At 41.2% G+C, this 115343-nt stretch carries 101 protein-coding genes, 8 tRNA genes, 2 pseudogenes and 1 riboswitch; of the genes and pseudogenes, 37 read left to right on the forward strand and 74 right to left on the reverse strand.

Annotated features, from left to right (window positions below):
- The 19 genes from HLH14_RS02745 to HLH14_RS02835 form a co-directional block, all read right to left on the reverse strand.
- Positions 1-149: GTP-binding protein (locus tag HLH14_RS02745; protein ID WP_235940460.1), on the reverse strand; the 149-nt coding region annotated here is incomplete at its 3' end.
- 149 nt (positions 150-298) lie between these two features.
- Positions 299-373, reverse strand: a tRNA-Thr gene (locus HLH14_RS02750).
- Positions 374-387: 14 nt separating this feature from the next.
- A tRNA-Gly gene (locus HLH14_RS02755) sits at positions 388-463 on the reverse strand.
- Between the two features lie 38 nt (positions 464-501).
- Positions 502-585: transfer RNA gene (locus HLH14_RS02760), tRNA-Tyr, on the reverse strand.
- A gap of 53 nt (positions 586-638) precedes the next feature.
- Positions 639-714: transfer RNA gene (locus HLH14_RS02765), tRNA-Thr, on the reverse strand.
- A gap of 98 nt (positions 715-812) precedes the next feature.
- Complete coding sequence (gene trpE / locus HLH14_RS02770) at positions 813-2306, reverse strand: anthranilate synthase component I (protein WP_171532607.1); 1494 nt, start codon at positions 2304-2306, stop codon at positions 813-815.
- Positions 2307-2421: 115 nt separating this feature from the next.
- The gene (locus HLH14_RS02775; protein ID WP_171532608.1) at positions 2422-3093 is read right to left on the reverse strand and encodes a phosphoglycolate phosphatase; all 672 of its coding nucleotides are present in this window, start codon (positions 3091-3093) and stop codon (positions 2422-2424) included.
- Between the two features lie 93 nt (positions 3094-3186).
- Entirely contained in the window at positions 3187-3918 is a 732-nt protein-coding gene (locus HLH14_RS02780) for an FHA domain-containing protein (protein ID WP_171532609.1), read from the reverse strand.
- Positions 3919-3987: 69 nt separating this feature from the next.
- Positions 3988-6261 carry a type II secretion system secretin GspD gene (gene gspD, locus HLH14_RS02785; RefSeq protein WP_171532610.1) on the reverse strand — a complete coding sequence of 758 codons (2274 nt, stop codon included), beginning with the start codon at positions 6259-6261 and terminating at the stop codon, positions 3988-3990.
- Positions 6262-6304: 43 nt separating this feature from the next.
- Positions 6305-7144 carry a type II secretion system protein N gene (locus tag HLH14_RS02790; protein WP_171532611.1) on the reverse strand — a complete coding sequence of 280 codons (840 nt, stop codon included), beginning with the start codon at positions 7142-7144 and terminating at the stop codon, positions 6305-6307.
- Entirely contained in the window at positions 7144-7887 is a 744-nt protein-coding gene (gene gspN, locus HLH14_RS02795; protein ID WP_171532612.1) for a type II secretion system protein N, read from the reverse strand. The genes HLH14_RS02790 and gspN overlap by 1 nt, the downstream gene beginning before the upstream one ends.
- A 172-nt stretch (positions 7888-8059) precedes the next feature.
- Positions 8060-8386 (reverse strand): H-NS histone family protein, encoded by a 327-nt coding sequence (locus tag HLH14_RS02800; RefSeq protein ID WP_067725636.1) that lies wholly within the window; start codon positions 8384-8386, stop codon positions 8060-8062.
- Between the two features lie 164 nt (positions 8387-8550).
- Positions 8551-8979, reverse strand: a complete 429-nt coding sequence (locus HLH14_RS02805) for an acyl-CoA thioesterase (RefSeq protein ID WP_171532613.1) — start codon at positions 8977-8979, stop codon at positions 8551-8553.
- 10 nt (positions 8980-8989) lie between these two features.
- Positions 8990-10183 carry a heme biosynthesis protein HemY gene (locus tag HLH14_RS02810; protein WP_171532614.1) on the reverse strand — a complete coding sequence of 398 codons (1194 nt, stop codon included), beginning with the start codon at positions 10181-10183 and terminating at the stop codon, positions 8990-8992.
- A 7-nt stretch (positions 10184-10190) separates the two neighbouring features.
- Positions 10191-11033 (reverse strand): hypothetical protein, encoded by an 843-nt coding sequence (locus HLH14_RS02815; RefSeq protein ID WP_171532615.1) that lies wholly within the window; start codon positions 11031-11033, stop codon positions 10191-10193.
- A complete protein-coding gene (locus HLH14_RS02820; RefSeq protein WP_171532616.1) occupies positions 11030-11809 on the reverse strand; it encodes a uroporphyrinogen-III synthase in 780 nt (259 codons plus the stop codon). The genes HLH14_RS02815 and HLH14_RS02820 overlap by 4 nt, the downstream gene beginning before the upstream one ends.
- A 1-nt stretch (position 11810) precedes the next feature.
- Positions 11811-12728, reverse strand: coding sequence for a hydroxymethylbilane synthase (hemC, locus tag HLH14_RS02825; protein WP_171532617.1), 918 nt, complete (start codon positions 12726-12728; stop codon positions 11811-11813).
- Between the two features lie 108 nt (positions 12729-12836).
- A complete protein-coding gene (locus HLH14_RS02830) occupies positions 12837-13577 on the reverse strand; it encodes a LytR/AlgR family response regulator transcription factor (RefSeq protein WP_067725628.1) in 741 nt (246 codons plus the stop codon).
- Between the two features lie 53 nt (positions 13578-13630).
- Complete coding sequence (locus HLH14_RS02835) at positions 13631-14785, reverse strand: sensor histidine kinase (RefSeq protein WP_067725622.1); 1155 nt, start codon at positions 14783-14785, stop codon at positions 13631-13633.
- Here HLH14_RS02835 and argH point away from each other — a divergent pair.
- Together argH and HLH14_RS02845 are read left to right on the forward strand one after the other, a co-directional pair.
- Positions 14776-16206, forward strand: a complete 1431-nt coding sequence (argH, locus tag HLH14_RS02840) for an argininosuccinate lyase (RefSeq protein WP_067725621.1) — start codon at positions 14776-14778, stop codon at positions 16204-16206. The two genes, HLH14_RS02835 and argH, sit on opposite strands and share 10 nt — an antisense overlap.
- Before the next feature lie 11 nt (positions 16207-16217).
- Positions 16218-16487: an oxidative damage protection protein gene (locus HLH14_RS02845; protein WP_067725620.1), complete on the forward strand. Its 270-nt coding sequence runs from the start codon at positions 16218-16220 to the stop codon at positions 16485-16487.
- Positions 16488-17125: 638 nt separating this feature from the next.
- Here the strand turns inward: HLH14_RS02845 and pgsA are convergent.
- The 3 genes from pgsA to uvrC form a co-directional block, all read right to left on the reverse strand.
- The gene (pgsA, locus tag HLH14_RS02850; protein ID WP_067725618.1) at positions 17126-17713 is read right to left on the reverse strand and encodes a CDP-diacylglycerol--glycerol-3-phosphate 3-phosphatidyltransferase; all 588 of its coding nucleotides are present in this window, start codon (positions 17711-17713) and stop codon (positions 17126-17128) included.
- A 108-nt stretch (positions 17714-17821) separates the two neighbouring features.
- Entirely contained in the window at positions 17822-18616 is a 795-nt protein-coding gene (locus tag HLH14_RS02855) for a thioesterase family protein (protein ID WP_171532618.1), read from the reverse strand.
- Between the two features lie 110 nt (positions 18617-18726).
- Entirely contained in the window at positions 18727-20526 is a 1800-nt protein-coding gene (uvrC, locus tag HLH14_RS02860; RefSeq protein ID WP_171532619.1) for an excinuclease ABC subunit UvrC, read from the reverse strand.
- Positions 20527-20716: 190 nt separating this feature from the next.
- Here uvrC and HLH14_RS02865 point away from each other — a divergent pair, with 190 nt between their 5' ends.
- From HLH14_RS02865 to HLH14_RS02885, 5 genes are all read left to right on the forward strand, one after another.
- Complete coding sequence (locus HLH14_RS02865; RefSeq protein ID WP_171532620.1) at positions 20717-21766, forward strand: AAA family ATPase; 1050 nt, start codon at positions 20717-20719, stop codon at positions 21764-21766.
- 502 nt (positions 21767-22268) lie between these two features.
- Positions 22269-24422, forward strand: coding sequence for a fatty acid oxidation complex subunit alpha FadB (gene fadB / locus HLH14_RS02870; protein WP_131271299.1), 2154 nt, complete (start codon positions 22269-22271; stop codon positions 24420-24422).
- Positions 24423-24434: 12 nt separating this feature from the next.
- Entirely contained in the window at positions 24435-25607 is a 1173-nt protein-coding gene (gene fadA / locus HLH14_RS02875; RefSeq protein ID WP_086193865.1) for an acetyl-CoA C-acyltransferase FadA, read from the forward strand.
- Between the two features lie 422 nt (positions 25608-26029).
- The gene (drt2, locus tag HLH14_RS02880) at positions 26030-27376 is read left to right on the forward strand and encodes an antiviral reverse transcriptase Drt2 (RefSeq protein ID WP_171532621.1); all 1347 of its coding nucleotides are present in this window, start codon (positions 26030-26032) and stop codon (positions 27374-27376) included.
- Between the two features lie 233 nt (positions 27377-27609).
- Positions 27610-28197 carry a hypothetical protein gene (locus HLH14_RS02885; protein WP_171532622.1) on the forward strand — a complete coding sequence of 196 codons (588 nt, stop codon included), beginning with the start codon at positions 27610-27612 and terminating at the stop codon, positions 28195-28197.
- 96 nt (positions 28198-28293) lie between these two features.
- Here the strand turns inward: HLH14_RS02885 and HLH14_RS02890 are convergent, their stop codons facing one another.
- The 7 genes from HLH14_RS02890 to HLH14_RS02920 form a co-directional block, all read right to left on the reverse strand.
- Positions 28294-28824 carry a protein-tyrosine phosphatase family protein gene (locus HLH14_RS02890; protein ID WP_214645704.1) on the reverse strand — a complete coding sequence of 177 codons (531 nt, stop codon included), beginning with the start codon at positions 28822-28824 and terminating at the stop codon, positions 28294-28296.
- A gap of 270 nt (positions 28825-29094) precedes the next feature.
- Complete coding sequence (locus tag HLH14_RS02895; protein WP_171532623.1) at positions 29095-29829, reverse strand: class I SAM-dependent methyltransferase; 735 nt, start codon at positions 29827-29829, stop codon at positions 29095-29097.
- A 27-nt stretch (positions 29830-29856) separates the two neighbouring features.
- The gene (locus HLH14_RS02900) at positions 29857-30558 is read right to left on the reverse strand and encodes a hypothetical protein (RefSeq protein ID WP_171532624.1); all 702 of its coding nucleotides are present in this window, start codon (positions 30556-30558) and stop codon (positions 29857-29859) included.
- A gap of 17 nt (positions 30559-30575) precedes the next feature.
- Complete coding sequence (locus HLH14_RS02905; RefSeq protein ID WP_171532625.1) at positions 30576-31025, reverse strand: hypothetical protein; 450 nt, start codon at positions 31023-31025, stop codon at positions 30576-30578.
- A 108-nt stretch (positions 31026-31133) separates the two neighbouring features.
- Positions 31134-31209: transfer RNA gene (locus tag HLH14_RS02910), tRNA-Phe, on the reverse strand.
- Positions 31210-31344: 135 nt separating this feature from the next.
- Positions 31345-31420, reverse strand: a tRNA-Phe gene (locus HLH14_RS02915).
- Positions 31421-31892: 472 nt separating this feature from the next.
- A complete protein-coding gene (locus HLH14_RS02920; protein WP_067725594.1) occupies positions 31893-32270 on the reverse strand; it encodes a GNAT family N-acetyltransferase in 378 nt (125 codons plus the stop codon).
- A 95-nt stretch (positions 32271-32365) separates the two neighbouring features.
- On the opposite strand from HLH14_RS02920, the gene hisB reads away from it, so the two are divergent.
- The 6 genes from hisB to HLH14_RS02950 all read left to right on the forward strand — a co-directional run bounded on the left by hisB (position 32366) and on the right by HLH14_RS02950 (position 36832).
- Positions 32366-32959, forward strand: coding sequence for an imidazoleglycerol-phosphate dehydratase HisB (gene hisB / locus HLH14_RS02925; protein WP_067725592.1), 594 nt, complete (start codon positions 32366-32368; stop codon positions 32957-32959).
- Complete coding sequence (hisH, locus tag HLH14_RS02930) at positions 32959-33576, forward strand: imidazole glycerol phosphate synthase subunit HisH (protein WP_171532626.1); 618 nt, start codon at positions 32959-32961, stop codon at positions 33574-33576. Before hisB ends, hisH begins: the two co-directional genes overlap by 1 nt.
- A gap of 167 nt (positions 33577-33743) precedes the next feature.
- Positions 33744-34277 (forward strand): DUF805 domain-containing protein, encoded by a 534-nt coding sequence (locus tag HLH14_RS02935; protein WP_171532627.1) that lies wholly within the window; start codon positions 33744-33746, stop codon positions 34275-34277.
- A gap of 106 nt (positions 34278-34383) precedes the next feature.
- The gene (locus HLH14_RS02940; protein WP_171532628.1) at positions 34384-35061 is read left to right on the forward strand and encodes a 3'-5' exonuclease; all 678 of its coding nucleotides are present in this window, start codon (positions 34384-34386) and stop codon (positions 35059-35061) included.
- Positions 35062-35128: 67 nt separating this feature from the next.
- Complete coding sequence (hisA, locus tag HLH14_RS02945) at positions 35129-35860, forward strand: 1-(5-phosphoribosyl)-5-[(5-phosphoribosylamino)methylideneamino]imidazole-4-carboxamide isomerase (RefSeq protein ID WP_131271315.1); 732 nt, start codon at positions 35129-35131, stop codon at positions 35858-35860.
- Positions 35861-35929: 69 nt separating this feature from the next.
- Positions 35930-36832 carry a DMT family transporter gene (locus HLH14_RS02950; protein ID WP_171532629.1) on the forward strand — a complete coding sequence of 301 codons (903 nt, stop codon included), beginning with the start codon at positions 35930-35932 and terminating at the stop codon, positions 36830-36832.
- 55 nt (positions 36833-36887) lie between these two features.
- Here HLH14_RS02950 and HLH14_RS02955 read toward each other — a convergent pair whose 3' ends face one another.
- A complete protein-coding gene (locus HLH14_RS02955) occupies positions 36888-38300 on the reverse strand; it encodes an NAD(P)/FAD-dependent oxidoreductase (protein WP_171532630.1) in 1413 nt (470 codons plus the stop codon).
- A 43-nt stretch (positions 38301-38343) separates the two neighbouring features.
- The gene (locus tag HLH14_RS02960; RefSeq protein WP_171532631.1) at positions 38344-39675 is read right to left on the reverse strand and encodes an APC family permease; all 1332 of its coding nucleotides are present in this window, start codon (positions 39673-39675) and stop codon (positions 38344-38346) included.
- 97 nt (positions 39676-39772) lie between these two features.
- Between HLH14_RS02960 and HLH14_RS02965 the strand changes: the two genes are divergently transcribed.
- Positions 39773-40132, forward strand: coding sequence for a helix-turn-helix domain-containing protein (locus HLH14_RS02965; RefSeq protein WP_171532632.1), 360 nt, complete (start codon positions 39773-39775; stop codon positions 40130-40132).
- A 323-nt stretch (positions 40133-40455) separates the two neighbouring features.
- Here the strand turns inward: HLH14_RS02965 and HLH14_RS02970 are convergent, their stop codons facing one another.
- From HLH14_RS02970 to HLH14_RS02980, 3 genes are read right to left on the reverse strand one after another with little or no spacing between them, the layout of a single operon-like run.
- Positions 40456-40848 (reverse strand): DUF4870 family protein, encoded by a 393-nt coding sequence (locus HLH14_RS02970; RefSeq protein ID WP_171532633.1) that lies wholly within the window; start codon positions 40846-40848, stop codon positions 40456-40458.
- Between the two features lie 30 nt (positions 40849-40878).
- Positions 40879-41502, reverse strand: a complete 624-nt coding sequence (locus HLH14_RS02975; protein ID WP_171532634.1) for a DUF1294 domain-containing protein — start codon at positions 41500-41502, stop codon at positions 40879-40881.
- A gap of 15 nt (positions 41503-41517) precedes the next feature.
- A complete protein-coding gene (locus tag HLH14_RS02980; RefSeq protein WP_171532635.1) occupies positions 41518-42468 on the reverse strand; it encodes a homoserine kinase in 951 nt (316 codons plus the stop codon).
- 113 nt (positions 42469-42581) lie between these two features.
- Between HLH14_RS02980 and hisF the strand changes: the two genes are divergently transcribed.
- Positions 42582-43340: an imidazole glycerol phosphate synthase subunit HisF gene (hisF, locus tag HLH14_RS02985; protein WP_086193854.1), complete on the forward strand. Its 759-nt coding sequence runs from the start codon at positions 42582-42584 to the stop codon at positions 43338-43340.
- 380 nt (positions 43341-43720) lie between these two features.
- Here the strand turns inward: hisF and HLH14_RS02990 are convergent, their stop codons facing one another.
- Positions 43721-44317 (reverse strand): hypothetical protein, encoded by a 597-nt coding sequence (locus tag HLH14_RS02990; RefSeq protein ID WP_171532636.1) that lies wholly within the window; start codon positions 44315-44317, stop codon positions 43721-43723.
- Positions 44318-44420: 103 nt separating this feature from the next.
- On the opposite strand from HLH14_RS02990, the gene HLH14_RS02995 reads away from it, so the two are divergent.
- Positions 44421-45422: an AraC family transcriptional regulator gene (locus HLH14_RS02995; protein ID WP_171532637.1), complete on the forward strand. Its 1002-nt coding sequence runs from the start codon at positions 44421-44423 to the stop codon at positions 45420-45422.
- Between the two features lie 129 nt (positions 45423-45551).
- Positions 45552-46241 carry an aquaporin Z gene (aqpZ, locus tag HLH14_RS03000; protein ID WP_171532638.1) on the forward strand — a complete coding sequence of 230 codons (690 nt, stop codon included), beginning with the start codon at positions 45552-45554 and terminating at the stop codon, positions 46239-46241.
- 74 nt (positions 46242-46315) lie between these two features.
- Here the strand turns inward: aqpZ and HLH14_RS03005 are convergent, their stop codons facing one another.
- Both HLH14_RS03005 and HLH14_RS03010 read right to left on the reverse strand, forming a co-directional pair.
- Positions 46316-46561 (reverse strand): hypothetical protein, encoded by a 246-nt coding sequence (locus HLH14_RS03005; protein ID WP_067725561.1) that lies wholly within the window; start codon positions 46559-46561, stop codon positions 46316-46318.
- A 69-nt stretch (positions 46562-46630) separates the two neighbouring features.
- Positions 46631-47749: a DNA/RNA non-specific endonuclease gene (locus HLH14_RS03010; RefSeq protein WP_171532717.1), complete on the reverse strand. Its 1119-nt coding sequence runs from the start codon at positions 47747-47749 to the stop codon at positions 46631-46633.
- A gap of 254 nt (positions 47750-48003) precedes the next feature.
- Between HLH14_RS03010 and HLH14_RS03015 the strand changes: the two genes are divergently transcribed.
- On the forward strand, positions 48004-48816 hold the full coding sequence (locus tag HLH14_RS03015; protein WP_171532639.1) for a hypothetical protein: 813 nt from the start codon (positions 48004-48006) through the stop codon (positions 48814-48816).
- Between the two features lie 89 nt (positions 48817-48905).
- Here the strand turns inward: HLH14_RS03015 and HLH14_RS03020 are convergent, their stop codons facing one another.
- Positions 48906-50786 (reverse strand): potassium transporter Kup, encoded by a 1881-nt coding sequence (locus HLH14_RS03020; protein ID WP_171532640.1) that lies wholly within the window; start codon positions 50784-50786, stop codon positions 48906-48908.
- A gap of 122 nt (positions 50787-50908) precedes the next feature.
- Here HLH14_RS03020 and HLH14_RS03025 point away from each other — a divergent pair.
- The 3 genes from HLH14_RS03025 to HLH14_RS03035 all read left to right on the forward strand — a co-directional run bounded on the left by HLH14_RS03025 (position 50909) and on the right by HLH14_RS03035 (position 51667).
- Positions 50909-50998: transfer RNA gene (locus HLH14_RS03025), tRNA-Ser, on the forward strand.
- A 283-nt stretch (positions 50999-51281) separates the two neighbouring features.
- Entirely contained in the window at positions 51282-51509 is a 228-nt protein-coding gene (locus HLH14_RS03030; RefSeq protein WP_067725548.1) for a hypothetical protein, read from the forward strand.
- Between the two features lie 82 nt (positions 51510-51591).
- Positions 51592-51667, forward strand: a tRNA-Thr gene (locus tag HLH14_RS03035).
- An 85-nt stretch (positions 51668-51752) separates the two neighbouring features.
- On the opposite strand, the gene HLH14_RS03040 is transcribed toward HLH14_RS03035, so the two are convergent.
- From HLH14_RS03040 to HLH14_RS03050, 3 genes are all read right to left on the reverse strand, one after another.
- Entirely contained in the window at positions 51753-52571 is an 819-nt protein-coding gene (locus tag HLH14_RS03040) for an SAM-dependent methyltransferase (RefSeq protein ID WP_171532641.1), read from the reverse strand.
- Between the two features lie 3 nt (positions 52572-52574).
- A complete protein-coding gene (locus HLH14_RS03045; protein WP_213033037.1) occupies positions 52575-53873 on the reverse strand; it encodes an FAD-dependent oxidoreductase in 1299 nt (432 codons plus the stop codon).
- 427 nt (positions 53874-54300) lie between these two features.
- Positions 54301-55188 carry a pirin family protein gene (locus HLH14_RS03050; protein WP_171532642.1) on the reverse strand — a complete coding sequence of 296 codons (888 nt, stop codon included), beginning with the start codon at positions 55186-55188 and terminating at the stop codon, positions 54301-54303.
- A 309-nt stretch (positions 55189-55497) separates the two neighbouring features.
- On the opposite strand from HLH14_RS03050, the gene ycaC reads away from it, so the two are divergent.
- Entirely contained in the window at positions 55498-56124 is a 627-nt protein-coding gene (gene ycaC / locus HLH14_RS03055; RefSeq protein WP_171532643.1) for an isochorismate family cysteine hydrolase YcaC, read from the forward strand.
- Between the two features lie 245 nt (positions 56125-56369).
- Positions 56370-56856: pseudogene (locus HLH14_RS03060) on the forward strand (LysR substrate-binding domain-containing protein); the annotation flags it as partial.
- 73 nt (positions 56857-56929) lie between these two features.
- On the opposite strand, the gene ahpC reads toward HLH14_RS03060, so the two are convergent.
- The 4 genes from ahpC to HLH14_RS03080 form a co-directional block, all read right to left on the reverse strand.
- On the reverse strand, positions 56930-57493 hold the full coding sequence (gene ahpC / locus HLH14_RS03065; protein ID WP_131271338.1) for an alkyl hydroperoxide reductase subunit C: 564 nt from the start codon (positions 57491-57493) through the stop codon (positions 56930-56932).
- Positions 57494-57707: 214 nt separating this feature from the next.
- Positions 57708-58316, reverse strand: a complete 609-nt coding sequence (ssb, locus tag HLH14_RS03070; protein ID WP_131271339.1) for a single-stranded DNA-binding protein — start codon at positions 58314-58316, stop codon at positions 57708-57710.
- Positions 58317-58367: 51 nt separating this feature from the next.
- Positions 58368-59732, reverse strand: a complete 1365-nt coding sequence (locus HLH14_RS03075) for an MFS transporter (protein ID WP_067725531.1) — start codon at positions 59730-59732, stop codon at positions 58368-58370.
- A 147-nt stretch (positions 59733-59879) separates the two neighbouring features.
- On the reverse strand, positions 59880-60965 hold the full coding sequence (locus HLH14_RS03080) for a DUF475 domain-containing protein (RefSeq protein ID WP_086193841.1): 1086 nt from the start codon (positions 60963-60965) through the stop codon (positions 59880-59882).
- A gap of 236 nt (positions 60966-61201) precedes the next feature.
- On the opposite strand from HLH14_RS03080, the gene tenA reads away from it, so the two are divergent.
- Positions 61202-61870 carry a thiaminase II gene (gene tenA / locus HLH14_RS03085; RefSeq protein ID WP_171532644.1) on the forward strand — a complete coding sequence of 223 codons (669 nt, stop codon included), beginning with the start codon at positions 61202-61204 and terminating at the stop codon, positions 61868-61870.
- Between the two features lie 261 nt (positions 61871-62131).
- Here tenA and HLH14_RS03090 read toward each other — a convergent pair whose 3' ends face one another.
- Together HLH14_RS03090 and HLH14_RS03095 are read right to left on the reverse strand one after the other, a co-directional pair.
- Positions 62132-62473: a GlpM family protein gene (locus tag HLH14_RS03090; protein WP_171532645.1), complete on the reverse strand. Its 342-nt coding sequence runs from the start codon at positions 62471-62473 to the stop codon at positions 62132-62134.
- 58 nt (positions 62474-62531) lie between these two features.
- Complete coding sequence (locus HLH14_RS03095) at positions 62532-62885, reverse strand: DUF1304 domain-containing protein (RefSeq protein WP_171532646.1); 354 nt, start codon at positions 62883-62885, stop codon at positions 62532-62534.
- A 259-nt stretch (positions 62886-63144) separates the two neighbouring features.
- Between HLH14_RS03095 and uvrA the strand changes: the two genes are divergently transcribed.
- Positions 63145-65976 carry an excinuclease ABC subunit UvrA gene (uvrA, locus tag HLH14_RS03100; RefSeq protein ID WP_171532647.1) on the forward strand — a complete coding sequence of 944 codons (2832 nt, stop codon included), beginning with the start codon at positions 63145-63147 and terminating at the stop codon, positions 65974-65976.
- Positions 65977-65988: 12 nt separating this feature from the next.
- Here the strand turns inward: uvrA and HLH14_RS03105 are convergent, their stop codons facing one another.
- The 3 genes and pseudogenes from HLH14_RS03105 to HLH14_RS15910 form a co-directional block, all read right to left on the reverse strand.
- Entirely contained in the window at positions 65989-67761 is a 1773-nt protein-coding gene (locus HLH14_RS03105; protein ID WP_171532648.1) for a P-loop NTPase fold protein, read from the reverse strand.
- 57 nt (positions 67762-67818) lie between these two features.
- A complete protein-coding gene (locus HLH14_RS03110; RefSeq protein ID WP_171532649.1) occupies positions 67819-69522 on the reverse strand; it encodes a GGDEF domain-containing protein in 1704 nt (567 codons plus the stop codon).
- Between the two features lie 243 nt (positions 69523-69765).
- A pseudogene (locus HLH14_RS15910) lies at positions 69766-69957 on the reverse strand (class D beta-lactamase); the annotation flags it as partial.
- Positions 69958-71188: 1231 nt separating this feature from the next.
- On the opposite strand from HLH14_RS15910, the gene omp33-36 reads away from it, so the two are divergent.
- Positions 71189-72118 carry a porin Omp33-36 gene (gene omp33-36, locus HLH14_RS03115; RefSeq protein WP_171532650.1) on the forward strand — a complete coding sequence of 310 codons (930 nt, stop codon included), beginning with the start codon at positions 71189-71191 and terminating at the stop codon, positions 72116-72118.
- 103 nt (positions 72119-72221) lie between these two features.
- Here the strand turns inward: omp33-36 and HLH14_RS03120 are convergent, their stop codons facing one another.
- From HLH14_RS03120 to HLH14_RS03130, 3 genes are all read right to left on the reverse strand, one after another.
- Positions 72222-72914, reverse strand: coding sequence for an ion channel (locus tag HLH14_RS03120; RefSeq protein WP_171532651.1), 693 nt, complete (start codon positions 72912-72914; stop codon positions 72222-72224).
- 331 nt (positions 72915-73245) lie between these two features.
- Positions 73246-74961 (reverse strand): cation acetate symporter, encoded by a 1716-nt coding sequence (locus HLH14_RS03125; RefSeq protein WP_171532652.1) that lies wholly within the window; start codon positions 74959-74961, stop codon positions 73246-73248.
- 1 nt (position 74962) lies between these two features.
- Positions 74963-75295 carry a DUF485 domain-containing protein gene (locus tag HLH14_RS03130; RefSeq protein WP_067725504.1) on the reverse strand — a complete coding sequence of 111 codons (333 nt, stop codon included), beginning with the start codon at positions 75293-75295 and terminating at the stop codon, positions 74963-74965.
- 185 nt (positions 75296-75480) lie between these two features.
- On the opposite strand from HLH14_RS03130, the gene HLH14_RS03135 reads away from it, so the two are divergent.
- Positions 75481-78972, forward strand: a complete 3492-nt coding sequence (locus tag HLH14_RS03135) for a hybrid sensor histidine kinase/response regulator (protein WP_131271349.1) — start codon at positions 75481-75483, stop codon at positions 78970-78972.
- 417 nt (positions 78973-79389) lie between these two features.
- The gene (locus HLH14_RS03140; protein WP_131271350.1) at positions 79390-80157 is read left to right on the forward strand and encodes a hypothetical protein; all 768 of its coding nucleotides are present in this window, start codon (positions 79390-79392) and stop codon (positions 80155-80157) included.
- Between the two features lie 97 nt (positions 80158-80254).
- Here HLH14_RS03140 and HLH14_RS03145 read toward each other — a convergent pair whose 3' ends face one another.
- Positions 80255-80905, reverse strand: a complete 651-nt coding sequence (locus HLH14_RS03145) for a response regulator (protein WP_067725655.1) — start codon at positions 80903-80905, stop codon at positions 80255-80257.
- 377 nt (positions 80906-81282) lie between these two features.
- Here HLH14_RS03145 and msuE point away from each other — a divergent pair, with 377 nt between their 5' ends.
- From msuE to HLH14_RS03160, 3 genes are all read left to right on the forward strand, one after another.
- On the forward strand, positions 81283-82017 hold the full coding sequence (msuE, locus tag HLH14_RS03150) for an FMN reductase (protein ID WP_171532653.1): 735 nt from the start codon (positions 81283-81285) through the stop codon (positions 82015-82017).
- 29 nt (positions 82018-82046) lie between these two features.
- Entirely contained in the window at positions 82047-83165 is a 1119-nt protein-coding gene (gene sfnG, locus HLH14_RS03155) for a dimethylsulfone monooxygenase SfnG (protein ID WP_171532654.1), read from the forward strand.
- Between the two features lie 139 nt (positions 83166-83304).
- Entirely contained in the window at positions 83305-83919 is a 615-nt protein-coding gene (locus HLH14_RS03160) for a riboflavin synthase subunit alpha (RefSeq protein ID WP_171532655.1), read from the forward strand.
- 77 nt (positions 83920-83996) lie between these two features.
- On the opposite strand, the gene HLH14_RS03165 is transcribed toward HLH14_RS03160, so the two are convergent.
- Together HLH14_RS03165 and acs are read right to left on the reverse strand one after the other, a co-directional pair.
- Positions 83997-85178, reverse strand: coding sequence for an acyl-CoA dehydrogenase family protein (locus tag HLH14_RS03165; RefSeq protein ID WP_171532656.1), 1182 nt, complete (start codon positions 85176-85178; stop codon positions 83997-83999).
- A 137-nt stretch (positions 85179-85315) separates the two neighbouring features.
- Positions 85316-87259 (reverse strand): acetate--CoA ligase, encoded by a 1944-nt coding sequence (acs, locus tag HLH14_RS03170; RefSeq protein WP_171532657.1) that lies wholly within the window; start codon positions 87257-87259, stop codon positions 85316-85318.
- 287 nt (positions 87260-87546) lie between these two features.
- Here acs and HLH14_RS03175 point away from each other — a divergent pair, with 287 nt between their 5' ends.
- Together HLH14_RS03175 and HLH14_RS03180 are read left to right on the forward strand one after the other, a co-directional pair.
- On the forward strand, positions 87547-88128 hold the full coding sequence (locus tag HLH14_RS03175) for a DUF805 domain-containing protein (protein ID WP_171532658.1): 582 nt from the start codon (positions 87547-87549) through the stop codon (positions 88126-88128).
- 111 nt (positions 88129-88239) lie between these two features.
- On the forward strand, positions 88240-89217 hold the full coding sequence (locus tag HLH14_RS03180; RefSeq protein ID WP_171532659.1) for a mechanosensitive ion channel family protein: 978 nt from the start codon (positions 88240-88242) through the stop codon (positions 89215-89217).
- Here the strand turns inward: HLH14_RS03180 and HLH14_RS03185 are convergent.
- From HLH14_RS03185 to prfB, 5 genes are all read right to left on the reverse strand, one after another.
- Positions 89200-89913 (reverse strand): 16S rRNA (uracil(1498)-N(3))-methyltransferase, encoded by a 714-nt coding sequence (locus tag HLH14_RS03185; RefSeq protein ID WP_171532660.1) that lies wholly within the window; start codon positions 89911-89913, stop codon positions 89200-89202. The two genes, HLH14_RS03180 and HLH14_RS03185, sit on opposite strands and share 18 nt — an antisense overlap.
- Positions 89914-90117: 204 nt before the next feature.
- The gene (locus tag HLH14_RS03190; RefSeq protein WP_171532661.1) at positions 90118-91398 is read right to left on the reverse strand and encodes a 3-deoxy-D-manno-octulosonic acid transferase; all 1281 of its coding nucleotides are present in this window, start codon (positions 91396-91398) and stop codon (positions 90118-90120) included.
- A gap of 112 nt (positions 91399-91510) precedes the next feature.
- A complete protein-coding gene (locus HLH14_RS03195) occupies positions 91511-92587 on the reverse strand; it encodes an alkene reductase (protein ID WP_171532662.1) in 1077 nt (358 codons plus the stop codon).
- Between the two features lie 38 nt (positions 92588-92625).
- Positions 92626-92928: an ArsR/SmtB family transcription factor gene (locus tag HLH14_RS03200; protein ID WP_067725473.1), complete on the reverse strand. Its 303-nt coding sequence runs from the start codon at positions 92926-92928 to the stop codon at positions 92626-92628.
- A 231-nt stretch (positions 92929-93159) separates the two neighbouring features.
- A protein-coding gene (prfB, locus tag HLH14_RS03205) for a peptide chain release factor 2 (RefSeq protein WP_171532718.1) occupies positions 93160-94258 on the reverse strand; the annotation gives its coding sequence in 2 pieces (ribosomal slippage) (positions 93160-94182 and positions 94184-94258; 1098 coding nt in all).
- 176 nt (positions 94259-94434) lie between these two features.
- On the opposite strand from prfB, the gene HLH14_RS03210 reads away from it, so the two are divergent.
- The 3 genes from HLH14_RS03210 (at position 94435) to HLH14_RS03220 (ending at position 97334) form a co-directional block, all read left to right on the forward strand.
- Complete coding sequence (locus tag HLH14_RS03210; RefSeq protein ID WP_171532663.1) at positions 94435-95247, forward strand: putative porin; 813 nt, start codon at positions 94435-94437, stop codon at positions 95245-95247.
- A 324-nt stretch (positions 95248-95571) separates the two neighbouring features.
- A complete protein-coding gene (locus HLH14_RS03215) occupies positions 95572-96360 on the forward strand; it encodes a putative porin (RefSeq protein WP_067725471.1) in 789 nt (262 codons plus the stop codon).
- Between the two features lie 173 nt (positions 96361-96533).
- Positions 96534-97334, forward strand: a complete 801-nt coding sequence (locus tag HLH14_RS03220; protein WP_171532664.1) for a putative porin — start codon at positions 96534-96536, stop codon at positions 97332-97334.
- Between the two features lie 44 nt (positions 97335-97378).
- Here HLH14_RS03220 and recJ read toward each other — a convergent pair whose 3' ends face one another.
- From recJ to HLH14_RS03270, 10 genes are all read right to left on the reverse strand, one after another.
- On the reverse strand, positions 97379-99082 hold the full coding sequence (gene recJ / locus HLH14_RS03225; RefSeq protein ID WP_171532665.1) for a single-stranded-DNA-specific exonuclease RecJ: 1704 nt from the start codon (positions 99080-99082) through the stop codon (positions 97379-97381).
- The gene (pdxH, locus tag HLH14_RS03230; protein ID WP_171532666.1) at positions 99083-99739 is read right to left on the reverse strand and encodes a pyridoxamine 5'-phosphate oxidase; all 657 of its coding nucleotides are present in this window, start codon (positions 99737-99739) and stop codon (positions 99083-99085) included.
- 9 nt (positions 99740-99748) lie between these two features.
- Positions 99749-101080 (reverse strand): phosphoglucosamine mutase, encoded by a 1332-nt coding sequence (gene glmM / locus HLH14_RS03235; RefSeq protein ID WP_171532667.1) that lies wholly within the window; start codon positions 101078-101080, stop codon positions 99749-99751.
- A 124-nt stretch (positions 101081-101204) separates the two neighbouring features.
- Entirely contained in the window at positions 101205-102671 is a 1467-nt protein-coding gene (gene guaB, locus HLH14_RS03240) for an IMP dehydrogenase (protein WP_171532668.1), read from the reverse strand.
- A 177-nt stretch (positions 102672-102848) separates the two neighbouring features.
- Positions 102849-103214, reverse strand: a complete 366-nt coding sequence (locus HLH14_RS03245; protein WP_171532669.1) for a YkgJ family cysteine cluster protein — start codon at positions 103212-103214, stop codon at positions 102849-102851.
- Between the two features lie 96 nt (positions 103215-103310).
- Positions 103311-104108: an oxygen-binding di-iron domain-containing protein gene (locus HLH14_RS03250; protein ID WP_067725461.1), complete on the reverse strand. Its 798-nt coding sequence runs from the start codon at positions 104106-104108 to the stop codon at positions 103311-103313.
- A 181-nt stretch (positions 104109-104289) separates the two neighbouring features.
- Positions 104290-104865 carry a TMEM165/GDT1 family protein gene (locus tag HLH14_RS03255; protein ID WP_131271367.1) on the reverse strand — a complete coding sequence of 192 codons (576 nt, stop codon included), beginning with the start codon at positions 104863-104865 and terminating at the stop codon, positions 104290-104292.
- 72 nt (positions 104866-104937) lie between these two features.
- Positions 104938-105079: riboswitch (yybP-ykoY riboswitch) on the reverse strand.
- Between the two features lie 188 nt (positions 105080-105267).
- Positions 105268-107274 carry a 2-oxo acid dehydrogenase subunit E2 gene (locus HLH14_RS03260; protein ID WP_171532670.1) on the reverse strand — a complete coding sequence of 669 codons (2007 nt, stop codon included), beginning with the start codon at positions 107272-107274 and terminating at the stop codon, positions 105268-105270.
- Positions 107275-107276: 2 nt separating this feature from the next.
- A complete protein-coding gene (gene aceE / locus HLH14_RS03265; protein ID WP_067725458.1) occupies positions 107277-109979 on the reverse strand; it encodes a pyruvate dehydrogenase (acetyl-transferring), homodimeric type in 2703 nt (900 codons plus the stop codon).
- Positions 109980-110306: 327 nt separating this feature from the next.
- The gene (locus tag HLH14_RS03270) at positions 110307-110990 is read right to left on the reverse strand and encodes a M23 family metallopeptidase (RefSeq protein WP_171532671.1); all 684 of its coding nucleotides are present in this window, start codon (positions 110988-110990) and stop codon (positions 110307-110309) included.
- A gap of 108 nt (positions 110991-111098) precedes the next feature.
- Between HLH14_RS03270 and HLH14_RS03275 the strand changes: the two genes are divergently transcribed.
- Positions 111099-111539 (forward strand): DUF721 domain-containing protein, encoded by a 441-nt coding sequence (locus HLH14_RS03275; protein ID WP_131271370.1) that lies wholly within the window; start codon positions 111099-111101, stop codon positions 111537-111539.
- Between the two features lie 97 nt (positions 111540-111636).
- Here the strand turns inward: HLH14_RS03275 and lpxC are convergent, their stop codons facing one another.
- From lpxC to ftsA, 3 genes are all read right to left on the reverse strand, one after another.
- A complete protein-coding gene (gene lpxC / locus HLH14_RS03280) occupies positions 111637-112539 on the reverse strand; it encodes a UDP-3-O-acyl-N-acetylglucosamine deacetylase (protein WP_171532672.1) in 903 nt (300 codons plus the stop codon).
- 122 nt (positions 112540-112661) lie between these two features.
- Entirely contained in the window at positions 112662-113852 is a 1191-nt protein-coding gene (ftsZ, locus tag HLH14_RS03285; protein ID WP_171532673.1) for a cell division protein FtsZ, read from the reverse strand.
- A 161-nt stretch (positions 113853-114013) separates the two neighbouring features.
- Positions 114014-115276, reverse strand: a complete 1263-nt coding sequence (ftsA, locus tag HLH14_RS03290; RefSeq protein ID WP_067725447.1) for a cell division protein FtsA — start codon at positions 115274-115276, stop codon at positions 114014-114016.
- Positions 115277-115343 lie beyond the last annotated feature (67 nt).

Below are 115343 nucleotides of genomic sequence, written 5' to 3' on the forward strand. Positions count from 1 at the left end.
ATTGCTGCGTAATCTTTAGCTTCACCGCCGTAATTTTTTGCACAAATTGTTGCAATTGCAGCAGTTAAAGTTGTTTTACCATGGTCGACGTGACCAATTGTGCCCACGTTAACGTGTGGCTTATTACGTTCAAACTTAGCTTTAGCCATGTTAATACTCCTCGTTTACGTCGAACACAATCCTGAGTAAAACCCAGCTCCGACATGTCGTTAAAAAACCAAACTTCAGATACTTGAAAAGCAGACTAAATAGCCTGCTTTTGGAATCTTGTGCAATCAAAATTGCTAAACTGAATATCTGGAGCTCTTATCCAGATTTGAACTGGAGACCTCTCCCTTACCAAGGGAGTGCTCTACCACTGAGCTATAAGAGCAATAAAATCTTCGATGGAGCGGGAGACGAGGGTCGAACTCGCGACATGCAGCTTGGAAGGCTGCCGCTCTACCAACTGAGCTACTCCCGCATTATTGGTACAACCACACTGTATCGAATTTCTTAAATTGGTGGTGAGGGAAGGATTCGAACCTTCGAAACTTTCGTAGCGGAGTTACAGTCCGCCCCCTTTGACCGCTCGGGAACCTCACCACATACACTTATTTCAGTGCTATTCTTCTACTCAACCACTTCAACTTCTAAGATGGTGCCGGCACACGGATTCGAACTGTGGACCTACTGATTACAAGTCAGTTGCTCTACCAACTGAGCTATGCCGGCGTTTCTTAGTGTTTCGAACGTTTCGTATCGGAACGGTGTGCAGTTTAGCAAAACCCAGAAACCTTGCAAGTGTTTTTTTAAAAAAAAATATCAAAAACTCATAAAATTAGTCCGTTTGATGATAATTCAACCGCTTTGATCACTGCGCGAGCTTTTATTTGAGTTTCATTCCACTCAGATTCAGGATTTGAGTCCACAACAAGCCCTGCTCCTGCCTGTACATAGACCTTATTTTCACGAATCACACAGGTACGAATGGCAATCGACATGTCCATTTCACCATGCCAGCCTAAATAACCCACAGCGCCACCAAAAACACCACGTTTTACTGGCTCAACTTCATCAATAATTTCCATGGCACGGATTTTTGGTGCGCCAGAAAGTGTGCCTGCGGGAAAAGTGGCTTTAAAAACATCCAGGGCATCGACATCATCGCGAACTTCACCCTGTACATTGGAGACTATATGCATGACATGCGAATAACGTTCGATCACCATTTGATCAGTGACTTTCACTTTGCCAATTTTTGACACGCGTCCGACATCATTTCGCCCCAAATCAATCAACATGAGATGTTCAGCAATCTCTTTTTCATCAGACAGCAAATCTTTTTCTAAAGCCAAATCTTCTTCTTTGGTTTTGCCACGCGGGCGTGTACCTGCCAGTGGTCGAACTGTAGCAATGCCATTTTCCAGACGGGACAGAATTTCAGGAGAAGAGCCGACAATATGGAATGGTTTTTTATTGTCTAAGGTTTGACCTTGGACTAAAAACAAATATGGTGATGGATTGAGATGGCGAAGCGCACGATAAACCTGTAAAGGCTCACCATCGAAATCAGAGACCATACGATGCCCCGGCACCACTTGCATCACATCCCCTGCACGGATGTATTCTTTTACTGTTTCAATCGACTCAAGATACTTTTCTTTGCCTGTGAGCGATTCAAAATGTGGTGCCGTATGTTTTTTCGCTTGCAGGCTAATCGGTTGAGCCAGTACTGCTTCCAAATCATCTAATTGTTGTTGTGCCTTGGCATAGGCATCCGGATCATTGACATCTGCATGCACAATCAAAAACAAAGTGTCTTTCAAGTTATCAAATACAATCACGGTTTTAGACAGCATCATCCAGATATCCGGTAATCCGACTGGATCGGCTGCTGGCGCATTGGTTAAACGTGGCTCGATGTAGCGTACTGAATCATAGCCAAAGTAACCTACCAAGCCACCGGTAAAGCTAGGCAAGGCGGGCAAGTCCTTTTGCGTTGGCACATGGAACTGGGCCAGAAAATCGCGGATATATTGGAATGGGTCGCTACAGGCTTGGGTTTCAATTGAACCATCGGCTTGCTGGATGGTTAAAACACTTTCATTGCATGAAAAAACCGTGGATTCACCCAAACCAATAATGGAATAACGTGCCCAGTTTTCACCACCTTCAACCGATTCAAATAAATATGCTTGTTGATGGTCTTTAAGACGCGCAAACACTGAAAGTGGTGTTTCGGTATCGGCCAAGCGCTGACGATAAACAGGAATAAGGTTGTAACCGTCAGATTTTAAGCTGTCGAATTGAGTTTGAGTGGTCATGAGTATGCTCTATGTTTTCGATATGGGCGGGTTTAAGTTCGTTTTGGTATTATCTGACTTAGTGTCGCCATCGAAAAACCATACAATTTCTCATTCCAATATCCTTACTTTTAAATTATTTCGCGAGTAATTCTGTTAAATCATCGACCACTTGCTGTGGCTGGCAATCCTGAATATCTTCACCATGATTATAGCCATAGCTAACCACAATACAATCCACTCCTGCACGTCGCGCTGCTTCTACATCATTGCTGGAGTCGCCAATCATTAAAGTTTCTGCCGCAGTGACCTCATATTCTTCAACACAATAAAGTAACTGACGTGGATGCGGTTTACGTTCTTCAAAACGATCGCCACCAATGACATCGACAAAATATTTGCTCAAGCCCAAGGATTCCACAATCATGCGCGCAGGTTGTTCTGGTTTATTGGTCACGCAGATCATTTGTTTATTATGACTTAAACCCCAGTCCAAGAAATCCACCACCCCAGTAAAAGGTTGGGTGTCCACACACGGCTCGGCATTATAAATCTTTAAAAAAGTCTCTAATAGTTGCTGATGCTGAGCAGGATCAACCTGTCCCGTTAAATACCGTAAAGTGCTGTGACAAAAAAGGGATGTGCCTTTACCCACCCAAGTCCGAACCTGTTCTTCAGTCACTTCCGGTAATTGCAAAACATTCAGGCTCATGTTCATGGCGCGATACAAATCAGATGCGGAATCCACCAAGGTGCCATCCAAGTCAAATAAAATCAGCTCACGACTTGCCAAGTTTGCTACAGACATCTTCTTCCTCTCATGATTTATCTCCCCCAACCACATCCAGCCAAATAATTAAGGCATGCGATTGCATGCCTTAATGGTATGTCGAGCACGCCCTTATTTAAATAATAACCATGCGATGATTGCAAGGACAATCAATGCAATAATGGTTATTAAGCCAATCGATGCGTTCTTTTGCTCTTCTTTAACTTGCTCTACACGAGATACAGGCTTTTCAATTGCCACAGGCTGCGGTTCAGGCTGTGCTTTGATATCAATTCCTTCTGGAATAGGCGCAGGTTTAGGGATTGCAACGCCTTGCGGCATACCATCACGGCTCACCTTAACGCTACTATCACGCTCTTTCAGCTCAGGCATGCCCTGATCATTCATTTGTTGAGCGACTGTTTTAGATGCTTGTTCAGCTTGTGCTGCTGCCGTTTCGGAAACAGCAACGGCTTCTGAAGGCTGTTCGCTGGCAGGAACCACTTCTGTTTCAGTGACTACAGGCTCAAGCGCAACTGCAGCTGATTCAATTACGACACGTGCAATGTCTTTTGCAGGTTCCAGTACGGAAAACTTCAGACTGGCAAACTGGACGATATCGCCTTGTTTCAACAAGGTTTCATGGTCAATACGTAAATCATTTACAAATGTGCCGTTAGATGAGTTTAAATCCTGCAGCCACAAGGCTTGGTCTTTTAGCAAGAAAGCCGCATGCTTGCGTGATATTTCCCCGGCTTGCAATACAATATCTGCGCTCTGATGACGACCGACCAACATATCACGGTCGATGCTAATTTCTTGTCCCGTCAATTCACCGGTAATTGCTTGTATTTTCCAAGTCATGAAATGCACTTCTCTTTGCGATTTTTTCTCATCATATCACGGCGAATCTTCAATTCTTTACCTACTCTGTTAAGAACCTGATCGAATCGTGGTCGTAGTTACGGTATTTTTAGTTCTTTTAACTTCAGATTTGGGTGCTGCGACAACCTGTCTTTGTACCACTGGTTCAATCGCCACAGGCGTAGTAACAACAGCAGCATTGGACTGATTTTGCCCACCTGATGGTACCGTTTGATAACCCGGTACTTTTGCAGCTGAAGGCGTTACCGGAAGACGTTGCTGATAAATATCATCCACATTTTCGGGTAACTTCGAGAAAGTGCCATCCTGATCCATCGCCAACTGCAAGCTATACAACTGACTGTAGCGTTGCTGAGACAAGCGCTTCACATCTTTAGCATCACCGACAATGGTGGGATGGATAAAGACCAATAAATTGCGCTTTTCATTCGACTTAACATCAGATCTAAATAAACGTCCTATACCAGGAATAGCGCCCAAACCCGGTACAGACTGACGACTCTGTAGAGAATTATCTGAAATCAAACCGCCTAAAACGATGGTTTGACCATGCTCAGCCAAAATCGAGGTTTTAATGGCGCGCTTACTGGTGACTAAATCCTGAGCCTGACCACGATCACGGGCTACAGCAGAAACTTCCTGTTCCACTTCTAAACGGACTGAACCACCTTCACCAATATGTGGCACCACTTTTAAAGTCACACCGACATCTTTACGTTCAACCGTGGTATATGGATTAATGCCGGCTGTGGTGGTTGCAACAGAACCTGTGACAAAGGGTACATTCTGTCCCACCACAATATAAGCTTCTTCATTATCCATGGTCACAATGGATGGCGTGGAGAGTAAATTAGACTTGGTTCTGCTGTTTAGTGCCTGAATCAGTGCCCCATAAAGTTTACGCGAACCATTACTGCCTTCTTTATAATCGGCAAGAATTAATGAAGTGCCTTTTAACCCGGCTGCTGCAGCACCTAAACCGGCAGAACCACCCGTTAAATAACCACCTGCCAAACTCGCCAGACTCGCACCCGCATTATCAAAGCTAATTAAACCAATGCCGCTGCTTAAGTCACCCAAGGCCCATTGCACACCGAGTTGATCGGCATCACTTCCCTCAACCTCAATGATGGCAGCCTCGATTAACACCTGTTGACGACGGATATCCAGCTGCTGAATAGCGGATTCAATTTCACGCATCAATTGGGGATCAGCTTTTACCACCAACGCATTCTGGCTGTCATCGGCAATAATACTGACGCCATTGCCATTAAAACTGGTGATGCTATTTTGATTATTACTGTTTGATCCACCACCCAAGTTAATACTTGGCGTTGAAATATTCGATGAGCTGTTAGTTGAGTTATTCGAATTGTTATTACCCAGATTATTCATCGTGCTATTGCTGCTCGATGAATAACTGTTCGAATTTGATGAGCTGGATACAGCCTGACCGGTGACCAAGCCTTGTAAAATTTCAGCCAGACTTTTCGCACTGGCATATTTTAAACGAAAGACTTTTAATCCACCCAAACGATCTGCCGCAGGCACATCCAGAATTTCAATCATTTGACGGATGCGCTTACGCGTCGCAGTATCGCCTTTCAGCACAATCCGATTGGTTCGTGTATCGGCAATGATGCGGATACGCGAGCCTTTTAGATCTCTGGCTGCTCCGGTGGAACTCATCGATTCAAGTAAACCAATCATTTCTTCTGCTTGACTCGACTGCAGTGTCACAGTCTCGATATCGTTTTGCCCAGTACCATCCAAATTACGGATAATAGTTTCAAGCTGATAAATATTATTGGCACGGTCTGAAACAATCAGTGCATTGGTTCCCGCAACTGCGGATAAATGCGCGAACTGCGGCATTAAAGGACGGATTGCAGGAATTAAGTCATTCGGATTGGTATTTTCAAGCCAGATGACCCGAGTCACGATTTGGTCACCCGTGGCACGTTGCTTGCCATCATAAGGAATACCGGAGCTTTTAACATTGCTATCCGGTACCAATTTGATGGTATTGCCCGAAGGAATAGCCACCACGCCATTGACATTCAATACACCAAGAAATAACTCGTAAACTTCAGCTTTATTTAAGGGTTTATTGGAAATTACGGTCACATTGCCACGTACACGTGGATCTACAGCAAAATTTTTCCCTGTAATATCTGCAACTTCATTAATAAATGCAGTTAAGTCAGCGTCACGTAAATTGATTTTCCATGTTTGTGCATGGCTTGCAGTACTCACCATAGCAATAAGTGGTGCAGCTGCAAATAAGGTCCAAACTGAACGATGATGATTAAATAAAGCCATAAAATTCCGTGCTTCCTAACCCTATAATGTGACAATGCATCACTTAAAAATTCTGTTGTATGGTCATCACTTGATCACCACGCTTTATTTCCAATTTAACTTGACCTTCGCGTCTCGCCTGTTCAAGCAACTGGGCATCGCTTTGCCCCTGCCCCACAGCCTGTCCGTTTAAAGACATAATCCGGTCACCCGGTTGCAAACCCAGCTTGCTGCGTAATGCTGCAGGAGTTCTTGAAGTGACTTCATAGCCCCCACTTGCCGCATTAACCCCCATATCTTTTAAATATTGTTCACGGTCTTCCTGTATTTTTTGTACTGCTTGTCCCAGAGCACTATTTTCCTGACTCGGTACCGCTTGAATCGATTGATGATTTGAGCTTGGAGCATTTACTACAGGCTGAACGATGGGCTGATCCAAACCATTTTCCATCCTTTTAAACGCTAACTCTCGGGTCGTACCATTGTTTTGGCGCAATACCACTCGATCCCAATACACTTCAGCCAACTGGTAAGAGGTCGTATCGATACTTTCCCCTACACGATAGCGATCTGCCACGTCATTTACTTTAATCACAGCAGAAGAAAATTGACTTGGGAAACCCACCACCACACCCTGCAATACAAGATTTATGTTCTCGTCCGCAGCAGCGCTCTTTCCAGCTTCTTGAAACAATGCAAATGAAGATATATTAGGGACTTGTGGTTGCTGTGAGCCTAATTCCACTCGCTCTAACTGTATAACTTGAGGGGGAGCCATCAACAACCAAAAAATGCTCGCCAACTTCCAGCATAAATATAAAATCAGCAGTGCCAGTAATATCGGCGCAGCACGATCTGCTTGTTTCCAATTTAACTGTTGAATTTTTTCGATCCATTGATTCATTAGAAGGCACCTTTAAACAAAGGTTGGCGCGAACTAATGACATAGGTATCTAAACCCGCTTTACCTTCATAGGAGGCAATATTGATCAATAAACGTTGGGTCAATTGCACATCAAGCATCAAGCCTGGATCCAGCTCTAAAGCAATCAGTTTTTGGTCACGCTGGTCACGAAGATCAAACATCAGCTTGTTATTTTCATCTGACAGTTTTCCTTTCAATGACGGCATATTCATTCGATCCTGTCGCTGAGCATAGGTATAAATCAACTCACCACCCGCCCACTGTAATTGACCGTCTGCCTGTGAAAAGCCCTGCTCTTTTTTATAGTTAAAATCGATATCCTGCAATTGAATGGCATTTGTAGGCCACTGCCAATCCACCATATTTTTTAATGTTTCAGGTGCAATTTGGCCATTCAAATCTTGAACCATGACTTTCTTGCCCAAGCCATAACCCACAACCCCATCAAGCTCGGTATGCCCACTATGGACTTCGACATGTGCCCCTAAACGCAGCAAAAACAGATCCAATGGTCGTGTTTTCCAACTTAACGACCCTCTTAGATTTCCTTTATGCCAATCTGCTTGCCCCTGCCAAATATTACCGCTTACATTTTGCAAGACCTGGTTGTTTTTATAAAATTTTGAAATGAGCCAAGCCGCTGGAATTTGGAGTAATACAAACAGAAAAAAAACGATGATGGCAAAGATCCACCAGGTGATGTATTTGGGTTTCTTTATCATCCCACCACGACCAACATATCTATTCTTCTTCCCTGAGCCACGATATTATCTTTCTATACACATTATGCACACTTTTTCCACAACGCCAATTCAAAGATATAAAAAAACCAAGCATATATGCTTGGTTTTTTTAGCCTAATCCAACTGGATGACAATCTCATGAATTCTAAAATTAGATGAGGAAGTCTTCCAGTTTTGCACCGCTTTCGAGTTCAGCAACCAACCAACGTGGTTGTTTACCGCGACCCGTCCAAGTCTCAGATGGATTCTTTTTGCTACGGTAACGTGGCTCTACAGATTTACGTGTGCTTTTTTTGCGTTTAGTTGCACCAAACTCTAAGATTTGTTCAATCGTCAAACCTACTTTATCTGCAATCTCTAAAATTTGCTGATAAGCATCTTCAACCGCTTGATCTTTTTTAGAAGCAATTAATGCTTCAGCTTCAATTTGTAAACGCTTTAACTCTTCAACAGATAAATTACTAATGTCCGGCATCATATTAACTCCCAAGAATAGATTTATATTTTATATATTCAAACTCGATCATAATATTTTTATTATCTAAAACATTCAATACAAAAGTTTAAATAAACAACAATATTTAAAAAGATTTCACACATCTATATATCTCTATATTTATTTATGAAAGCTTTTTAATATTTTTAAATTTGATGATTTACGATCAATTCAATTTCAGTCACTTTTTCTCGAATCACAGCAGGTATTTCAGTTTTATTCATATTTTCTTTATTTACACAAACGATGACTGCTTCACTCAATGCAACTACCATTTGTTGTGTCTCACTCCATAATAAATAACTCATACGCAGCGCACTGTTACGCATTTCCTCAACACGTACACCAATTTTAAGCTGGTCTGGATAAAATACTGGACGAATATATTTGCACTGATTGGATGCAACCACCGTATAAACATCTTGTTGAAAAATATTAAGTTCATCCATATAACAAATGCGGGCACTTTCAATATAACGATAATACATGACGTTATTGACATGCCCAAAGGCATCCATATCTCCCCAAGCGACTGACTGCTCATAAATAATAGGATAATCTGACAGGGTTAACATTTATTTAGCCTCATATTTTTATTTCAACAAAATTTGCATTATTTTCAAATATTAAATTTAACTGTTTAATTAAATCATCCTGACCTTTTAAAGTAGATTTAATTCTTAAATAATTCATCATCACATTATCTGGATAGAGTTCAAGCAACTTATCAGCTTCAGCATAACGTGCGGTTGCATCGTATATATGCCATTTAGCAAAGCTAAACACAGGCAAAAAAGGATATTTATTTTCCCAATAGTCAATTCGTTGCTCAACCCTTAAATAATCAGGGTTTTGTTTCAATAATTGCTGTTGAAACCATAAATAAAAAACGTCTTGATTAAATTGCTCATCTAACAAATGTAATGCCAGGTCTTCATGTTGCTGACTCATTTCTGGCATACGAGATAACAGCTTTAACCATAAAGTTTTTATCCCATAATTGCGACTATAAATTTGATCTTGCAAGTCTAAATAACGTTGTTGTAAATTTTGCAAATCCTCAACATCGGCTTGATCAAAATCAAGCAATAACTGTTGTAACCATTCCTGTTTGGTTTCGGTTCCCAAATGGCCATATTTAGTCGAACGCAAATACATCCATGGAAATTGAAGGGCAAACTTCCCCCATAATGCTGTTAAGCGTAAATCATAGGCACTTTTGACATCGTTTAACCACGGCGAAAGTTCATGCTGATTTAAAAACTCAAGATGGGTTAAGGCTTGCTCTCCATCATTTTGAGCCAGATAAATTTCGATCCGTTGTATTTCAGCCAATTCAAATGCCATGGCATTGCTTTGATTTAATATTGCAAGCGCTTGTGGATATTGCTGCTGCATCCAATACAATCGCGAACCAATAATGCCTTTTAATAAACCCGATTGCGAAAATACCCCTTGAATAAATTCATGCTGGTCTTGAGCTGCTTCTAATAACCAAATCACAGCCAACTGTTCATAGGGATGTAAATTTTTAAAATTAAAAATAGTTTCTAGCTTTCTTTGTTCTCTTTTTAAATAGCGCTTGATCGCCAACCATAGCAATTGAATGATTAAGCTCAGGCCGGCCAGGAAAATAAAAATGACCCAAATATTGGTTTGAATTTGCCATTCACGCCAATATAAATAAACATAACCTGCGCCATAACCATAACTTAAAACACTCAGCCCGGCGATGATAATCAAGCTGATAAAAGCATAAGCAAGTAAAACCTGTTTCATTGATCCATCACCCCAATAATGCACGCGTATTTAAACTTGGCGTCGGAATAACAGTAAATCCTTTTATTTTTTGGATATTCTGAATCAGTTGGCGTGATTTTTTATCCGGTATTTGATTTAACAATTGGATAATTTCAGTCAGCGATTCTTGGTATTCTAAATATTGACCTTGCTGTAGAGCCTGATGAGCCAATAATAATCTCAACTGCGCCTCTTTTAAAATCACTGGACGTTGCATTAAAGCTACAGCAGGCTGTTTTGCTGGTTCAATCACCAGCCAGCGCTGCCAAAAATATTTACTTTGAGGTTGGCTTGAACTTAATTGTGGCGTATTTATTTCCTGGGTTAATGCTTGATCTAACTGGTGTATTAAATCATCCACTTTTGTTTGCTGCGCAACTCGGGCACTTGCAAACTGCTGAATCACCTGCTGATCTTTCGCAATGACCTGATGCAAACTTTGCTTCAGTGATGGTGCCAAAGCATATTGTTCTAGGTTTTGATCTAAATACATTAATTTATCTAAGGCTTCATTGAATTTTTGCTGTTTCAGCATAAATTCAATCAAATCTAACTGCTGTTTAATCACCACAATTGGATCAATGCTTGATGCTTCGATGGTTTTTAAATCATGCCCTGCTTGAGCACCTTGTGCTACTGCCCCACCTTCAGCCTTTACATGACGCTGTAAAGCCACAAGCTGGTCATTTAAATTTGCATTGCTTTGTTCAATACGATGCAGACTGCTGTTTAATTCTGTTTGTTGTGCAGAGATATTAAATACGTCATAGCTTAATTTTATAATCCAGAGCAAACTTAAAATGAGTAATAAAATGAGAATTTTCTTCATGTGTTCCCTTGCACAACAACAATCTGCTGCAAAATTGAATCTGTTTTTAAATCAGGTAATCGCGTGATATTAAAACATGCTGGTTGATTTTTTTTATAATCCGAAACAACTTGATACAAGCGCTCACCTAAAACAAAGTAATGTCCTTTTGCAATAATCGCGTCTTGACCTTGCATCAGCTTAATCCAGTTTAGCCAACTCGCTTCACTGCTCACCACCATAGCATACTGTTGCTCTTGTTCTAATAAAGGCAATATATTTGGAAGATTCTGCTGAGTAAGTAAAGGACAACGGCGTTCATATAAAATAAAATTTAAAATATGCATGCCTTGCTGTTTTAACTGATCCATCATAAATGGACGCCCCCCCTCACCACGCCAAAAAGCGATGCACGTTCCGGCATTCATGCTTTTAAGCATTGGAAGTTGCAACATTCCTTCCGATGTTTCAACCAAAGGAACTTCAGCAACAATTCCATAGGATGCTAAAGCTTGCGCCGTTGTTTCACCTACCGCAATCCATTGGATATGCAGAAGTTTATCAAGAGCGATTGATGCTTGTTTTAAATAATCCATCCCTATTTGAACAGCAGTTGGACTGACCACCACGATCACCTGTGCAGCAAGCAATTGCTGATACAACTCAAATAATGCCGCTGACCAAGGTCGAGCCACCAATTCCAGTAAAGGCAAATCCAAAACAGGCACTTGAGCCATACGCAAGGTATGACTCAATTTTTCCGCACGATCTTGAGGACGGGTATTAATAAACAGCATATTAATAGAGCGCTTTAAGCAAATCACCCGCGCCTTGTTCCAGCAATTTCTGTGCGAGACTGACCCCTAACTGTTCAGCTTGTTCTGGAGTGCCACTCAGTTCAACTTTCAATAGCGTTAAACCATCTACACTCCCCACACGGCCTTCTATATGGAGTTGCCCTTGATTTAAAGTGGCATATCCTGCGATTGGCACTTGGCAACCGCCTTCCAAATAGGCATTGAAAGCACGTTCTGCACGAACACAAATATCAGTTTCAGCATGTAAAAGCGGTAAAATCAGATCAAGTACAGCTTGGTCTGTCGCACGACATTCTAAGCCGAGTGCGCCTTGTCCAACTGCAGGCAAACTAATTTCAGGTTGAAGTGTATGACGGATACGGTCGGCCAAACCCAAGCGTTTTAAACCCGCACTCGCCAAAATAATGGCATCATATAAACCTGAATCCAGTTTCGATAAACGTGTTCCAACATTTCCGCGCAAATCAATAATATTTAAATCAGGACGCTGTTTTAAAATCTGGGTTTTACGGCGCAGGCTTGAAGTCCCGACCTTTGCACCCTGTGGTAATTCATCAAAACTGTGATATGTATTGGAGACAAAAGCATCCAAAGGATCTTCACGTTCACAAATCACCGGCAAGCTCAAACCTTCAGGCAAAGCCATAGGTACATCTTTCATCGAATGAACAGCCAAGTCCGCACGACCATCCAGCAACGCTGCTTCTAGTTCTTTAACAAATAAACCTTTACCGCCAATTTTTGCCAAAGGCGTATCCAAGATTTTGTCACCTTGAGTGACGAAGGTCACCAACTCAACTTTAAGATCAGCATGCAATGCCTCTAAACGGGCACGAATATGTTCAGCCTGCCATAATGCAAGCGGGCTTTGTCGAGTTGCAATCTTCAAAATCTTCATAAATTTTAGAAACAGTCAATATAAGTACGTTATTCTAAACTTAACGCGCTCACTTGAAAATGCAAGTGAATTTGCACAGTTGTTGTCACCAAAATAATGAAAAGAGATTTACATTTTTTGTATTCGTTCTCTTAAATTGGGCAAATGGCGTCGGCTGACCGCCAAGCGCTCCTCCAATTCACGACAACGCACCTGGTACTGCCCCGAACTAATCACTTCGAGTCCATCCAGGAAATGTACTGAAACCAAGGCATTACGATGAATTCGAACAAATTGATCGCCAAATTCATTTTCCAGGTCTTTTAAAGTTTCATCAATCAGTACGCTGCCATTTTTATGGCGTACCGTGACATATTTTTGATCTGCTAAAAAATAATAAATATTTTCTACAGGAACCAGTTCTACCCCACGGTAGGTTTTTGCCACAATTTGGTGGCGTTTTATATTGAGTTCGTTCATATCTTCTTTTTGTTTTAAAGTGCTCATTTGTGCTTGAGTCAGTTTGGTTAAATGATCTAAAACCTGTTGTAATTCTTGCTGCATCACCGGTTTTAATAGATAGCCTTCTGCATGCGACTTAAATGCATCTAAAGCATGCTCATCATAAGCAGTACAAAAAATAATTGCTGGCATAGGCTCTAGCTGGCGCAAATACTGCGCACAGCTTAAACCATCCATTTCAGGCATTTGAATATCTAAAAGCACCACATCTGGCTCATAAAACTGAACCATATCAATTGCCTGCTGACCATGAGTTGCAGTTGCAACCACTTGATGTCCCAGTTGGGTGACTAAACGTGATAATCGCTCTACTGCGAGAGGTTCATCATCACAAATCAGGATGTCCATTTTTCCTCCTTTCACAGTCAACATCATTTTTTTTATAGGTTAACTATGATTTTTTATTTATATCGATATTGCACAACTGTGGTAAATATTCCCTTTCCCGCGTATGTCTGAAAGATCACAGTCCGTCCATAATAAGCCTCTAGACGCTGTTTCACATTCTCAACTGCAATACCATTTCCTTGTCTTAAATTTATTTTATCCTGTGTATAAGGGTTAGTAATAACTATATTTACTTGATTTTGCAATACTTCAACCAATATGCTTATCGTACTCTTTGTTAGAAATTTTTCAACACCATGAAAAATACTATTTTCCACTAAAGGTTGTAAAGTTAATAACGGAATTTGTACCTGAGAAAAGAGAACTTCATCGTCATATTTCCATTCTACGTGTAAACGATCACCCAAACGAATCTGCTCAATGGCCAAATAATGCTGACACAGTTCAATTTCATCCTTTAATCGAACCAGTCTAAGTTCTTTAAAACTCGCACGAAATAGCCGTGATAAATTCAGTAACATTTGCTCTGCTTTATCTGGATCAATGCTAATTAAGCTGATTACCGTATTTAAACTGTTAAACAGAAAATGCGGATGAATTCGTGCCTGCATGGCTTGAATACGTGCATGTAACTCACTATTTTGCTGACGTGCCCATTGCTCCCGAAAATACAGATAACGAAAACAAAATGTCCCGATTAGCACGCCATAACTGAGATGCAGCACCACACCATCCAATAAAACATCACTGCTTAAATTGTGAATTTGAAAATTTTGTCCAAAATAAATCAGACCATTCAGCACGATGGTGGTCAATAAAATAATAATCTGCAATAGAATGAAGCCCACAGCTAAGGCTTGCCCAAAACTTAAAGGCTGAATTTTTTTCTGAAACAGCTCAACCAATGCGACAAAAGCCAGCAAAACCCAGTTAATGAATAACATATACTGCAATAAACGCTCTACACTTAAAGCTGCCCATGATTGCGCTTCCGCTAAAGCTAAAATCATCGCCAAGATATTACTGGCAATAAATAATTCGATTAAATGTTGCCAACGCCCTATTTTCGTAAAAAAATAAGCGTATGTTTTATTTCCCTGCGTATGAGCAAAAGTTTGGTCGTCTTGTCCTTCGGCAAGTGAACCTGAATTTGTTATACTCTTTTTAGTTCTAATGCTTTTTATCCTATTGAGCCGACATGACCACATCTTCTAATTCCTCAAATCCGTCACAAACCCAAACTTCGGGTATGTGGGGCGGTCGTTTCTCTGAAGCTACTGACGCTTTTGTTGCTGAATTTACAGCATCTGTACAATTTGACCAACGCTTTTATAAACAAGATATTGCAGGCTCCATTGCACATGCAACCATGCTTGCAAAAGTTGGCGTACTTACCGAGCAAGAACGTGACGATATCATCACTGGCTTAACTGCTATTCAAGCTGACATTGAAGCAGGTAACTTTGAATGGCGCATTGACCTAGAAGACGTACACATGAACATTGAGTCTCGCCTGACTCAGCGTATTGGCATCACAGGTAAAAAATTACATACCGGTCGTAGCCGTAACGACCAGGTTGCAACCGATATTCGTTTATATGTACGTGACGAAATTGATGCGATTTTAAAATTACTGGAAAAATTACAAAAAGGTATTTTGGGCTTGGCTGCAAAAAACACCCAAACGATTATGCCTGGTTTCACTCACTTACAAACGGCACAGCCGGTGACTTTCGGTCATCATTTAATGGCGTGGTTTGAAATGTTGGTTCGTGACTCTGAGCGTTTAATCGACTGCCGTAAACGTGTGAATCGTCTACCTTTAGGTTCTGCTGCTTTGGCAGGTACAACTTACCCAATCGAACGTGAATACACAGCACAGCTTTTAGGCTTTGAAGCAGTTTGTGAAAACTCGTTAGATGCGGTGTCTGACCGTGATTTCGGTATTGAATTCAATGCTGCTGCATCTTTAATTATGATGCATTTATCACGTATGTCTGAAGAAATGATCCTTTGGACTTCTGCGCAGTTCAAGTTTGTGAACATTCCAGACCGTTTCTGCACAGGCTCTTCAATTATGCCGCAGAAGAAAAACCCAGATGTTCCTGAATTGATTCGTGGTAAAACCGGTCGTGTCTACGGTGACTTAATGAGTCTTTTAACACTCATGAAAGGCCAACCATTAGCGTACAACAAAGACAACCAAGAAGACAAAGAGCCATTATTTGATGCGATTGATACCGTTCGTGGTTCATTGATGGCATTTGCCGACATGATTCCTGCATTGGTTCCAAATATCGAAATCATGCGTGAAGCAGCGCTTCGTGGTTTCTCAACTGCAACCGACCTTGCAGATTACCTGGTTAAAAATGGCGTCGCTTTCCGTGATGCACATGAAATTGTTGGTAAAGCGGTTGCATTGGGTGTTCAAGAATCGAAAGATTTGTCTGAACTGACACTTGAACAACTTCAACAGTTCTCTGATTTGATCCAAGCCGACGTGTTCGAAAAAGCATTAACGCTTGAAGCATCAGTGAATGCACGTAACCACATTGGTGGTACTGCACCAGCTCAAGTTGAAGCTGCAATTGCTCGTGCCTATACACGCTTAGAAAAACTTTACGCTTAAGGAATAATGATATGTCTCGACAAGTATTTTGCCGTAAGTATCAAGCCGAAATGGAAGGTTTAGATTTTGCACCATTCCCAGGTGCAAAAGGTCAAGAATTGTTTGACAACGTATCTAAACAAGCTTGGCAAGAATGGCTTAAACACCAAACCACGCTGATCAATGAAAAGCGTTTAAACGTGTTTGAGCCGGATGCGAAAAAATTTCTAGAAGAGCAACGTGAAAAATTCTTTAGTAACGATGAGTCACTAGAAAAAGCTGAAGGTCTAAAGCCTGAGTAAAAAAGAAAGTGCTGCTTTCTTTTTTACGCAAGACAAGCAGCTAGGCTGCGCGTAGGCTTTAATCTGAAAAAACCCCCTAAAAAATAGGGGATTTTTTCATGCGCTGCCTTATTTTTCTGCAAGACAAGCGCTGAAAGCGCGCGTAGGCTTTAATTTAAAAAAGGGTTTCAATAAGAAGCCCTTTTTTAATGAGCACTGCTCCATCCTGAGGAATATATTCTGCAAGAAGATGAGAAGCGATGCTTCGAGTGAAAACTAGGACACTGCTTTCTTTTTTACTCAAGACAAACACCGAAGGTGTGTAGGTTTTAACCGATAAGAAAAGAATCCCCCTTATTAGGGATTTTTGAAATACGTTTTTTACATCTAGAAATAACTGTAAACTAAAACTACATTTCTCAATAAAACTCTACATTACAATACAATAACCTACATGATTCATAGAATTCATTCTCCTATAATCAGTTTCAAGAAGATGGTTAAACATCTTATAAAAGATATAAGAAATACCCGATTTCAATCCTAGATTTCCCCCAAAATCTAGGATTTTTTTTGTGTTCAAATTCTGAAAAACCATAAAATCAAATCAAAAAAAAACACCCTGAAACGGGTGCTTTTAGTTAATTTTTAAATCTAATTTAGGGCTGTTTTAAATACGGCCATGCGGCTTTCAAATAAATAAACATGGACCACAAAGTCAGAATCACCGCGGTATAGAGTAACAGATAAGCTAAAGTGTCAAGTGGTTGCCAGTTCAGTAAAAATACTGAAATCGCAATCATTTGAAACGCCGTCTTATATTTACCGACGGTGGATACTGCAACATTGGTACGCGCGCCTAATTCAGCCATCCACTCACGCAAAGCAGATACGGTAATTTCACGTGAAATAATCACAATCGCTGCAAATGCCATGGACATGCTCGGTTGCCATTGCACCAAAACAATCAATGCAGCTGCGACCATCAGCTTATCGGCTACAGGGTCAAGAAAACGACCAAATGCCGAGGTTTGATTGAGTGAGCGTGCCAAATAACCATCGAACCAGTCGGTTACAGCCGCAACAACAAAAATAGCCGTTAAAATAATGTGACGAGTCATGTTACTGTCTTGCTCAGCAACACCAACTGCAGGCGGCCAATAAGCCACCAACAAAAAGACAGGTATTAAAGCTATACGCGCCAAAGTCAAGATATTTGGAATATTCAGGATGCGACCTGTAGTCATAGACACCGCCAATTTTCCCCTTTATGTACGATGAAAAACCACACATATTTCGAGAATTGATTCATCGTTAATTCAGACTCACTTTATACGAATTGCTCTAAAGTGTCACTAGGCAAACACGGTAACTGTCTGTCTCGAAATCGCGATCAGTCGATTCTCGGCATCCCAAAGATGTGCATATTCAGTGGAATACCCTTCTGCTGCATAATCGGTAAATACTTTATATTTAAACCAATCTTGCACATGATTATTCAAAGGGTGAACATAAGTCACGTGCCAAGTCAGTGAACTGGCCGGTGCGAATGTTTTAAACATCGGCAATACCCCCGGTGGCCACATATCAAATGCCACCATCAAATCAGCCACTGTCATTTCCCGGTTGTCATGCCGCTCAGGATTAAAACGCATCCAGCCACTAAAATCAGGCTTTTCACTAGCGGTACATGGATATTGACCATCAATCCAAACCAGATCCATTTGCTGAAAACACTGAGGTGCCAAAGGTGGTGGAGGAACAATGGTTAAATGTTCAACCGCCGGAAATTCAGGTGCAATTCGTTGTTGTTGTACTGAAATGCCAGACTCACGATGGGTACCAAAACTGGCAATCAAGATGCTTTGTACCGCATCATCTTGCCATAGCCGCACTTCGATGGTCGTTACCGACTTGCCTTGGCGTAAAATTTCAGCCGTCAGTCTGACTTGACTTTCTTGTACTGGACCGACAAAAGTCACACTGGTGCTTAACAAGCGTTTTGAGGGATCTGCAATCGTCGCCAATGCCTTTTGCATCATCATCCCTGCGACCAGACCACCATAAATAGTGCGTCCTTGTAGCCAACCTTGGGGAATATTCACCCATTCATCTTGTTCAATTTCTGTGAATAATTGGTGCAGTGACATCCTTAGTCCTCTGTAATTTTTTAATTTGCTCTATCTTTCACTCATTTTTAAAAATTGTAAATGACCACTATTCGATGATTTATTGAACTTTTTTGTCACTATCCTGCCATTTATTCATGTAGAACATTATAAATCATTCTCGCCATGACATCGCCCAAACCGGGAACCAGTTTCAAATCATTTTCTGAAGCTTTCAGTACGCCCTGAATCCCGCCAAAATGAGTCAGCAAATCACGACGGCGTTTTGGGCCAAGACCTGGAATCACTTCCAGAACTGATCCACCACGGCGTTTATCGCGTTTAGCTCGATGCTTGGTAATGGCAAAACGATGCGCTTCATCACGCACCTGCTGAATCAGATGCAGCGCTTTATGGTCTTCCGGCAATTGAATTTTAGTGCCATCAGTAAAATGTAAGGTTTCCAAACCGGGTTTACGCCCCTCACCTTTGGATACCCCAACCATAAACGCATCCAGTCCCAGATCCTGCATCACTTGCATCGCCATATACAATTGACCTTTACCGCCATCAATCAGCAGCAAATCCGGCAACATGGCTTTTTTATAGCGACGGGTCAATGCTTGACGCATGGCAGCATAGTCATCCCCACCGGTAATATCTTCAATGGAAAACTGGCGATAATCACGTTTCCGTGCACCGCCCGAATCGAACACCACACATGAAGCAATCGTGGCTTCACCCATGGTATGGGAGATATCAAAACATTCAATCCTGTCAATCGGGCGACCGACCACCTGTTCAAGCTGATGGAAGCGTTCATTCAATTCAAAATGATTGGCCAACTGCCCTTTAATGGCATGCTGCACATTCATATTGGCCAGCTCTAACCATTCGGCACGGGTTTCCCGAACATTGTGCTTAATCTGCACTTTCTTGCCAAATTCCTGTTGCAGTGCTTGTTCTAATTCTTTGTGATCGGGTAATTCGGTATTAATGATCAGCTCGGCAGGAACTTCATCTGCAACCTGAAAATAAAAGTTCGCCATAAAGTCCGACAGCATTTGCCCCAGATCATCTCCCAACATATCGGGGAAGTAGCTTTTACCGCCGAGCATTTTGCCATTGCGTACATGCATAATCTGCACACAGGTCACCCCGGCATGATAGGCAATCGCCAGAATATCGGCTTCACCTTTGACTTTATAAATCGCCTGTTGCGATTGCACATCACGTAGCAATGCCATCCGATCACGATAAAACACCGCTTTTTCAAATTCCAAAGCTTCAGCTGCAGCTTCCATTTTGGCAATCAGTTCCTGATTCAGCTCTTTGGTGTCGCCCTGTAAAAAGCGAATCGAATTTTTGACATCTTCCTGATAATCTTCAGGTGAAATCAAACCGACACAAGGCGCAGTACAGCGCTTGATTTGGTACTGTAAACACGGACGTTTACGCTGTGAAAAATAGCTATTTTCACATTGGCGCACGTTAAACAGTTTTTGCAGCACCACCAAGGTATCGCGGGCATTATAGGCACTCGGATAGGGTCCGAAGAACTTGCCGACCTGATGCTTGCCTTTGCCACGTCCTGAAGCAATCCGTGGATAAGGCTTGTCACTGGAAACGAAGATATAAACGTAAGATTTATCATCGCGCAGCATGATGTTATACGGCGGACGATGCAGTTTAATCAGGTTTTGTTCAAGCAATAAGGCTTCGGTTTCGGAACGGACAATCAGCGTTTCAATGTCATAAATTCGTGCCACCAAAGCCTGTGTTTTCGGATGCTCGATGGTTTTAACGAAATAGCTCGACACGCGGTTTTTTAGATTCTTGGCTTTTCCGACATACAGTAATTCACCGTCTTTACCCAACATCCGGTAAACACCGGGTAAAGTGGTCATATTGGCTAAAATCTTTTCTATATTTTCACGTGCGTTTTCGTTCACATTCAGCCTTATTCACAATGATGTCTGCTTTGCTACATGATGTGATGGTTTTCACGCCATTTTCAAGCCAATTCGGTATTTTTCCCGTAATCATGCAAAGTTCTAACAATCACCTGATTGCTAAAAGCTATAAGTCAATCTGGCTTATTTTGCTATGCTCAAGCCATCTGAAGAATTTGGATCAAACTGAATGACGACCCACAATCATGCCATGCATATCGTTAAGCCTGTAACTGCAACGCATAGCACATCTGAAAAAGATAAACTGATTAGCAAACCTCGTTTTCATTTTGAACCTAAACAGGTCATGCAATTACTGCATGCCCGGATTATTGGACAGGACGCTGCACTGCAAGAAATCGAAAAAATGCTGCATGTGGTCAAAGCCGATTTTTCCAGTCCTGAACGCCCTTTATCTGTGACCTTAATGCTTGGTCCAACCGGTGTCGGTAAAACTGAAACCGTGCGTTTAATTAGCGAGGCGATTTATGATCGCCCGGATGCTTTTTGCCGGATTGATATGAACACCTTGGCGCAAGAACATTATGCCGCAGCCATTACCGGTGCCCCTCCGGGTTATGTTGGTTCTAAAGAAGGTCATAGCCTGTTTGATGAAACTGCCATTGCCGGTTCACATACCCGTCCGGGGATTGTGCTGTTTGATGAGCTGGAGAAAGCCTCGACTGAAGTGATTCGTGGTTTAATGAATATACTCGATACCGGAAAACTGACTTTAACCTCAGGTACCAAGACCATTGATTTTCGTAACTGCATGATCTTTATGACCAGTAATGTCGGTGCACAAGCTGCGCAGCAATATCTGGATAAACTGAATTTCTTGCCGAAAAAAATGCAGGATATTTGCCTTAAAAAAATACCGACCAAAACCATTATTGAAAAAGTCATGTTTAAAAAGTTCGACCCTGAATTTTTAAACCGGATTGATCGTACTTTGCATTATCAAGCAGTTCAGGACGATGCTTTACCGAAATTGGTCGAGATTGAACTGCAAAAGCTGAATCAACGACTACAGCATCAAAAGCGTGCTGTTGTTTTAACCGATGCCGCCAAAGCTCACTTCTACAAAGGTCATGATATTCGTTTTGGCGCACGCCATTTGGCGCGAAAAATGCGAACTGAACTGGAACCGATTCTGGCGATTTATTTTTTAAATTATCCGGAAAAAGCTCAGCTCACGGTGAATTTTGAGGATGGACAATTGATGATTCAGCCAGACTAACCCTCTAAATAACCCTTTAAATAATCATCGTTGTAGTCAAACATTTGGCAGAGTATTTGACTGCAAACTGTGTTCACTTTTATTCAAATGAAATATGCGGAAATGCTGCTGATTTGCAATCTTCAGCTTAAAACTTTGCGACAACTATGACTTCATTGAATTAAAAATTGAGCTCAATTGACCTTTTTGACCAAAACAAGCCCATAAAAAACTTGAAATTCACCACTTACCCCCGATATAAATAGCCACGAAATGATTAAAAAATCTTAATTTAAACAAAAAGTTCATTACATTTTTACAAGATACAGTAAAAGTAAAGCTGTCCATCACAAGGGTTTGTTGAAAAAAAATTGATGACCCTTGCGTCACTGCTTGATACAACTTGTTATGTTCTTTTTGGATATAGTTATCGTAAGATTAGCGAAGCTCGATGTACGCGGGAAATGCGTACATGCTTCAAAACATCAACTTAATAAGTCCTCCAAAATAAAGGAGATCAGGCATGATCCACGCTGGCAATGCCATTACCGTCCAAATGCTTTCGGACGGAATTGCAGAATTCCGCTTTGACTTACAAGGTGAGTCGGTCAACAAATTTAACCGTGCAACGATTGAAGACTTTAAAGCTGCAATTGACGCTGTTAAAGCAAATAGCGACGTTAAAGGTTTAATCGTTACCTCTGGTAAATCAACATTTATCGTAGGTGCAGACATCACTGAATTTGGTGATAACTTTGCTCAAGGCGAAAAAGCAATTGTGGATTGGGCAATGCCTGTTCACGAAATCTTCAACAGCTTTGAAGATTTAGAAATTCCTAAAGTTGCTGCAATCAATGGTATGGCATTGGGCGGTGGTTTTGAGATGTGTCTTGTATGTGACTACCGTGTCATGTCAGAAGCAGCTCAAGTGGGCCTGCCTGAAATCAAACTGGGAATTTTCCCGGGTTTCGGTGGCACAGTTCGTTTAAGCCGTGTGATTGGTATCGACAATGCGGTTGAATGGATGGCGATGGCTAATCCTAAACGCCCTGATGCTGCACTGAAAGACGGTGCGGTTGATGCGGTTGTTACTGCTGACAAACTTCAAGCAGCTGCAATTGACCTGGTTAAACAAGCGATTGCTGGTCGCCTTGACTGGAAAGCAAAACGTCAGGAAAAACTGGATCCAGTTAAACTTAGCCCAATCGAACAGATGATGGCGTTTAACTCATCTAAAGGCGTGGTTCTGGCTAAAGCAAACCCTGCTCAATACCCTGCGCCTAAACTTCTTCTTGATTCATTACAAGCAGGTGCAAGCCTTCCACGTAATGAAGCATTGAAAGTTGAAGCTGAAGGTTTTGCTAAAGCTGCGGTAACACCACAAGCGGGTGCATTGATTGGTTTATTCCTCAATGACCAGCTGGTGAAAAAAACATCTAAGAAACATGAAAAAGGTGCGCACCCTGTAAACCAGGCGGCTGTTCTAGGCGCAGGTATCATGGGTGGCGGTATTGCTTACCAAGCGGCAAGCAAAGGCACACCAATCATCATGAAAGACATTGGTAACCCACAATTGGCGTTAGGGATGTCGGAAGCGAACAAATTGTTGACCAAACAAGTTGAACGCAAAAAAATGACCCCTGCGAAAATGGGTGAAACCCTTGCTCGCATCCGCCCGACTTTAAGCTTGGAAGAGTTTAAAGAAGTGGATATCGTGATTGAAGCAGTAACTGAAAATCCTAAGATCAAAGCTGCGGTTCTTGCGGACACTGAAAAATCAGTACGCGAAAACACCATCATTGCATCAAACACATCTACGATTTCAATCACGCGTTTGGCTGAAAGCCTGCAGCGTCCTGAAAACTTCGTGGGTATGCACTTCTTTAACCCAGTTCACATGATGCCTTTGGTTGAAGTGATCCGTGGTGAGAAAACCTCTGCTGAAGCAATCGCGACTACTGTTGTTCTTGCTCAGAAAATGGGTAAAACACCAATCGTTGTAAATGACTGCCCGGGCTTCTTGGTAAACCGAGTATTGTTCCCTTACTTCGGTGCGTTTGACCTATTGCTTAAAGATGGTGCTGACTTCCAGCAAATCGACAAAGTAATGGAACGCTTCGGCTGGCCGATGGGCCCTGCTTACTTGATGGACGTTGTCGGTATCGACACTGGCGTTCACGGTGCAGAAGTGATGGCTGAAGGCTTCCCTGACCGTATGAAACCGGACTTCAAAGGTTCGATTCAAACTATGTATGAAGCAAAACGTTTGGGTCAAAAGAATGACGTTGGTTTCTACAAATACGAGTTAGACCGTAAAGGTAAGAAAGCGAAAAAAGTTGATCCTACAGCGTATGAATTGATTGCATCTGTAGTGACTGGCGAAAAACGTGAATTTGATGCGCAAGAAATCATTGACCGTATGATGCTGGCTTTCTGTAACGAAACAGTTCGTTGCCTGGAAGACAACATTGTAGCAACTGCCTCTGAAGCAGACATGGCGATGATCATGGGTGTAGGTTTCCCTCCATTCCGTGGCGGTCCAGCACGTTACATCGACCAAACAGGTGTTGCTGAATACGTTGCGCTTTGCGACAAATATGCACACTTAGGTAAAGCTTATGAAGCGCCACAAATGTTGCGTGACATGGCTGCTAACAACAAAAAATTCTACGGTTAAGGAGCAACGTGAATGGCTACTTTAAATCCACGTGACGTTGTCATCGTTGATGGCGTACGTTCAGCAATGGGTAAAACCAAAAACGGTATGTTCCGCAATGTACGTGCTGACAGCTTATCTGCTGAATTAGTTCGCGCATTGGTTGCTCGTAACCAGTTTGATGTAAACGAAGTTGAAGACGTAATCTGGGGTTGTGTAAACCAGACCCTAGAACAAGGCATGAACATTGCGCGTAACATCGCATTGCTTGCTGACTTACCAAAAACGGTTGCAGGTCAAACTGTTAACCGTCTTTGTGGTTCATCTATGCAGTCTATTCATACTGCTGCGGCGCAAATTGCAACCAACCAAGGTGATATCTTCATCATTGGTGGTGTAGAACATATGGGTCACGTCGGTATGATGCACGGCATCGACCTGAACCCTGAAGCGTCTAAGCACTATGCTAAAGCGTCTAACATGATGGGCTTAACCGCTGAAATGTTGGGTCGTATGAACGGTATTAGCCGTGAAGAACAAGATGCGTTTGGTGTGGAATCTCACCGCCGCGCTTGGGCTGCAACGCAAGAAGGTCGTTTCAAAAACGAAATTATTGGTGTTGAAGGTCACGACCAAAACGGTTTCAAAATCCTGTGCGACATTGACGAAGTGATTCGTCCAGATGCTAACCTTGAAGCGTTCCAGGCTTTACGTCCAGCATTTGATCCGAAAGGCGGTACAGTAACTGCTGCAACATCTTCAGCTTTGTCTGACGGTGCTTCTGCAATGTTGCTTATGTCTGCTGAACGTGCTCAAGCGCTTGGTCTTAAGCCACGTGCTGTAATCCGCTCTATGGCGGTTGCAGGTTGTGATGCTGCGATCATGGGTTACGGTCCTGTTCCTGCAACGCAAAAAGCGCTTAAACGTGCTGGCTTGTCAATTTCAGATATTCAAACTTTTGAATTGAACGAAGCATTTGCTGCACAAGGTTTGTCTGTTCTTAAAGGCTTAGGCATTTATGACCAGCAAGACCGTGTGAACTTGAACGGTGGTGCGATTGCCCTAGGTCACCCATTGGGTTGTTCTGGTGCACGTATCACGACTACATTGCTTAATGTAATGGAGCAACAAGATACACAAATTGGTCTTGCGACTATGTGTATCGGTTTAGGTCAAGGTATTGCGACCATTATCGAACGTGTTTAATTCTTAAATACTTAAGATAAAAAACCCCGCTTATTGCGGGGTTTTTTCTTTAAAAATTAATTAGATATTGTTTTAAACGATCATTTTTTGTATATTCTATTTGCCTCTGTGTTGTTGTGCAGAGGGAAGGTTATCGAATAGCAAGTAATTCTGAGAACATGAGAGTAATTTCAATGTAATCAGGAGATAAACTGCATACTGCTTGTTCCCAAGTAGTTAGCACCATGTACATGATGCTAATAATGTAGACAATGCTTCTCATAGTATAAACCTTTGTAGATCTAAAGACGGTGTGAAAGGTTAAACTTTCAGAGGGTGCGTAAATTATGGGCACTTGGGTATGCTCTGGGGATTCTATTTTTTTATAAAGTAGAACGTGTTTCACGAGGATTATCGTCAGCCTTTCCTTGAGTTTTCTAATCATGACAATTGATCACAATTTTTTTAAAGAACGCCAAAAATTTTATTTACATTTTGATTATCCCATTTCTTCGGAATCACTTTTCATATATGTGACGAATCCTAAAAAAATAGAACAACATGCATTTTATCCTTTTATGCATTTTGAACTCAGCTCTCAAAAAATTAAAAAAAATGGCTTTAGAATAGTAAAAGGCAAAAAACAAATTGTAGTTGAAAAACAAGCTTCAAAAATCAGACCTATTAAATATTCTTCACACATCGATGGGCATATCTATGCTTATTATGCTTATTTAATGAGTAAAAATTACGAAAAATTATTATTAGAAAAAGGGATTGATAACTCTGTTTTAGCTTTTAGAAAGTTAGCAAACTCACCCAATAATATTCACTTTGCTAAAAATGTTTTTGATGAAATAAAAAAGCGCCAAAACTGTTCGGTTCTTTGTATAGATATCAAAAGCTTCTTTGATGAGCTTGATCATCAATTGATAAAGCAAGCTTGGCTAAAGGTATTAGGTTTAGAACATTTACCTGATGACCATTATAAAATTTTTAAATCAATTACTAGTTATTCTTATGTACATAAAAAAGATGTATATAAAAATCTAAATTTATCAATTAACCGTAACCATAAGCATTTAAAACGCCTATGTTCTAGTCAGGAATTTAGAGAAAAAATAAGAAATAATAAAATTATAACCAAACACAAAGAACAGAAAGGAATACCTCAAGGATCATCTATCAGTGCTTTTTTATCAAATATTTACATGCTAGATTTCGACGAAAATATAAACAATAAAGTAAAAAAATTAGAGGGAAAGTATTATCGTTATTGTGATGATATTTTAATTATTTGTGATCAAAAACATCGACTACCTCTGTTGTTAGATGTTCAAAGCTTTATTAAAAAATTAAAATTAGAAATACAAGAAAGAAAAACTAAGATTGTTGAATTTAAAGATGGTCTTCGAATATCAAAAGATGATTTACAATATTTAGGCTTTACCTATGATGGTAAAAAAATTCTATTAAGAGATTCAGGATTAGCAAAGTACTCTCATAAAGTAATGAAAGTAGTAAAAATGAATAATAAGCATTTATTAAGAATCAATAAGTTCAGAATTCAGCGTGGACTAGAGCCTTTAGAACGACATAAAAAATATATCTATAGACGATTTTCATTTATTGGAAAAAGAAATTACATTAGTTATGCACTAAGAGCCGCCCAAATAATGGATGAACCAGCGATTAAGCAGCAAATCAAACCACATTGGAAAAGAATTCATCACCATATAAATAAATATGATCAATCTAATAATGAATATTATCTATTTTTAAAAAAGTGACTATGAATAAAAATTATTATCAAATATTTCTACAAGGATAAATCAAATACTGCTTCCAGCATTTAATTAATAGAATGTAACCCATCAGCAACATCATGTTATTACTTTGTAATTTTGGTTGAATAATCATTCAACCAATATACTTACCAAGCAACCTGTAACCAAACGAATCCACAGAAAGCATAGTATTCACAACGCATTATTTTCAAAACATTTTTTATAGGGTGATGACTATGAATACTATTAAAACTGCTATGGCTATTGCTTTAGTTGCTGCAACCACTTCTGCTATGGCGACTACAACTGTAGAAACAACTCCAGCTACTAAAGTTGCGGCTGCTAAAGCACAAGTAAAAGCAGATGCAGCTAAAACTGCGACTGCTGTTAAAAACACAGCTGTTGCGACTAAAGAAAAAACTGCTGCTGTTTCTAAAACTGCTGCTCAAAAAACTGTAGCAGCTAAAAACGCTGTTGTAGCAAAAACTACTGATGTGAAAGACGCTACTGTTGCTAAAACTGCTCAAGTAAAAGAAGCTGCTTCTGAAAAAACTGTAGCTGCTAAAGATGCAGTGGTAGCTAAAACTGTTGCGGCTAAAGACGTGACTGTTGCCAAAGCAACTGAAGCAAAAGATGCAGTTGTAGAAAAAACTGCCGAAGTGAAAGATGCAACTGTTGCTCAAGTGACTGAAGCAAAAGACGCAACTGTTGAAAAAACTGCTGAAGTAAAAGAAGCAACTACTGAAAAAGCAGATGCTGCTAAAGCTGAAGTAAAAGCTGAGAAAAAATCATTCTTCTCTTGGTTTAAAAAATCTGCTGCTTAATCTGCTTTAACGCATTTTAGCCGTAAAAAAGGATGCCATTAATGAGCATCCTTTTTTAGTTATAAGGAAAAATATTCTTATTTGAATACTGCCTAACTAGCGAATACCATTATTCGGGGTAGTTCTACGCTGTTGTTGCAACTCTCTGATTGCTTCATTGAGCGCGGTATTCTCCAAAACACCCAATGAAAGTTGCTCTCGAGCGATTTGCACAGTGGTTGCGCTACGGTCTATACCAAAATTCGCGAGTATAATATACAACCCTTCTCGTGGATCAGGTGATTGCAAACCTTGTGCAATGGCCAAAACATATTGCTGCAATGCTAATGGCAAACTGTTTATATCTGGCATTGGTCCATCAGGCACAAGATCTATCGTCGCCACAATAGTGGGGTCAACAACAAAATTTTGAGTATCCATTTGAATCTGCATAATTCGATGCTGCAAAGCTCTCACTTGTTGAGGATCTTCTTTATATTGAATTACGCTTGTGGTTTCAGCTCTTAACTCGGATTCTGTTAAGGGACTTAATCCAGGGGCATCAGCTATATCGGCAAAAGTAGAGGAAATGGAAAAACTTCCGGCAATCGCTACGATTGCGCAGGACAAATTTTTTAGGAGCTTCATGGCAGTTCTACTCAACAATGAATTGAAGTAAACAAACAACCGTCGACACCTGTAATTGTATAGCGTATGCGCCTTTCAGCCAGTTGCCCCAGACCAGCGGTCTTGTGGGACATTCTAACTTTCGTTAAATAACCATCTCATTTCATATCTTAAAAAACATGAAATCTGCTGCTATAAAAAAGCTGTACGCTGGATCATGTTGCTATAAATCAGATTTTTATCTTCTCCTGCTTATGCTGTCCTTCCGATATAAAACCTCTGCCACAATCGTTATTTTTCTCGCATTCCAACGCGTAAAAGTACAGGAAATGTTACATCTAAGTTTTCAGGCACAGCTTGTAAAGCGTTTGAAATGAGTTGAAGCGGGTCATGATGGTGTTTTTCCTGATAATGCTTGAGCGCTGACCATGTTTTTAAATAGCTCAATAGTTGCTGTGGTGACCATTGATATTGCAAATGCATCTCTGGTACAGCCTGCTCATTAAAAGGAAACGGAATGGTTTGATACAACTCATCAATATAACGGCGCTCACTGTCCCAATAGCCGTTTAGAGTTTCAAAGTACAGCTGTTGAACCAAACTGTTAATCGCAGCATCCTGCACCTCAATCAGTCCATAACCAATGGCAGCGAACACGCCTTGCGGTTTAAGCACCCGCGCCACTTCTTTATAAAACGCATCAAAATCAAACCAGTGTATGGCTTGCGCCACCGTCACCAAATCGATGGACTGCGCTGGAATGGTGGTCTGCTCTGCCGCTTGTACCTGATAGCTGACATTTTCAAAATAAGGCGCCTGCTGTAACTGCGCCTCACTGATATCGGTTGCGACCACATGATCGAAATAAGGGGCTAATAATTGGGTGAATTGTCCAGACCCTGCGCCACAGTCCCATGCGAAATTTCGTTCCGGCACATGCTTTAAAATTTCTTTCACAATTTGAATGGAATAATTTGGGCGGGCTTGTTTATAGCGAAGACTATGATTAGAAAAGAGGTCTTTCATTTAATTATTCTCAAAATATTCCTTAATTTAATCAATCACCTGATCAATTTTAAAACTGGTTTGGGCAATAGGATTGAGCTGATCATTCAACTGATAATATTTAACATCGTAAGTACCGAGTTTCCATCCATTAACTGGATTAAAGCTGACCCAGTTTTGCTCCCGATTAACGCTGACCCGCTGTGGCATAAAAAATAGCACCTCACCTGTAGACTGGTTACTCCAGCGTACAAAGACCTGCTCGTTATTAGGTACTTTCCCCAAAGTATCAAAATGGGCAAATAACTGTTGTCCGGCATAAATCTGCCTCGGCAATACACCACCTGCTGAATATTGTTGTTGTGTACTAACTGTAGCTTTTCCTGCCAAGACTTCATTCGGATCATTTTTTGTATCAACAAATTCACTGACTAGACGTTTGGCAAACACATGCTTATTTTGAATGTTGGATAAGTCATAACCCGGAAAGGATTGTTGCAGATATTTATTAATCTGTTCAGTGGTCGCACTCTCTATAACTGAATTAACCTGTGCTTTCTGATTTTTCAGCTGCTGTTGTAATGCAAGACCATCTTCAGGTTGAGCCTGCGCTTTTTGCTGGATATGCTGAATAAAATTTTCCACAGCAATATCCTGACGTGGTTCAGGAACAGGCGGCATAGATTCAGGCTTGGATGGGGCAACAAAATAACCCAATCCAAAGCAGAGGATGCCAACTAGAAATACCATGAAAAATTTCATGCGGATTAATTACAGGTGATGGTTTCAGTCAGGTTTCCGACCGTGATACTTAAACTTCCACGCGAAAATAATGTACCTGCACTCACTTGTTGTTTAGTCCAATTAATGCCTGAAAGCAATCTCAACCCTTCTGAAGTACAAATTCCTGTCTGGGTATCATTGGTGAGTCTTAACACGCAGCCATCCGTTGTTACTCTATGCGTATTCGCTACTGGCTGAGCACATACCTGAGTAATCACAGGTGAAGATGATGATTGTAATTCACATGCTGAACAATCCTGACTCGCACTGCCACAAGCATTGGCTGCTTTTTCACTGCGACAGATATAGGTTTGTGCACCAAAAGTAAAAGTTTTTTCAAAAGAAGAGTTAAAGTTATCTCCGCTTCCGCTACCGCCACACGCAGTCAGCAGCACAGAGAGTAAAGTTAATATTGAACATCCGATTCTTTTCATTTTTTTATTCTCGAATTGTTATTGCGGTTATTTTATACGAAAAAAGTTCAGCCGAAAAAAACGCTGACAAAAAAAAACCTCAAACAATGTTTGAGGTTTTTTTGAATATGGTGGCGAGACCCAGGATCGAACTGGGGACACACGGATTTTCAATCCGTTGCTCTACCTACTGAGCTATCACGCCGATGCGGTGTATTAAGCCGTATCTGTCATCAATAGTCAATATAATTCATCACATTTTTATTTGATCGAATATTTTTTACCCAAAAAAAATCCCTGATGGGATCAGGGATTGAAATCTTGAAATAGATTTTAAATATGGTGGCGAGACCCAGGATCGAACTGGGGACACACGGATTTTCAATCCGTTGCTCTACCTACTGAGCTATCACGCCGATGTCGCGTATTAAACAATTTAAGTGTTTTTCAGTCAAGCAGGTTTTATGCTTTTTGAAACAAACGTTTATTTTTACAGCAAATTTCACATTATTTGCTTATTTTTTATTTAAAACTCAAATAACTATTTAGCGGCATTGGTGTTTTAACTCATAAAAAATAGCTTCAAAACTTAATACTGATCAGTTAAAAGGTGTTTAATAAACTTCCTAGCTTTTTAGATCAAATATTTGGAACTTGCTTGTTCCTTGCAAAACAGTGTTTTTCATTCGCCGAATGAGAAGCCTCAAAATATATTTTGAGTTCGCAAGAAAAGGATCTTACGGTGCAGTGCACCTCATGCCTCAAACAATTGCGGATGACGTTTCCGCGTATCAAATAACATGATGAATTCACAATAAAAAAATGCCAGTCAATTTCTTAACTGACTGGCATTAGCCTCAAGGCTGCTTTTTTATAATCTATTCAAGCTTAAATTTTTTCTAAATGCGCCAGGCAACGATGAATTGCCCCACATCCCGGTTCAAACGTCTTCACGCCTTTTTCTTCTTCCATTCGGCAGACTTCACTCACCAGCCTTTCTGCAACGCCGCGTCCACGGTTCGCAGGGTGAACCACAACATTTTCCAAAACTCTACTTTCCCCTTGTCCGGTACACCAAATCGCCCCAATCAACTTAGTATTAAATTCTGCTGTGTAAACTAAGGTATACTGAGCCAAGTTTTGCTCTAGTTGTTCAATGGCATCCTGCCCATCTCCAAATTCCGGGCTAGTGTCATACAGTCGCTCAAGCTGGCTGCGCACTTCGTCATTTTCTAGTGAAGTATAAGCATGTACGGTAATAGGCATTGATTAACCCTCCTGAGCAATCTAATATGCGATGATTTCGTCATCGCGAAAAATTTTTACATCATCATTTTTGACGTTTTTTGAGGAACGTGTCTATGACGCAACGTATCAGTGAAGTGGTAAGAAACACTAACGAAACCAAAATTCGAGTTCGGGTGAATCTTGATGGTACGGGTCAAGGCACCCTCAACACAGGTGTTCCATTTTTAGATCATATGATTGATCAAATCAAGCGACATGGTCTGTTTGATATCGATATTCACTGTGATGGCGATCTGGATATCGATGATCATCATACCGTAGAAGACTGCGGGATCACACTCGGACAAGCATTTGCGCAAGCACTTGGCGACAAAAAAGGCTTAAAACGCTATGGTCATTTTTATGCACCACTGGATGAGTCTTTAAGTCGTGTAGTGGTCGATTTATCAGGTCGTCCGGGTTTGTTTATGGATATTCCATTTACACGTTCGATGATTGGTCGTTTTGATGTGGATTTATTCTCTGAATTTTTCCAAGGTTTTGTAAATCACGCCTTAATGACGCTGCACATTGACAACCTGAAAGGTAAAAATAGCCATCACCAAATCGAAAGCGTGTTTAAGGCATTTGCACGCGCACTACGTATGGCATGTGAAATCGATCCACGTGCAGAAAACACTGTTGCTTCAACCAAAGGTACTTTGTAATGACCCGTATTGCCCTTCTTGATTATGGCATGGGAAATTTACACTCTGCAGCCAAAGCCCTGGAGCATGTTGGCGCAACTGTAGATGTAACAAATGATCCCAAACTGATTGCCCAAGCCGATAAAATCGTATTTCCCGGTGTAGGCGCAATGCGTGACTGTATGCAAGGCATGCATGAAGCGGGTATTGATGAAGTGGTACGCAATGCCGTATTCAACAAGCCTGTTCTTGCAATTTGTGTCGGCATGCAAGCGTTGATGCAGCACTCTGAAGAAAATGGCGGTACAGATGCGCTGGGTATTTTTGAAGGTGAAGTGAAGCATTTTCCAGAGATGGCGGGTTTAAAAGTTCCCCATATGGGCTGGAACCAAGTGCATCAGGCAGACCCAAGCCATCCGATGTGGAAAGACATTGAACAGGATGCACGTTTCTACTTCGTCCATAGTTTTTATGTGGAACCGAAAGATACTGCTCTGGTCGCTGCAACCTGTGACTACGGTTTAGAGTTCTGTACGGCTCTGCATAAAGAAAACCTGTTTGCTACGCAGTTCCATCCTGAAAAAAGCCATACTGCTGGTTTGCAATTGCTGAAAAACTTTGTGGAATGGAAAATCTAAGCATCCATTTTTAGATATTTAAAAAGCTCAACTCTAGTTGGGCTTTTTTATTGCCGCAAATTGCTTGGCTTATATAAATTTGACTGTTTTTTATTGATTCCAATTGCTATGATGATCAAGCAAATCATTATATTTAAACAATAATTAAACTTATGGGGAATAAAAGAATGAATCAAAAATATCAAACAAGTGAATCCGCCTTAAGCCCAAGTGGACGTTTTGGTCGCCTGTCTTATTTAGGCTGGAACATGCTGATGAGCTTTTCTATTCTGATCATCATTGGGATTATTGCTACTTTTTCACCTGACTTATTTACTAATCCTTCTGCCCTAACAGGCTCTTCAATGGTTGCGGCTGTTCTCATTGGAATCGCCTACATTGCACTATTATATTTTAGTTTTGTGTTTACCATTCGCCGTCTGCATGACCGCAATCACATCGGTTGGTTATCCCTTTTAATCTTGGTGCCTGGAATAAATATCCTTTTTGTCCTTTACCTGATCTTTGCCAAAGGCGATGACAGAAGCAACCAATATGGCCCTCGACGTATAACCAAAGGCTGGGAGAAGGTTTTAGGATGGATTTACGTGCTGATTTTCCCAATCGGCATTTTATCTGCGATTGCACTTCCAGCTTATCAAGATTACGTAACTCGCGCTCAACAGGCGGAGATGGAACAAAGTATCCATCACGTAGATTAATCCTTTTAAATTCTGGATAAAGCTCATAATGAATGGGCTTTATTTTTGCCTAAAATCTGAAAAGCGATTAAGCTGAATTTAAAATAAATGACTGTATCGATTCATCATGGAAGAGCTTCTTCTTCAAACCTTACCGAGTAAAGAACAAATTCAGGAATTTCCTATATTTCAGAATCTTCCACTGCACCACATTCATCTCATTAACAGCATTGAACAATGTCTTGCCCTTGAACAAGAGCTAAAAAGCTGTGCATTACTTGGTTTTGATACCGAATCCAAACCGACCTTTGCCAAAGGTGAAGTGTCAACCGGACCACATCTGATTCAATTGGCAAGTTGCGACAAAGCCTATTTATTTCAAATTAACCCTGAAATACTAGAATTTCTAAAAGCTGTTTTTGAAAATCGAGATCAAGTTAAAGTGGGCTTTGGTTTAAAGAATGATGCACATCTTTTTCGTAAAAAAGGCATTGAACTGAATAGTGTGATTGAACTGTCTAAATGTTTCTCTGCCTTTGGTTTCCCCAATCCCATGGGGCTAAAAAATGCCATGGCGCTTTTATTTCAGCTGAATTTTCCTAAAAGTAAAAAAATCAGTACCTCCAACTGGGCACGCAAAATACTGACGCCACCCCAAATTCAATATGCGGCTGCCGATGCTTATGCACCTGTACTGGTCTTTGAAGAATTACTTCGTTTAGGCTTGCTGCCTAAACACATCCCCAACACTTCATTAAAATTACGCATTCGCCCGAACAAAATAAAAGCTGAAACTGATGCTTAGAGATTTAGCAATACTTTGCTAAGATGGCACACAATGAATTTAACGAGATTAGGCAAGGAGCGAAAGCATGCTGATCATCCCTGCAATTGACCTGAAAGATGGCAAATGTGTACGTTTAAAACAAGGTCGTATGGAAGACGATACCGTATTTTCTGACGATCCAGTTGCAACTGCACAGCATTGGGTAAATGAAGGCGCGCGTCGCTTACATTTGGTTGATTTAAACGGTGCTTTTGCCGGTACGCCAATCCATAAACCTGTGGTTGAAGCGATTGCTAAAGCTCAACCTGAGCTGCCAATTCAAATTGGTGGCGGTATTCGCTCGTTTGAAACCATCGAACATTACCTCGATGCCGGTGTATCTTTTGTGATTATCGGGACTAAAGCAGTTCAAAATCCTGAGTTTGTTGAAGAAGCATGCAAGAAATTTGCGGGTCACATTATTGTCGGTATTGATGCCATGAATGGCATGGTGGCAACGGATGGCTGGGCAAATGTTACTGACGTAAAAGCGACTGACCTGGCGAAACGCTTTGCCGATGCGGGTGTATCAAGCATTGTTTATACCGACATCGCACGTGATGGCATGATGCAAGGTGTCAACATCGAACAGACGGTCAATCTTGCAACCTATTCAGGTTTACCTGTGATTGCTTCTGGCGGTGTAACCAATCTTGATGACGTACGTAACTTAAAAGGCCAACCGGGCATTTTAGGTGCGATTACCGGTCGTGCAATTTACGAAGGCACATTAAACCTTCGTGAAGCGCAATCACTTTGGGATGATCAATCAATCTAAGTATTGATTCATCCTTAAGAGGTCTTCGGACCTCTTTTTTATTTCAATGAATTTCTTCGCTGTATAGACATGTCAAACGCTCCCTCCCGTTTTAAAGCCAAAGCCCCTCAACTTGCCCTTATTTTGATTACCATGATTTGGGGTGGCTCATTCCTTACCGTGCAATACGGTTTGAATTTTGCCAGCCCGATGTTTTTTGTCGGCTGTCGTTTTGCTGCAGCCATGCTGTTTGTCTGTCTTTTTTCCTGGAAAGATTTAAGCGGTATAAACCTGAAAGAAATTGCTGCAGGTGCGTTGATTGGCTTGGTGATTGCGATTGGTTATGGGACGCAGACCATTGGGCTACAAAGTATCAGCAGCAGTGAATCTGCTTTTTTAACTGCGCTATATGTGCCTTTAGTGCCGATTTTATTGTGGTTGTTATTCCGTAAGACTCCACAAATCATGACTTGGTGTGGTGCAGGACTGGCTTTTCTCGGTTTAGTGTTTTTGACTGGCAATGGCTTTGGTCAAGTCAATCTGAACTTTGGGCAGATCATTACCATTCTCGGTTCACTCGCCATTGCCCTTGAAATTATTCTGATCGGTTTCTTTGCGGGTAAAGTCAATGTCCGCCGTGTGACCGTCATTCAGCTCGGTTTTGCTTCTCTTTTTGCTTTTTGCCTCATGCCTGTGGCCGGTGAAACTTGGAATCCATCTTTTTCTTGGCCACTTATTACTATTCTATGTGGACTGGGCTTAGCCAGTGCAGCCATTCAACTGGTCATGAACTGGGCGCAACGCGAAGTTGATCCGTCTCAAGCCGCAATTATCTATTCAGGTGAGCCGGTTTGGGCAGCGTTAATTGGACGAATAGCCGGTGAACGCTTACCTCTAGTTGCCATTTTAGGTGGTGTATTGGTAGTGCTGGGTGTGATTGTCAGTGAATGGAAGCCTAAGTTTTTGAAGAAGAATGAAAAGGTGAATCCTTAAGAGTTTAATTTTCCTCTCCCTAGCCCTCTCCCGCAGGGAGAGGGAACAAAATCGCTTAAAACGAAACCATTTTCCCTGGATTAATCATTGCCCCTAGCCCATAAGCACTTTTCGCCATGGGGATCACCACAGGTGCCAATGCACGACCAAACAAAATATCTTTGTGTTGAATACTGGTCAGCATATTGAAATCATCGGCTTTTCCACAGAAATCATCCGCGATGGCTTTACCAATACGCACCGTTTGTGCCACACCATGACCACTCCAACCCTGTACTGCATAAATCGGAAATTTATTGCCAAATTTACGGCTATCCGCAGCGCCACTCATGGTCAAATCCGTTGTGCCACTCCAGACAAAATCCAGTTCTACATTTTGCAATTGTGGGAACACATGTTTAATCCGACCCAATAAATATTGATGGGTTTTTTCAGGACTCCAACAGGAACCCGTGCCCTCTCCACCAAACAGTAAACGGTTTTTAGATACACCACGGTAATAATCAATCTGAAATTGTGTGTCATACACAGGTGCATCGGTGGGTAGTAAATCTTTTAAATCGACTTCCAAAGGTGAGGTCGTACAGACATAGGTATAGAACGGAATCGTAGTTTGGTTATGTTCTTTTAAGAGTTTAAACGATGCATGATGCACACCCATCACCACACTTTTACGTGCTTTTATCACACCTGTTGCTGTTGTCACATAAATACCATCTTCTCGCTCTTCTACAGAAAGCACTTCGGTTTGCTCATAGATTTTTCCGCCATTTTTACAGAAGCCATAAACCAAGCCACGGTTTAAAGCCAGTGGATGAATATGTCCACCCAAGGTATCCAATAAGCCGCCACAGTAGTTATCAGAATTAATATGCCCCATCAACTCATGTTTCCCAACCACTTGGGTATGTGCCTCACCTAAGAATTTACGGGCATCTGAACCTTGAGTCAAACCTACCAAATGTCCCTCATGCACGGCGGCTGTAATATGACCGCGTTTACGTTGTAAATCCAAATCGTATTGATCTGCGATGGAATCAATTAAAGACATCGCTTCAGTTGAGGTGAAATGCCAGAGTTTTTTCGCATCTTCATAACTGAAACGCTCAATCATCTCGGAAGCTTCCCAACGGGCCAAACCAGGCGTCAGTTGTCCACCATTACGACCTGAAGCTGCACTGCCAATCCGGTTTTTCTCAACCAGCACAGCATCTACGCCCTGCTCAGATAAATGTAAGGCTGTGGAAGCACCTAACAAACCACCACCAATCACCACGACATCACATTCAATGTCGGCACTTAATGCATCAAACTGATGCCACTGTTCTAGTGAACTTTCATAGTAGTTCGCGGGGAAATCAAACTCACCACGTTTAGGATTGACCCAGTTCCACTCTTTACCACTTTGCTGATTACGACTTAGTTTAAATTCAACATCTTCGACAAATACTGGCTTATTGATATTCATTCTGTTCACTCTCTATTTTTTCAATTCATGTTTAAACTTTGATTTAGTAGGCATTGCCAATCACAATATTTTGCTTTTTCAGTTTTTTATATAGGAAGATCAGCACACCGATAGACAGCCATGCGCAGCCAAAAAGAAGGGCTGATCGTTCAAGGTTGAACCACAAACACATGATCACTGCCACAGAGATCAGCGGTAAAATCAGATTCATAAATTTATTTTTAAAGCCTTCACGTTGCTGCTCTAGCACATAGAACTTCATAAAAACCGAGAAGTTCACCGCGGTAAAGGCAATCAATGCTCCAAAGCTAATCATGCTCACCACAGTCGCTAAATCGAGGGCAATCGCTGTTAAGGAAATGAAGCCGATAGTGAGCACCGCATACAGTGGGGTTCCTAATTTACTGTGCAGTTGCCCAAAAGTACCTTTATGGAAAATGCCATCCTTCCCCATGATATGAATGAGACGAGATGCACTGGCATGGGTTGCAAGCCCTGAAGCAAAGGTATTCATGATTTGTGCACACAGGAATACCGCCTGGAATAATGCCCCACCGACATACAGCACGATTTCTGGTAATGCTTCATCTGGATTGTTAAAACGCACGTTACTCGGAAAATATAGCTGGATAAACCACGAGGCCGTAATGAAAATTGCTCCGCCCATTAACGTGGTCAAGATAACCGCACGTGGAATGGTGCGCTTCGGGTCTTTTGTTTCATGCGACATGGTGGTCACGGCATCAAAACCAAGGAAGGAAAAACAGAGGATAGATGCACCCGCAATCAGTGGCAGAATCGAGGTATCGCCATTAAATAGCGGAGCAACAGTGAGCACATGCTCATAACCTTGTGCCGATCCCACACCTTGAATGACCAGATAAACAAACAGTCCCATCAACAACAGCGGCGCCAAGACAAAGATCAAACTGAGATTGGCTAAGATATTAATGCGGAAACAATTGATCAGCGTGACAAGTCCGGCAAACAAACTGACCCAAACCCAATACGGCACACTTGGAATCACCGCTTCCAGATAAATTCCTGCCAATAACGCATTCACTAAAGGCAGTAAAATATAATCCAGTAATGAACACCAACCGACAAAAAATCCTGCCTTTGCGCCACAAGATTCTGCGGTGTAAGTGTAGGCTGAACCTGATTTATCACTAATACGACTAAAACGTGCATAACTGAATGCGGTCAGCAACATGGCAGCCAAGGCTAAAATATAGGCCATTGGTACACGTCCATCCGTGATCCCTGAAACAATACCAAAAGTATCGAAGACCACCATCGGGGTCATATATGCGATACCAATAATGACCACTTGCCATAAAGACATTTTTTTGAAAGAAACTTGCGTTTTTTCCATGCATGTCACCTGAACATTATTTATTTGAGTTATTTGTTCATTTGCAATGACTATGCCATATAATAAAAATATAAATATTTAACTCAGGCGAAAGTAAATGCCAAAGTACAGTTTAGAAATTCGAAAAGCAGCTATTCAAATGTATAAAAAAACCGATTACAAGGTGGCAGTTTGCAAGGAATTCAACATCTCTCGCGTGACACTTGATGCGTGGATTAAGTTGGAAGAAGAAACAGGAGATTTACTTCCAAAACCAGCAAAAAACCGGGGTGCTCCTAGCCACATTAAGGACTGGAATGAATTTCAATCATTTGTAAAAAATACAAAATTTAAAAATATTAGCGATTTAATCCCGCTCTTTGAACAGAAATTTGGTTACCCTGTTTCTTATGCTGTTTTAGTGCGTTCCATTCATATTTTAGGCCTACGTCGCCGTCGTGGACGCTTCTATTCTTAATGAATCAATCAGCATTTATTTTGATTCATTTTTAATGATAAATTTATATATTTAAATGTACATAAAAGTAAGTTTAATTTATTAAAAACGTAAATTTTAAAAAATAAAAAAGTATATTTAATATATTAAAAAAGTAAGTTTAATTTATTAAAAATGTATACTTTATAAATTCAATAGGTAATGTACATTTTTACAAAGTGGCTAAATTTGAGCAGGCATTGAATAAAGTGGTTCATTACAGTGCAAAAAATTATAAGGCTCACAATTCACCAGGCCTAAAAAAGGTGGCATAAAGCCACCTTCAATATGAGGAATAAAGCGAGTTATTGATACATTGGCTCATTATCATTCAAGCGGATAATGCCTTTGATGGCACGATAGACAATCCAGATCCAGGAAATACCAATAACACCAAGACAGAATGTGGTTGCAATAAGTGCAACACCTGCAAAAAGATCGGTATTTTCACCGGTAAAAAATAAGAAAAAGAACGGAATAAAAGCAATAATATTCCAGAATAAATACCACCAGAAGGTACTAATTTGCCAGGTAAAATGACTTTCAAAAATAGAACCACGTACATCGCTGCGTTTGACATAGTTAATGATTAATGCAATGACCGCCAGTAAACCACCTGAAAAAATGGCAATAATATAAAGGACATAAAGAATTAAAGTCAGGGTACGATTAGAGTCTTTATCTATAGAATAATTCATTGTTATACCTTTTAAAGTAATCGTTCTCCTTTAAAATTTAATGACATTTAAAGGAGAAATCAGCCATAAAATCAAAAGAATGTTTAAGGCTATGGTACAAAAATAAATCTTTCTAAACGGTTGTTTTTGTGTTTTATGGCGCATTTTTTCCTGTGCCAGCCATGCTGTAGGCCAGCCCCCAAGAAAGGATAAAACATGTAAGGTTTGTTCAGGTACACGGCGGTTACCCAGCAGAGCTGCCTCTTTATCTTGGGCATACATCCAGTAAGTCAGGGCATTAATAATACTGATAAATAACAACACCATTCCACTCAATAATCCCAATAAGGTGAAAACAGCCAAAGCCAAGATATAACCCACACAGGCGATTTGCATGGGTTTTAATTTTTGTTGTTGTACATTTACATTTTTCGGTTTGGGCAATATTTTTTGTGTTTGCGATGCTTTGAGATACATCACCTGTTGCGCACGGAAACGCCCTTCCCCATCAAGCAATACCGTGTATTCCAGTGCACAACCGACAATTGGACGTGGGCCTTGACGAGCAAAGTCCTTAATGTGTAAAAACACGCGATCTTTTGAGGCATCATTCGGTTGAATAAAACCATAGCCTTTGTCATCGAACCATTCGACTAATCGCCCCTGATCGCGCATTTTTATTTCCTATTTTTAAGCAGTCACAAATTTTAGTCTCTCTACGAGCATATTACGCATCTCTTGTGGATTTTTCTGCAAAATATCATCTCCAGTACGTCCCTGTTGAGCATTTTTTTGTGCAACTTGTAAACGCATCAGCCAAAATCGAGCTGCTGCCATAGCCAAATAGATCTCTAAACAGGCTTTTTCATCAGTCGTTAATGGACGTACGGTTTCATAAGCCTCTAGGAACGCTTGTGCCTTAACTTCGTTTAAATGCACCTCAGGATAGTCGGTACAGAAGTCATTTAAAGTAATGGCGATATCAAACAGAAATTCATCTTTATTCAGTTCGTAAAAATCCAGAATACCTTTTAATTCGTTCCCTTCAAACAAGGTATTGTCACGGAACAAGTCTGAATGAATAAAACCTTTAGGACGGTTAGGATAGACCGCAGTTAAAGCCTCATAAAGCCCCAGAACTTCACTCAATAAAATAGCATCCGCAGGATTTAAAGTTGGTTTTAATTCTTTAGCGACTTGTAACCAATAATCATGATTACGATATTCTGCACGTTCTAAAGGAAAATCTTGTAACGCAATATGCATTTTCGCCTGGGCAATAGCAATCGCTTGTGCTTGTTCCATAGTCGATGGCATCGGGTGTTGACCCATCATGCGTGGTGCAATTTGAGCAGGCTTATTTTTTAGAGTATGAATAGCTTTACCCGCATAATTTAACGGCACTGGCACCGCTAAACCATATTTGCCTAAATGCTCAAGTACTGGAACCAATTCCCCTGCGCCTTGCTCATCCATCTCTTCAAATATAGTGAGTACATACTGCGTAGCATTTTCACAAACTAAAAAATAGTTTGTATTCTGAATACCTCCTTGAATGGGAATCAGGTCAATCACCTCTAATCCATAAGGTGCTGCAAAAGCCTGAACTTCCTGTAAAGTCAAAGTGGTATAAACCGACATAGAAAACCTGCAAAAAAACTTACATAATTTTGATAGAATACCTTCTCCAACTACCAAGGTGTAGCACCTTCGTGGCGAAGTTTCATAATCGGCTGTTATTTTTGGAAAAAATTATGCTTGCTAAACGTATTATTCCTTGCCTTGACGTAGATAATGGTCGAGTGGTGAAAGGTGTGCAATTCCTTGATATTCGTGATGCAGGCGACCCGGTTGAAGTTGCACGTCGCTATAACGAACAAGGTGCCGATGAAATTACCTTCTTGGACATTACTGCAACCTCGAGCGGCCGTGACACCACTTACCGTACTGTTGAACGTATGGCAGAAAGTGTATTCGTTCCCTTAACCGTGGGTGGCGGTGTGCGTAAAGTTGAAGATATTCGATCATTACTCAATGCGGGTGCAGATAAAGTCAGCATTAACTCCGCTGCGGTATTTAATCCGGAATTTGTACAAGAAGCATCGCAACGCTTTGGTGCACAATGTATTGTGGTCGCCATTGATGCGAAAAAAACCGGTGACAATAAATGGGAAATTTTCACTCACGGTGGTCGTAAACCGACCGGTATTGATGCCATTGAATGGGCAGTGAAAATGGCTGAATATGGCGCAGGTGAACTGCTGATTACCTCTATGGATGCTGATGGCACCAAATCAGGTTATGACCTCAAATTAATGCGTCAAATCAATGATCGCGTGAACATTCCTACCATTGCTTCGGGTGGTGTCGGCTGTTTACAACATTTAGCGGATGGTATTTTACTAGGCGGAGCAGATGCAGTTCTAGCAGCATCAATTTTCCACTTTGGTCAACACACCATTCCTGAAGCAAAACAATATCTGGCAGCACAAGGCATTGAAATGCGTCTCTAAAATTTTAATGCTTGATCATGTAAAAAAGAGTGTTTTAACAACACTCTTTTTTATTTTAATGAGGCCATGATAAAAATTTCAGATAAAAAAAAAGGAGTCTTAGAGACTCCCTATAAACCAAGAAAACTACAGCGCGTGGTTTCTTGCAAGGTACAACAAAAGATATATACATTCACTCGGTCAAATTATGTTACAACTTAGTGATGCGGCAAATATAGAATAAAAAAGCAGTAGAATATTGACCATCAATGCCAAAAATATTGACAATTTACGACATGACTTAAAAAGTCAGTATCGAGAGTCCATTTAAAATCAAAAGATTAGTTCAAACTCGCTAAAATTAAAAAGCATAAATGCTCGATCCTTTATTTCTCGACCGATCATTGAGGCACTTTTTCTACCCATTTTGCAGGAAAGTAAGTGGCTGCAACAAAATTTAATAGCTTTGAAATAGGTTGTGGCAATGCGATGCCCAGCGGATTCTGTTCTTGCAAATCTTTCGATGAAATCACCCGGGTTCCGAGCACATAGTCAAACCAAGGTTTGGTCACACACCAGTTGGCATCCTGATTAGAATTCATATGATGATCATAATGCCAAGGAATTTTTTTCATTGCCCAGTTCGGCTCCAAATGGGCACGGCGATGAATATAGTAATAATTACAGGCACTATAGACCGCGGCGAAAGCCAGGCCTTTCGAGACAGGATAAAACATTAAACTGGTGCTCGTCGCCACTACTGCCAGAGAAACAATTTCATTTTTAGTGCGCCAATTTGAAATGCCTTCGACATAGCCATGGTCATGAAATGCCGTTTTTCGCACTTCACGATGATGCTCCCAATGCGATTTCATACTCTCTGGCACAGGACTATAACGCGGCTTTCGACTTCGATGTGTGCCGTGCAAAATATATTTATGTGCAATCCATTCAAAGCCATTGGCCACCACCAATCCAACCAGAAAACCTTTCCACATATCGCTTCTCCATCAATTCTATTGAATATAGGCAATGAACTGTGCTAAATATTGACCATAACATAAAACTTCATTGACAAATTACGACAATAAAAAGATCAATATGCAACAATTTAAAGATTATACCGGCTCCGTTTATGGGGGACTTGGACATTTACTCTATGCCTATAGCCAGGCTAAAGGCATAACTATTTCTAAAAAACTGGAACAAGTTCAAAATCTGGAACGCTTTGACTTCAGTCTTTGGCGTGACTTACTGACGGATATGCAACAACATCGGCAAATTCCTGCATTAGGACTTGATATTGCCGAATTTGTACAACCCAAACATCTCGGTATCATTGCTTATATTGCGCTGTCCTGTAATACCTTGGGGGAAGTGTTACAACGTTATTATGATTTTCACCGCTTGATTTACGATGGCAGTGCTTTACATGTCAATATGCAGGGTAACTATTTAACGATTGGTTGGGGAGATATTCCCTTTCATATAACCACCCAACTCACCCATGAAATTTCTATCGCCTTGCTGTTTCAGTTTCTAAAACACTTCATGGAATTTGATGATATTCACGTGCATGAAGTTCATTTTGTTCATCCGGCACCGAAAAATATCGCGTTATATGAGCAATATTTCCGTTGTAAAGTTCGCTTTTCACAACCGGTTGCGCAAATTATTGTCCCTGTTTACGAGCTTGCCAAACCTTTTCAGCAAGGTGATCAAACCCTGCAACATCTGCTTATGCAGCAAGCTCAAGCGCTGTTGGACAAGCTTCCCAATTCCACCCAACTGGATCAACGTCTACAACAGGCAATTTTAACCGGCTTACAAAAAAACCTGTATCAAATCGAACCCATTGCCCAGCAATTAAACATGTCGGTACGCCAGCTGCAACGCCATTTACAACACCAAGGCACAAGCTATCAACAGCGCATGCAAGAAGTTCGACATCTACTGGCAGAACAATATTTAAAAGATCCACATTTAAGCCTGCAAGACATTGCTTTATTGCTGAGTTATTCTGAACAAAGTGCCTTCCAACGCGCTTTTAAACAATGGACTGGCTCTACACCACAACAATGGCGACAACAACAATATTGCTAAAATCGAATTCCAGTCATACAAGTGTCATCTCTATTCACCATGTTGGAATTGAGAAATGTTCAATTTCTCGATAAATATAAAATGTCACCTGAGATTATTAAAAAATTTATAAAAAATCTGGAGAATAAAATGAATAAATATCTCGCTGAATTGATTGGTACATTCTGGCTAGTGTTTGGTGGTTGTGGTAGTGCAGTAATTGCAGCGGCCTTCCCTGATTTAGGCATTGGTTTTGCCGGCGTGGCGTTAGCTTTTGGTTTGACCGTGCTGACCGGTGCCTATGCATTGGGTCATATTTCTGGCGGACACTTTAATCCTGCGGTCAGTATAGGCTTGTGGTTTGGCGGCCGTTTCGATGCCAAAGATCTGATCCCATATATCATTTCCCAAGTCATTGGCGCGACTTTAGCGGCACTGGTTTTATATGTGATTGTACAAGGTCAAGCTGGTTTTGTCGGTACAGGTGGTTTTGCCAGCAATGGATTTGGTGAATTATCTCCGGGTAAATATTCAATGACCTCGGCTTTAATCATTGAAGTGGTACTCAGCGCTATTTTCCTGATTGTGATTATGGGTGCGACTGACAAACGCGCACCTGCAGGTTTTGCTCCGATTGCGATTGGTCTGGCTTTAACCCTGATTCATTTAATCAGTATTCCAGTGACCAATACCTCGGTCAATCCAGCCCGTAGTACCGGTGTTGCATTCTTTGCGGAAACAGCTGCGTTAAGCCAGCTTTGGCTATTCTGGGTAGCTCCGATTTTTGGTGCCATTCTTGGCGCGCTAATTTATAAAGTAGTGGCCTCGGAAAAAGACTAAAATATCATCCATAAAAAAAGCTCACATCAGGTGAGCTTTTTATGTTCCATGTGGAACATTTTTTTTATAGCTATTTATAAAAATGGATTTTCAATTTCCTGTTCATCTTGACGATCAATCTTTTCAGGCAAATTGGGTTCATTTTCTAGGGCACTGACCACATCATTCAAAAAGGCCTGTAAAGCCTTGGCAGCTTGCAAGCCAGCCTGATCTTTAGTTAGCTGTAAATTGCCATAAATACTGACACAATCTTCTTGGTTTTCTAAAGTGAGGTCGTGAATAGCATGCGATTCGGTACCATTTACAAAAGGCTTGAACATTTTATTCTCACTGATCTTTGTTGTTATTTAAAAAGTAGGATGATTTTTATCATCCTACCTAAAAAAGGCTTATTTCAACAACTGTAAAATGTACTGTAAAAGTCCTTCAATCAATTGTTTAACAATTGCATCTTGGGTATTTGGATCGATCGTTGGTGCCGCGCTCTTGTTCTCACCCGATTGTGTAGGCGTAGCGGTTGAAGACGATTTTACCGAGGATGATTTGAACTGTTTCTGCAAAGCGCTAAGCGCATCTGCACTGACTTCTTCAGCACACTGGCTTTCTGCATCCCAATGTGAATAGGCAATTTTCTGCGTCGCTTTGACCGCACTAGCCTTTAATGGCAAATTGTAAGTATTGCGCTTTTGATCTTCTGTTAACTGAGGAAAAATATTAATTCCAGTGAGATCTTCCAACGCACATATACTGATCACATGAACTTTTGGTGCAGTAGCTTTCAGGGTATTGTCGGCATAGTACACACCTGCCGCCCCTGTTTTTGGCATATATATGGCTTTGTAGGTCGCTGTCGGAACAATTACCCCCTTACCAATCGTTTTGAGTTTTTTCGCAGAAAATACTGGCCCAGTGACCACATAAACGTCTTGCTTCTGTTTTGTCACAATCGCCCGCGTAGCTTCCTCTAATTCACGCCAAACCTGCTGATTATTTTTAGGCGCTTGCGGCACCATATTGGCTAGAGAAAAACTGTCATATTGCGCAGCTTTATTGGGCATGTCTGCATTCGGCGCCATATGTCCGCGGTCATAACCTGATGCTTTATAATCCGCTAATGTCGCCTGATGTTCCACTTTGACTTTTGTTTCTTCATGAAAACTATCTTCACGCGGAATTTTTTGACTTAAGCGTTGTGGAGTCAAGGCTTCTGCAACCCATAAAGGCGTTTTCGACACCCCTGAATACATTACATTGAAACCATTAAAACACAGCGGATAGGTATTTTTATTGAGACTTTCTTTTGTTAAATAAGGTGGAATATCACGATAAAATTGATCTAAACAAGCCGAATTTGATGAAGATGGCAATGAAACAAATTGCTGGATTTTTTCTTGTCCAAACGCAATCGCAAAACTACTGGTCGCGACTAAACCTAAAATAATTTTTAAGCTATTTTGATTTAAAAGTTGAACCCAAGATTTACTGGTTTTACGTTTCTTAATTGCCATTTCTAGATAAACACTCATTTTCCATGAGCTTAACAAGCAAGCAAAATGAAGTATATGTAGCGAAAGTTGTTTGTTTAACATTTAGGCAAAACATGGTTAACAAAAGCACAGTTGTTGTAACAGTATGTCTCATTTTCTAAAGCTTTTATGAAGACTCTTAATGGCTTTACGTATGTTTGATTGAAAAACCGATCCTAATTATGACAAGGTAAAAATACGCAAGATTCGGAATTATTATTTCTACGGAGTATTTTATGCATTCGAAGCTTTTAGGTTTAAGTCTCGTTACAGGACTAATGAGTGCAACTGCATTCGCAGAACCCGCAATTCAACCTGGCGATTCTTTAGAAAGTTTATCTAAAGTTAAAGTGACTACTACCGTGAATGGTCAAGCAGGTTCAATTCAGGATTTAGTGACAAGTGGTCAAATCCGTATTGTCGATACAAGTCAAATCGCTGCTGAACCGACTCAAGCTGGATCTGAGACACAACAAGTACAAACCAATTCAGCTGCAGATGCATCACAAGCTGCGGATATAAATACAATAGCACAGCAAACAGCTGAGCCAGCTCAGGCAGCGTCTGAGACAGAGGTTCAAACTGCTACAGCTGCAGATAAAACTGCGCCACAAGCTGCGGATATGAATACAACAGCACAAACTGTTGAAGCATCACCAGAGCAAGCAAATAATCCTGCTATTGCGCAAACAACTCAAGCTGCACCTGAAAGTGCGGACCCAATGCAACCCAATGCTGAATTAGCTGCGCAACAAGCTGAACAAGTGATGGATCAAGAAGCTGCGGCTGCACAAGCGCCAGTGAATGATGCCAATGAAAATGTGGCTGCTGCGCCCGTCAATGCTGCGGATATGTCGCAAACAGATGTAACTAATGAAGCTGCCGCTGCAGCACCGGTGAATACTGCTGAAACAAATGAAGCATTTGCTGCTACACCTGAAGCTACGCAGCCAAATGATGCTGTACAAGCAGCACCAGAAGCTGATGTTACAGATGCGCCAGTGAATGCCTCTCCAGAAGCTCCGGCTGCAGAACAAACAGAGAACTAATCACTCTCTCGTTTTCAGGGCTTTCATCCTCCAAATAAAAAACCAAGGATTTTCCACCTTGGTTTTTTATTGTCTGTAATTTCTGGCCGTTAAATTTCGATTTGACTGCCCAGCTCCACCACACGATTGGGTGGAATCTGATAAAAATCGCTGACTGGACTGGTATTGCGTTGCATGGAAATAAACAGTTTTTCACGCCACGGAGACAAGCCATCTCCGACTGTATGAATCAGTCGATCACGTGAAATAAAGAAGCTCATTTGCATCATGTCGAAGTCAAAACCTAACTGTTGATAGGCTTGTTCCAGTGCCTCTGGAATATTGGGCTGATCTTTAAAACCGTAATAGACTGAAATACGATAGAAACGATCATCCAGTTTCTCGACTTTAGTCCGCTCTTCTTCGGCCACATAAGGAATATCACGGGTGATGACCGTCACCATAATATTCAGCTCATGCAGTACCTTGTTGTGCTTAATATTGTGCAACATGGCATGTGGCACAATATTTGGCGTACCGGTCAGGAATACTGCAGCACCCGGAACAAAGTGTGTTTCCGCGCTCATGCTAATACTTTTGATGAACAGATCAATCGGTAATGCATCTCTTTCCAAACGTGCAAGTACAATTTCTCGGCCTGCTTTCCAGGTCATCAAAATGGTATAAACTACTGCACCAATCAAAATTGGCACCCAACCACCGGAAATAATTTTTAATGAGGTTGATGCTACAAAAACCAAATCAATTAGTAAGAAAGGTAGGGCAAATAACAAAACTTTCCACACTGGCCAACGCCAGAAACCATAGGCTAGGAACGAAATTAAAATCGTACCGCACAGCATGGTCATGGTAACGGCAACCCCATAAGCACTGGCGAGGTTGGCACTATTTTCAAACAATAAAATCAGGATAACCACCGAAATGAACAACACCCAGTTAATGAACGGCAAATAGATTTGACCTTGTTCAACATCCGAAGTGTGATGCACGGTCAAGCGCGGCAAATAGCGCAGTTGAATCGCCTGATTGGTCATTGAGAACACGCCAGTAATGACCGCTTGTGATGCAATAACTGCAGCAGCAGTGGCTAAACCAATCATAGGAAATAAAGCCCAGTCGGGAACCAGCATATAAAATGGATTGGCAATTGCATTTGGGTTACGGAGCAACAGTGCCCCCTGTCCTGCATAGTTAAACAGTAGACAAGGTAAAACAATGATGAACCAAGCGAGGCGGATTGGTAAGCGACCAAAATGCCCCATATCGGCATATAAGGCTTCACCACCCGTGATAGTCAGAATCACAGCCCCCATGGTCAGGAAAGCCACATAGGGTTGATGGACAATGAAGTTAAAAGCCCAATGCGGACTCACCATGGTTAATACAAATGGCGTTTGGATAATACTCCATACGCCCAGTGCGCCAATGGATAAAAACCAAACCATGGTTAAGGGACCAAAATATTTCCCCATCGTGGCTGTGCCATGCCGTTGTACCAGAAATAATCCAGCCAAAATACCAATCGCTAAAGGCATTAACCATTGGTTAAACATGGGCGTAGCGATACTCAAGCCTTCAATGGCTGACAAGACAGAAATTGCCGGGGTAATGATGCCATCGCCAAAGAACAGCGATGCACCAATAAAGCCTAAAGCAATCAGATAAATCTTTTTGTTCTCGGCAATACGTGAGGTCCGCAGGTTCAATGCCAATAACGACATAATCCCGCCTTCACCATTATTGTCCGCACGCATAATGATGGTGACGTATTTGAAACTAATCGTCAGCATCATGCACCAAAAAATCAGCGATAAAATTCCAAGCACTGATGCTTCAGTAATAGCGAGATGGGCGGTGAGGAAACATTGCCGAAGGGCATACAATGGACTGGTACCAATGTCTCCGAATACAACCCCAAGCGCTGCGAGGGTAATCACAGGCAAGGCGGCTTTCTTTGCAGTACTTTGCATATTTTGTCTTCGTTTGTAGACACAATTTTTTCGCCATCATATCACCGAGATAAAACTTTTGCTTTAAATCAATTGTTTCAACTTGGCAGAGTTGCTTTTTTTGGTTATCATCGCGGCGCAATGGTGAGGTGTCCGAGTGGCTTAAGGAGCACGCCTGGAAAGTGTGTATACGTTTGCGCGTATCGAGGGTTCGAATCCCTCTCTCACCGCCAGAATTTGAAAAAGACTTAAATCGAAAGATTTAGGTCTTTTTTGTTGCTTATAAAATCGCTTAAAACCCTACTTGATTCATTTATTTTCAAAATTTTATGTATAAGCATAAATAATTTTTTAATCTTCTTATTTAGAATTTCGAATCAACTGACAATAAAAAGAACAATTAAAAAAATTATCATAAAGCTGCAATATTCTGCTGATAATAATCGTATTACAGCACCTTCAATCAAATCATAAAATCACATTCAACATATAAAAAACTGCTATTCGGGAGTAAGCATGAATACCAGCCTTAATTATGTAAAGCAGATCAAGAATGCGAAACGTGGGGGTTACACCCCAACCATTGCCAAAGATATCAATAAACATAAAGTTCAGAAAGCCATACGTTTAATTGAACAATGGAGAAAGCTCGCAGATGAACTCAAGCCACAAATGCAAATCGACATGGCTTTAACATTAGAAGAGTGTGCTGAAGATTTAGATCAAATTTTAAGGAATAAATAACACTGCTAAATATGAAGGCAATTCAATCGCTCATTTTTTGGCTTGCGTTTTTAACAAAATTCGCTATTATTCATCCCACGTTGCCGGCATAGCTCAGTTGGTAGAGCAACTGACTTGTAATCAGTAGGTCCACAGTTCGAATCCGTGTGCCGGCACCATTTTATACTTAGCCTCGCTTTTTAGTGAGGCTTTGTTGTTTCTGGGCTTTGGCTTTTCAAAGAATATCTAAAATATCAGTGTTTATTATTTTCTCGCGCTGATTTGCACATACTTGACCAAACCATCGACGTAAAGCTTGCGACATAACTTTGCTGTCATGCGAATTTTAAATGCATCCAAGCCGGTAGCGTGTTGTGGTAATTGCTGAAAGTAGTTTGCAAAACCCTGCAAAACCGCTTCAGATAAATCACGGATTTCAATATCCTCAAAATCATAGGTCTGCAAAGTTTGTTTCAAGACTGATTGCGTCATTAAATTATTTAAATTCACATCCGCTGCTTTTAACAACCACTGATACTTTTTCTTTTGTAATGAATTTAAATTCAGCCATTGTTCAGACAACATTAAATAATGAAAACCCAGTCTGCCCTTTGAATTTAAAACACTCTCCACTGAATCGAGAAATGAATTCAAATTTGAGTGATAGGCAGCGTCGATACAGAGCACCACATCAAAGCCAGATTTGAACTGAATCTGTTTTAAATTTAAAAAAGAGTGTTGATGAATTGCAGCAAGTTGAGGAAGATGTTTTTGAATTTGAATCACACAACTGGCTTGTAATTCCACAGCTTCAATGTGTTGAACATGATAATGCTGCTGCCAATGAAGCAGACTTGCACCCTGCCCACAGCCTAAATCGAGCAAGCTGTCATTTGAAGTTAAATGGACTGCTTGCGCCAACCAATCTGCCAATTGACGACAAGCGTCGGGATAGGATGACGTTGCATCATCCCAATAACCCAAATTACTCCAAGCGAGTTCAGCATCATCCCCTAACTGTTTTGCGTTAATCGCATACTTATGTTGTGAAAATTGCTGTTGAATCGTTTGAAGCCATTTCATGGATTAGTAGCCGAGTTGTGGGGCAACCTCAACTTTAGGTTTTAATCCCACAAACGGCAATGGGGCACCCAAAATTTCCGCAATATTCATTGCTGAAGTCACTGCCGATTCTAAAAGTGGCAAACCATCACAAGACCAAGAACCACAATAAAACACTTTACGGTTTAGATCTTTATGACGTTGTTGCAGCTCTTTATTTAAAGCCACTGTTTGGGAGTCCACCACAGCACGAGTTAACGTAACGCTGGAAATGACTTTTTTAGGATCAATGTCAGTCACCGGTTGCCAGGTTTGGAACACTGGCGTTTTACCAACCAGACTTGGCTCAACCGAATTCAACCACACGGTGAACTGTTGACGGGTAAATTTACGATCCATCATATAACTGAGTACTGCCCAATCTTTACGCTTGGGTGGCATCACAGTTTGATCGGTATGAATCACTAATTGACCCTTTTCAAATCTGAATTTCTTTAACAGCGCAATATCATCTGCAAATTGTTCATTATTTAAAAAGGTTTCAATTTTATTGGTCGGTGTTGCCACAATGACACGATCAAAAATGCGTTGCTCACCCAACGCATTTTCAACTAAAACACCATTTTCGTGTTCTTTGACTTGGGTAATGGCAGAGCTATTATGAATTTCAATGCCTTCAATCAGCTTGTCGACCAATGCCGGCGTGCCACCTTGAATACGCAATAAAGCATCGCCATCGGTCAATTGACGCAAGAACGTCAATAAAGGTTTAGCAGGCCATTCGCCAATGGTTTTTGGGTTACAGGTACAAATAGTATAGAGCACCGGCATGACTGCGCCATGCCAGAATACTTCTTCAATATCATTGTTATTTATAAATTCAGCCAGAGTAATATCTTGATTCTTTGATCTGAAGAATCTGGCGATGGCAGCTTTCAGTTGCAGCATGCCTTTTACCAAGCGCCAGCCGTATTGTTGAAGCCCTTTACGGTTATTAATAATCGGAAAGTTACCAATACGACTACGGGTGGTCGTTAACCAGGTTTCCGTGCGATCTTCAAACAACCAGCTGCATGCCATATAGGTACGCACAGGGAAAGTAGGTATACCTAAATACGTCGCCAAACTGAGGGTGTTTTTCCACAAATGAGGGTTCATTACACGCAAGGGTGCATCAATTAAGCCGCCTTCAAATTCAATGCTATGGCTATCCATACCACGTCCAGGCAATGCTTCAAAAATAGTTATGCTATGCCCTGCATCTTTAAGAATTCTGGCGGTAGCTAGCCCAGCCATGCCACTACCAATAACTGCAATATCCAAAATTATTATCCGTCAGTTACATATAAGATTCTTGAAATTATGAACCAAGCGAGATTAAAAGGCGGTATTAAAATATTCCAGAATATGTTCTTTTAACAAAAGTCATCATCAGGGATATCAGAAAGATTTTTACATTTATTTACATAGAAAAAATCTAAAATAAATATAAGAAAATATTGAAATTTTTCCTAATAAACCATAAAAGTCCTTTAAAAAAGGATATATATATTAACCAATATTATAACGATCGTTTTACAAAAGTATAAAATACCACTATGATGCATCACATAATAACTTGACCACCAGATTCGCTTTTAACACCCCATAACTATGCAAATGCTGTAAAAACAACAAAATTTATTTCGCAAAAAGCCCCTAAAAATTTAGGGGCTTCTTTATTTCTTGAATGACCAAGGAATGGCTAAAATTAACTGGCAACCGGAATCTCACCAAACTTGCCGTTATTAAAGTCATTAAAGGCTTGAACGATTTCATCTTTGGTATTCATCACAAAGGGACCATAGCCCTGAATTGGCTCATTCAAAGGCTGTCCGGTGAGCACCAGAAATTTGCTATCTTTCATCGCTTGCAGTTGAATATCGGCTTCACCATCTTGAGCAAACAGGACAATGGAACTGTCTTGAACATGCTGCGTTCCATTCAACTGCATTTCACCGGATAGCACCACAACCAGTACATTGTGATCGATAGGTACATGAATGTGATGCACATGTTCTGCTTTCAACTCACCATCCCATACGTTCACAGGACTATAAGTAGAAGCAGGACCGCTATGTTCTGCCTGATCCTCTATATAGCGACCGGCAATCACGCGGAGATGTCCTGCACCCTTTTCAAGCTCAATCACAGGAATCTCTTGTGCTTCAATGGCCTGATACTTAGGTGCGGTCATTTTATCTGCTGCAGGCAAGTTGACCCAAAGCTGCACCATTTCAAACAAGCCACCATTCTTGGCGAATTCTTCAGAGTGAAACTCTTCATGCACTAAACCTGCACCCGCAGTCATCCATTGCACATCGCCCATTTTAATCTGGCCGCCGCCCCCTGCTGAATCTTTGTGAGTAACCCCACCTTGATAGGCCAGCGTCACCGTTTCAAAACCACGATGTGGATGTGAACCGACGCCATGCTGCTGCGTGGTTGGGCTAAAATGGTACGGTGCTGCATAGTCCAAGAGTAAAAATGGACTAATCGCCTGCCCTAAACGATCGTAGGAAAACAGGTTTTTAACCGGGAAGCCATCACCCACCCAATGCATGTTCTGGTTACGGTAAACGCCAATAATTTTTTTCATTTCAAAGCTCCTATCACTAGGAAATAATATGGATTTATCTTAAAACTTTTAAAGTAGCCAGCCTAGCGCATGAACAATATACAACGTCCTGACAATAGGATAATTCAATTTTTTACGCTCAAAAAGAATACAAAAAGTAGATCATTTTTATCAATATTCTGAGGCTACTCATCCTATGATGATGTTTCCGTTCTTAACGCGCTTCAAGTTTTTCACTGTAGGTCATAACTAAAATACGCAGAAGCTGAGGTCAGTGTTTTATGCTCGCCCCATCAGCCTCTATGATGATTAAAAAAGAGGAATACAAAAATGGGTAAACCCTACATTCGTTTAGATAAAGATAATGCAGCAGTTTTATTGGTCGATCATCAAACTGGATTACTTTCATTGGTTCGTGATATTGATCCCGATAAATTTAAAAACATTGTTTTAGGACTAGCTGCATTAGCTCAATATTTTAATCTTCCGACCATTTTAACCACCAGTTTTGAAGAAGGTCCGAATGGTCCTTTGGTTCCTGAACTGAAAGAAATGTTCCCAGATGCACCTTATATTGCGCGTCCAGGCCAAATTAATGCCTGGGACAATGAAGACTTCGTCAAAGCAGTCAAAGCTACAGGTAAAAAACAACTTATTATTGCCGGAGTTGTGACCGAAGTCTGTGTGGCATTTCCTGCACTTTCAGCGCTTGAAGAAGACTTTGAGGTGTTCGTGATTACCGATGCTTCCGGTACATTTAACCCTTTAACCCGTGATTCGGCATGGGATCGCATGTCCAATGCCGGTGCACAATTGATGACCTGGTTCGGTGCGGCATGTGAACTACATCGCGACTGGCGTAATGATGTGGAAGGTTTGGGCGCATTGTTCTCGAATCACATTCCTGATTATCGCAACCTGATCAACAGCTACAACCAACATTCATCGCAAAAATAAGCTTATGCTCTTTTTCATGAAGCGATCTCTAGATCGCTTTTTATTTTGCTATTCTGCATTTTGTTGTTCTGTATTTTGTTATTGGGCAACCTCCATCATTGTATTTATTTTCAGCTAGAATAAAGCCTTTTTTGCGCTGTTTTGAGAATGATCTATTCATTCATTTGATGATTATTATTAATTTCCCTAGTGGTGAAACACGGTGGATTTAGTGCAGCAAGTGAAGCGAGTAATATCACCAAATCAATTTTCAAACCAATGAAGACTCCAGCCTGATTGTCCGTGACGTGATTAAAACCACGCATTGTTTGGCGGCAAGTCCAGAATTGCTACAAGGACGAGAAATCCAGAATTTCACCGAATTACATGAATTTCCAAATGTGGTTCTGGGCATTCAAAAATCACAATATTATTGGCATTTAAAAAATCATGAGCATGATGAAGTAATTGATATTCCCTTTTAGCTACGGATTAAAAGCAATGATCTTGCCGGGGTCTACTATGCCGTCCGCGATGGTTTAGGCTGCCGATTTGCCTTATATAATGGTTGAAGAAGACATCAAACAAGGCCAACTGATTCATGTCTTACCTGAGTGGTGCTCAAATTTAGGCACTGTGCAATTGGTCTATGCTTCGCGTAAAGGGCAACGTCTGGTAATGGAAAAACTGATTGATTATCTGGTCGAAGGTTTAAGAAATTTAGCCAAAGAGCATTTAGGTTATGTGCTTTAAGTTAACAGATGACGCATATAAAAAATCCAGGAGCTAAGTCCTGGATTTTTTGGGAGAGTATTTCAACTTGAGATTAAATTTTACCAATCAAGTCGATTGAAGGAGCAAGTGTTGCATCACCTTCTTTCCATTTTGCTGGGCAAACTTCACCTGGGTGTGCATGAACATATTGCGCGGCTTTTACTTTACGTAGAAGCTCTTGCGCATCACGACCAATGCCCCCGGCATTGATTTCGATAATCTGGATTTTGCCTTCAGGGTCAATCACAAAAGTACCGCGGTCTGCCAAGCCTTCAGACTCAATTAAAACTTCAAAGTTTTTCGCCAAAGTCCAGGTTGGATCACCAATCATTGCATACTGGATTTTTTTGATTTCATCTGAGCTGTCATGCCAAGCTTTATGCGTGAAATGGGTATCGGTAGAGACTGAATAAATCTCAACGCCCATTTTTTGGAATTCAGCATAGTTATCTGCCAAATCACCAAGTTCTGTTGGACAAACAAAAGTGAAGTCTGCAGGATAGAAGAACACCACTGACCATTTTCCGATCATGTCTTTTTCAGACACTGCAACGAATTCACCATTTTTATAAGCGGTTGCGTTGAATGGTTTTACTTCAGTATTAATTAAACTCATGAGATATTTCCTCTAGCTCGTTTCTGGGATTGCTTATCTTGTGAGGCTAGAATACGAAAGTTTCTCAAATAGGTAAAACCGTACTTTTTTATAAAAACAATCGAAAAAATAGATTTAATATTTCTATCCAGTTTGTAAAAGTAATTGTTTTAGGCAATAAAAACCCTTTGCTGTTACAAAGGGTTTTGGATGACGAGTTACCGTTTTAATTCAGTCAAAACGGTAAATCGTCATCTAAATCAGCAGGTGCAGCGACAGGCGCAGCAGGTGCAGATTGCGGTGCTTTCGGCTGGAAAGCAGACGGATTATTGTTTGCATAACCGCCTTGCTGGTTGTTATTAAAACCACCAGCTTGATTATTGCCATAACCGCCTTGGTTATTACTGTTGTTATTATTGTTGTTATAACCGCCGCCCTGGTTATTGTTGAAACGTGGTTGGTTATAACCCGCGTTGTCACCACCCGCAGCTTGCTCACCTTGCTGACGGTTGCCGCTATCTAGCATTTGCATTTGTTCACCACGAATTTCTGTGGTGTAGCGTTCCTGACCGCTTTGGTCTGTCCACTGACGCGTACGCAATGAACCTTCAATATAAACTTTAGAACCCTTGCGTAGATATTGCTGTGCAATTTCACCTAAGCGGTTATGCAACACAATACGATGCCATTCAGTTTGTTCTTTACGCTCACCGGTATTTTTATCAGTCCACGAATCGCTGGTTGCAATTGAAAACTGAGTAAGAGAACCACCATTTGGAAAAGTTTTGGTTTCAGGATCTTTACCTAAAGTTCCGACTAAAATTACTTTATTAACACCACGCATCAGACGTACACTTCCTATCTATTTCTATATTTTACTTTATAAGAGTTATGCTTAAATGGCTACATCTTTACCTAACAACTGCGTTAAATCTTGTCGCGCAGCTTCATTTATAAGCTGCTTATCAATTTTAACATAAGCAAATTGCTGATCAGACATCACCACAACCTCTTCAATACCACGAATTGCCAAAAGTTGAGAAGTCCACTCATCCGTTTGTTTCGTCTCGGGTAAACGCAAGACCAAGGACGAAAGATAACGCGGCTGAGCCAGACTAAAGCTGATCAATAACCAGACAATAGCGATCCCGGTTAAGATACTCCAACCCATGGCAGTATTATTTAGTAACAATAATTGACCACCAATCATGCCACCAAAAAATGCCCCTAAAAACTGACTACTGGCATTCACACCCATCGCTGTGGCTTTAGACTGAATCGGTGCAGATTTGGATAACCACGAAGGCAACAAGGCCTCCATCACGTTAAAGGCGATAAAGAAAAATCCTAAACCTGCCAATAAGATATATTTTGATTCATAGCCAAAAATTAGTACCAGTAAGCCCAGAATAATCCCACCAATTGCGGTCAGGAAAATGCCGCGCATTTTGCGATACTTTTCCGCCAAAATAATGCTTGGAAAAGCAAAAAACAAGCTAATGATCAATAATGGCAAATACACCAAACCATGACTGGCCAATGGAATATCAGCAAACTGAATCAGTTGCGATGGCATATAAATAAACATCGCAGTCAGCAATAAATGCAGCGTAAACACCGAAACATGCAAGCGGTTTAAATCGCCCATTTTCAGCACCTGTTTCAGTTGTGCCAGATAACCTTGCTGATAATTTTTATGATGACGGGTCACTTTAGGAACTAATAGCAACATCGAAATTGCCGCCAAGCCCATAACGGTAGTCACCCAGAACAGTCCGGAAATACCCACCAAGCTGGTGAGCCAAGGTCCGAGACTAAACGCGACCATAAAAGACACGCCAATACTCATCCCCATCACGGCCATGGCTTTGCTGCGCTGTTCTTCACGGGTGACATCTGCCAATAGCGCCATGACTACAGCAGAAACTGCACCACCACCGGCAATCGCACGACCAATGATCACGCCATAAATGGTCTCGGACATCGCTGCAATTGCACCGCCTAGCGCAAACAACAATAAGCCTAAAACGACCAAAGGCTTACGGCTAAAACGGTCAGCCAGCAAGCTAAAGGGGATTTGTAAAATCGCTTGGGTTAAACCATATACCCCTACAGCCAAACCAATCAGCGCAGGTGTTGCCCCTTGATATGACTGACCTGCCACAGAAAACACAGGAATAATCATGAACAAGCCCAACATACGCAGGGCAAAAATACTGCTTAAGGCAAAGGTTGAACGGCGTTCTAAAGCATTCATCATATCAATAAGCTTGGTTTTATGAATTTAGTTTCGATGGGCTATCCTACAACATTCATGTTATGGATGTTGATTTATTCAAAGATCAGCCATCATAAAAAAGGGCGCATTTTATGCGCCCTTATTGTAACCGTTTTTCTTAAAAAAGGATTAACCGATCCGTTCTTGACGCTTACTATATTGAATAGATGCAATGACTGCCCAGACAATAAATGCCACACCAATCAAACCGGTCACAACTTCAGGTACGTGTAGACCCGTGCCGCTCGCCAGCATAATGAATGCCAAAGCACCAATGGCGTAGTGCGCGCCATGCTCAAGGAAAATATAAGCATCTAATGTGCCTTTTTCGACCAGATAAATTGTCATTGAACGCACGAACATTGCACCAATGGCAAGACCCAGCATAATGATCACAACATCCGATGTAATCGCAAAAGCACCGATTACACCATCAAAACTGAACGATGCATCAAGTACTTCAAGATAAAGAAAACCACCAAAACCGGCTTTAATCACACCTGTAGATGCACCACTGGCATCATGTGCCACAGCATTGCCCTGTTCATCAATTTCAGGTTCACCGCCTAACAAGTGACTCAATACTTGAACCCCAATGTAAATGACGATCCCCCAGATTCCTGCCATGGTCACGGCTAAACGTGCAGTTTCCTCTACATTTGCTGCCATGATCAGCAAGCCAACCAGTGAAAGGAATACTGACATTGCAGGTACGTTGGCTAGATTAGACAAACGTGCTTCAAGCCATCTAAACCAGTGGGTATCTTTTTCGCTATCCAGGAAGAAATTCAGGAATACCAGTAACAAGAATGAGCCACCAAATGCTGCAATTTCAGCATGATGTGCCATCAGTTTTTCTGAATAAAGAATAGGATCATTGATCGCCATTTTCACGACTTCAAGCATACCCATGTCCGCAGTGACTGCAACAATCACAATTGGGAACACCAAACGCATGCCAAATACAGCAATAACAATACCGACGGTTAAGAAAATCATTTTCCAGAAATGATCCCAACCGCGCAGTACCGAGGCATTCACCACGGCATTATCGAAAGAAAGTGATACTTCCATGACGGCCAGAATGGCAGTAATGGTTAACGCCGTGAACATGGTCTTTAAACCTGCTTCCGGGCCATGCGTAAAGCCCCAATATGCAGATATAGCCAGACACACGATCGTAAAAATGATTGAGAAACCAAAATGTTTCATCATGATAGATCGACCTATGAACAAATATGTATAGAGAGTGAATTCGGTAAAACTTAAAAAAGAACTTAAGATTTTATGTGCACAATTATGACGACTTTTTGATATTAATCCAAAATTCTTCGTATGATTTTTTTTGAAGACAAATACACTATTTATGCGGCTTGATATCTTAGCGCGGAAACTCTTGTTATAGTCCTGCCTTCTGTAAATTCTTCTTTTATTATCGACAGGATGATGACATGAGCTTTTCTCAAGATGTATGGCAGCGAAATTTGGCTTTATATCAAAAAACCTTAGCCCTGCCATTTAACCAAGAACTTGCACAAGGTACTTTGAGCAAAGACGTTTTTAGTCATTATGTGATTCAAGATGCGCATTATTTACTGGCTTATGGTCGATCACTTGCAGTCTGTGCTGCCAAAGCCTTTGAAGCCGATGACGTGATTCAGTTTGCTGATGCTGCCAGAATTGCCATTGTGGTTGAACGCAGTCTGCATGATGGTTTTATGCAGGAATTTGATATCACCAAAAAAGAATTTGAATCAACACCTTTAACCTTGGCTTGTCATCATTACACTTCGTTTTTAACGGCAACTGCTTGGTCTGAAAGCTATCCGGTGGTCTTGGCTTCCTTACTTCCATGTTTCTGGATTTATGCAGAAGTCGGTAAAGATATTGTTGATAATTCAATACTGAATAATCCGTACCAAGCTTGGGTCGATACCTATTCAGGTGAAGAATTCAATCAAGCAGTACGAAATGTGATTGCCACGGTTGATAAAGTCGCTGCACGCTGTGATGCCGACACCCTTGAGAAAATGCATCATGCATATACCACTGCTGCCAAACTCGAATGGTTATTTTGGGATAGTGCTTATGATCAAAGACAGTGGTTAGGTTTGGATTAATAATAGGAAAACGTCTGTTTCTTTGAGGCGGAGTTTTACAACTATTACATGAGTTGAAGCAGCTCATTTGTTACTTTGGTTTCGCCCTGAGAAGCATTGCTTCGTAAGACTAAAGGCATTTGCCATTCGCAAAACTCGTCAATCACCGGAAAATATAAAATTTGTCGCAGAAACATTATCTTGAAAAAGTAGCGCTGCCTCAAATAGTTGCGAATGGCTTTTCCTTGATAGCAAATTCAGTGAACTTTTTTTCTCCGGCCCTTAGTGCTGAAATATCTGCCAGCTATAAATTAGTCCTGCCGCAGCCACAACCCAACAAAGTGTCGCAACACCCAAACACGACCACATCGACATTTTGGTTGCCAGCACATACACCATCAACAGATAAATAAAATATGGAATGAGTGACCATAAACCAAATAATGCGGTTTTACGCAAAGCTTCTGCACCCTGCTGTTGCGACACAATCACATGCGCAATCAATGCAAAAGTCGGAAATAACGGCACCAATCCTGCAATATAAAATGCCTTGCTTTTAGAAAGTATCGAAATCAGCAATACCACTGCAGCACCCAATATACATTTCAAAAATAAAGACAACATATCCACAAATCTAGCAAACAAACGTTTTGAGAAATTAATTCTATGCCAATACCGATACCTAGAATACATTCACTACAATTAAAGCAATCAATGCCGGCACTGCCTGAATATAGATAATCTTTTTACTGGCGGTGATGCCCCCATAGATTCCGGCAACCAAAACACAGCCTAAAAAGAAGTTAGCCAGTGCCATGGCATAAGCTTCAGGTGCAAACAGCGACCAAATCAGTCCGGCTGCTAGAAAACCATTATATAAACCCTGATTTTGCGCTAAAACTTTGGTCAATTTTGCCTTTTCAAGATTATTACCAAAGGCTTTCATTCCAACAGGTTTATCCCACAGGAACATTTCAAGAACCAAGAAATAAACATGCAGTAATGCAATCAGTGTGATTAAAATTTTGGCAATCATAGTTTTCATTTCCCTTTTTATTTTCATGCTATTGTGCGGTGATTTTTCTTTTTTAGCGACATCTTCTGCAACACGATTCACATTAAAAGTAGCTTATTCAGACTTGTGACTATTACGAAAGCTCGCTACAGTCTTATAAACTTTAACTAAATACATTCAGCCGACATAATATGTCGTTAAAAAACGATTTTATTCAGCTTGAACAAAATTAAATCGCTATCATATATAACCTTCAATTTGCACATTACCGAGATGTTTTATGAGCCAAAGTCATATCCGTATTCGAGGCGCACGTACCCATAACTTAAAAAATGTGTCACTCGATATTCCACGCGACAAATTCGTGGTCATTACGGGACTCTCAGGCTCAGGTAAATCTTCCTTAGCTTTTGACACCTTATATGCTGAAGGTCAGCGCCGTTATGTGGAATCGCTTTCTGCCTATGCGCGCCAGTTCCTTTCGCAAATGGAAAAACCAGAAGTCGATTCTATTGAAGGTTTAAGCCCTGCTATTGCAATTGAACAGAAATCAACCAGCCACAACCCACGTTCAACTGTGGGAACAATCACGGAAATTTACGACTATTTACGTCTTTTATATGCACGTGTCGGAACACCGTATTGTCCTGAACATGACCTGCCGATGGTGGCACAAACCGTTTCAGAAATGGTTGATGCAGTTAAAAGTTTAGAGGAAGGCACGGCTTTAATACTGCTTGCACCTGTGGTGCGTGAGCGTAAAGGCGAATACACCAACCTGTTTGAGCAATTGCAAAGCCAAGGTTTTGTCCGTGCCCGGGTGGATGGTGAAATTGTCGAAATTGATACCCCACCTGAACTGGATAAAAAGAAAAAACACACCATTGAAGTAGTCGTGGATCGTTTTAAAGTCCGTGATGATTTGGGCAACCGTATTGCTGAATCTTTTGAAACTGCGCTGCGTTTAGGTGGCGACATCGCGATTTTATCGTGGATGAAAGGCGAACAAGCTGATCGTGTGTTCTCGGCAAAACATTCTTGCCCTGAATGTGACCGCGCTGTTGCCGAACTCGAACCACGTTTGTTCTCCTTCAACAATCCATTTGGTGCCTGCCCTGCCTGTGATGGTTTAGGTACACGCAGCCATTTCAGTGTAGACAAACTGATTCCAAACAGTGAAGTATCATTAAGCCAAGGTGCCATTCGCGGTTGGGACAGACAGCGTCCGTATTACTACAGCATGATTGAAAAAGTCGCAGCGCATTTTGGCTTTTCTTTGGATACGCCGTGGAATGAACTGGATGCCGATACCAAAAAGAAATTCCTTTACGGGACGGGCAAAGACAAAGTTGATTTAAGCTATATCGATGAGCGTGGTCGTCAGCATAAACGTGTGCAACCTTTTGAAGGCATTTTGCCGCATCTGGAACGTCGCTACCGTGAAACTGAATCGAATTATGTCCGTGATGATTTGGCCCAGTATTTATCCAATGCTGCGTGTGATGCCTGTGGCGGTTCACGTCTGAATGAAATTTCACGTAACGTCAGGGTCAAAGACAAAACCATTGCTCAAATTACCAAAATGTCGATTGGCGATGCTGAAGCGTATTATCAAGACTTACAGCTTGAAGGGGCCAAAGGCGAAATTGCCGACAAGATTTTCAAGGAAATTCGTGAACGTCTGCACTTCCTGGTTTCTGTCGGCTTAAACTATTTAAGTCTTTCGCGTTCTGCCGAAACCCTATCTGGTGGTGAAGCACAGCGTATTCGTTTAGCTTCGCAAATTGGTGCGGGTTTGATGGGTGTGATGTACGTACTGGATGAACCGTCGATTGGTTTGCATCAACGTGATAATGACCGTCTGCTTGAAACTTTAGTTCGCTTACGTGACCTAGGAAATACAGTTTTAGTCGTTGAACATGATGAAGATGCGATTCGTGCTGCGGACCATATTATTGATATTGGCCCGGGTGCCGGTGTGCATGGCGGTCATATCATTGCTGAAGGCACCTATGAAGAAATTTTGGCAAATCCCGAATCGCTTACCGGACAATATTTATCTGGAAAGTTAAAAATTAAAGTGCCGGAAGTTCGCACGCAACCACCAAAACCTGAAGAGAAAATTAAGCTAATGGGTGCGGCAGGTCATAACTTACAGAATGTCGATTTAACCATTCCTTTAGGTATTATGACTTGTGTGACGGGCGTTTCGGGTTCGGGTAAATCCACACTGATTAACCGTACCCTTTTACCGCTTGCAGCAACACAATTGAATGGCGCAACCACTTTAACCGCTGAAAAATTTGATTCAATTGATGGCTTACAGTTCCTCGATAAAGTCGTGGATATTGACCAAAGCCCGATTGGACGTACTCCACGTTCTAACCCTGCGACTTATACAGGTTTGTTTACCCCGATTCGTGAATTGTTTGCGCAAACGCCTGAAGCCAAAGCACGTGGTTATGCCGCGGGTCGTTTCTCGTTTAACGTGAAAGGTGGTCGTTGTGAAGCTTGCGAAGGCGACGGCATGATTAAAGTGGCGATGCACTTCCTGCCCGATATGTATGTGCCTTGCGATGCCTGTCATGGCGACCGTTATAACCGTGAAACTTTAGAAGTCGGTTATAAAGGTAAAAACATTTCTGATGTTTTAGGTATGACTGTTGAAGATGCAATGCATTTCTTTGAAGCCATTCCAGTGATTCACCGTCGCCTTGAAACTTTAACGCAAGTCGGTTTGGGTTATATCCGTTTAGGTCAATCTGCGACCACCCTTTCAGGTGGTGAAGCACAACGGGTGAAATTGGCACGTGAGTTGGCGAAGCGTGATACGGGTAAAACCTTATATATCCTGGATGAACCGACCACAGGTCTGCATTTCCACGATATTGCAAAACTGTTAGATATTCTGCATCAGCTCCGTGATAAGGGTAATACTATCGTGGTGATTGAGCATAATCTGGATGTGATTAAAACTGCCGACTGGGTGATTGATCTTGGTCCTGAAGGTGGTGCGGGTGGCGGTATGATTATTGCGGAAGGTACGCCTGAAGAAATGGCGAAATCTAAAGTTTCACATACGGCGAAGTTCTTGAAGCCGTTGTTAAAATGATTTAAGAAGGGCTCATAAGAGCCCTTCTTTTTTAAAGTTATCAATTACAAACTCTATATTTTTTACCTGACTACTATTGCTACTCGCTTGTAATTTCACTATAAGCAAATTCTCAATTATTTTTTTAATAGATGAAGTCAAATTTTTATCTATATTCTGTTTTAGGATTTCTGTGATTAATTTACCTTTTGTTATTTCCCTTAATTCAGGATCTTTTGAAGATTGAATAAATATAAAGTCATGCCAATCACTTTGAGTTGCCTGCTGCAATACATGATCAGCATTACGCTTAGTTATACCATTCAAAATATATGGTTTAAGTGTATCAAAAAATGATAGCTGCCCTTGGGTTGAGTTTCTATTCTTCCAACGCTTTATATACCAATGAAATAAATTATCTTTTTTATAACCAAATGTTGTAGCATCATCCCAAATCTGCTCATAATTCTCCTGTAACTCATGAGCAAGCCAATTCAAAATTGCTTTTTTTAATTGTTTAGATAAATCATTTCGCCCAAATTTTCTTAATAAAAAACAATGAAAATCTAAATCTTTAAGATCATTAAAACTTATAGATTCAGATGATTTTTGAAATAAATGGTCACAATAATTTTGATCAACTTGTAAATTACGCCATTGATCCATTAATCGCCTAATATCTTCTTTAATTGAATTATTTTTCTCAGAAATTAAATCTGAATTAGCTAATATATTTAATTCTTGAAAGTTTGGCTGACCTTTTTGATCGAACCATTTTCTAAATTCTAGTAACCATCGATCATGATCAAACACAAATGAATAAGATAAATTTTGTAATTTTTTCAAGATTACTAACTTTTCATTACCCTGCTTACTATCTTCATTAAGATCCATGAGATCAACAGCATTTTCAGTAGAAAAGTCCTCCCACTTCAAACCATTTTCAACACCAAAGTCTTCTATAAAATAGCCTTGCAAAATTCGAATCAAAATAATTTCTTTTGTTGAATAGGCAACCGTATCAGGTAACTGTTGTCTAAAGTTCTTATAGAGTTTTATGACTTTTTGAAAAAACCGAAAATTATGGATACCTAGTTCATTTGCAAATTTCACCATCAAATTTACTAATTGTTCGTCTATCCCTTGTGTATTCGCACGAATCAGAGGTTCTACTGATGTAATTTTGATTGTTTCATCAATTAATTTTTCTTTATATTCAGCATATTTTTTATTATTTTCACCTTCCGCTTTATCTTCATCCAAAATCAAAATTACCTGACAATTTCTTTCTAATTTAAGCTGATTTGCCAAACCCATGACATCTTCAATATCTAGCTTTTTTGACATTCTTTCAAAGTCATCAAAACAAATTATCGCATTATTAACTTGGGCAAAAAGAAATGACTCAATTAATCGTGCAGATGCACTTACTCCATATTGAGATACTTTGATATCTCTGAATTGACTAATAAATTTTTTCAAGAGTATTGGAGTTTCAATATTTTTTGAACTAAATTCATTAAAATGATTTGAACTTAACTTAGTACAAATAGCTGTCTTTAGATCAGCTAGAGACTCAACCCCAAATAAAGAGATATATGCGTATTTCTTATTGAATAAATTTGGGTATTTCTGTGTTATGAAAAAAGGTAAATATTTTCGTTCTTCTTCTCTTTTAGCTCTTTCATTTATAAATTTATTCCAAAAGAAAGTTTTACCTATCCCCCACTGTCCTGTAATTGCTACAGCCATTCCTTTATTATTATTGTTCTTAAAAATATCTTCTAAACGTTCAAACTGATCCATTCTTGAAAACTTTATTGTGGTAATAAATCTTTATATATCAAAAATTAATAACTTACATCACCCCGCTACTGCATTTTTGCCATTTTCTTTGGCCTGAAATAAAGACTTGTCGGCTTTTTCCAGTAATGCCATCCATGATGCTGCACCAACAGCAACACCTGCACTCACAGAAATCTGAATATTTTGATTGATCTCAGCAATGTAGAGTTCAGAGCTGCCAATCTCTTTAAGAATTTTATTCGCAACAACCCAAGCATCCTGAAAATCAGCCTGTTCGATTAATACCAAAAACTCATCACCACCATAACGCACGATCAAATCCGAAGTACGCACACAAAATTGTAATTTTTCCGCGACTAGCCTAATAACTTCATCACCGACAATATGCCCGAAAGTATCATTTACCTGTTTAAAATCATCAATATCAAAAATAATTAGCGCTGTTTGAGTAAATTTTTCAGGTTTCTTTTCCAGATACTTAATATATTCATCCAAAGCCAAACGGTTGGATACACCAGTCAAACTATCAGTATTGGCAATATTTCTGAGTTGAAATTCTAAAGCATCGCGTTGCTGTAGCACGCATTTCAACTTTTTAATTGCTTGTAACAGTGTTACTGGATCATTTGATAATTCATCAAATTCACTATCTGCAACTTTATGCTGTGCCAAACGAAGAATTGCATTTTTGGCTTTAAGCAAAGGTTTAAATACCCCATTTCGCGCATAGATCATGGTAAAACATGCGGTAACTAGACAAATTATTGCAACCAAGAGCGTTATGATAAATTGCTGTTGTGCTTGATTTTTCTCGTTTTGAGCAACACTAACACTGTAATCTAAAATATAGGTTTGCAAATTCACAACTGTGACAAATTTGTCGACCATAGCCTCTGTCAATTGCGTACCGGTTAATGAATAACGCTGATTATGCAAACTTTCATTAATTAAACCCGCAACAATTGGAATACCTTTGTCTAAAAACTGTTTTTTTACTTTTTGATGCAAAGCTAAATATTCGGGGGTTTTGCCTTGTTCAGGTTGTATGGTATTGACCAAGCCCCATAAATAATTTGCCTGATGTTGAGTCTGTAATGATCGAGCTAGATTATCTTCAGGTATTTTTTCTGCAAAAGTGACCGATGCAATGACATTCGATGCAATTCGCCCTGCCTGGTCGCGTAAATCCGCCAGAATTAAAATGAGGGTGTAGGACTCAGAAGCAGATGTCCCCTTACCTACCGAGTGCACCAATACATTTTTTAAAATTTCATGACAACTATCCCATGCCGTGAACATTTTCTTAATCGCATCATCAAGCTGTTTTGAAGTACGTTCAGATCGGGGCAAAGCAGCATAAGCATCCACAGCTTGACGACCTTGCTGTAAAGTTACTTTTAAATTGGAAGATAAGCCTCGTACCTGAGCAGAAAAGCCTGATGCATTTAAAATCTGTAGGGTCTGATCAATCTGTATATCGACTTCTTTTCGATGCGCTTGCAGCTCTTGTAGATTTTTAGCTAATTCATCAGCGGTACTCGACATCACCTTATTCGCAGGTGCTCTCTCGCGTGAAACTTTATTGGCTAAATCGGCAACTGCACGTAGCGCAGAAATTTCAGTTAAAGCGCGATCTGCTTTTTGATAACTCTGATAACTACTGACAATTAAAGGAACAGAAAGAAAAAGCAGTGAGAAGATAATGATGATCATCGACAAAAAAAGCCGTTGACTAATATGTTCCGAACGTAATTTATACATGGATTAAGTACGCCCCACACAAAAACAACTGGCCAATCATCATCATATTTCGTTTATAATACAATCGTATATATTACATTATTTCCATACTACTAATTCTTTCTTATCAACCGTTTATCTTATTTTTTATAAAAAATTATTATTAATACCACTCTCTAATGAAGATAAAAGAATAAACCAAGTTTATTCAAAACATCTAAGCTCAATTGCTTGCGCTCCCTCACCTCATCAGCATCATGCATTTCCACCCAACTCAAAAACTTCAGTCGTATGTACTTTATCATGTTGCAAGCCAATCAAGGCATTTAACATTTTAAAAGTTGAAGCAGGAATATAGAAATGTCTGGCATGGGTTAAAGCATTCCCATAATGATTGAACTGGTGACCATCCTAAGTAATAAAGACTGCTTGTTTATTTGCTTGATTCAACAGCGTTGCAATATCTTCTGATCACACTGATGTTAATTCTGAGATGGGTTTCATCATGGCTTGATTAGAATTCTGTTCGCTCACCATCTGACAAGCACTTCATTTCATCAAGACCATTAAGCAACTTAAGTAAAACAATCCTTGTTTCATCTCAAAATCTCGAAAGCATTAATCTTCTATTTTTATTAAGTCCTATTAGCTCATTTTGTATGAATTACATACCTAAAAATATTTTTATAACAGGTGTAAGAAAATATTTACACCTGCCACAAATAAGTGCATAATGCACCGCATTAGGGCAGGTCAAAATCATTCCTCAGCAGGATTTTTGATTTTTCCGAGATTTTTGGCTAAAAAACCCCAGTTTTCACAGGAAACTGGGGTTTTTTATTACTAAATTTAAGATATGAAATAAAACTCATATCAATAATGCTCTATATTGGTGCATAAATATTCTAAAATAATTCAAAATACACATTTTTAAAATATTCCGCTTTGTAATAGATCTTTAATAAAAAACTAAAAATTAATATTCTTTTGGCTTTAAAGTTGTGCTGATATTTGACTACTGTTTTTATTAAATATGAGAACTTAGTCAGAGCATACTTATTTCAGGCAAAAAAAAGCCCAACCTTGGGGAAAGTTGGGCATATAAAAACAAAACTTGTTTATGGAGAATCAGATCATCATCACATTATTTCAATGTAACATGACTTGATAGATAGATTATGATAAAAATCACCAAACAAGTAAAGCCTATCAAAGTAGTAAGGTTTAACCTGAATCACAATAAATATATAAAGATGTGAAATACATCACATATTAAGGTTTGGAATGTTTATATTTTAAACAAAAAAATATCCGTTATAAGTCATCTTTATTGTTTTAACTCATAAAATATTACAAATATGATGATTTTCTCACGTTATACCAACATAGATAAATTACTTATTTACAATTAACAACTACAAATTAACCTAATTTTACATTGTAAAAATCTCCCCACTTACTTTCATTAATTCTAAGCAGGATTAGTTGCTTTAATGCACATAATCTTTTGTTATTAAGAAAGTTTTTTAATTTTATAGGCATTAAGTTGATTGTGGACTTATCCACGTTATGTGATGTTTATAGTAATATTTCAACCAAATAATGTCCTTTTACTTCATTGACTTAATGTTTTGTTACAATACAATGCCTACTGTTTAATCCATTTTTAATAGAACTGGTAATTATTATGAAAAAAATCGGTTTAGCCACTGCTTTATTATTAGCCATGACTGGTGCTCAAGCTTATCAAGTAGAAGTTCAAGGTAACGTAGGTTACTACGATGCTGAATTGAATGATGGTAACTATAACGTAGGTGCGCAAGGTACATACTACTTTAAAGATCTTAATACAACTAAAGGCCCTTTAGCCGAAGCAGCTTTTTTAAACCAAGCAAGTAGCGTAAGTGCTGGTTACAACTATGGTCGCTTATCTGCTGATATTGATACTGGAATTGCACAAGTTGGTACTTTAAATCTGAATGTTGACCAACATTCTTACGGTGTTAAAGGCGAAACATACATTCCTACAAGTGTTGTACCTGTATATGCAAGTGCTTCTTACAACCACTCTATAACTGATGTAAAAAATAACGACAGCATTCTTCTTGGACAACGTGATGATTCAGGTGATCGCTATGCCTTAGAATTAGGTGCGATGCTTGCACCTAACTTCTTATTTGCTGTAGGTTATACTAGTGTTTCAGCAAATGAATCATTAGACACTTTCAACATCTTAAACAACGGTTTAATGAGCGCTTCTATGGAAGCTCGTTCAATTGATGAAGACCAAGATGCAATTACTGCACGTACTAAATACGTAGGTCCAATTGACGGTACTAACATGTCTTTAGGCTTTGAAGCAGGTATCGTTTACGGCGAAGATACTCTTTATAACTTAAAATCTGACCTTTATCTAACACCTAAATTCAGTGTAGGCGCATCTTATGCTGAAGGTAGCTACAAGAGCCGAACTCTTCCTACCTCTGCAACTGGTGTGAATGTAAATTACTTCGTTACACCAGCTATTGGCTTAGGTGTAAGCTATGTGTATGCAAATGGTGAAAATGGCGCAAACGATGCTCAATTGGGTGGCGTAAATGCTAAATTCCGCTTCTAATTGCTAATTAGAAAAAGAATTCAAAAAGGACTCAATTGAGTCCTTTTTTATTGTCTAGCTTTATTCAAATATAAAGCCATTATTCTCATGAGTCACTCTACTCTTATTTATTAGCGTCATCCCGATTGGGTAAATGTGCAATGTATTGTAGAGCGATTAAACGCGAAACAATCAGTGCTAAGTACATGACACCACAAAACATTTGTAGCACTGCCAATACACGTGCAGGTGCACTCATCGGCATTAAATCAGACAATCCCGTTGCCGACTGTAAACTAAAACTTAAAAACAATAAATCCAGCCACGTTTGTAAACCGGTCATATTTGGGTTGTGAAAACTACCCGGCACCAAAAGCTGGCATATGTTATATAAAAAGGCAAAACCCCAAGCAAGCAGCGTAAATACTGCACCCGCAGCGAATAGTTCATCTCTGGTTAAATAACGGTCTTCGAACATATAACGCAATAAACCATATGCGGCACTAAAATAGGCTGCAGCTTCGAAACCATGCGCCATCACTTGAAGCATCGAATGATCTAAGCCCAATAAAATCAGTGAAGAAAAAATTACTGCCCCACCGACAAAACTCAGTCCTAAAATCGTAAACATCGGTGTTTGTCGAATGACTTTGGCAATCACCAGTAAAACCAAGACCCCTAAAAGCCAGGTCAGAGTCCGATAGGTCATACTGTAATTGACGGCCACTGATAATATTAAAATGAAAAATTGCAATAAGATCAGCCACGCTGAAGGTAATAAGCGGAAAATTTTCCAAACATCAATAAAGGCCTGCATTTACAACTCCAAGACATTGCTGTTTTTGTTTATTATGCTGTTTTCTTTATTTTTCATCTGATTAACTTAGCATGAATTAACCACTATACCAGTGACACATTTGTATGAAAATCTATATAAAAATCACAAAAAAAATCCTTAACAAATGCTCCCTAATTAAATTTCGGCATGATATTTCCCAATATAAAAATTCGGATTAGCTTCAAATAAATCGATTAAATTTAAAAAAATATTTTATCAATCAAACATATCTTGAATATCAAACATATCTTGAATATCAAACAATAAAAAAGTCCCTAAAGGGACTTTTTTATGAGTTCAATTTTGAGTCTTAGTGATCAGATGCACCTGATGCGCCAATACCTGTCATTGAACGAACATACTGTGCGTCAAATGCCTTACGCTCTGCTTGTGCACGTGCTGAATTATCAGTCACAGAGAACAACCAGCAGCAGAAGAATGACAATGGCATAGCGAAGATCGCAGGACCGTTAAATGGATTGATTGGCGTATCAGAGATACCTAATGTATCCACCCACACGGCTTTAGACAGAACAATCAACAGCACTGCAAGCCCTAGACCCACGACACCACCAATAACCGCACCGCGCGTGGTTAAACCTTTCCAGAACATTGAAAGTACAAGTACCGGGAAGTTGGCACATGCAGCCACCGAAAATGCCAAACCGACCATGAAGGCAACGTTTTGCTTCTCGAACAAAATGCCCAAAATCATCGCAAAAATTGCAAGACCTAAAGTCGCAATTTTTGACATACGAAGTTCAGATTCAGGGGTAGTGCGCCCTTTTCTGAATACGTTTGCATACAAGTCATGTGAAATTGCTGAAGCACCAGACAATGTCAAACCTGCAACCACTGCAAGAATCGTTGCGAATGCCACTGCTGAAATGAAGCCCATGAACAAGTCACCGCCAAGCGCATCACTCAAGTGCACCGCAGCCATGTTGTTACCACCAACAAGCTCTAACTTGCCAGTCACTGCCATTTTCGCCACATCAAGGAATTGCGGGTTATTCGATACATACATAATCGCACCGAAACCAATGATGAAGGTTAAAAGGTAGAAATAACCAATGAAACCTGTTGCAACCACGACTGATTTACGTGCTTCTTTGGCATCCTTCACCGTAAAGAAACGCATTAAAATGTGCGGTAAACCGGCAGTACCAAACATCAATGCAAGACCTAGAGAGATTGCATCAAGTGGATTTGCTGCCAACTTGCCCGGCCCCATGATATTTCCGGCTTCTGCCAAACTTACATCATGGACTTTAGAGAAGATTTGAATCGATTGTTCAAACATTTCAGTGAAGCTGAAGCCCACACCTTTCATAACCATGAATGCCATGAAGCTCGCGCCTGAAAGCAACATCACCGCCTTGATGATTTGTACCCAAGTGGTTGCCAACATACCGCCGAAAATCACGTAAGCCATCATCAGCAAGCCAACAATCACGACTGCGATATTATAGTTCAAACCAAACAGCAGTTTGATCAGCTGACCTGCACCGACCATCTGAGCGATAAGGTAGAACGCAACAACAACAAGTGAGCTCACGGCTGCCAAAGTACGCACTGGCTTTTCTGCCAAGCGGAAAGATACCACGTCAGATAAGTTGAATTTACCTAAGTTACGCAGACGTTCAGCCACCAGGAACAATACGATTGGCCAACCCACCATGAAACCAAGTGAGTAAAGTAAACCGTCAAAACCTGAACTGAACACAAGTGCAGAAATCCCAAGGAACGAAGCAGCTGACATATAGTCACCGGCAATCGCCAAACCATTTTGGAAACCTGAAATACCACCACCGGCAGTATAGAAATCTGTGGTACTGGTGGTTTGCTTCGCTGCCCATTTGGTAATCACCAAGGTAAAGGCAACAAAAATTACAAACATGATAATGGCATGCCAGTTGGTTGCCTGCTGCTCAGCAGCCCCGAGATCTGGGCCAGCCATGACCATACCCGACATGAGCAGTGTTGATGCTGCAAGGGCTTGAGCCTTCAATGAATTCCATTTCATATTAGTGCGGTCCTTTTTCATTCGCAATTGCTTCTACTTCTCTCATTGCTTCTTTTGTTAACGGATCTAACTTATTGTTAGCAATATAGGAATACACACCGCAGAGTAGAAATGATAATACGATGATGCTTAGACCCAGTGGCATGCCCCACGTTGTTACACCACCGCTAAAAGAACTCATTAAGAATTCTTTGTTATAACCGACGAGCAGCATGAAACCCACGTAGACGAACAACATAATTGCTGTAAGTGTCCAGCTCAGTGTGCTTTTTTTACTGACCATCTGTTTAAATTTTGGATTCTGTAGAATTTGCTCTACCTGTCTCTCATCCATAACCAATGCTCCTGTTTGTGCCCAGCCTTAGGCGCTATTTTTTAATTCGAATTATTACGTTGTATAACTTAACAATCTTGTTGGGTAGTTGTAATTAATACTTTGGTCGTTAAATTTTAACCAATTACACTGGTCAGATTATCAGATAGGGTATGATTACGATATAGTTTTACACTGTAGGCAATATGAACAGCTGGCTCATCATCGGGGTTCTCGCCCTCTATATCGCATTACTTTTTATCTGTGCATTTTTTGGGGAAAAACACGCGAGTCGATTAAGTACCCGTGGTCGCATGCTACTCTTTAGTTTAACTTTAGGGGTTTACTGTTCATCCTGGACATTCTATGGTGCGACCGGTGCCGCTGTTCGTGAAGGGATTATCTTCCTGCCGATTTATTTGGGACCGCTAATCTTTGTCGGGGTCGGTTATGATATTTGGCGACGTTTGGGTCGAGTACGTCAGCATCATGCCATTTCATCGATTGCCGACTTTGTTGCCGCTCGTTATGGCAAAAGTGGGACTTTGGCATCCCTGGTCACCATTCTTGCCGTCATCGCGATTATCCCCTATTTGGCCTTGCAGCTTAGAGCGATTGCCTTAAGTGCTGCGGTAATTCTGCAACAGGATTCTGGTATAGAAAGTACCACCAATGGCGTGCTGTTTTTAACTGGGATATTAGCCATTTTGGCCATGATTTTTGGGACCCGGCAAATTGCCAATACCGAACAACATGGCGGTTTAATGTTGGCCGTTGCATTTGAGTCCTTTGTTAAATTATTTGCTTTAATTTGTGTTGCGTTATTTTTTGTGTTTGATGCTCCCGGTAATCTGGGACAAATTTCAAGTGATGTCGCAAATACCTTTAAAGAGGTTCAACTGTTTGGTGTACCGGAAACTTTTTGGGTACAAACGGTATTGGCAGCACTCGCAATCATTTGTTTGCCGCGCCAATTCCATGTGGCTGTGGTTGAATTACGCGATGAAAAACATATTCGTGGGGCACGTCGCTGGTTTGCAACTTATCTGATTCTCACCACCATCGCGATTATTCCCATTGCCAGTTGGGCATTACATGCAGCACCGCACTTTTTAGCCATTCCCGATGTTGCCGTTCTATCCTTACCGCTCAGTTATAATCAGGACTGGTTGACGCTATTGGCCTTCCTGGGTGGTTTTTCTGCATCAACAGGCATGTTGTTGGTGTCCTCGGTCGCTTTGTCAATTATGCTCAGTAATGACCTGATTATGCCGGCACTCTGGCGCACGGGCATACTTTCACGTCACGATAAACGTCTGCCTTTGGTACTGAAATTTACCCGTCGCATCTGCATTTTAGCCGTCATGTTATTGGGCTTCCTGTTCTTCCATTTCTTTAATGACATTGACCAACTCTCTGTTTTTGGCTTGCTCGCGTTTAGTGCAGTCGCACAATTCTCCCCTGCCCTGATTGGTGGACTCTACTGGCGTGGTGGCAGCAAACAAGGGGTTTATGCAGGTCTGATTACTGGTTTTGTGATGTGGGCATATACCTTGCTGTTACCCACCGTACTGCGTAGCTTGCCTGCTGAATACAGCCAATTTTCCCAACAATTCCTGAGTCTGGGACCTTTTGGGATTAACTGGTTACGTCCAGAAGCCTTGCTCGGTTTTCAGTCTTTTGCAGCATTGACCCATGGCGTGGTCTGGTCTTTAGGTCTGAATATCCTGCTCTATGTTTGGGTATCTCGAATTTTCCGCCCAAGTATTGCAGAACAAATTCAAGCGGAAAGTTTCTTCTATTATGAAACCAAGCCCTTACCCTCCCACAGTACAACCAGTGACATTAATTACCTACAGCATGATGTTGCCCGTCTAAAAGTGGGCGATTTAATTGCCCTCGCCAAACGGATTACTGGCGAAGGCCCCACGACAAAAGCCTTCCGCCAATTCTGTGCGCAAAACAATGTCATCCTGAATGAAAACAGCAGTGCCAATGGCATGTGGTGGCGCTTCACCGAGCAATATCTGGCAGGAACCATCGGTTCCGCTTCCGCACGTACCCTGCTCACCACTGCAATGGTGAATAATGGTTTAGCCCTCGGTCAGGTGGCAAATATTCTGGATCAGGCATCGCAATGGCAGCGTTTTAACCAAAACCTGATCATGACCATGATCGACCATATGACCCAAGGGGTCAGCGTGGTGGATGAAAATATGTGTCTGGTGGCGTGGAATAATCAATATCTGAAACTGTTCGATTATCCAAAAGACATTGTCTATGTCGGCTGCCCAATTGCAGATTTAATTCGCTATAACGCAGAACGTGGTGAATGCGGTCCGGGTTCTGTTGAAGAACACGTCCGTAAACGGATTCACTGGATGGCGATGGGTAGCGCGCATGAATTTGAACGGATTCGTAAAGATGGCCGGGTGATTCAGATGCGTGGTAATCCAATTGAAGGCGGTGGTTTCGTGACCACTTTTGCCGATATTACCGCGTTCCGTGAAAATGAAGCCATGCTTGAAGGGCGAGTTCAGGATCGAACCCAGCAGCTTGCCAATGCGCTTTCCGAGCAACAATTGGCACGCGAACAAGCCGACCGTGCCAACATGTCGAAAAGTCGCTTTATTGCAGCGGCCAGTCATGACTTGTTACAACCGATGCATGCCGCGCGTTTGTTTAGTACAGCTTTAGAACAAAGCGTTCAGTCGGATGAAGACCGCAAGACATTACAACAACTTGATCGTGCCTTGCATGGTGCAGAAAGCATGTTGTCTGCCCTACTGGATATTGCCCGTTTGGAAGGGGGTACGATTCAACCGAAACGTCAATCTTATCCACTGCATGACTTGCTTAGTGATTTAGAATTGCAATTTAAATCGATTGCGGCGCAACGTGGCATTAAATTCAGTGTGCATGATGCAAAATTCTGGATTGATACCGATCCGCAATGGATTCGCCGTATTATTCAAAACTTTGTCAGCAATGCATTACGTTATACCGCTAAAGGCAAGGTGATTGTCGGCGTACTGCGTTCAGCAGAAAAACCTAACAATATTCGTATTGGGGTTTGGGATACAGGTCCCGGGATTGCTGAAGAACAACGGATTAAGCTTTTCCAGGAATTCGAACGCTGTGGCCATACCTCGCCTTGGGGTGAGCAAGGTCTGGGACTCGGCTTAGCCATTGTGCAACGCATGACCAGCCTGCTGGACTATCCGGTACACGTCTATTCCGAATATGGCAAAGGCTCTTGCTTCATGATTGAAGTACCACTCGTGGAAGCACCGAAAGTGGTGGCAACACCAGTCCAGGCGATTCCACTGAAAAGCAAAGCCTATAAAATTTTATGTTTAGATAATGATGAAACCATTCTGGAAGGGATGTCTACATTATTGACTAAATGGGGCTATCAAGTGTTTAAGGCGACTGAGCCTGAACAAGCGCTAGAACTGATTCAGCAAGAAAACATTCAGGTATGGTTGGTCGATCAGCATTTGAATAACGGTAAAATTGGTTTAGATTTCATTCTGGAAAATCGTCAAGAGCAAGTTCCTGTGGCGCTGATTACTGCAGATTCTGACCCTGAACTTCCACAACATTTGAAAGAACTGAATATTGTGCTGCTGAAAAAACCCTTAAAACCGGCATCGCTTCGGTCATGGTTATCTGGATTAAAAATTTCCAGTCCTTAAGCCTAAACTGTAAAACTGGACGTCCATTTCAAATTGATGAAATGGACGTTTTTTTACACATCTACATCTATGATTACGCGTACTGGCAATTTAATTTTCCACCTAGGCAAAACTGTTGAAAAAGTCTTATTTTCAGGTCTGTTGCATTGACCAAAAACTCCAACTGCGTATTTTCTATGGCAAAGAACATCAAAATTCAAATATACACTTGTATAATTAGTTACAATTTCACAAGCCATTATTATTAAAAGTATTTTTTAAATAAAAAGCCACTCTATAACTTTAGTCGTATTCCGTTCGTCGCCATCCTGGCTCATATATGAGAGCAACAAATGATCAGTTTAATTTCTGTATCAGTACGTACATCAAAACACTGCCCAAGAAACTGATCATCATAGAAAAATCCAGGAGTTTAAGATGAACATTTCTGAAGCCAGAAGCCATGGCGTAGATCAATCGCAACAATTTTACCGTCAATATGGTGCCAATGCCCTGTTACCTGAAATTCAATGGACTGAATTATTTAAGCCCAGCCACTTGAAAGATACTCACATTCAGGCATTAAATACCTTGTATCAAAGTGCTGTTCCGCTTGCATTACAAGTGTTTGATGAGTTGAATTTTGATGTATTCAGCCCCGCAGCCTATAAACCGCAAGGCTTGGGTCTATTTGATCGACTTGCTGAACAAGAAGATAAGCTGATTCAATCCTTAAAAGCCGAATCTAAAGACCTAACTGATCAAGTCCGTCACCAGATTTGGAGCATGTTATTGCGTGGGGGTGCGGTGCTGGTCTTTAAAGCATGGCTTGGAAAAGTAAAAACCGATGAAAATCTGCTCGATACCACACAATTTGATGAATTGTCTGACCTGCTTTTTATTAAAACCCCACCTTTTGAATTGGCAAAGCGCTTAGATGTAAATAGCCATGCCAATGAAGATCATATTTTCCTGCTGTATGGCAGTGATGTCTATTTAGACCGTTTTAACAGCTTAGAAACCGCGGCTTTATTTGTCGATTTAGGCGTGTACGATGCCGCATTTTTAAGTTTAAGAGATGAGAGCGTGGCTGAATATCTGAAAGAGAAAGCGTATGTCTCTCAAGAGCAAATTGATGATCTGCAATGTGCATTAAATCCATTATTTTGCACAGACCATACTCCCAGACAAAGCTGCGTCGCGTAATCTAAAGCGCTAAATGCTTTGATTTTCAAAACATCCCTCGCAATAAAAAAGGCACTTTCATCAAGTGCCTTTTTCGTTCAATGTTGTGTTTATCAGATTACATTCTCTTTTCTTCAATATTTAACGCACTGATCGCCAATACTGCCTGAGTACGGTTTTGTACATTCAATTTACGGAAAATGGCAGTGACATGCGCTTTAATGGTTGCTTCAGAGACATCGAGCTCATAAGCAATCTGTTTATTCAGTAAACCTTCAGCCACCATCATCAATACACGGAATTGTTGCGGTGTAAGTGATTGAATACGTTCTGCCAGTGCGGTTTCATCTGCTGCACGTGGATCAAAATTCAGGTTGGCAGGCAAGTTTGGCGGTAACCAGATGTCACCTTCCAGCACCTGGCGAATCGCCTCACCAATATGGCTTGGATGTGCTGATTTAGGAATATAGCCCATTGCACCATGTGCAATGGCACGTTGAATAATTGAAGTTTCTTCATGGGCAGAAACCACAATAATTGGAATCGAGGGATATTGTGCACGGACGTGAACCAAAGCTGAAAAGCCCGAAGCCCCTGGTAAATTTAAATCCAATAAAACCAAATCCGGTTCCGGTCCGTTATCTAAGCGTTCATACAACTCATTTACTGCAGCTGTTTCATGAATTTGAGCTTGCGGTAAGCTGTAACGAACGGCCTGAATTAAGGCATGACGAAACAACGGATGGTCATCAACGATTAAAATATTCATAAGCGACATGAAGGATCTTGTGCACAGTGGTTTCTATTCTAACCATAGTCACGCATCTAAGGATATGCAAGATCTCACTATTTTTGCATTTAAGCCGGCATTCGCCTTAAGAAATTGGCAAAATTCTGCATTTTCTTAATTTCTTTAAATCTAATCACTTTTTCATATAAATTTTATCGTATAAAGAAAAATGCTTATTAATTATCAATATAAACCTATAAATCAAAGGATTAACCACCCTTTAAAGGTGACTTAATGACAATTTCCTTTATATCTTAAAATCAGATAACTTTTCTGTATTTGCTTATTTTACACCATATGCCAACTGTTGATTAATAAACACATTCCGAGATTTTATTGTTTTAGGTTATTCCAAGATGTCTATTTTAAATACACAAAAACCACTTAATATTGTTGCTGTATCGGGTGGTTTAAACAACCCGTCAAAAACTGAAGCGCTGGTTCAAGCCATTCTAGACGAACTGGGTGAAGCAACACCGATTAATGTCCATTTCATTAAATTCAGCGAAATTGGTCAATTGATGGGCGGTGCGATTTACCGCAATCAATTACCACAACGTGTACAAGACGATTTAGCTGCCGTAGAAGCAGCAGATGCGCTGATTGTAGGTACACCAGTGTACCGTGCATCATTTACCGGTCTATTTAAACATTTCTTTGATTTTGTAGAACAAACAGCATTGGTTGATGTACCGGTTCTTCTTGCAGCTTCAGGCGGTAGTGAACGTCATGCCTTGGTTCTTGAGCACCAGTTACGTCCATTGTTTAGCTTCTTCCAGGCGCAAACTTTGCCAATTGGCGTATATGCAACGGATAAAGACTTCACCACTGAATACACCATTCACAGCGAGTTCTTACGTGACCGTATTACATTAGCTGTGGCACGTGCTTTACCAATTCTTGAGTGGGCACCGGCTAAAGGTCAACGCGCAGAAGTGGTGAAAGAGAAAACCCAACAAGCCAACCAAAACCTGGGCATAAACAAACAAATCGAGCAGGAAGAAGTGCTTCCTTCTGCGGCAGTGCCAAGCCTAGATGCAGCAGAATCTCGCTTGCACAGCAAAAAAGCACCGCAGACTCAAGTCGCTTAATCAGCGACTTCCACCTCGAGGGTTTAAAAATGTCACAACAACAAACACAGCAAGATAACAACGTAAAATTTGCCTATTGGGTACCGAATGTCAGCGGCGGTTTCGTGGTCAGCAATATCGAACAGCGCACAGATTGGAGCTATGAGTACAACGTACGCTTAGCCCAGGCAGCAGAAAAAAGCGGTTTTGAATACGGTTTAACCCAGATTCGTTTTGCTTCAAGCTACGGCGCAGAACATCAACACGAATCTGTGAGCTTTAGCCATGCACTATTGGCGAAAACTGAAAAAATCAAACTGATTGCAGCCATTTTACCCGGGCCATGGAAACCTGCTCTTGCAGCGAAACAATTGGCCAGCATTAACCAAATGACCAATGGTCGTATCGCGATTAACGTGGTCAGTGGCTGGTTCCGTGGTGAATTTGATGCAATTGGCGAAGAATGGCCAGAACACGATCAGCGTTATGCACGTTCAGAAGAATTCATTCGCAGCTTACGCGGCATTTGGAATACAGATAACTTTAATTTTGATGGCAAGTTCTATCAGTTTAAAGATTACACTTTACGTCCACAGCCACTGCCAAACAAGCCGGTTGAGATTTTCCAAGGTGGCAGTTCACGTGCAGCACGCGATATGGCAGCAAGCGTATCCGATTGGTACTTCACCAACGGCAATACGCCTGAAGAGCTGAAAAAGCAGATTGATGATATTCGTGAAAAAGCCAAAGTGAATAACCATCAAGTAAAGATTGGCGTCAATGCCTTTATTATTGCCCGTGATACCGCAGAAGAAGCCAAAGCTGTGCTGCAAGAAATCATCGACAAAGCCAACATCAAGGCGGTGAAAAACTTCGGTGATGCCACCCGCGAAGCCGGTGCGTCAACTGCTGAAGGTGAAGGCAACTGGGCAAAATCAAGCTTTGAAGATTTGGTGCAGTATAACGATGGCTTTAAAACCAACCTGATTGGTACACCGCAGCAAATTGCTGAACGTATTTTGGTGCTTAAAAATATCGGTGTCGACTTGGTTCTTTCTGGTTTCTTACACTGTATTGAAGATGTTGAATACTTCGGTGCGAAAGTCTTGCCTTTGGTTCGTGAACTCGAAGCAAAGCAGGCAGAACAGCTGCAAGCAAAATCAGCTTAAGGCCATAAAATTATAATAATAATGCTTTACCCTACTTCATCCTCTCAGGACTCGGCCTGAGGGTTTTTTTATGCAAATACAGTAGTCAGATTCCAGATTGCTACTTACAATCGAAGTCATCTGAATAAGGAAAATGTCAATGTATACAGGTATTGTTCAAGGCTTGGAAAAAATCATTGAAATTAAAAAAGGTGATGGTTTTATTACGATTGTGGTGAGCAACCAACATCACTTTTTTGCCGATGTTTTTATTGGTGCAAGTGTTGCCATCAATGGCGTATGTCTGACAGTCACCACCATTGATACTGTACTGAATCAAATTCATTTTGATATTTCTGATGTCACTTTAGCCCTCACAACCTTAAAGAATTTAAAAGTTGATGATGCTGTCAATATTGAACGCTCTGCCAAAGTTGGTGCAGAAAATGGCGGGCATAACCTGTATGGTCATATTGAGGGTACTGCAATTGTTAAAGCCCTTGAACAGCGCGGTGAGACTTTCCACATTGATCTTCAGATTCCAAACGATAATATCAAATACTTCTTTCTAAAAGGTTTTATAGGGCTGAATGGTTGCAGCCTCACCATCAACCGTGTCGATCGTGAAGCGAGTGAAATCTCGATTGATCTTATTCCTGAAACACTTCGTTTAACCACATGGAAAGATGCCAAAGTCGGTGACAAGGTGAATTACGAAATTGACCAAATGACCCGAACCTTGGTGGATACATTGGAAAATATCCATCAGCGTTAAGCTTTTTTGTCTTAGTTTGTCTTGCTTCAAATCATAAAAAAAGCCTCCATCTCGGGAGGCTTTTTTTAATATTCAAATCAAGAATAAAAACTTGGGTCAGGCACTTTACCAGTCAACACCCACTCACCCACTTCCTGATATTTATAATCAATCGGGTCATGCAGCGTCTGGGTACGGACATTACGCCAGAAACGGTCGAGATTCAGTTTGGCTGTGGTGGCACGTGCACCCATCACCTGGAAAATATTTTGTGTCACAAACAACGAGGTATTGGTTGCTGCAATTTTGGCAGTCGCAATAGCAATACTCACTTCACCACGTTGCTCGGCTGTTAATTCTTCACCAATATCCCAAGCTTTTTGCAAAGTCTCTACTGCTTTATTTGCCAATAAACGCACACCTTCAAGTTGTACATAAAACTCAGCAAAATGCTTTTGCGTGAATGGATCATTGACTGCATTTTCAGCCAAAGATTTTAACCATGCTTTTTGACTTTGTACGGTTTGTTTTGCTGTTTCAAAAGCCCCCTCCGCAACCCCTAAAAATAAATGCACGAAAATCAATTGGGCAATCAGCGGACGTAGGCTCGAATACGCCGTACTGAGTGGTCCCGGATTCAACAGCAATTCATGATGCTGAATTTTGACCTGATCGAAATGACTGGTTCCACTGTCAGTCTGGCGTTGCCCCATATTGTTCCAGTCACCTAAAAAGCTGACCCCATCACGCTCAGTTGGAATCACCCCAATCAGTAATTTTCCATCATCGTTATAACCTGAGCACAGCAGTACATCTGAATCCATAGAACCTGAACAAAAGCTTTTATCGCCATGAAATACGTATTCAGTTTCAGAGACTTTAACTGCTGTAGTTCGTCGATCGAGTGGATTTAAGGTATTGCCCCAAAACAGGTTTTCTTGAGCAGTTTGTTCAAACCATTTTCCATATTGTTCAGGCTGTGAAAACAGTTGCACCGTTGCAATCAGCAAATGGTGAAAACCATAGACATGGGCCAATGAACTATCGACTTGAGCAATGGTTCGAATGGTTTGAAAAACCGTTTTCCAGTCTGCCCCTTGTCCACCGTATTGGGTTGGAATAGACAAACCCAATAAACCACTTTGACGGATTAAATCACGCTCGGATTTTGGGTTGCCGCCTTGTTTATCACGTTCAGCAGCGGTAGTGGCAAACTGTTCCGCCAGTTGTTGAGCAATTTGTAATGGATTTGAATTTAAAAGTGGGGATGAAGCATTCATAATCATATCTATATATTTCTATTCTATGGTTTTAGCTTAGCAGATGATGTTTTTCATCTTTATCTCAATGCCTGCAGTCCTTATATGTAAAATAAAAATACCGCCTGAAAAATGCAGGCGGTAATGAGTAAAATGACTTAGTTGTTGGGGAAGACTGTCGCTATTAAATTATCCACTACCTGTGGATCTGCCAGAGTTGAGGTATCCCCCAACGTATCCAGTTCATTGGCGGCAATTTTTCTTAAAATACGGCGCATGATTTTACCGGAACGGGTTTTCGGTAAAGCGGGTGCCCAATACAAGGCATCCGGGGTAGCGACGGGTCCTAACACCTTACGCACCCAGTTGATCAGTTCTTTACGCAGCTCTTCGGATTCTTCAAAATCCGCCTGCAAGGTAACGAACGCACAGATGCCCTGACCTTTAATGTCATGCGGCATACCGACTACCGCAGCTTCAGCGACATGCTCATGCGCCACCAAAGCACTTTCCACTTCTGCCGTACCTAACCGGTGTCCAGAGACATTGAGTACATCATCCACCCGACCGGTAATCCAGTAATAGCCATCTTTATCACGGCGTGCGCCATCTCCGGTGAAATAAGTCCCCGGATAAGTCGAAAAATAGGCTTCGATAAAACGCTCAGGATCACCCCAAATCGTGCGCATCTGACCCGGCCAGGAATCCTTGATAATCAGGTTGCCTTCGGCTTCGCCTTCCAGTTCCTTGCCTTCAGCATCGACAATCGCCGGCTGTATACCAAATAATGGTCGGGTCGCAGAACCCGGTTTCAAATCCGTGGCTCCCGGCAAAGGTGAAATTAAAATCCCGCCTGTTTCGGTTTGCCACCAGGTATCGACAATTGGACAACGGCTTTCACCAACCACGGTGTAATACCAGTTCCATGCTTCCGGGTTAATCGGCTCACCCACGGAACCAATTAAACGCAAGCTGCTGCGGTCACTTTCGCGGATAAAGGCATCCCCTTCTCGCATCATGGCGCGAATCGCTGTCGGTGCTGTATAAAGGATAGTGATATTGTGTTTATCGACAATATTACCGGTACGCGCCCAAGTTGGATATTGCGGCACACCTTCAAACATTACCGTGGTTGTGCCATTGGATAAGGGTCCATAGAGCACATAGGAATGTCCGGTAATCCAGCCCACGTCTGCGGTACACCAGAACACATCATCCTGCTTGATATCAAATACTTCACGGAAAGTTGAATTCACATAGGTGAGATAACCACCGGTGGTATGCAGTACCCCTTTCGGCTTGCCGGTTGAACCGGAGGTATACAGAATGAATAAAGGATCTTCGGCATTCATCGGTTCAGGCGGGCAGATTTCATTGACCCCCATGATTTCCATGTGATACCACAGGTCGCGTCCTTCCTTGAGATCAATCGGATTACCGGTACGGTACACCACAATCACATTTTGAACGGATTCGGTTCCCTGCACGTTGAGTGCCGCATCGACATTTTCTTTCAGTGGAATCGGCTTGCCGCCCCGCATGCCTGAATCTGCTGTAATCACAATTTTCGCTTGGCTGTCTTCAATACGACTGGCCAATGAGTCTGGAGAGAAACCACCAAACACGACACAATGCACCGCACCAATTCGCGCACAAGCCAGCATCGAAATGGCAGCTTCGGAGATCATTGGCATATACAGCACCACACGGTCGCCTTTCGTTACCCCATTTCTTTTTAACACATTGGCAAAACGGCACACTTCATCATGCAGTTCTTTAAACGAAATTATTTTATGCCGTGAAGGATGATCACCTTCCCAGATAATGGCAGGTTTATGTGGATGTTCTTTTAAATGACGATCTAAACAATTGGCACTGAGGTTGAGTTGCCCATCGGCAAACCATTCGATTTTAAAATTATCCTTGTCAAAACTGGTATTTTTAACTTGGGTAAAAGGTTTAATCCAGTCCAGTTTATTGGCTTGCTCTGTCCAATATTCATCAGGCTGCTCGATGGATTTCTGATAACGCTCAAAATATTCAGACTCATTGGTGCGAGCGGTTTTTTTAAATTCTTCTGGTACAGGATAGATCTCTTTCATAGGTACTTCCTTGCTCTTTTCATCTCATCACGAGATGCTATGCTACGTTCTTGATTTTATTGACTGCATACCCACAGTATGACGATTATTTTTCAACCACTTCAATTATGCTTTGGTCGTAGTTTATTTATACAATTTAAAACACAGACTGCTTATCGTATACAACAAAAAAAACTGTCTTATTCGTATCTGATCTGTTTATTTAATCTTATAATTTAACAAGAAAATACTTTCACTGCTTTACGAAAACCAACATTTTCTTACCTCATTCTTACTCGGAAAAGCATATGAACCCACAAGACTCATCTCCTTTTTTTTCCCGACCTCAACCGGTCAAGGCAGATAATCCCTTGTCGCCAGAAGGTCGTTTTGGTCGTTTGAGTTCAATTGGCTGGTATGGTTTTATCCATTTAATTACCTTCTTTGCCACGATTGCACTGAGCTTGGTCATGGGTATTTTCAACCTGAATACCCTGTCGGTGGACAATCAGTTTGTGAACACCTTAACGGGAATCGCAGGACTCGGATTCGTGGTTATTTTGGTGCTGTACATCTATCTTGTCATGGTCATTAGCATACGCCGTTTGCATGACATGAACCGAAGTGGCTGGCTGATTCTGTTGTTTTTACTGCCCGTAGTAAATATTTTGCTCGGTTTATATTTACTTTTAGGTTCGGGTACAGCAGGAGTCAACAATTATGGTTTACCCCGTGAAACACCGGTCTGGGAAAAAATACTGGCCTGGTTGATGATTATCATCACTGTCTTAAGTTTCTTGGCTTCAGGCAGCATGGTGTCTTATATGTTCGGTACGGGTGAACTGGAAATGCCGCAAGAAGTGATTCAAAAAGGTACTCAATATTTTTAAAAGCTGCTGACAGTTTCTTCACAAAACTACAGTGAATACCCCGTATGGTTGGTTAAATTATTGCTGAGTTTCAGGCAAAATAGCGCATAATTTTTATGATTCGGAAAACCAGTGGCTGAACAAAACAATGCCTTGAGTGAAGTGACTCAGGGCACATCCGATCTGTTGCAAGAAGCAGGTGAAAAAACGGCACAAACCGTGCTTGAACATACCGCAAAATACAATGATGCCTACTCGACCATCGATAAATTTGTCGAGGCATTCTGGGAACGTTTACCTTATATCTGTATTGCACTGGTGGTATTTACGATCTTCTATTTACTGTCAAAATTGTTTAAATTTTTTGTCCGTAAAGCCTTGGCAGACCGTACCTATACCAAACAAAATTTAGTTCTAGTACTCAACCGTGTGGGTAGTTCAGCCATTATTTTCTTTGGTTTCCTGATTGCCATGGTCATTGCCATTCCAGGATTCACCCCAGGTCAGCTGATGAGTGCCTTAGGGATTGGTTCGGTCGCGATCGGTTTCGCGTTCAAGGACATCTTCCAAAACCTGCTTTCCGGTATTCTGATTTTACTGGGAGAACCGTTCAAAATTGGTGATGACATTATCGTGTCGGGCATGGAAGGTACGGTTGAAGATATTCAGATTCGTGCGACGTTCTTGCGTTCACCCGATGGCCGCCGTATCGTGATTCCAAACGCAACGGTTTATACTAGCCCAGTAACGGTAAATACTGCATATCAACGTCGCCGTTGTGAATTTATGGTCGGTATTGGCTATGAAGATGATGTGCAAAAAGCCAAAAACATCATCATGACCATTTTGGACAAAGACCAAACCATCCTCAGTCAGCCTGCATTTAGTGTAAATGTCAGTGCGCTTGCAGATTTCTCAATTAACCTGAATGTACGCTGGTGGGTAGATACCACTGAAACCACAACATCGGCATCCATCAGTGAAGTTCAAGAACATGTGATTGAAGCCTTCGCTGAACACAATATTTCTATTCCTTACCCAGTTCAGGAAGTAAAAGTCTATCGTGGAAATGATGGAGTGGAAATGGCTGAATCAGCACGCGCTAAATAAGCGACCGAGCACATAAGGAATTACAGTTTCAGTTCGAATAATACGGTTGCCTAAGCTTACCGCTTGGCAGCCGTTTTTTATCAGTAAATCCACTTCATAAGGAATAAAACCGCCTTCTGGTCCAATCACAATCGTACATGGATGATCAATCGCAAACGGCATTTTCAGGTCTACATAAGGATGTGCCACATAAGCCGGACAATCTGCTGTAATTAAACCTGGCAGCACATCTTCGACAAAAGGTTTAAAACGTTTATATATTTCAATTTTGGGTGCAATCGTATCCCCGGCTTGTTCCAGACCCAGCGTCACGTACTGATCCAGCTGTTGTAAAAACGGCGTTTGCCAATAGCTTTTATCCACCCGATAACTGTGCAGCAAAATAATTTTCTCTACCCCCAACGTCACACTGTCCATAATTAAACGGCGTAGCACTTTCGGACGCGGCATTGCCACAATTAAAGTTACGGGTAATTTTGCTGGAACAGGTTCGATTTGAATGGGCTTGAGTTTAACGACTTGTTCCGTTACTTCGACAACTTCGGTCAGGTAACGTTGCCCTTCTCGAATTCCAACTTTTAAGGTATCACCTACTTGTACATTTATATGCTGTTTTAAATGTTCAAGCTGACGTTTCGAGGTAATCGACCAGACTTCTGATTCAGTTTGGCGTGGGTCAAGAAGGACGATGTTCATAGAATCCAGTACTTAAAAATATGCAATCATTCGATACGCGGAAGGCGACAGGGATGTCGCCACGTTGATCTGTACAGCAGGGATGCTGTATCAGATCAACACAGGATTTTTGCTACTTTTGATCCGTCAAAAGTAGGAATAGCCTATACAAATAACATTTAAATTTTGCACTTCAATATGAGGCAGTGACATATAAGATATCTATTATAAATACTGATCAATCACTGCAATATGCTTTGCTAACGAACCTGTATTTTTAAGCATAATCTGCTGTGCCTGTTGATTCAGTTGCTCTGCAGCCACGTAATCATTTAACAGTTCAATTAAAACTGTCGCTGCCTGCTCTGCATCATCGACAACTTTTACCCCATCCACTGCGACAAATTCATCAACAATGGTCTGGAAGTTAAAGTAATTTTTACCTAAAACAGTCGGTACATTTAAGGCAATCGGCTCTAAAATATTATGCCCACCACCCGGTTCATTCAACGAACCACCGACAAAGCAGGCTTGACTTAAGGCGTACCACAGCCACATCTCGCCCATACTATCAGCTAGGTACACTTGGGTATGAGACTGAATAGACTCACCTAAACTACGACGGCTGGTTTTTAAATTCAGGCTTTCAGCAATCTGAAAAACCTCGTCAAAACGTTCCGGATGACGTGGCACTACAATCACTACAATCTCTGGATGTTGCGTAAGATAAGGCTGTAACGCATTAAGTAATTTTTGTTCTTCTGGTGCATGCGTACTGGCAATGGTAATAATTTTACGTGGTGCTAAATTCCAGTCTTGTTTCAGTTGCTGAGCCTGTTGGATAAAGCTTTCAGGTGCATGAATATCAAATTTAATACTGCCCAATACCTGACTTTTATTTTCAGGCATGCCTAACTTGAGGAAACGGTCTAAAGTCGCCTGGTCTTGTGCCAGTAACTGGTCTAAGCCACTCAACATGCCTTGGCTAAGCGCATGAACTTTGCCGTAACCTTTGGCTGATTTTTCCGAAAGACGGGCATTGATCAATAAGGATGGCACTTTAAATTGCTGAGCTTGATCAATTAAATTCGGCCAAATTTCAGTTTCGACCAAAGCCAATAATTTTGGCTGATATTTTTGATAAAATGCCTGAACTAATTTTTTCTGATCGGCAGGTAAATACACTGCCTGAAACAAATGCTCATACGGTGCTTTTAAAAATAGTGATTTGGCACGAGCCTGTCCAGTCTTGGTGGTATTGGTCACTAAAACAGGATGACCCGATTTTAAATAGTGTTCGATTAAGGGTTGTGCCGCATTGGTTTCCCCCACCGACACCACATGAAACCAGATTGCTTTCAAATTTTTCGGCGTCTGAAATGGGCCAAAACGCTCAAGACACTCTTGTTGCAATTGCTCCACATTCAACGCACGTTTTTTGATCCGCCATTGATACAATGGTTTAATGATTGATAATGCTGCGTTGTACCAAAAAGGAGTAGCCAAACAAGTTGCCTCAAATGATGTTCAATCGGCAAAATATAACAGAGCAGCCTCCACATGTTAATGAATTCTGCTCTGCTCAATGATTTATTCTGCTTTTGTTTATGTATCCGGCTTAGCTTTCAGCCAACTGCTTATTTAAGAATGGATAGTCGATATAACCTTCTGCTACATCGGTTCCAATCATATTTTCAAACTTCAATTCATTCAGTGGTTCATCTTCCACTAGACGTTCAAAAAGGTCAGGATTGGCAATATAAGCTTTACCAAACGATACCGCTTCCGCTTTGCATGAGCTCAATAATTCAAGCGCATCTTCACGGCTTAAACGCATATTGGCAATATACGGCACACCATTTGAACGTGCTTTCATATCCAGACTGATGCTGTCATCGGCTAAATATTCACGGGTAAAGAAGAAGGCAATTTTACGTTTACCCAGTTCTTCCAGTGCATAACCAAATGTTTCTTTCGCATTGGCATCGCCCATATCATGCTCATCGCCACGTGGCGCCAAATGCACACCGACACGACCTGCACCCCAGACTTCAATCAAGGCGTCAACCACTTCAAGCAGGAAACGTGCACGGTTTTCAACAGAACCACCATAAAGATCGGTACGTTTATTGGTTGAACTTTGCAAGAATTGGTCAATCAGATAACCATTGGCAGCATGCAGTTCCACACCGTCAAAACCAGCAGCTTTGGCACAAATCGCAGACTGTTTATATTGCTCGGTAATGCTCTGAATTTCTGAAATTTCCAGTGGACGTGGCACCACAAATTCACGCTTTGGACGCAGTAAGCTGACATAACCGGCCTGCTTGACATCACTGGCAGAAACAGGCGTTTCACCGTTTAATAAATCAGGATGTGATACACGCCCCACATGCCACAATTGCGCCACGATCAAACCGCCTTTGGCATGCACAGCTTGCGTTACCAGCTTCCAGCCTTCTACTTGCGCATTGCTAAATAAGCCAGGCGTTTTTTCATAACCATTGGCTTCTTCAGAAATTACGGTTGCTTCTGAAATGATTAAACCTGCGCTAGCACGTTGTGCATAGTACTGCGCCATCATTGCGGTCGGTACACGATCTGCTGTGGCACGACTACGCGTTAATGGTGCCATCACGACACGGTTTTTGAGTTTAAGTTCACCAAATTGAATCGGTGTTGAAAAATCTGTCATCAAGCAATCCTCTTACAGCTTTCTTGGACTGATTTAGTCTAAAGCGCGTGCTGTAAATGTTGTAAAAATTCTTGGATCAGTGCTTCATTACGCGAGAAATAAGACCATTGCCCATATTTGGTCACATGAATCAGTCCTGCCTGCTGCAGAACAGATAAATGATTGGACATGGTCGATTGAGAGATATCGGCAATTTTTTCCATCTGCCCTGCGCACACGCCACGACTAAAATCATTTCCACATTCATCAGCGGAAATGTAGCGCTCAGGTTCTTTTAAACATTGCAGAATCTGACGTCTAATCGGGTTGGCTAAGGCTTTATAAATTGCTTCTGTGTCCATCTCATTTCACTCATGTCATGATCAGCACCTTACCTAGAGTCATTATATCTATTTTTTACGATATTAATATCGATATTTTTCGATACAATGATTCATTTTGTAAACTGCTGCAATTTTGTACAACTTTACTCTATTCTAACATTGTCTGATTATTGAGTTTGATTAACTCGAATAACCAAATTTTAAAGCTAAAAAAACAGAGGACTCGCCTCTGTTTTTCAAGCAATAAACTTATAAACCTTGTTTTAAACTGGCTTCGATAAATTTATCCAAATCGCCATCCAGTACTGCACCAGTGTTCGAACTTTCCACACCAGTACGCAAATCTTTAATGCGTGAATCATCCAGTACGTATGAACGAATCTGGCTGCCCCAACCGATATCGGACTTGGTATCTTCCAGTGCTTTTGCAGCATCATTACGAATTTGCATTTCACGTTCATACAGTTTTGCACGTAACTGTTTCCATGCATGGTCACGGTTGGCGTGTTGTGAACGCTGGTTCTGACAAGCCACCACAATACCTGTTGGCGCATGGGTTAAACGTACCGCAGAATCGGTTTTGTTAATATGCTGACCACCCGCACCCGAGGCACGATACGTATCGGTACGAACATCTGCAGGATTGATATCAATTTCAATGTTGTCATCGACTTCAGGCGACACAAACACTGCAGAGAATGAAGTATGACGACGGTTACCCGAGTCAAATGGCGATTTACGCACTAAACGGTGTACACCTGATTCGGTACGTAACCAACCATAGGCATATTCACCATCTACACGAATGGTTGCCGATTTAATTCCGGCAACATCACCGTCCGATTCTTCCATTAATTCTGCTTTAAAACCGTGACGTTCAATCCAGCGCATATACATACGAAGCAACATGGATGCCCAGTCTTGTGCTTCTGTACCACCCGAACCGGCCTGAATTTCCACATAACATGGGTTCGGATCCATCGGGTTACTGAACATACGACGGAATTCCAGTTTTGCCAATTCCGATTCAGACGCATCTAATTCTGCTTGTACATCTACAAGCAAGCTTTCGTCATCTGCTTCAACCGCTAAATCAAGTAACGCCTGCGCGTCTTCAAGCTGCGTTGATAGACCTTCAAGTACGTTTAATACATTTTCAAGCTCGCCTTTTTCTTTGGCCATCGCTTGCGCACGACTTTGGTCATTCCAGATCGCTGGATCTTCTAACTCGCGGAGAACCTCTTCTAAACGCTCTTTTTTCAGATCGTAGTCAAAGATACCCCCGTAGTGTTTGACCACGTTCGTTTAAGTCTTTTAGCTGTAATAGATAGGGATTAATTTCCACGATATTCTCTCAAACAAAATTTAAGTTTAAATAGCCGGCAATTATATCACAGAGCATGGATGCAATTTTAGAGGGCATAGGTGCAATAACAGTTGACCAAAATGTCTTTTTTATAAACAATGTGCATGTTTTTTAAGCATTATTACGATTTTTTAACAACAATAACCTTTGGGGATTTTATGAAACGCACTCTATTAGCGCTTGGTCTTGCTGCAATTTCTTCTTCAAGTTTTGCTTATAATGCTCAATTAGATGGTGGTTTTACTTACACTGATCATGATGATAATTTTACCGATACAGACAATCAGTTTGAGCTAAAAGGCACTTTTTACTTCAATCCTGTTGCTACTAAAAATGCACCTCTTAATGAAGCCGCATTTTTAGGTCATAACAGCAATGCTTATCTTGGCTACACCTATAACTACTTAGAAAGCAAACCGATTTTAGCTACAAAATTTGAAGCTGACTTACATACAATTTATGGTGGAATCGAATATTTTGTTGAGCAGTTCTACTTAAATGGTGAGTTAGGTTTTGGTCAGAGTGAAATCAAAGCGACCTCTCCTGTAGGGAGTGAGACTAACGATTCTGATGTTACAACTTATCGTGCATTAGCCGGTTATATGCCTTTATCTAACCTATTATTAGCTGCAGGTATTGATGGCTATCAAGGTGATGGTAACTTGGAAGACAACCGCTTCGCAGTACGTGCAAAATACGTAGCGCCTATGGGCCAAGGTCAGTTTGTGAATGTAGAAGCTGACGGCGCATTTGGCGATGAAGATGAAGTGACCATTGCTGCAGACTACTATTTCGACCAAGCTTTTAGCTTAGGCGCGGCTTATAACATTGAAGATGATGGCGAAGACGATGTTGATTTTTTCTCCATTCGTTCTAAATATTTCATTAATTCTAACTTTGCAGTGGGTGGAGAAGTTGGTTTTGGTGATGATGTTCAAGCATTCAATATCAATGCAACTTATCGTTTTTAATTGAAAAACAAGCACTAAAATGAATACTAAAAAGCACGCTCAATTGAGGGTGTTTTTTTATGGTTAACTCATTATTATGTTACAAAATACTTAAAATTTTATTAAAAATTCACATAAATCCATAAACTCTCCATAATTTTAATAAAACAAAACATTTTAATATTTATATAATTTACAATAACTTAAAATTATTCACTTACACAACATTACGTTAGAAACATTTCTATAACTCTGCAATGATTGACCTACCTCAAATTTAATCTAGACTAAAAGTTGTAACAAAAAATGTATTAATTTTAACCATAAATTTGAGGGGTAGTATCCATGAAAAAATTAGCCATTGCTTCAGCACTTCTTTCTGCTCTAGCAGTAACAGGTACAGCAAATGCATACCAAGCCGAAGTAGGCGCAGCAGCCGCTTACGTTGATCCAGATAATGGTGGTTCAGGTAGTGCTTTTGGTGTAGATGGTACTTATTACTTCAACCCCGTTCAAACTCGTAATGCCCCACTTGCAGAAGCAGCATTCCTTGACCGTGCAAGTAACGTCAATGTCCAAGCAACTTTTGCTGATCGTGGTGATTTAGATAGCAACACTTATGGTATAGGTGCAGAGGTTTTCGTACCCAATTCTGACTTTTATTTAAGCGGTAATATCAGTCAAAATGAAACAGAACGTTTCAATGTACTGGGTCAAAAATATGACTTTGATACCACTTACTATGCCGCTGAAGTCGGTTACCTTCCAGCTCCTGGCCTATTGATTGCCGCTGGTCTTAAAGGTTATGACAACGACAATGATGATGGTGTAGATCCAACACTTCGTGCCAAATATGTAACTACCTTAAGTAATGGTAAAGACATCAACCTAGAAGCTGGTGCTGCATTTGGTGATCTAGATGAATACAATCTTGCTGCAGATTACTTTATTGATAAAACACTCAGTGTTGGTGCTGACTACCACAACAATGACTTAACTGATCAAAGTGAATTTGGCATTAATGCACGTAAATTCATTAACCAACAGGTCAGCCTTGAAGGTCGTGTTGGTTTCGGTGAAGTTGGTAACAATGACTACAACTCGTTTGGTGTAGCTGCGAAATATCGCTTCTAATCACTTCTTAAACCATTTTCATAAAATGGCCCATCTTCGGATGGGCCATTTTTTTGCTCTAAAATAAAGCATTTAGGTGTTTTTTGCACATTGACGAGGCGAATATAAACTGTACAATTTGTTACAACTGTTCATGAAGCAGTCATATTTTTATAACAAAGAGAGAAATCTAAATGCTTAAAAAACTTGCTCTTGCTACAGCACTTCTTGCCAGCCTAGGGACTGCACATGCTTACCAAGCCGAAATTAATGCAGGATATGAAAACACTGATATTGAGAATTTAGGTGATTTAGACACCGTTTTTATTAATGGTAAATATTATCTCAATGGGGTTCAGGTAAAAAATGCTCCGTTAGCAGAAGCCGCATTCTTAAGTAAAGCCAGCAATATAGGTCTTGGGTATGCTAATGCAAGTGGCGACGGAGATGAGGATATTGATGCAATTGGGATCAACGGCGAGTTTTTTATTCCAAATACACAATTTTATGTAAGCGCTGCTCTTAACCAAGTCGATTTTGGTGATGAAGATAATACCGGTTATGCTTTTGAAGTCGGTTACTTACCGGTTGATGGTTTATTATTAGCTGTTGGGGCAGCTAATGAAAATGTAGATCCTGTACAAGTTGCTAACTATGGATTTACTACAAATCTTTTAAATGCTGTAACAGTAGGTGAAGATACTGCTGTGTCTTTACGTGCCAAATATGTGACTTTAATTGGTAATCACCATGCCAGTTTTGAAGGTATCTCATATATTGGTGATGAAACTACTTACCGTTTGGGCGCAGACCTTTATATCGATCCGACATTAAGCGTAGGTGTATCAATTGCTGATTCTACTGCTGATGAGTCAGATACTCTTTTTGGTGTTCGTGCTCAGAAATTCTTTACTCCTGCTATTGCGGCTGGTGTGAACTATACAACTACTGATGGTGCTGACTCTTTTGGTATTAACGGTACATTCCGCTTTTAATCTGAGTGATTAGAAGTCAAAAAACCGCTCAAATGAGCGGTTTTTTATTGTTCCAAATGCATGATACGCATTTGTAAACTGACATTGCCATTAAATTCATTTTTATCGAGTTCATAGACCAGTCGAACACTCTCTTGCATGGCATCAAACTCAAATTTCTCACTGGCATTAAAGGCAATCGCTTCTACAATTTGTCCATTTTCTAAAGCCAAACGCAGTTTTAAATGGATTTCTTTCAACCAGCGATAATCTAAAACTTTGAATACACCTTCAAAAATCGGCGATGGAAATTTTTGTCCCCATGGGGTTAAATTTTGAAGCAGATCAACTGTATCAATTTGAAAAGTTGCCGTCGGTAATTCACCATCCGTCCATAAAGTGGCATGAAACAGCGATTCATCCATAGTCGAGATCAGCTGCTCAAAAGCCTGTTTAAATTCTTCAAAATGCTGTTTCTGGATAGTTAAACCAGCTGCCGCGGCATGTCCACCAAAGTGGCTGACCAAATGCGGATGTTGTTCTGCAATTAGTTCAATCGCATCTCGAATATGAACACCATCAATTGAACGTGCAGAACCTTTGATATGAATACCATCATCATCAGCCGCAAAAACGATGCTCGGACGATGAAATTGTTCTTTCAGACGACCCGCAACAATACCAATCACGCCCTGATGCCAATGTGGTTCAAACAGAATTAAAGCTGCAGGTAAATCTGCCTGATCTAATTGTAAGGTTGCCAATTCAGATAAAGCCTCTTGCTTCATCTGCGCCTCAACTTGGCGACGCTCAACATTTAACTGATTCAACTGCTGTGCCAATGGATAGGCAGTTTGCATATCTGTCGCCATGAGACATTCAATACCAATGTCCATGGTTTCCATACGCCCAGCCGCATTAATCCGTGGACCAAGTACAAAACCTAAATCTTGGGCTTTGAGTTGAGACGGTTCTCGTCCTGCAATATCCAGTAAAGCACTAATCCCTGCACGACATTGATTTTGCTGAATCCGTTTAACCCCGGCATCCACCAAGATCCGGTTGTTATAATCCAGACTTGCAACGTCTGCATAAGTACCCAGTGCAACCAGGTCTAAATACTGGGCCACCTTGGATGTCGATTTTCCTGATTTACTTCGGTGACTCGACAGGTTGGCAAGCAAGTAAAAAGCAACCCCCACTCCAGCCAAAGCCTTACTTGGAAAATCGCAACCCAATTGATTTGGATTGACAACAGCTTCGGCTTTAGGGATTTCCTTGGTGGTCAGATGGTGATCGGTAATAATCACCTGCATACCATGTGCTTGGGCTTGCTCTACACCCGCATGACTGGAAATACCGTTATCGACCGTTATCAGCAGATCTGGCTGATAGCGGGTAAAAGCCAAATCTGCAATTTTGGGTGTTAAACCATAGCCATATTTAAAACGATCTGGAACCAAATATTCAACATTGGTGTCCATGTCTCGTAAAGCTAACACCATTAATGCAGTACTGGTCGCACCATCTGCATCATAATCGCCAACAATGACTATTTTCTTATTTTCATCAATGGCTTGATCCATAATTTGAATGGCTTGTTCTAAACCTTTCATATTGGGAGCAAGTAAATGTTTCAGTTTAAGTTCGAGTTCTTGTTCGGATTGCACACCACGGCGCGCTAAAATTTGCGCAATAAAGGGCGACACGCCCTGAATATTTTCAGGGCGTGTAATAAAAGGTCGTTGCTGAATCAGTGTTTTTGGCATTTAAGGCATGAGCCGTTGTAATTTCCACGTACCGTCGATTCTTTCATAACTTAAACGGTCATGTAAACGGTTTGGACGACCTTGCCAAAATTCGTAATAGTCCGGTACCAAACGGTAGCCACCCCAGAATTGAGGTTTAGCCAATTCTGTTTTGTCGCTTACCCGATCTTGTAAGGCCTGGAAACGTGTTTGCAATTCTTCACGGCTGGCAATAACACCACTTTGTGGGGTACTAATATGCGCTGCAATTTGGCTATCACGTGGACGTTTATGATAATAGTCGGTTGACTCTGCTAAAGAGATCTTTTCAACTTTACCACTCACGCGAATTTGACGTTCCAGTTCAGGCCAATAAAACAGCAATTCCGCATACGGATTCGCAATTAAATCCAAGCCTTTTTGGCTGTCATAATTACTATAAAAGTCATAACCCGCTTCAGTTGCGCCACGCAATAATACTGTACGTACATGTGGACGACCTTGCGCATTTGCCGTTGCCAAATACATAGCATAGGGTTCATGTAATTTGGCTTCTAAAGATGCGTTAAACCACGTTAAGAACTGCACATGTGGATTTTCATCCACCTGAGCTTCATGTAATTCACCTTTTTGGTAACTTAAGCGAAGTTCGCTCAAATCTTTAATCACATCATTCATATTGTTACCTTAAGCAGCATGGGTACGGACAGCATCTGCAAGATGGTTGGCTAAATCCGTTACTTCCTGAAGATCCTCACCTTCCACCATTACACGAATGACAGGTTCAGTTCCTGATTTACGAATCAATAAACGACCACGACCTTTGAGTTGTTGTTCAGCTTTTTCAAATTCAGTCACCAGCGCAGGTACAGTATAGGGATCAAACATGGCTTCTAAACGAACATTCACCAATACATTGGGCAATAAATGGAAGTCCGCAACCAATTCATGCAAGGCTTTTTTCTGTTCAACCATGACAGTCAACACTTGCAAGGCTGCAATAATCGCATCACCTGTCGTGCTCTTATCTAAGGTCAGAATATGCCCAGATGGTTCACCGCCAATCACCCAGCCATTTTCATCCAGTGCCTGCAACACATAACGGTCACCTACACTGGCACGTACAAATGGAACTTGCACTTTTTCGAGTGCCAATTCAAGTGCCATATTGCTCATTACGGTACCGACAATCCCTGCAGGTTTATGGTTTGCTTGTGTGGCAAGAATATAGAGGATGTTATCGCCATCAACCAACTGACCATTTTTATCGACCAAAACCACCCGGTCAGCATCACCATCAAAGGCAATCCCTAAGTCAGCATGATGTTCAAGCACCGCTTTTTGCAGACTTTCAGGATGGGTTGAACCACAGTCTTTATTGATATTTAAACCATCTGGTTCATTATACAAGGCAACAACTTTTGCGCCCAATTCTTTAAATACCGAAGGACCCACGTTATACGCAGCACCATTAGCACAGTCCACCACAATCTTTAAATTACTTAAGTCAAAATGGTATGGGAAAGTTGATTTACAAAACTCAATGTAACGACCGTTGGCATCTTTGACACGAACGCTTTTACCCAGGTTTGCGGTATCTTCAATTTTCAATTCTTTTTCAAGTTCTTGATTAATTGCTTCTTGAACTTCATCGGGCAATTTTTTGCCTTCACTTGAGAAGAACTTAATCCCATTATCAAAATAAGGGTTATGCGAAGCTGAAATCACAATGCCTAAACTGGCATGCATTGCACGAGTTAAATGTGCAATAGCAGGTGTTGGTAATGGACCCAATAAATGAACATAAACACCGGCAGCATTTAAACCTGCTTGTAGAGCTGATTCTAAAATATAGCCAGATAAACGGGTATCTTTCCCCATAACAACGATGGGTTTTTTCTTATTACTCATCTGTTTTAAAACTTTACCTGCTGCAAACCCAAGTTTGAGTGCAAATTCAGGTGTAATTGGAAGCTCCCCAAACTTTCCACGAATACCATCTGTTCCAAAATAACTCATTTCTTACTCACTTCTTATACATTTATGGGGATATTGATCATCCCATTTACTGTAAATACTTTACACCAAAATAAAAAAAGCCGTCATATAAATGACGGCTTTTCATGGCTTGGCTTACTAAAAATCAACCAATACGGTAGTTTGGCGCTTCTTTAGTAATAGTCACATCATGCACATGCGATTCAGACATACCAGCTGAAGTGATTTTTACGAACTTCGCATTTTGACGAAGATCTTCAATCACTGCAGAACCGGTGTAGCCCATAGATGAACGTAAACCGCCCATCATTTGATGCACGATATTGCCCATAGGACCTTTGTAAGGTACGCGACCTTCAATGCCTTCTGGTACCAGTTTTTCAGCACCCGCTTTAGAGTCTTGGAAGTAACGGTCCGCAGAACCAGTCGCACCCGCCATTGCACCTAATGAACCCATACCGCGGTATGCTTTGTAGTAACGACCCTGGAAGAATTCAACTTCGCCAGGTGCTTCTTCAGTACCTGCAAGCAGTGAACCGACCATGATCGTGCTCGCACCTGCACCAATGGCTTTTGCCATATCGCCAGAGAAGCGAATACCACCGTCAGCAATTAAAGGAATCTGTTCTTTCAATGCATTGGCAACGCTGTCAATTGCAGAGATTTGCGGCATACCAATACCCGCAACAATACGCGTCGTACAGATTGAACCAGGACCAATACCGACTTTAACCGCATCCGCACCTGCATCAAGTAAAGCCAATGCAGCATCGCCAGTTGCAATGTTACCGCCAATCACTTGAACTTGCGGATAGTTGGCTTTAACCCAACGAACACGTTCAATTACACCTGCAGAGTGACCGTGTGCAGTATCCACCACAATCGCATCCACACCTGCTTCAACCAATGCTTCAACACGTGCAGGTGTTTCAATACCTGTACCCACTGCAGCACCAACACGTAAACGACCGAGGTCATCTTTACAGCTATTTGGATAAAGCTCTGCTTTACGGAAATCAGTGACCGTAATTAAGCCTTTTAATTCGTTGTTATCACCAACAACCAATACTTTTTCAATACGATTTTTTTGTAATAAGGCTTGGATATTTTCTTTAGATTCGTTTTCACGAACAGTCACCAAGCGGTCTTGACCAGTCATGATGTTGCTAACTGGTTGCTCTAAATTGGTTACGAAACGTGTATCACGACCTGTGACAATACCGACCACTTTGCCATCTTTAACAACAGGTACACCGCTGATATTGTTGGCTTGAGTAATCGTCATCAATTCACGAACGGTTGTTTCTGGAGTCACAGTGATAGGATCTTTCACCATCCCTGCTTCGAATTTTTTCACACGACGTACTTCAGCTGCTTGAGCAGAAATATCCATGTTTTTATGCAGGATGCCGATACCACCGTTTTGCGCCATCGCAATTGCCATACGTGATTCTGTCACAGTATCCATTGCAGCTGAAACAAGGGGAATATTCAAATTAATGCCACGAGTAAGGCGTGTCTTTAACGAGACATCTTTTGGGAGAACAGTTGAGTAGGCAGGGAGTAATAAGACATCATCGAAGGTTAGCGCTTCTTGAACGATGGTCAACATAACAGTCTCACTGGTAATTTCCGTGCGCCATTATAAACAAAAAAAACAGTTTTATTCATGCTAATTTCAAACAGCAATGCAAAATAAATTTGCATTGCTGCAGATTTACGAGGTTTTTTTGTTCAAAAACAGCAACTCTGCTGCATTATGATGTTGAAGGTTTAATTTTATCTACTGTTAAACGACCTGATCAAAATCATCATCATTGATCGGTTCTGCTGTTTCGATGGGTATAAATGGAATCATATTGTATGCACGACGAGCTTTATTACATTGCTCATCGGCAATTTGCACTTCTTTGCAGCTAGAACTGCGCACTGTATAAATTGCACAACTGACCTGTTCACCAATTTCCCCCTCGAGCGCTACACAATAAGGCTGTGCCTGATTGGTGCCTTGCATACACGAATATACCGCAGTGAGCGGTTCGGTATACTGCTCGGGCATGGGAATGCCTTCCGCCCAATAGAATGAAACCCGGAAATGAGCACAACATGCTCCACAACTCAAACACGCATCCTGCGTAGCGACTTGAGACAACATTTTTTAAATTCTCGTTATCAAAGGTTTAATTTTTAGCGAGAAATCTTAAAAAATGTTGCTTTTATATGCAAGAAAAATCAGTGAACAGCAGAGATATTATTCTGGACAGGTAAATACCGTTTCATCCATCAAATCGATACCGCACTGTAAAGTTTCAATCCAATCCAGGAACTGGTTAATCTGCTCTTTACCGATAAATGGCGTACCGTGCTGTGGCACGATCATTTCAATATCCATGGTGCGAACCATATTGACCCAAAGACGAATCACTTTATTCGAACACATATAGCGTTGATGAAAGCTTTTCATCTTGGGAATATGCGCTGCAAAATTTTCCAGTGGCTTAGAAGCATCATCAACCATCGATGCGCCCATATCACCTGAAAATAAAATTTTTGCAATCGGATCATAAAACTGGAAATTACCAACCGAATGCAGGAAATGGGCAGGGACAACAATAATACGTGATTCGCCTAAAGGAATGACTCCACCGTGGTCTGGCAATTCAATCAAGCGTTCCAGCCATCCACCTTTCATTCGATCACTCATAAATGCCGAGTTCAAATGTGGTAAGAAACGTGCCCAGAGTTTAGACGCGACCACTTTGGCTTCGGTATACACCAACCAACGTGGCATAGACGTAATAATATCAGGGTCTTGGTGTGAAGCCATCACATAATCAAGATTGGTCAGGCGGGTATATTTATTCAGCTCCATGGTCAGTGGGACATAGGTTAAATCGCCGCCTGGATCCAGCACTGCGGCACGTTCATTATCTAAAATCAGAAATTGGTTGGCTTGCACCCCTTCACCTTTGACCAGACTGGTAAAGCTAATACATTTATGTGTGCCATTATCAAATAACACTTGTGATGTAGTGCGATCAAATGCCATAACCCATTCCCCAAAATATCGTTGTAAAAATGCATTTTTAATGCCATACAACATATAGGGTATTATGGCGATTTACAACAAACATGTATTGAAATATTGTCAGATTTATCAGTAAATTGTGACATATTTAGCAATAAAAAATCCCGACTAAAATGCCAGGATTTTTCACTACGATTCAACTTTAGAAGAAATAATGTTGTACCAAGGTTGAAACACCAATAATTAAGAATATGCTCGCACCAATCTTATGAATCAGTGGAATTGGCAATTTATCAGCCAGCTTATTTCCGACAAATACTGCTGGTGCATTGGCAATCATCATCCCAATTGTAGTACCGATCATCACCCAGAACACACTGTCAAAACGCGCAGCCAGAGCGACGGTTGCCACTTGGGTCTTATCCCCTATTTCAGCCAGGAAGAACAGCACAAAGGTTGCACCAAACACGCCATATTTTTGCCATTTATTAATATTATCGGTTTCATCTTCCAGTTCGTCTGGAACAAGCATCCACAGTGCCATCGCGATAAAGCCAACCGATACAATCCAAAGCAAGACGTCTGGGCTTAATACCGTGGTAATCCACTGACCGAGAACAGCCGATATGCCATGGTTCAACAAAGTTGCCAATAAAATGGCAAGCAGGATAGGCACAGGTTTACGAAAGCGTGCCGCAAGTAAAAGCGCTAATAATTGAGTTTTATCACCCATTTCAGCGAGGGCAACAATAGCGGTAGAGATAAGCAGTTCATGCATGGGATCTTTCTCTGGCTAGCAAAATTTGCCGATGACTTATCGCTCCTGCTAGCCAAAATCTGCAGAGTGATAAATCAAAGGTCTTGCCAACAAAAGAAGCTTAAGAAAAGCTGATTTGGTTCTTTGCTATGATGACCATGTTCTGTTGAACAATTATGTTGACCATCACCTTTTTACATTGCGTAAAAAGCGGCTACTCCCCAATGAAGTGAGGTGATTTTAATCGCAAAGCAGTTTTTTATCAAATCAATTTACTGCCCGGTTTTTGGGATATAGATTAAAAATAAATAAAATTTAACGATGATGATGAGATAAACCGTGTGTTCCCGACATTTTAATGATCCCTGACCATAAAAAACCCTGCCGAAGCAGGGTTTATATTATTCGTAATTGATGACCCGATTAGAGCAACAAAGTACGAATATCAGCTAGAAGCTTGGTCAATTTATTGGTGAAACGGGCAGCATCAGCACCATTAATCACACGATGGTCATAAGATAATGACAGCGGCAACATGAGACGCGGATCAAAACCTTCACCATTCCATACCGGTTGCATGGTTGCAGGTGAAATACCCAAAATCGCCACTTGAGGCCAGTTCACGAGCGGTGTAAATGCTGTACCGCCAATTGAACCCAAGCTGGTAATGGTAAAATTCGCACCTTGTAGATCTTTCGGTGATAATTTTTTCTCACGCGCCTTTTTACTTAACTCACCCAATTCAATCGCAATTTGCTTGATTGATTTTTGGTCCGGGTTACGCAGGACAGGTACAGTCAAACCATCAGGTGTTGCCACTGCAATACCCATATGGATTTCATTGCGGAGCAATACTGATTTCTGATCATCAGCCAAATGACCTGCAAAATAGGGTTCTTCTTTTAAAAGATGCGCCAAGGCTTTGGCAATGAAAGCCAAAATGGTCAGGCTAATGCCATCTTTCTTAAAGTTGCCTTTCAACTCGCCACGCCAAGCTTCAAGCTCGGTAATATCCGCTGCATCAAACTGGGTGACTTGAGGAATGAAGTTATTCAATGACAATTGCGGAACAGAAACCTGTTGCAAGCGTGTCATGGCTTTTTCTTCAGTACCGCCAAAAGCACTAAAATCAGGAAGTTTAGGCAAGCCAGAAACTTGTGCTACCGCTGGTGCAAGAGATGCTGCTTGAGGTGTCGTTAAACGTGTTTTCACATACGCAAACACATCTTCTTTCATCAAGCGGTCATGTGCACCAGACGCTTTCACTTGTGACAATACCACACCCAGTTCACGTGCCAATTTGCGTACCGCAGGACCGGCGTAGACTTTGGCATTTGCAGCGCTTTGCTCTTTAGTCAGCTTATCAGAACCTGATGCAGCGACTGGAGCTTGTACTTGTACCGCCGGAGCTGATTTAGCAGGAGCAGCTTCTGCTTTTGCAGTGGGCGCAGGTGCAGCTTGAGTGGTAGCCTTCACTTGACCTTCAATGGTCACTAAAGCCACGCCTTGGCTGACGCTTTGGCCCAATTCAACATGAATCGCTTTAATCACACCCGCCGTTGAACTTGGCACTTCAACCGTGGCTTTATCAGACTCAACCACAATGATGCTTTGATCTGCTTCAACCGTGTCACCGACTTTCACTAAAATTTCAGCAACAGTGGCTTTGTCCACACCCAGATCCGGCACGGTAATTTCAATTGCACCGCTTTGAGCCGGAACAGCTTCTGCCACAGGCTCAGATTTCGCTACGGCAGCTTGTACAGTTTCTGTTTTTGGAGCTTCAACAGCAATTTCAGCCTGGCTTGCAGCAGCAACTTCGACTTTAATCAGAACTACACCTTCTTTTACGGTGTCGCCTTCATGAACTTCAATACTTTCAACAATACCTGAAACTGAACTTGGCACTTCCACTGTAGCTTTGTCTGATTCAACCACTACAATGCTTTGGTCAACATCGATAGTATCGCCAACACTGACCAAAATTTCGCCTACGAGCGCTTTTTCAACGCCAATGTCAGGGACTTGCACTTCAACCACACTCACTGAAGAGGAAGCCGATGTAGAAGCCTGAGTAGAAGTGTGAGGTTGATGTGACGCCAGTTCCTGCATGATTTCCTGATCAGGCAGTGAGGTCGGGGTATTTTCCGAGGTCTTTTTTGAAGCATCAGCATATTGAATTTCAGTTGCTGCAGTAGACCCATCTTCTGCTTCAAGCTCGATTAAGGCTACGCCTTCAGTGACATTATCGCCCTGATTAACCAAAATGCTTTTCACCACACCTGCCGAAGTGCTAGGCACTTCAACAGAGGCTTTGTCCGATTCGAGCAATACAAGACTGTCATCAACAGCAACGATATCGCCCACTTTCACTAAAATTTCCGCAACGGTGGCTTTATCTACACCAATATCAGGAGTCGTAATTTGCATGCTTAGTTCTCCTCTTTGTAGTCAGCAACCGCGTGAACCGATGGTGTTGCCTGAGGCGCCCACGCCACTGGACGGTCTGTATCTAACTCAAAGCTCGAGATCGCATCTTTGACTAAACGTGCATCAACTTCGCCTTCATCGGCTAATTTTTTCAGTGTTGCAACCACAATGTGTGCTGCATCTACACCAAAGTAGCTACGAAGTTTAGCGCGGGTGTCTGAACGACCGTAACCATCTGTCCCAAGTGCGACAAATGGGCGGTTGTCTGGAAGATACGCACGAATTTGTTCGCTGTACGCACGCATGTGATCTGTTGCAGACACCACAATACCTTTGGTGCCACGTAATTGCTTAGACACCCAAGCTTCTTTTACTTCTTCCGTCAATGGATGTAGACGGTTGTATTCTTCGCATGCCATACCGTCACGCGCAAGTTCGTTAAAGCTTGTAACACTGTAAACATTTGAGTGAATCTGATATTCCTCACGAAGAATTTTTGCCGCTTTAATAACTTCGCGCAGAATCACACCTGAACCAAGTAATTGAACAGTGGCTTTTTCATCTTCTTCAAGCAAGTACATACCACGTTTAATCCCCTCTTCAGCGCCTTTTGGCATTGCAGGGTGTTCGTAGTTTTCATTCATGACAGTTAAGTAGTAGAAAATGCGCTCTTGATTCACATACATACGCTGTAAACCATCATGTACGATTACTGCTAACTCATAACCGAAACATGGGTCATAAGACACACAGTTTGGAATCGTGTTGGCAAGAATATGTGAGTGGCCATCCTGGTGTTGTAAGCCTTCACCGTTAAGCGTCGTACGACCTGCAGTTGCACCTAGTAAGAAACCTTGCGCTTGTGCATCGCCTGCTGCCCATGCAATGTCACCAATACGCTGGAAACCAAACATGGAGTAGTACATATACATTGGAATCATTGGCAAATTATTGGTTGAATAACTCGTTGCCAATGCCGCCCAAGCACTCATCGCACCGGCTTCGTTAATTCCTTCTTGTAGCATGTGACCATCACTAGCTTCACGGTAATGCATCAATTGTTCTTGGTCTTCTGGGGTATATTTTTGACCGTGAGCGGCATAAATACCGAGCTGACGGAACATACCTTCTAGACCGAATGTACGCGCCTCATCTGGTACGATTGGCACAACACGATCTTTAATGGCTTTTTCTTTCAGCAAAGATGAAATTAAGCGAACCATGACCATGGTGGTCGATTGTTCCTTACCATTTGAACCTGCTAATACTGCATCAAATACAGACAATTCAGGAATCGCCAGCTGTTCGCTTTCTTTACGACGTGCAGGTAGGTAACCACCTAAGGCTTCACGACGCGCCTTCATGTATTTCAATTCAGGTGAATTTTCACTTGGACGGTAGAACGGTACTTCTTCCAATTGCTCATCAGTGAATGGCAAGTTGAAACGATTACGTACATATTTTAACGATTCAAGCTGCATTTTTTTGATTTGATGCGTCTTGTTTACCGCTTCAATCTCTTCAGATAAACCATAACCTTTAACCGTTTTTGCAAGGATTACTGTCGGTTGACCTGTCGATTTCATCGCTTCTGCATAAGCAGCATAGACTTTATATGGGTCGTGACCACCGCGGTTTAAGTTATCGATGTCTTCGTCACTTAAACCTTTCACTAATTCTTCAGCTTCTGGGTATTTACCAAAGAAGTGTGCACGTGTGTAAGCACCACCTTTTACTTGGTAACGTTGGTAATCGCCATCTACCGCTTCTTCCATAATGGCTTTAAGCGCGCCTGATTTATCTTTATCAAGTAGTGGATCCCAGTGACGGCCCCAAACCACCTTAATCACGCGCCAGCCAGCACCGCGGAAAAGTGACTCAAGTTCTTGAATGATTTTACCGTTACCACGTACAGGCCCATCTAGACGCTGTAAGTTACAGTTCACGACCCATACCAAGTTATCGAGCTTCTCACGACCTGCAAGTGAAATTGCACCAGTACTTTCTGGCTCATCCATCTCGCCATCACCTAGGTATGCCCAAACCTTACGATCTTCTTCTTTAATCAAGCCACGGTTCATCAAGTACTTTTGAATGTGTGCTTGGTAAATCGACATGATTGGACCGAGACCCATCGATACCGTTGGGAACTGCCAATAGTCAGGCATTAAATAAGGATGCGGGTATGACGGCAAACCAATACCATCGACTTCACGACGGAAGTTATTAAGATGATCTTCTGTTAAACGACCTTCAAGGAATGAACGCGCATAGATACCTGGCGCACAGTGACCTTGATAATAGATCATGTCGCCACCGAAATGATCATTGCCAGCACGGAAGAAATGGTTAAAACCGACATCATACAAGGTTGCTGAAGAGGCGAAACTGGCTAAGTGACCACCGAGATCATCACCGGTTTTATTGGCACGTAGCACCATCGCCAAAGCATTCCAGCGAATCAATGCACGGATACGGCGTTCCATGTCTTGGTCGCCCGGCATTGCCGGAGTTTCTTCAACCGAAATGGTATTAAGATAAGGAGTATTTAGACGCTGAATGGGAACATGAGTAGCGATTGCGCGTTGATAGAGTTTTTCTAATAAAAATGCCGCTCGCTCCGTTCCCATGTGTTGCAAAACCGAGTCAAAAGCATCTTGCCATTCTTGGGTTTCTTGCGCGTCAGTATCACCATAAAACGCCATATTCCACCTATTCCTTGAGCCTATTTATATTCTCTATATGTACCATACTTTAGCGGGCTTCAGTTATTGCCACAGCTGAATACGGAATAGCATTATTATTTAGATAATAAATACCTGTTGACCATTCTTTACGCAATAAAACAAAAAACCGCCAATAAAGGCGGTTTTTTATACAACAAGTATTCTGTACAGTGATAATATAAGACTTAAAAGCTATAGCGGCTTTTTACTCTACTCTTTAAATGAATTACCACACTCTTTAACGATCGTTACAACTCTTTAAATTAAAACCGACAGAATGGGTTTTAAAATTTGTCATACTCAATCTTATGGCAACATTGCTAAATATGGCGAAGGGTTTTTACGTTCACCGTCTTTGACTACTTCATAATGTAAATGCGGACCGGTACAACGACCAGTACAGCCTACATTGGCAATATGTTCACCGGCTTGCACTTGGTCACCGACACGAGCAATTAAACGAGAAGCATGTGCATAACGCGTTAAATAACCATTACCGTGGTTAATTTCCACGTATTGACCATAACCGGTGCCCCAACCTGATTTAGTGACGACACCGGGGCCAGTTGCATAAATAGCAGTACCACTCGGTGCAGACATATCTAAACCTGAATGGTTTTCCGCACGACCACCCATGGTACGACCACCATAAGATGAGCTAATGCGTTTCATGTCAGGAAGAGGATGGGCTACCAACCAAGAGTAAGCATTGTTAGAATAGCTTTTTGAGGTGCTTGAACCGTATTTTTTTGCGAGCGATTCATTGTTTAATTCAACAGTTTTTTCACGTAATTTAACGCTCATTTTAGTTTCAGCAGGAATATCAATATCATTTGATTCTGCATAAGAACCTTGAGCCAAAGTACGGGTCAATTGTTCAATACGATCTGTTGATACGTCGTTAGAATTTAATTCTACTAAATCAGCAAAAGCTACAGATGCGGCAGACGCTGCCAATGAAAACGCTAATAAAATACGTCTCGTATGCATAAAAAACCTCTTTTAACTGTTCTTAGTTAATGTCCTTGCGTGATCTCTTCCTTGATATCTACTGAAAGGAGCGCATAAGATTAAGACACAAATATGAAGGAACAATGTATGTCTGAACCGGTAAAGCTCTTTCAACAAACAAGAAAACACTTAAAAACAGGAAACTTTACGTTTCTCTCTACACAAGTTGCTGCATGGCAGAAACTTACAAAACTTATTCAACCGCTATTGCCCCAACCAGAGCAATGGCAAGTTGTATGTTATGAAAATGGCATTTTGACGATTACCGGTGCAAATCAAGCCATGATTAGTCAACTGGCATATCTTCAAAAGCAATATATAGCCCAATTATTACAATTGTCTGAATTTAAAGATTTGCATAAACTGCAAGTTCGTTTAAGAATTCAAACACAAACACCACTCAAGCCTGAATCTCTGACCAGATCCCTTAGTCCAGATACCCAAGATTTAATTCGTGGTGCTGCTGACTTTGTGAGCGACCCTAAGCTTAGCCAAGCAATGCTACGTTTGGCAAGCAATAAAAAGTAACCGGCACTTTGATGTCTTTGAAATCAGTCAAAAATTCTGTGAACTGTTTAACAAAGACATTTGTTATACTATAACACTCACATTAAAAGACAATGACTTATGTCACGCTTACATAAGAAATTGGACATTGCGTTTCGTCATCAAATGTTACAATTTCGTAATTGGTTGGATTGCTTTTAACATTGCGTAACAACTGATTATTTAAGGCATGGCCCGATTTATAGCCATCAAACTTTGCAATAATTTGATGGCCTAGCAGGTATAAATCCCCAACTGCATCTAAAATTTTGTGGCGTACAAATTCATCCGAGAAGCGAAGTCCTTCCTCATTCACTACGCCTGTTTCATCTACTCCAATCGCATTTTCCAAGCTTGCGCCTAACGCTAAATTATTGGCTTTCAGATAGTCTAAATCTTTCATAAAACCAAAAGTGCGCGCTCCACTGACTTCATAAACAAACGTTTCAGTTGAAAAGTCGATGGTTGCGGACTGGTATTCTTTTTTAAATGCAGGGTGATCAAAATCAATGGTGAAATTCAGTTGAAAGCCTTCGTGCGGACGGAACACAGCACGTTTATCATCAATTAGAGCTTCAACCGGTTTTAAAATTTTTATAAATTTTTTCGGCGCATTTTGTTCAGCCAGACCACCTTGCATTAGCAAGTAAATAAATGGGCCGGCACTACCGTCCATAATCGGCACTTCAGAAGCAGAGACTTCGATAATCAGGTTATCAATGCCTAATCCTGCAATAGCGCTCATGACATGTTCAATAGTACCGACTTTGGCATCTGCCTGAACCAAGTTAGAGCACATAAATGCTTCTTGAATCAGCATGGCATTGGCTTGAATATCCACGGGTGGATCTAAATCAATACGTCGAAATACAATTCCCCCATCCACATGGTGCGGCACAAAGTTAATCAAGACTTTTTGCCCACTATGAAGACCGATACCGCTCGCTTTCACGACACGTTTTAGGGTTCGTTGTTTCAACATTTCTCTATCATCTGCTCATAAAACCGATATACGTTAGCATATTTAGCCATTGATAAAAAACAAAAAGGTAGTATTGCTACTACCTTTTGTAAACACACCAACTAAAACTTTAAAAATAAAGTTTATTTACGTTGCTGATTTTTCAAGTAATCTTGAATGCTCATTGGTGCTGGGCGTGCTGTACCCACTGCTGGAGCAACACTCGCCCCGGCTTCGTTTTGTTGACGTTGAATTGCAGGCACATCATCATCTTCAACAATAGCATGAGCCACATGATTTGCAGGACGATTTGCAGACTGAGATGATGGACGTTTGACTGTATCCGCTGAATCTGCTGAATTACGGGTTAAACCTGTTGCAATCACAGTTACGCTAAGTTCATCGCGTGCATCTGGATCAAATACAGTTCCGTAGAATACTTGACCTTCATCCAGATCGACAATTTGATTGACCACATCGGTAATTTCTTCAATTTCACCAAAAGTCACATCATCACCACCAGTCACGTTAATCAAAATACCTTTGGCATTCATGATAGTGACGTTATCCAGCAATGGACTACGAATCGCTTGTTCAGCAGCTTGACGTGCACGCGTCTCACCACGACCCGAACCCACACCCATCATTGCATAGCCACGAGTACTCATGGCAGTTTTCAAATCGGCGAAGTCAAGGTTGATGTGACCTGGGCGAACCACGAGATCAAAGATACTACGTACCGCATTGAGCAATACGTCATCTGCTTTTTTGTACGCGTCTTTCATTGAAATATCGCGGAATACTTTAAGCAAACGCTGGTTAGGAATAATGATTAAAGAATCAACATGCGCTTCTAAAGCTTCAATACCTTTTTCAGCTGATTGCTGACGACGTTTCCCCTCAAAGTTGAAAGGTGTAGTCACCACACCGACTGTCAAAATACCCATTTCTTTAGCAATTTCAGCAACAACTGGCGCAGCACCCGTACCTGTACCACCACCCATACCAGCAGTCACAAACACCATGTCTGTGCCTTCGAGGTGTTGGCGAATGATTTCACGGCTTTCTTCAGCAGCAGTTTGACCCACTTGAGGATTTGCACCCGCACCCAAACCACGTGTGCTTTGCTCGCCTAACTGGATTTTGAATTGGGCATTCATACGATCTAATGCTTGCTTGTCCGTATTGGCACAAACAAATTTTACACCCTGAATGTCTGACTCAAGCATATGTTGTACAGCATTACCACCAGCACCACCTACACCAAACACAGTGAAACGGGCTTGACCGTTGCTATCGTTTTGATCATCTTCTAAAAATTCAAATGAGGCCATGACCTTTGGATTTCCTAATTCGTAATTGGCAGTCACTTAAGCCCGTATACTGCCTTGATCTTAATAAAAAATTATGTTTTAGAATGCTGTTCAACTATACGCTTGTCAAGTCCAAGCCGTTAGACGTACAACTTCCTAACAATATTCCCAATAAATCCAACTTAAAATATCGATTTTAACTGATTATTTAATGCCGACCATGCTCGACCTACTCGCTTAAAAACCGACAGTTTTTCAGGATCCGTAGATTCTACAATGGTATCTTGCGTGTCACTTTGACTAAACATCAATAATCCTGCAGCTGTTGCATATTGCGAACGACGCAAAGCCGCCTGATTTTGCTCTTCAGCATATACCTGTACCGGCGGATTTCCCAAATGTGCTGAAACCCCTAACATCTGACGTGCCAGATTTACCATTCCTTCGATTTGGCTTGCATCACCTGTCAGTACCACACCATGATATAAACCATGAATTGCACCGTTGCGTTGTAACTCTTGATGAACTTGAGTCAAAATCTCTTCATAACGCGCAATAATAATTTCTGCCAATTCAATGCGACTGATGGTTTGTGGACCATCAATGCCCTGAAATTGAATCATATGATCGGGTTTCACCACTTTCAGGTCAACACAACCATACAACAACTTAATTCGTTCCGCTTCTTCCGTCGTGGTTTGCAAGACTGCAGCAATGTCACGTGTAACATGCTCACCACCACGTTGCAAAGTATGCGTCAATGCTAGGCGACCATCTAAATATACTGCAATATTGGTGGTACCCGCACCAATATCCACCAAGCATGCACCATACTCTTTTTCATCTTTGAGCAGACTTGCTTCAGCGGTTGCCAAACAGGACACCACCATTTTCTCGACGCCAATATTGGCACCTTTAAGTGCACGATCCAGATTCTGCATGGTACTGATCGGCAGCATCATCAACTGATAATGCCCCATCATACTATGTGCAGACATGCGAATCGGATTTTGTACCCATTCTGCCGAATCATCCAATTCAAAGCCTAAAGGTACTGCACTCACCAAATAATGGTCAGAGGTCAAATGACTGGCTTTAGCCAATTCTAACGCACGTACAACTTCACTGGTTGTAATTGTATGGTCGCTATTTTCAATGGGTGTGCGACCTGATGCATAAAAGCTTTTTAATTCTGCACTTGGAATTGAAATCCAAGCGGAATGCACACGGCATTCAGCCATATCTTCTGCTTCTTGTACGGCATTTTTGATTGCAGTGATGACTTTATCGAGACTTACAATTTTCCCTTTATTCATGCCTCGGTTACGAGCTGTTGCCATCCCAATCACTTGGATATTGTCTGGCGCATGTACCTTACCAATCAAAACTGAAACTTTGTGTGTCCCAATGTCAATCGCAACAACCGAGGGAACAGCTTCATTCATTATCTACTACTACCATTACGTGTTTGGTTGATTTATGGCCATAAGCCTCTATTTTATATAAAGCCGC

The sequence above is a fragment of the Acinetobacter terrae genome (assembly GCF_013004375.1).
In the GTDB taxonomy this organism is placed as follows: domain Bacteria; phylum Pseudomonadota; class Gammaproteobacteria; order Pseudomonadales; family Moraxellaceae; genus Acinetobacter; species Acinetobacter terrae.

Excerpts from the sequence above, each read along its gene's own strand:
- trpE (WP_171532607.1), bottom strand. The coding sequence starts at position 2,306 with ATGACCACTCAAACTCAATTCGACAGCTTAAAATCTGACGGTTACAAC.
- HLH14_RS02775 (WP_171532608.1), bottom strand. The coding sequence starts at position 3,093 with ATGTCTGTAGCAAACTTGGCAAGTCGTGAGCTGATTTTATTTGACTTG.
- HLH14_RS02780 (WP_171532609.1), bottom strand. The coding sequence starts at position 3,918 with ATGACTTGGAAAATACAAGCAATTACCGGTGAATTGACGGGACAAGAA.
- gspD (WP_171532610.1), bottom strand. The coding sequence starts at position 6,261 with ATGGCTTTATTTAATCATCATCGTTCAGTTTGGACCTTATTTGCAGCT.
- HLH14_RS02790 (WP_171532611.1), bottom strand. The coding sequence starts at position 7,144 with ATGAATCAATGGATCGAAAAAATTCAACAGTTAAATTGGAAACAAGCA.
- gspN (WP_171532612.1), bottom strand. The coding sequence starts at position 7,887 with ATGATAAAGAAACCCAAATACATCACCTGGTGGATCTTTGCCATCATC.
- HLH14_RS02800 (WP_067725636.1), bottom strand. The coding sequence starts at position 8,386 with ATGATGCCGGACATTAGTAATTTATCTGTTGAAGAGTTAAAGCGTTTA.
- HLH14_RS02805 (WP_171532613.1), bottom strand. The coding sequence starts at position 8,979 with ATGTTAACCCTGTCAGATTATCCTATTATTTATGAGCAGTCAGTCGCT.
- HLH14_RS02810 (WP_171532614.1), bottom strand. The coding sequence starts at position 10,183 with ATGAAACAGGTTTTACTTGCTTATGCTTTTATCAGCTTGATTATCATC.
- HLH14_RS02815 (WP_171532615.1), bottom strand. The coding sequence starts at position 11,033 with ATGAAGAAAATTCTCATTTTATTACTCATTTTAAGTTTGCTCTGGATT.
- HLH14_RS02820 (WP_171532616.1), bottom strand. The coding sequence starts at position 11,809 with ATGCTGTTTATTAATACCCGTCCTCAAGATCGTGCGGAAAAATTGAGT.
- hemC (WP_171532617.1), bottom strand. The coding sequence starts at position 12,728 with ATGAAGATTTTGAAGATTGCAACTCGACAAAGCCCGCTTGCATTATGG.
- HLH14_RS02830 (WP_067725628.1), bottom strand. The coding sequence starts at position 13,577 with ATGGACATCCTGATTTGTGATGATGAACCTCTCGCAGTAGAGCGATTA.
- argH (WP_067725621.1), top strand. The coding sequence starts at position 14,776 with ATGACCACATCTTCTAATTCCTCAAATCCGTCACAAACCCAAACTTCG.
- HLH14_RS02835 (WP_067725622.1), bottom strand. The coding sequence starts at position 14,785 with ATGTGGTCATGTCGGCTCAATAGGATAAAAAGCATTAGAACTAAAAAG.
- HLH14_RS02845 (WP_067725620.1), top strand. The coding sequence starts at position 16,218 with ATGTCTCGACAAGTATTTTGCCGTAAGTATCAAGCCGAAATGGAAGGT.
- pgsA (WP_067725618.1), bottom strand. The coding sequence starts at position 17,713 with ATGACTACAGGTCGCATCCTGAATATTCCAAATATCTTGACTTTGGCG.
- HLH14_RS02855 (WP_171532618.1), bottom strand. The coding sequence starts at position 18,616 with ATGTCACTGCACCAATTATTCACAGAAATTGAACAAGATGAATGGGTG.
- HLH14_RS02865 (WP_171532620.1), top strand. The coding sequence starts at position 20,717 with ATGACGACCCACAATCATGCCATGCATATCGTTAAGCCTGTAACTGCA.
- fadB (WP_131271299.1), top strand. The coding sequence starts at position 22,269 with ATGATCCACGCTGGCAATGCCATTACCGTCCAAATGCTTTCGGACGGA.
- fadA (WP_086193865.1), top strand. The coding sequence starts at position 24,435 with ATGGCTACTTTAAATCCACGTGACGTTGTCATCGTTGATGGCGTACGT.
- drt2 (WP_171532621.1), top strand. The coding sequence starts at position 26,030 with ATGACAATTGATCACAATTTTTTTAAAGAACGCCAAAAATTTTATTTA.
- HLH14_RS02885 (WP_171532622.1), top strand. The coding sequence starts at position 27,610 with ATGAATACTATTAAAACTGCTATGGCTATTGCTTTAGTTGCTGCAACC.
- HLH14_RS02890 (WP_214645704.1), bottom strand. The coding sequence starts at position 28,824 with ATGAAGCTCCTAAAAAATTTGTCCTGCGCAATCGTAGCGATTGCCGGA.
- HLH14_RS02895 (WP_171532623.1), bottom strand. The coding sequence starts at position 29,829 with ATGAAAGACCTCTTTTCTAATCATAGTCTTCGCTATAAACAAGCCCGC.
- HLH14_RS02900 (WP_171532624.1), bottom strand. The coding sequence starts at position 30,558 with ATGGTATTTCTAGTTGGCATCCTCTGCTTTGGATTGGGTTATTTTGTT.
- HLH14_RS02905 (WP_171532625.1), bottom strand. The coding sequence starts at position 31,025 with ATGAAAAGAATCGGATGTTCAATATTAACTTTACTCTCTGTGCTGCTG.
- HLH14_RS02920 (WP_067725594.1), bottom strand. The coding sequence starts at position 32,270 with ATGCCTATTACCGTACATGCTTATACTTCACTAGAAAATGACGAAGTG.
- hisB (WP_067725592.1), top strand. The coding sequence starts at position 32,366 with ATGACGCAACGTATCAGTGAAGTGGTAAGAAACACTAACGAAACCAAA.
- hisH (WP_171532626.1), top strand. The coding sequence starts at position 32,959 with ATGACCCGTATTGCCCTTCTTGATTATGGCATGGGAAATTTACACTCT.
- HLH14_RS02935 (WP_171532627.1), top strand. The coding sequence starts at position 33,744 with ATGAATCAAAAATATCAAACAAGTGAATCCGCCTTAAGCCCAAGTGGA.
- HLH14_RS02940 (WP_171532628.1), top strand. The coding sequence starts at position 34,384 with ATGGAAGAGCTTCTTCTTCAAACCTTACCGAGTAAAGAACAAATTCAG.
- hisA (WP_131271315.1), top strand. The coding sequence starts at position 35,129 with ATGCTGATCATCCCTGCAATTGACCTGAAAGATGGCAAATGTGTACGT.
- HLH14_RS02950 (WP_171532629.1), top strand. The coding sequence starts at position 35,930 with ATGTCAAACGCTCCCTCCCGTTTTAAAGCCAAAGCCCCTCAACTTGCC.
- HLH14_RS02955 (WP_171532630.1), bottom strand. The coding sequence starts at position 38,300 with ATGAATATCAATAAGCCAGTATTTGTCGAAGATGTTGAATTTAAACTA.
- HLH14_RS02960 (WP_171532631.1), bottom strand. The coding sequence starts at position 39,675 with ATGGAAAAAACGCAAGTTTCTTTCAAAAAAATGTCTTTATGGCAAGTG.
- HLH14_RS02965 (WP_171532632.1), top strand. The coding sequence starts at position 39,773 with ATGCCAAAGTACAGTTTAGAAATTCGAAAAGCAGCTATTCAAATGTAT.
- HLH14_RS02970 (WP_171532633.1), bottom strand. The coding sequence starts at position 40,848 with ATGAATTATTCTATAGATAAAGACTCTAATCGTACCCTGACTTTAATT.
- HLH14_RS02975 (WP_171532634.1), bottom strand. The coding sequence starts at position 41,502 with ATGCGCGATCAGGGGCGATTAGTCGAATGGTTCGATGACAAAGGCTAT.
- HLH14_RS02980 (WP_171532635.1), bottom strand. The coding sequence starts at position 42,468 with ATGTCGGTTTATACCACTTTGACTTTACAGGAAGTTCAGGCTTTTGCA.
- hisF (WP_086193854.1), top strand. The coding sequence starts at position 42,582 with ATGCTTGCTAAACGTATTATTCCTTGCCTTGACGTAGATAATGGTCGA.
- HLH14_RS02990 (WP_171532636.1), bottom strand. The coding sequence starts at position 44,317 with ATGTGGAAAGGTTTTCTGGTTGGATTGGTGGTGGCCAATGGCTTTGAA.
- HLH14_RS02995 (WP_171532637.1), top strand. The coding sequence starts at position 44,421 with ATGCAACAATTTAAAGATTATACCGGCTCCGTTTATGGGGGACTTGGA.
- aqpZ (WP_171532638.1), top strand. The coding sequence starts at position 45,552 with ATGAATAAATATCTCGCTGAATTGATTGGTACATTCTGGCTAGTGTTT.
- HLH14_RS03005 (WP_067725561.1), bottom strand. The coding sequence starts at position 46,561 with ATGTTCAAGCCTTTTGTAAATGGTACCGAATCGCATGCTATTCACGAC.
- HLH14_RS03010 (WP_171532717.1), bottom strand. The coding sequence starts at position 47,749 with ATGGCAATTAAGAAACGTAAAACCAGTAAATCTTGGGTTCAACTTTTA.
- HLH14_RS03015 (WP_171532639.1), top strand. The coding sequence starts at position 48,004 with ATGCATTCGAAGCTTTTAGGTTTAAGTCTCGTTACAGGACTAATGAGT.
- HLH14_RS03020 (WP_171532640.1), bottom strand. The coding sequence starts at position 50,786 with ATGCAAAGTACTGCAAAGAAAGCCGCCTTGCCTGTGATTACCCTCGCA.
- HLH14_RS03030 (WP_067725548.1), top strand. The coding sequence starts at position 51,282 with ATGAATACCAGCCTTAATTATGTAAAGCAGATCAAGAATGCGAAACGT.
- HLH14_RS03040 (WP_171532641.1), bottom strand. The coding sequence starts at position 52,571 with ATGAAATGGCTTCAAACGATTCAACAGCAATTTTCACAACATAAGTAT.
- HLH14_RS03050 (WP_171532642.1), bottom strand. The coding sequence starts at position 55,188 with ATGAAAAAAATTATTGGCGTTTACCGTAACCAGAACATGCATTGGGTG.
- ycaC (WP_171532643.1), top strand. The coding sequence starts at position 55,498 with ATGGGTAAACCCTACATTCGTTTAGATAAAGATAATGCAGCAGTTTTA.
- ahpC (WP_131271338.1), bottom strand. The coding sequence starts at position 57,493 with ATGAGTTTAATTAATACTGAAGTAAAACCATTCAACGCAACCGCTTAT.
- ssb (WP_131271339.1), bottom strand. The coding sequence starts at position 58,316 with ATGCGTGGTGTTAATAAAGTAATTTTAGTCGGAACTTTAGGTAAAGAT.
- HLH14_RS03075 (WP_067725531.1), bottom strand. The coding sequence starts at position 59,732 with ATGATGAATGCTTTAGAACGCCGTTCAACCTTTGCCTTAAGCAGTATT.
- HLH14_RS03080 (WP_086193841.1), bottom strand. The coding sequence starts at position 60,965 with ATGATGAAACATTTTGGTTTCTCAATCATTTTTACGATCGTGTGTCTG.
- tenA (WP_171532644.1), top strand. The coding sequence starts at position 61,202 with ATGAGCTTTTCTCAAGATGTATGGCAGCGAAATTTGGCTTTATATCAA.
- HLH14_RS03090 (WP_171532645.1), bottom strand. The coding sequence starts at position 62,473 with ATGTTGTCTTTATTTTTGAAATGTATATTGGGTGCTGCAGTGGTATTG.
- HLH14_RS03095 (WP_171532646.1), bottom strand. The coding sequence starts at position 62,885 with ATGATTGCCAAAATTTTAATCACACTGATTGCATTACTGCATGTTTAT.
- uvrA (WP_171532647.1), top strand. The coding sequence starts at position 63,145 with ATGAGCCAAAGTCATATCCGTATTCGAGGCGCACGTACCCATAACTTA.
- HLH14_RS03105 (WP_171532648.1), bottom strand. The coding sequence starts at position 67,761 with ATGGATCAGTTTGAACGTTTAGAAGATATTTTTAAGAACAATAATAAT.
- HLH14_RS03110 (WP_171532649.1), bottom strand. The coding sequence starts at position 69,522 with ATGTATAAATTACGTTCGGAACATATTAGTCAACGGCTTTTTTTGTCG.
- omp33-36 (WP_171532650.1), top strand. The coding sequence starts at position 71,189 with ATGAAAAAAATCGGTTTAGCCACTGCTTTATTATTAGCCATGACTGGT.
- HLH14_RS03120 (WP_171532651.1), bottom strand. The coding sequence starts at position 72,914 with ATGCAGGCCTTTATTGATGTTTGGAAAATTTTCCGCTTATTACCTTCA.
- HLH14_RS03125 (WP_171532652.1), bottom strand. The coding sequence starts at position 74,961 with ATGAAATGGAATTCATTGAAGGCTCAAGCCCTTGCAGCATCAACACTG.
- HLH14_RS03130 (WP_067725504.1), bottom strand. The coding sequence starts at position 75,295 with ATGGATGAGAGACAGGTAGAGCAAATTCTACAGAATCCAAAATTTAAA.
- HLH14_RS03135 (WP_131271349.1), top strand. The coding sequence starts at position 75,481 with ATGAACAGCTGGCTCATCATCGGGGTTCTCGCCCTCTATATCGCATTA.
- HLH14_RS03140 (WP_131271350.1), top strand. The coding sequence starts at position 79,390 with ATGAACATTTCTGAAGCCAGAAGCCATGGCGTAGATCAATCGCAACAA.
- HLH14_RS03145 (WP_067725655.1), bottom strand. The coding sequence starts at position 80,905 with ATGAATATTTTAATCGTTGATGACCATCCGTTGTTTCGTCATGCCTTA.
- msuE (WP_171532653.1), top strand. The coding sequence starts at position 81,283 with ATGTCTATTTTAAATACACAAAAACCACTTAATATTGTTGCTGTATCG.
- sfnG (WP_171532654.1), top strand. The coding sequence starts at position 82,047 with ATGTCACAACAACAAACACAGCAAGATAACAACGTAAAATTTGCCTAT.
- HLH14_RS03160 (WP_171532655.1), top strand. The coding sequence starts at position 83,305 with ATGTATACAGGTATTGTTCAAGGCTTGGAAAAAATCATTGAAATTAAA.
- HLH14_RS03165 (WP_171532656.1), bottom strand. The coding sequence starts at position 85,178 with ATGAATGCTTCATCCCCACTTTTAAATTCAAATCCATTACAAATTGCT.
- acs (WP_171532657.1), bottom strand. The coding sequence starts at position 87,259 with ATGAAAGAGATCTATCCTGTACCAGAAGAATTTAAAAAAACCGCTCGC.
- HLH14_RS03175 (WP_171532658.1), top strand. The coding sequence starts at position 87,547 with ATGAACCCACAAGACTCATCTCCTTTTTTTTCCCGACCTCAACCGGTC.
- HLH14_RS03185 (WP_171532660.1), bottom strand. The coding sequence starts at position 89,913 with ATGAACATCGTCCTTCTTGACCCACGCCAAACTGAATCAGAAGTCTGG.
- HLH14_RS03195 (WP_171532662.1), bottom strand. The coding sequence starts at position 92,587 with ATGACAGATTTTTCAACACCGATTCAATTTGGTGAACTTAAACTCAAA.
- HLH14_RS03200 (WP_067725473.1), bottom strand. The coding sequence starts at position 92,928 with ATGGACACAGAAGCAATTTATAAAGCCTTAGCCAACCCGATTAGACGT.
- HLH14_RS03210 (WP_171532663.1), top strand. The coding sequence starts at position 94,435 with ATGAAACGCACTCTATTAGCGCTTGGTCTTGCTGCAATTTCTTCTTCA.
- HLH14_RS03215 (WP_067725471.1), top strand. The coding sequence starts at position 95,572 with ATGAAAAAATTAGCCATTGCTTCAGCACTTCTTTCTGCTCTAGCAGTA.
- HLH14_RS03220 (WP_171532664.1), top strand. The coding sequence starts at position 96,534 with ATGCTTAAAAAACTTGCTCTTGCTACAGCACTTCTTGCCAGCCTAGGG.
- recJ (WP_171532665.1), bottom strand. The coding sequence starts at position 99,082 with ATGCCAAAAACACTGATTCAGCAACGACCTTTTATTACACGCCCTGAA.
- pdxH (WP_171532666.1), bottom strand. The coding sequence starts at position 99,739 with ATGAATGATGTGATTAAAGATTTGAGCGAACTTCGCTTAAGTTACCAA.
- glmM (WP_171532667.1), bottom strand. The coding sequence starts at position 101,080 with ATGAGTTATTTTGGAACAGATGGTATTCGTGGAAAGTTTGGGGAGCTT.
- guaB (WP_171532668.1), bottom strand. The coding sequence starts at position 102,671 with ATGTTGACCATCGTTCAAGAAGCGCTAACCTTCGATGATGTCTTATTA.
- HLH14_RS03245 (WP_171532669.1), bottom strand. The coding sequence starts at position 103,214 with ATGTTGTCTCAAGTCGCTACGCAGGATGCGTGTTTGAGTTGTGGAGCA.
- HLH14_RS03250 (WP_067725461.1), bottom strand. The coding sequence starts at position 104,108 with ATGGCATTTGATCGCACTACATCACAAGTGTTATTTGATAATGGCACA.
- HLH14_RS03255 (WP_131271367.1), bottom strand. The coding sequence starts at position 104,865 with ATGCATGAACTGCTTATCTCTACCGCTATTGTTGCCCTCGCTGAAATG.
- HLH14_RS03260 (WP_171532670.1), bottom strand. The coding sequence starts at position 107,274 with ATGCAAATTACGACTCCTGATATTGGTGTAGATAAAGCCACCGTTGCG.
- aceE (WP_067725458.1), bottom strand. The coding sequence starts at position 109,979 with ATGGCGTTTTATGGTGATACTGACGCGCAAGAAACCCAAGAATGGCAA.
- HLH14_RS03270 (WP_171532671.1), bottom strand. The coding sequence starts at position 110,990 with ATGCATACGAGACGTATTTTATTAGCGTTTTCATTGGCAGCGTCTGCC.
- HLH14_RS03275 (WP_131271370.1), top strand. The coding sequence starts at position 111,099 with ATGTCTGAACCGGTAAAGCTCTTTCAACAAACAAGAAAACACTTAAAA.
- lpxC (WP_171532672.1), bottom strand. The coding sequence starts at position 112,539 with ATGTTGAAACAACGAACCCTAAAACGTGTCGTGAAAGCGAGCGGTATC.
- ftsZ (WP_171532673.1), bottom strand. The coding sequence starts at position 113,852 with ATGGCCTCATTTGAATTTTTAGAAGATGATCAAAACGATAGCAACGGT.
- ftsA (WP_067725447.1), bottom strand. The coding sequence starts at position 115,276 with ATGAATGAAGCTGTTCCCTCGGTTGTTGCGATTGACATTGGGACACAC.